Source organism: Rathayibacter sp. PhB179 (assembly GCF_004345345.1).
In the GTDB taxonomy this organism is placed as follows: domain Bacteria; phylum Actinomycetota; class Actinomycetes; order Actinomycetales; family Microbacteriaceae; genus Rathayibacter; species Rathayibacter festucae.
The window spans coordinates 728,103-830,539 of record NZ_SLVD01000001.1; the positions used below are offsets into that span (position 1 = coordinate 728,103).

Here is a 102,437-nt window from a genome sequence, read left to right on the forward strand (position 1 = left end):
GCAGCAGGTCCCCGCTCTCGGCGATGACCGGCAGCAGGGTGTGCGGCGGGCGCAGGCCCGGGCCGACCCGGCCGGGGTGGGCGGGGTCGGTGCTGAAGGCGGAGCCGCGGTTGTGCAGGACGATGCCGGTGCCGGGGTCGAGGATCCCGGAGCCGAAGAGCTGGTAGACGCTCTGGATCAGGGTGACGACGGTGCCGTCGGTGTCGGCCGCGGTGACCGCGACCGTGTCGCCGAGCGCGCGCCCGGCCCGCGGCAGGGAGCCGCGGGAGAGGGAGCGGGGGTCGAGCATGGCGGCGACGTCGATCGCTCCGCCGCGCGGGTCGCCGAGCGCGGACTGCCGCACGAGCGCCGCGTCGCGGACCGCCTCGACGAGCTGCGCGGTGTCGCCGGAGAGCGCCTCGGGCAGGACGCCGAGCAGCACCACGCCCTGGCTCGGCGGCGGAGCCACCCACCAGCGCACGCCGCCCTCGCGGGAGGCGGCCGGCTCGACCAGCTCGGCCTCGTGCGCGGCGAAGTCGGCGGGGGTGTGCGCGCCGCCGAGGGCGGCCAGGCGCGCGGCGAGGGAGTGGGCGATCCGGCCGCGGTAGAACGCTCCGGGGTCGTCGACGAGCTCGGTCAGCGAGGCGGCGAGCGCGGGCTGCACCAGCAGGTCGCCCTCGCCGAGGAGCCCGCCGTCGCCGTCGCCGATGACGCCGCGCATGCCCTCGTCGGCGAGCAGCTCGTCGCGGCGCAGCCCGATCGCGCGCCCGAGCCCCGCGGAGATCGGGAAGCCGTCGGCGGCGAGCGTCGCGGCCCGGCGGAGCGGTGTGTCGAGACCGAGGCGACCGCCCAGACCGGCGATCGCCTGCCAGCCGGCGACCGCGCCGGGGATGGTGACGGTCTGCGCGCCCTGCCGCGGCATCCGCTCCTCGCGGGAGAGCGCCGCGACGTCGATGCCGGCGGGCGCCGCTCCGGCCGAGAGCACGGCGACGACGTCCTCGCCGGGGCGGCGGACCAGCGCGATCAGGTCTCCGCCGAGCCCGCACTGGTGCGGGTAGACGACCGTGAGCGCGGTCGCGGCGGCGAGAGCGGCGTCGATCGCGTCGCCGCCGTCGGCGATGGCGCGGGCGGCGGCGTCGAGGGCGGCGGGGTGCGGCGCCGCGACGGCGACGCGGGCGGGAGGCGGGGAGAGGGTCATGCGGTCACCGTCCGGTCCGGGCTGAGGAAGTCGAGGTCGGGGCGGTCGACGCCGTCGACGAGGTCGGCCAGCGCCTCGCCGATCGCGGGGCCGAACTTGAAGCCGTGGCCGGAGCAGGCCGCGGCGACCAGCACCTCGGGCCGGCCGGGCAGCGCGCCGACGACGAACCGCTTGTCGGGGGTCATCGTGTAGAGGCAGGCGACGGCCTCGCCGCCGGCGGTGTCGATCCCGGGGACGAAGCGACGGAGCAGGCTCTCGAGGTGCGCGATCTCCGCCGCGGTCGGCGGGGCGACGGGCACGGCCGGGTCCCAGACCGGTCCCGCGTCGACGCCGATCTTGGCGCCGGAGCCGGCCGCCTCGGGCAGGCCGAAGACCAGCCCGTCCGGCAGATCGACGGAGAAGCAGCCGAGCGCCGGCGGCTGCGCGACGCTCTGGCCGGCCGGGACGGTGAGGGTGAGGATCCGCTGCACCTCGAAGAAGCCGGCGGTCTCGGGCAGCAGCCGCTCGACCCAGGCGCCGCCGGAGACGACGAGGCGGCGCGCGCGCAGCTCGCCCGCGGAGGTGCGGACGGTGACGACGCCGCTGCTGTCGCCGGTGCCGACGCTCCAGTCGAGCACCTCCTCGTCGAAGCGCAGCTCGGCGCCGGCGGCGGTCGCGGCGGACTGCGCGAAGGCCAGCGCGCGGGCGGCCTCGACGACGCCGGCGTCGGGATCGTGGACGACCCCGTAGTCGGCGGGCGGGGCGAAGGAGGTATCGGGCACGGCGACCGGCCGGCTGCGCCCGCCCTGCAGCGCCGCCTCGCCGCGGTGCGCGTAGAGCCCGCCGGTCGGGTGAACGAAGGGCGCGCCCGCCGCGGCGGACCAGCGGTCCCAGCCGCGGAAGGCGCGGTCGACCAGGTCGTTCCAGACCGGGCTCGGGTAGGCGCGACGGATCATCCGGGTGGCGCCGTGCGAGGAGCCGCGGACGTGGCCGGGGCCGAACTGCTCGATCCCCACCACACTGCGCCCGCGCAGGGCGAGCTCGTAGGCGGTGGCGGAGCCGTGGATCCCGAGGCCGACGACGATCGCGTCGTGGACGGTGTCGTCGGAGACCGTCACGAGGTCACCCCCGCGACCGCCGTCAGCAGCGCCTCGACGTCCGACTCGTCGGTGTAGACGTGCGGCGACACCCGGACGACGCTCGCGAGGCCGCGCGCACCGAGGTCCCACTGCGCGTGCGAGGCGGGCACCGCGAGCGAGTCGACGGCCGCCTCGCGCAGCCGCGCCGAGACGGTCTTGCCGGGGACGCCGTCGACGGTGAAGGTCACGATGCCGGACGGCGACACGGGCGGATCCGCCACGGTGACGCCGCCGATCGCGGACAGCTCGGTGCGCAGCCGGGCGCCGAGGGCCACCAGGTGCGCCTCGGTCGCCGCCGTGCCGCGCTCGTGCGCCTCGCGCAGCGCCTCGCCGAGTCCGAGGCGGAGGGCCACCGACGACTCCCAGGTCTCGAGGGCTCTCGCCGTGCCGTCCATCGTCCACTCCTGCTCGCTCGTCCACTGCGAGCCTCGCACGTCGGGCGCCCAGGCCCCGATGCCGTCGAGCAGGCCGCGGCGGAGGAAGACCAGCCCGGTTCCGCGCGGCCCGCGGAGGAACTTGCGTCCGGTGGTGACGAGGGCGTCGCAGTCGATCGCGCGGACGTCGATGTCGAGCTGACCGACCGACTGGGTCGCGTCGAGCACCGTGATCGCGCCGTAGCGGCGGGCCAGCGCGCCGATCGCGGCGACCGGCTCGACGAGTCCGGAGGAGGTGGGGACGTGCACGGCGCTGATCACGGTGCGGCCGCTCGCGGTGGCGAGGGCGCTCTCGAGCGCCTCGATGTCGAGGCCGCCGCTGGAGTCGTTGGGGAGGAGCGTCAGGCGGACGCCGTCGTAGCGCTCGAGCGCGAGCAGGCGCAGCGCCTGGCTGACGTAGCTCGAGCGCGGGGCGAGCACGGTGTCGCCGGGGCCGAGGCGGAGGGCGTCGAAGATCGCGCGGAGGCCGCTGGTCGCGCTGTCGAAGAAGGCGATCTCATCGGCGTCCGCGCCGAGCAGCGCGGCGGCGGCGGCGTAGGCGGCGTCGACCCGGTCGGCGACGGCGTTCGCGGCCTCGTAGCCGCCGATCCGCTGCTCGAGGCGGAGGTGCGCGATGACGGTCTCGAGGACCGAGTCGGTCATCAGGCCCGCGCCGGCCGCGTTGAAGTAGTGCCGGCCGGCCGTGCCGGCGGTGCGAGCGCGCTCGGCGGCCACATCGATGGACGTCCGGGCGGGGGCGCCACCGGTGAGGCCGATTGTCATCTGCAGGTCCCTTCTCGCGGTCGCCGTACCGCCGACCCCTTAATGGATCCCATCGTACGCAGGTTGTATCCATTCTGGCTACCGCCGGATACGCTGGCGGTATGAGCCACCCCGCCGTTGAGCACTCCGCCGAGCAGCACTCCGCCGAGCAGCGCGCCCGCGAGCTCGGCCTTGCGATCCCCGACTACCTCGACCCGCCCTACGGCGGCCGCTACGGCGGCAGCACCCTGCGGGCGTTCCACCGCACCGGCGACCTGCTCGAGCTCAGCGGCATCACCCCGGAGTCGCGCGACGGCGCCCTGCTGCACCCGGGAGCGGTCGGCGTCGACATCACCCTCGAGCAGGCACGGGAGGCGGCCCGCTACACCGCCGTCAACGCGCTCGGCATGATCCGCGCGGCCCTCGGCTCGCTCGACGAGGTCGTCGCCCTCTCGCGCGGGCTCTGCTTCGTGCTGTGCCCGCCCGGCTTCGAGCGCCTCAACGAGGTCTCGAACGCCGCGAGCGACCTCCTCCTCGACGTCTTCGGCCCCGACGCCGGCCGGATGGGCCGCGCCTCGATCGGCGCCACCGCCCTCTCCCGCAGCGCCTGCTTCGAGCTCTGGCTCAGCCTGGAGTGCCGCCCCCGCTGACGCCCCCTCCGGCCGAGGCGTCCTCGAACGGTCGAGACGTCCAAGAGCAGCGGGACGCCTCGACGGTTCGAGGACGCCTCGGCGGCGCACTCCAGGTCCCCGCCGGGGGCCGCAGGCGGCCGCCCTAAGCTCGAGGGCGTCGGTGGTCGGTGCAGCCCAGCAGGAGGACGAGTCGTGGACGTGGTTCTCGGAGTCGACGTCGGCACGTCCAGCACGAAGGCGATCCTGGTCGGCCTCGACGGGAGGGTCGTCGCCGAGGCCGCCCGCGCGCACGTCGTCGACCGGCCGAGGCAGGGCTGGGTCGAGATGGACTCCGGCGTCTGGTGGGCGGAGTTCCGCAGCCTCGTCGCCGAGCTGACCGCCGCCGCGCCGCACGGGGTCGTCGTCGCGGTCGGCGTCAGCGGCATGGGCCCGTGCGTGCTCCTGACCGACGCGGCCGGCGACGAGCTCCGCCCCGCGATCCTCTACGGCGTCGACACCCGCAGCGTCGGCATGCTCGACGAGGTCACCGCACTGCTCGGCGGCGAGGAGGCGATGCGCGCCCGCACCGGCTCCGGGCTCTCGGCGCAGGCCGCGGGCGTCAAGCTCGCCTGGGTCGCCCGCCACGAGCCGGAGCTCTGGCGCCGCGCCGTCCGCTTCACGATGCCGTCCTCGCGGATCGTCGAGCTGCTCACCGGCGAGTACGTGCTCGACCACCACTCCGCCAGCCAGTGCACGCCGCTCTACGACGTCGCCCGCGAGGAGTGGATCGACGAGTGGGCCGCCCTGCTCGCCCCCGGCCTGCAGCTCCCCCGCCTCGGCTGGCCCGGCGAGACCGCGGGCCGCATCACTCCCGAGGCCGCCGCCGCGACCGGGCTGCCGGCCGGCGTGCCGGTGGTCTTCGGCACCATCGACGCCTGGGCCGAGAGCCTCAGCGCCGGGCGCCGCCGACCCGGCCGGGTGTTCCTCCAGTACGGCACGACGATGTTCCTGGTCGCGCCGATGGCCGCCCCGACCCCGCTCGGCGGGATGTGGACGACCGTCGGCGCCGCCCCGGGCGAGCCGACCGCGGCCGGCGGCATGGCCACCTCGGGCGCCGTGACCGACTGGCTGCGCCGGCTGACCGGCTCCACCTGGGCCGAGCTGCTCGACGAGGCCGCGCGGTCCGGACCGGGCGCCGGCGGGCTGCTCGTGCTGCCCTACTTCGCGGGCGAGCGCTCGCCGTTCGCCGACTCCGACGCCCGCGGCGTGATCGCCGGGCTCGGCGTCGGCTCCACCCGGGGCGACCTCTACCGCGCCGTTCTCGAGGCGACGGCCTTCGCCGTCCGGCACCACCTCGAGGTGCTCCGCGCGCATGGCGTGCGCGTCGAGGCACTGGTCGGCGCGGGCGGCGGGGTCGCCGCCGAGCTCTGGCCGCAGATCGTCAGCGACGTCTGCGGCCTGGAGCAGGTGATCCCCACGGTCTCGGTCGGCGCGGCCTACGGCTCGGCCGTGCTCGCGGCGGGCCTCGTCACCGACGTCGACATCGAGGCGTGGAACCCCGCGGGGACGACCCTCGTGCCCGATCCGGCCGTCGCCGCGCTCTACGACGGGCTGTACGCGGACTTCCGCCGGCTCTACCCCGAGACCCGCGCCACCGTGCACCGCCTGGCGCAGCGGAGCCGGGACCTCGGGGCAGGCGGCTGATCTCTAGGCGTCCACGCCCTTCGGCGCGCTGCCGTCGTACCCGCAGATCGCCGCGACCTTCCCCGCCGACGCGCTCGACGGGTCGAACTCGTAGCCGAGCCACTCCCGCGCCATCCGCCGCGCCACCTCGAGCCCGACCACGCGCTGCCCCAGGCAGAGCACCTGCGCGTTGTTCGACAGCACCGACCGCTCCACCGAGTAGGAGTCGTGCGCCGTCACCGCGCGCACCCCCGGCACCTTGTTCGCCGCGATCGCGACGCCCAGGCCCGTGCCGCAGACCAGGATCGCGCGGTCCGCGGACCCGTCGGCGATCATCCGCGCGGCCGTGACCGCGATGTCCGGGTAGTCGGTGTGGCTCTCCGCGTCGACGCCGACGTCGGTCACCAGCGAGACGCGGTCGTCCTTCAGCAGGTCGGCCTTCAGCGCCTCCTTGTAGTCGTGGCCCGCGTCGTCCGATCCGACGACGACCCGATAGGTGGTGGTCATGCTGCTCCTCCTTCTGCAGTGGCTTGCGTGGTGGCATCCGCACCGGCGCGCTCCGCGAGGACGTCGCCGACCGCGGTCAGGATCATCCCCATCGAGGTCGCGCCCGCGTCCGGTGTGCCCAGGCTCTTCTCGGCCAGGGGTCGTGCGCGGCCGACCTTCGGCCGCAGGTCCGCGGTCGCCGCGGCGCGCTCGACGGCGACGCCCGCCGCCTCCCGCCACGCCTCGACCAGCGACGATCCGCCCTCGACGCGCTCGCGCAGCACCCGCGCGAACGGCAGCAGCGCGTCGAGCATGGTCTTGTCGCCCTCGCTCGCGCGCCCGAGATCCACGATCGACTCCGCGAAGGCGTCGACCCCGGCCACGACGTCCGCCGCCGAGTACTCCTCGCACCCGTCGGTCAGCGAGGCGCCGAGCGCCTCGAGCGCCGCACCCCAGAGCACTCCGGAGGTGCCGCCGGCCTGCTCCGCCCAGGACTGCCCGGCGCGGGACAGCAGCCAGGCACCGCCCGCGCGCTCCTCGATCCGGTCGAGGCGCCGGGTCGCCGCGCCGATGCCCTTGAGCATCCCGCGGCCGTGATCGCCGTCGCCCGCCACCGCGTCGATCCGCCCGAGGGTCTCCTCCTCGCGCTGCAGCAGCTCGTGCATCCGGGCGAGGGCCGCGCGCACGGTCTCGCCGAGCGCCACGGCCGCATCGGTGGAGGGAGGAGCGGACTCCTCCTCGCCCGCCGCGGCGTCCTCGCCCGAGGGCGCCAGCAGCGCCGCGACCGGCGCCGCGACCCGGCGGTAGGCCGGCGTGTAGGCGTCGGCGCGCCAGAAGCGCTCGAGCTCGTCGTCCAGCCACTGCAGCGTCAGCGAGACGCCGCCCATGTCGAGGCTGGTGACCAGCTCGCCGACCTCCGGCTCGACCGTCTGCAGCCCCGCCTCCTCCAGCCGGCGCGCGACGTGGCGCCAGAGCAGGAAGAGCTCCTCGTACTTCGTGGTGCCGAGCCCGTTCAGGATCGGGGCGACGCGCGTCGTGCCGCCCTCCGCCCCGGCACCCTCGGGAACGTCCGCCAGCAGCCGGTCGACGAGCAGAACCGCCAGCTCCGCCGCGCGCAGCAGCTCGATGTCCTGGATGCCGGGCTCGCCGTGGATCCCGAGCCCGAGACCGAGGTGCCCCTCGGGCACGCTGAACAGCGGCTCGGCGGCCCCGGGCATCGTGCAGCCCGAGAACGCGACGCCGAGCGTGCGGGTCGCCGCGTTGCTCGCGTTGCCGACCCGCTCGACCTCGTCGAGCGACAGCCCCTCGGCCGCCGCCGCTCCCATCGCCTTGAACACCGGGAAGTCGCCCGCGATCCCGCGGCGCTTCCCGATCTCCTCCGCCGAGGCGATGTCGTCCGTGACGACGACGATCCGGGTGTCGATCCCCTCCTTGCGCAGCCGCTCGGCCGCGATGCCGAAGTTCATCGTGTCGCCGGCGTAGTTGCCGAAGCTGAACACCACTCCGCGGCCCTGATCGGCCGCCTTCGCGACCGAGTACGCCTGCGCCGCCGAGGGCGAGGTGAAGATGTTGCCCACCACCGCCCCGGCCGCGAGGCCCGGGCCGACCGTGCCGCTGAACGCCGGGTAGTGCCCGGAGCCGCCGCCGATGACGACCGCCACCTGCGGCTCGGCGCCCGCGGTGCGGTGCGCGACCACTCCGCCGGGCACGCCGCGCAGGCGGTCCGCGTAGAGGGAGAGGAAGCCGGCGAGCTGGTCCTCGGCGAACTCGTCGGGGTCGTCGTAGATCGTCGTCATGCCGTCAGCTCCGGGCGTCGGCCGCGACGACCGCCTCGGTCAGCGACGGCACGATCGAGACCTTGACCGAGCCGCCCTGGCTGTCGGCGACGAGGTCGAGCGCCTCCTGGAACTGCTCGAGCGGGAACTGGTGCGTGCAGATCTCGTCCATCGGCAGGACGCCGCTCTCGAGCAGCTTGATCGCGGCCGGCCAGCAGTTCGGGCCGAGGTGGGCGCCGAGGACGTTGAGCTCCTTGTCGTCGCTGATGATCGACCAGTCGACCGAGGCGTTGGAGCCGAAGACGGAGTACTCGACGTAGGTGCCGAGCTTGCGCAGGATGTTGAGGCCCTGCGAGACCGCGGACGGGTGACCGGTGGCCTCGATGTAGACGTCGGCGCCGTAGCCGCCGGTGAGCTCCTTGACGACGGCGACCGCGTCCTGCTTCGTGATGTTGATGACGAGGTCGGCGCCGGCCTTGGTGGCGAGCGCAAGCTTCTCGTCGCTCATGTCGAGCGCGATCACCATCTTGGGGTTCTTCTGCCGGGTGCCCGCGATCGCGCCGAGGCCGATCGGGCCGGCGCCGGCGATGACCACGACGTCGTCGAACTGGATGCCGCCGCGCTCGACCGCGTGCATGGCGCAGGACAGCGGCTCGCTGAACGCGGCGACCTGCGGGGCGAGGTCGCGGCTGACCGGGTGGGTGAGCGCGCGGGTCGGGACCAGCACGTACTCGGCCATCGCGCCGTCGAAGCCCTTGAAGCCGAACATGTCGTGCGGTCCGCACATCCAGTAGGCGCCCATCAGGCAGTAGCGGCACTCCCAGCACGGGACGATCTGCTCGCAGGCGATGCGGTCTCCCAGCGCGACGCCGCGCTTGGCGAGCGCCGCGTCGTCGCCGGCCACGACGGTGCCGACGAACTCGTGGCCAGCGATCCGGTCGCGCTCGGCCCAGGCGGGGCGGTTCTCGTCGCCCCAGAACTTGGCGGCGCCGTGGTAGCACTTCAGGTCGCTCGCGCAGACGCCGACCGCGTCGACGCGCAGCAGCAGCTCGCCGGCGGCGGGGACCGGCACGGGCACGGTCTCGAGGCGGTAGTCCTCCGGGCCGTGCACGACGACGGCGCGCATGGACTCGGGCACGTCGGAGCCGTCGGAGTGCCGCGTCTGCGGGGCCGTCTGCGGGGAAGGAGTGGTGATGGTCATGGGAAGCCTCCGAGGGGTTCGCGGGGCCGCTTCGTCGCGGCCTTCCCGAACCTACCCCGTCCAGAACACTTGTCAAGAACAGAATTTCTGTTCTCTGCGGCACGTGGCCGATCTGCCGCCAATTCCGTCGCGGCCCTTGCGGAAATTCTGTGTTGAACATAATTTCTTCTCCGGAGGCGGGTTCGCCCACCTCCCGCAGCGACGGAGCCGCCCCCGGGGGACGCCGTCACGAGCACCACCACGACCAGCACTCCCGACCAGCGAACGGACACCGCGATGACGCGTGCACTCCCTCCCACCACGAGCAGGCCCCCGATCGGCGCCTCCCGGAAGCGCCTGATCCTCGCCGCGGTCGTCGTGGTCGTCCTCGCCGCGATGGCGTTCAGCACCAAGGTCGTCGGCGCCGACTCCGACCTGGGCGCCGGACCCGCCGAGTTCTCGGCCGAGTCCTGGGCCGCCGAGAACTTCCCCGTGATCCAGGAGGGCATCGCCGACCGCGCGGTCGACGCCGCCACCCTCGCCACCGCGATCGCCGCCGACAGCGCGGGCGCCGCGAGCCAGTACGGCGTCCCCGGCGGCACCGGCCCGGAGTTCTCCACCACCTTCACGGGCACCGTCGGCGCCGGCCAGAACGGCATCTACCCGGTCACCGTCGAGGGCGTCCCCAGCGACGTCCTGATCCGCGTGCAGACCGGCCCCGCGATCAACGGCACCGACCTCCGCGACGCCACCGGTACCGTCGAGTTCGGCCAGTTCACCAACCAGATCGACTACCAGGACGCGGCGAGCGCCCTCAACGAGCAGCTGAAGACCACCGTGCTCGGCGCGGTCGACACCACGGCGCTCGAGGGGAAGACGATCCAGGTCACCGGTGCGTTCCAGCTGATCAATCCGGCCGGCTGGCTCGTCACGCCGTCCGAGCTGGTGGTCCAGTGAGCACCGCGGAGGCCCCCGTCGCCGGCATCGGCGAGGTCGTCCTCGAGGCCGTCGACGTGGTCAAGACCTACGGCGCGACCCGCGCACTCAAGGGCGTCGGCTTCTCGGTGCACCGCGGCCAGGTCACCACCCTCTTCGGCGAGAACGGCGCCGGCAAGTCGACGCTGATGAAGATCCTGTCCGGGGTCGAGCAGCCCACCTCGGGCGAGATCGTGCTGAACGGCACTGCGGTCGCCTTCGAGGACACCGTCGACGCCCGCGAGCACGGCGTCTCGATCATCCACCAGGAGCTGAGCCTCGCCCCGAACCTCTCGGTGCGCGACAACATCTTCCTCGGCCGCGAGATCACCGGCCCGTCCGGCGTCGACTACGCCGAGGAGGCGCGCCAGGCCCGCGCGGTGCTGGAGGAGCTCGGCGAGGACATCGACCCGCTGACCCTCGTCGCCGACCTGCGGCTCGGCCAGCAGCAGCTGATCGAGATCGCCCGCGCCCTCTCCGTCGACGCGCGGATCCTGATCATGGACGAGCCGACCAGCGCGCTCAGCGCCGCCGAGGTCGAGGTGCTCTTCACCGTCATCCACGACCTCACCGCCCGCGGCGTCTCCATCGTCTACATCTCGCACCACCTGGAGGAGGCGCTGGAGATCACCGACCACGCGGTCGTCCTCCGCGACGGCTCGGTCACCGCGACCGCCGTCGCCGCCGACATCGACCTCGCCTGGGTCGTCCGCGCGATGGTCGGCGAGGGCTTCGACCTCGGCTCTCCGCCCACCGGCTACCCGTTCGGCGACGTCGCCCTCTCGGTGCGCGGCGTGAGCGTCGCGGACCCGTCGATCCCCGGCCGCGACGTGGTCGACCGCATCGACCTCGACGTCCGCGAGGGCGAGATCGTCTGCCTCTACGGGCTGATGGGCGCCGGCCGCACCGAGCTGCTCGAGGCGATCGCCGGCCGCACCCCGGTCACCGCCGGCACGATCTCGAAGAACGGCCGCGACCTGGCCGGGATGTCGATCGCCGAGCGGATCGGCGCGGGTCTCGGCCTCGTCCCCGAGGACCGCCAGCGCGACGGCCTGGTGCAGACCATGACCGTCGGCCGGAACCTCTCGCTCGCGAGCATCGGCTCCTTCGTGAAGGGGCTGTTCCTCTCCCCCCGCCGCGAGGTCGACCTCGTCACCGACTCGATCCGCACGGTGCACGTGAAGACCGCCGGCGGCGAGGCGATGATCGGCTCGCTCTCCGGCGGCAACCAGCAGAAGGTCGTCATCGGCAAGATGCTGGCCACGCAGCCCGACGTGATCCTGCTCGACGAGCCGAGCCGCGGCATCGACATCGGCGCCAAGGCCGAGGTCTTCCGGCTGCTCTCCGAGCGCGCCCGCGACGGCCTGGCCGTCGTCTACACGACCTCCGAGGTCGGCGAGTGCCTCAGCATCGCCCACCGCATCATCGTGCTGAGCCGAGGCCGGATCGCGGCCGAGTTCGGCTCGGACGTCTCCAAAGAAGACATCATGGCCGCCTCCGGTGAGGCCGTGATCTCGTGACCACTACGGAACGGAAGCCCTCAATGACCTCCACCGCGACCGGGCAGCGACGCCCCGCGCTCTTCAAGGACGGTTTCGACCTCGGCCGCCTGCTGCTGCAGGGGCGCGCGTTCTTCGCGCTGATCGCGATCATCGTCGTGTTCTCGATCCTCTCGCCCAACTACTTCACCGTCGGCAACATCCTCACGATGTCCTCGCACGTGGCGGTCTACGCGATCCTCGCGATCGGCATGCTGCTGGTGATCCTCAACGGCGGCATCGACCTCTCGGTCGGCTCGACGCTGGGCTTCTCGGGAGTGATCGCCGGCTTCCTGATGCAGGGCGTGCAGATCGGCGGCAGCACCCTCTACCCCGCGCTCTGGGTCGTGGTCGTGCTCTCCTGCGCGGCCGGCGCGCTGATCGGCCTGATCAACGGGATCCTGGTCGCGCGGTTCAAGGTCGCCCCGTTCGTCGCGACGCTCGGCATGCTCTACGTCGTCCGCGGCGTCGGACTGCTGATGACCAACGGCCTCACCTACAACGACCTCGCGGGGCAGCCCGAGCTCGGCAACACCGGCTTCGACTGGCTCGGCTTCAACCGGCTGCTCGGCCTGCCGATCGGCGTCGTGATCATGATCGTCGTCGCGATCGTGGTCAGCCTCCTGCTCAACCGCACGGTGTTCGGCCGCTGGCTGTACGCCTCGGGCGGCAACGAGCGCGCCTCGGAGCTCTCCGGCGTGCCGGTGAAGCGGGTCAAGGTCCGCGTCTACGTGCTCTCGGGCCTGTTCGCCTCGATCGCCGGGCTCATCCTCTCCTCCGAGCTCACCAGCGCCAGCCCCACCGCCGGCAGCTCCTACGAGCTCACCGCGATCGCCGCCGTCGTCATCGGCGGCGCGGCCCTCACCGGCGGAGTCGGCACCGTCCGCGGCACGCTGCTCGGCGCGTTCGTCATCGGCTTCCTCTCCGACGGCCTCGTCATCATCGGCGTCTCGTCGTACTGGCAGACCGTCTTCACCGGCGCGGTGATCGTCTTCGCGGTCCTGCTGAACGCGGTGCAGTACCGCGGCAAGCCGCGCAAGGGCGGCGGCTCCGGCCCGCGGCCCGCCTCCGACGCGGGCGCTCCGGCGCCCGTCCCCCAGACATCGGGCGCCCCGGCCGCCTAGGCCGGCCTCCCGAGAGAAGACCTCGGTCGGCCACCGCCGATCGGACCACAGTGAAAGGAACAGACCAATGAACCGCAAGCTGGCAACGGTGCTCGCCGCGGGCGCGGGGCTCACCCTCGTCCTGTCCGGATGCTCCTCCGACGCGGGGACCGCGGGAGAGGCCGCCGGCACCCCCGGCGCCTCCGAGGGCGGCCTCATCTCGATCATCGTCAACGACCCGGCCAACCCCTACTGGCAGACCGAGGGCGACGTCGCGTCGGCCGAGGCCGAGGCGCTCGGCTACACCGCCAACGTGGGCGCCTCGAAGGGCGACACCAACACCGAGAGCACCCTGATCGACACCGCGATCACCAACAAGTCGGTCGCGATCATCCTCGACCCGGCCAACGCCTCCGGCTCGGTCGGCGCGGTGAAGAAGGCCGACGCGGCGGGCATCCCCGTGATCCTGGTGAACGCCGAGATCAACGAGACCGGCCTCGCGAAGGCGCAGCTCGTCTCGAACAACGCCCAGGGCGCGGCCCTCGGCGCGCAGCAGTGGGTCGCCGACGTCGGCGACACCGCGAACTACGCGGAGCTGTTCGGATCCCCCTCCGACAACAACGCGCAGACCCGCTCCAACGGCTACGCGACCGTGATCTCGCAGTACCCCGGCCTCGTCGAGGTCGCGAACCAGGTCGGCAACTGGGACCGCACGCAGGGCCACGACAAGATGCAGTCGATCCTGCAGGCCAACCCGGACGTCACCGGCGTCATCTCCGGCAACGACGAGATGGCGCTCGGCGCGATCGCAGCGCTGAAGGAGGCCGGCAAGCTCGACCAGGTCAAGGTCGGCGGCTTCGACGGCTCGCCCGACGCGGTCGACGCCATCAAGGCCGGCGAGCTGCAGTACACCGTGCTCCAGCCCGTCGCGACCTTCGCCAAGGAGGCCGTCCAGCAGGCCGACTCCTTCCTCCGCACCGGCGAGACCGGCGCCTCGGAGGAGAAGCAGGCCTTCGACTGCATCCTCATCACGAAGGACAACGTCGACAAGATGACGGCCCCCTTCACCCTCTCCGAGTAACCCACCCGTCTCTCCTCCCTCCGCGAGATGCCACTTGTGAGCGCCTTTCACGGCGTGTCGCGCTCACAAGTGGCATCTCGCGGAGGGGGAGGGGACCTGCACGACGCCGAGGAAGAGGGCACAATGACGCACGTGACTCCGCCGCCCAGCGCCCCCCGGCGCTCCGACACCGTCAGGTTCCCCCTCGACGTCGTCTACCAGGCGGCGCGGATGTACTACCTCGAGGACGCGACCCAGGTCGAGATCGCCGCGCGGCTCGACGTCTCGCGCCCGACCGTCAGCCGCCTGATCGCCGAGGCCCGGCGCCTGGGCCTCGTCCGGATCAGCGTGATCGACCCCTTCGTCGACGAGAACACCGGCCTCGCCGACGCCCTCCGCGAGGCGCTCGGCCTGAACGCCGTGCACCTCGCCCCCGTGACGCACGCCGCCACCCTCGGCCGCGACCTCGCCGTCCCGGTCGCCGCCGCCCTCGCCGACATGCAGCTCGGCGTCGGCGACGCCCTGCTGATGTCGCTCGGCCGCACCGTGCACGACCTGGCCAGCTCGGGGATGCTGCCGCCGCTGCCCGGAGTGACGATCGTCCCCGCCGTCGGCGGCCAGGCCGAGCCGCAGTCCTGGTTCCAGACCAACGAGATCACCCGGATGGCCGCCGCCGCGACCGGCGCCCGCTCCAGCTTCCTCTTCGCGCAGGCCCTGCCCAGCCCGGCGATGCGCTCCGGACTCGAGGCCGACCCCGCGTTCCTCCAGGTGATGGACCTCTGGAGCAGCGCCAAGGGCGCCCTGCTCGGCATCGGCGCCCCGACCGCCACCCGCCACGAGCTCTCCTCCGGCCTGCCCAGCGACCGGCACCTCTTCGACGAGGCCGCCGGCGACGTCTGCCTCAACTTCTTCCGCGCCGACGGCTCCGCCGTCGAGTTCCCCGGCAGCGAGCGCATGGTCCGCGTCTCCCGCGCCGACCTCGCCGCCCTCCCCCACGCGGTCGGCGTCGCCGTCGGCGTCGACAAGGCCCCGAGCATCCTCGGTGCGGTCCGCGGCGCGCTGATCAACGCGCTGGTCACCGACGCGGTGACGGCCCGCGCGGTCCTCGCGGCGGTCTGACGCCGGCCGCGGGCGGCGGTCAGGCCAGCGTCGTGGGCTCCAGCGTCACGGGGTAGGACAGCGGCGGGAGGTCGACCGCGGTCGGGCAGAAGGACGTCGAGCCGAGATCGACCTGCGTGGTTCCCGGAGCGCCGGGGACCGCGAGCACCATGACGGTCGCGGCCGTCGGCGCGCACGAGCCGGTGGTGTCGGTGAGGAACGTGAGGTAGGCGTGCCCGCCCGGCTCGACCGTGACCGGCTCCCCCGAGAACTGCTCGCCGGAACCCGCCTGGACCACGGTGTCCACCGGGGCGCCGGCGTCGTCGAGGAAGGTCACCTCCGGAGTGCCCTGCAGCACGCAGGCGCCGGTGCCCGCGTCGGTCAGCTCCACGATCACCGTCACCGTGTCCTGCACCTCGAAGGTGGACGTGGCGGCGAGCGCGCACGCCTCGGCGACCGCCGAGGGCATGGTCGTCGCGCTCGCGGTGCCGCCCGGAACGGGGCCGGCGGACGCGGTGCCGGCGGACGCAGTGCCGCTGGCAGCGGTGCCGTCCGGAGCGGTTCCGTCCGGATTCGGCGCCGTGCAGCCCGCGATCCCGACGGCGAGGAGGACGGCCACCCCGCCGAGAGCGCACGCACGACCGGGCTTCATCGCGGACCTCGCACGATCATCGGACGCTCCTTCGCAGCACGGCCCCGCCGGAGGCCGCTTCACCGTGCCGGCTCTCCCCGGGCCTCCTCCCAGTGTGCGCGCACGAAGGGAGGAGCGGTAGTGGCCCGCTGACGCAAAACGACAGATGGCGAATAGCGCGCCAGAAACCTACTGTGGAGGGGCGGTCGAGGAGTGGGGGCTCCGGTGACACCGCGGGCGGACCGACGCGGGCGTCGGTGCCGAGGTGCTCTCGGCCGCATCGGGGGACTGCGGCCGGGAGCACCAGCCCTCGCCCCCGGGGATCGACCCGTGGGCCCGCTCCGCCCTACGCTTCGACGATGACACGCACTGACGCGCCGGGTCGTCCTCGCAACACGGTCGGGCTGATCGGCTTCTTGCTCGCGGTCGTCCAGACGCTGACGCAGATCCTGCTCGCCGGGGTCACCACCGCGATACCGGTGCTCGCCTACGGCAACGGCATCGACGCGACGAGCATCGGCGCGCTGTTCGCGGGCATCGCCCTCGTTCAGCTGCTGCTCGCCGCCGCCACCACCGGGCTCGGCGTCGCCGGCGTGGTCCGCCCGGGACGCCCGCGGATCCTCGCCGCCATCGCGCTGGGCGTCGGGGCGCACGGCGTCCTCGTGGGCCTGGCGACGCTGGTCCTGCCCCCGCTGGTCGGACTCGTCCTGCAGTGATCGCGCCGCGGTCTGCGACGGCCGCGGCGTCACCGGCCCGCCGGATCACGACCGCCCCGCGTCGCCCCCGGTCGTCCGATTCCGGACATGACCGCTAGAGGACGTTGCCTCCACGACCCGGAGCCTGCCACTGTCGCAGAGCGACCGACGACGGTCCACGACTCGAAGGACCGGAGTTCACCGATGAGCGATTCCCTGTCGACCGATCACCCCACGAGCGAGATGACGCCTGAGGTGCTGGCGGCGTTCAGCGACGCCTGGTCCCGCCACGACCTCGAGGAGCTGATGAGCCACGTCACCGACGACTGCGTCTACGGCGCGTCCGTCGGTCCCGAGCCCGGCCGGACCTGGTCCGGGAAGGAGCAGGTCCGCGAGGGCTTCGCGCTGATGCTCGCCTTCGACACCGGCCAGGAGCGGCACGAGGAGGGGGAGCCCCTCATCGCCGGCACGCGCGGCGCGGCCACCTGGTCCTTCACCGGGACCGGCCCCGACGGCGAGCCCCAGGTCACCCGCGGCTGCGACATCTACGAGTTCCGCGGCGGCAAGATCGCCCGCAAGGACGCCTTCCGGAAGGTGTACAAGGCCGACGCGCCGGAGTGACCCTCGAGGAGCTCCGGCCCCTCACACGACGACATCGTCCTCGCTCTGGATGTCTGCGAGACACCTCTGCGAGCGGCCATCTTCTCGGCGCGGACGTCTCGCGACAGATCGGGACGATGCTCTCCTGCATGCCTGCTCGCCCGAGCCGCTGACAGGTACACTCAAGGCAGCCCGGGCCGATGAGTCCCGGGAAGTGAACCCGAGACCCGTCCGGAATGGACGCGGCGCTCGGGTTTCGCGCTTTCAGGACCTGAGGTCGATCACCTCGCCGATCATCGGCTGAGCGCGTCGCCGCCAGTCGCCACCGCGAGCCCACGCCCACCCCACAGCATCCGGAATCGCGAGCAGTGGCTCGCTTGTCCCGCCGCTGTCCGCGAGGCGAATCGGCGTCATGTTGGTCGAGCAGCCCCGCAGGGGCGTATCGAGACCCGCCGTGATCAGCAGGGCAGGTCTGCAGACTCCCCTTCTGACGCTGGTGGATCTCGATACGCCCGCTCCACGGGCTACTCGATCAGCATGCCTTCACCCGAGCGATCCCGGCGACTCCAGGCCTGTTCCGCCAGCCTGAGCGTGCCAGCCACCACCTCCGGCACGCGATCCCAGCTCCGGCACGCCGTTCCGCGCGGAACCGGCGAGCCCAGGCCTTTTCCGCGAGCCTGAGCGCGCCCGCCACCACCTCCGGCACGCGAAACGACCTCCGGCACGCCGTTCCGCGCGGATCCAGCGCGCCCGAGCCGATTCCGCGAGCCCGAGCTCACCCTCCGTGAGGCGAACCGACCGCCCGCACACCGATCAGCGAAGAATCTTGCGGCGCGGATGAACGCTCGCGGGGGCCGGGCAGTACCCCTCTTCGAGTCGCCGATCTGCGGCGACCGGAAGTCTCGAGGAGTTCATGATGAGCAGGACCTTGAAAGTCGGCATCACCGCTGTCGCCGTCGCGAGCGTGATGGCCGTCGCCCCCGTGCTGGCCGGCGCGAGCACTGTCGCTCCCGCCGCCGCGACCAGCGATGCCAGCAGCGCTCTGGTCAGCGCCGCCCGCTCGGTGGCCGCCAAGCTGCGCGTCGTCGGTCTCGCCGACGAGGGCACGGCGCTCGTGCAGTTCAACCCCCTCAAGCCCGGCACGGTCTCCGGCAGTGTCGCCGTCACCGGTCTGACCGGCGGCGACACCGCGCTCGTCGGCATCGACTACCGCGTCCAGGACGGCGAGCTCTACGGCGTCGGGAACACCGCGGCGAGCGCCGGCGTCTACTCCATCGACGCGACCACCGGCGTGGCCACCCCGGTCACCCGCCTCACCGTGGCGCTCAGCGGCACCACCTTCGGGGTCGACTTCAACCCGGCCGCCAACGCCCTCCGCGTGATCAGCGACACCGGCCAGAACCTCCGCCAGCCGTTCGCGACTCCGGGTGCCGCGACCGTGGCCGACGGCGCGCTCAGCTACGCCGCGCCCGCCGTCGCCACCGGCGTCAACGGAGCCGCGTACACGAACAACGATCTCGACCCGAACACGGCGACGACCCTCTTCGTCCTCGACACGGCGCTCGACCAGATCGCGATCCAGTCCCCCGCCAACGCCGGCACGCTGGCGCCGACCGGGAAGCTCGGCGTCGACGCCGCCGGTGTCACCGGCTTCGACATCTACTCCGTCCTGCGCAACGGCGGCTCGATCGGCTCGATCGGCCTGGCCGCGGTGAACGGCTCGCTCTACGAGGTGGGCGTGCTCAACGGCACGGCCACCCGCCTCGGCACGATCGGCGCGGACGTCACCGACATCGCGATCCCGCTCGTCCAGCGCTGACCCCACCGGTCAGGCACGGCACCGACGCCGGCCGGCGCTCCACGAAGAGTGCCGGCCGGCGTCCTGCTCGGCATCGACGTCACTGCTCCGAGGGGGCCGTGCGCGCCCGGAGGACGCCGAGGGCGACGAGCCCGGCGGCGAGGCCGGCCAGGGCGAGCCCGGCGACGCCGACCGCGCCGGAGAGCTGCTCGGCCCCGACCGTCGTCGCGCGGACGCTCGTGATGCTGCCGGCGACGAGCGCGCTGAGGATCGTGCCGCCGGCGGCGATGCCGACCGCGGTCGCGAGCTCGCTCGCCGTGTCCACGAGGGCCGCGCCGACGGAGGTGCGCTCGGCCGGGAGCCCGCGGAGCACGTTCGTCCCCGCGACGACGCCGACCACGCGCATCCCCGCCGCGACGAGCACGAGGGCGACCAGCACCCCGCCGTAGCCGAAGCGGCCGAGCAGCCCGAAGACGGCGAGCCCGGCGACCACGGCGCCCGCGCTCAGCGCGGCGGCGCGCTCGAGGCCGACGCGCGCGACGAAGGGGCCGACGAAGCGACCGCCGGCGAGGAGGACGACGACCTGCGGGAGCAGGCCGAGCGCCGCGGCGGCCGGACTCCAGCCCCAGGCGAGCTGCAGCTGGAGCGTGACCAGGTAGGACAGCCCGCCGACGGCGAGACCGGTCGCGGCCTTGAACGCCAGTCCGCTGGAGACGAGCGGCAGGGCCACGAGGCGCAGGTCCAGCAGCGGATGCCGGGCGGTGCGCTGGCGGAGCACGAAGCCGGTCCCCGCGAGGACCGCCGTCGCCACGGCCGCCCACGGCGCCCACGGTCCGATCCCGGTCCCGGCGCCGTCGGTGCCCGTGGATCCGGTGCCGACGAGCAGCGTCGGCGCGACGAGGGCGGCCGCGATCGTCACCGTGCCGAGCAGCGCGCCGACGACGTCGACCGGGTCGCGGTGCAGGTCGTCCGGGGCATCGGCCGGCACGCCCAGGCGGATGCCGATCAGCGCGAGCACCGCGATCGGCACGTTCGCGAGCAGGAGCACCTGCCACGGCGCGACCGCCAGCACGAGACCACCGGCGGTGGGGCCGACCGCGAGTCCGACGAGCCCGGCGGTCGAGACGACGGTCAGCGCCCGGACCCGGAGGTCGTCGGTCCCGAACAGGCGGAAGGCGAGCGCCATCGACCCGGGCGTGGTCATCGCCGCCGCGACCCCCATCACGGCCCGGACGGCGATGAGCTGCTCCGTCGTCGTCACGGCCGCGGTCGCCAGGCTCGCGGCGGCGAGCAGCACCAGGCCGGCGAGCATCACCCTGCGGCGTCCGAAGCGGTCGGCGATCGCGCCGAAGAGGAGCATGAGGCCGCCGAACGCGACCGAGTAGGCACCCGTCACCCACTGCAGGCCCGCGGTCGACGCGTGCAGCTCGCGACCGAGCGTCGGCAGGGCGACGTTCAGGACCGAGTTGTCGAGCATCTCGAACAGGAAGACGGCCGAGAGGCCGGCGAGGGCGATCCAGGCGTCGCGCAGGCGGCGGGGAGCCGTGTCTCGCGGGGCGGATCGGGGGGTGTCGAGCACCATGGGCGCACTCCTTCACAGGGAAGAAGTGGCGGATCTCTCGATGCCGCGTGCGCGTGCAGACCGGCGCGGCCTGCGTTTTACCTCAGATGCGACGACCGTACACCCGACACGGGGGTGCGCGCGACGAGCGCCCCGCGGCACCGTCCGCCGAGGACCAGGAGGCGCCCGGGCGGGGATACCGTCGTGAGCGGGCCGAGCGGGTGGCGCTCGGCGAGACGAGGAGCGAGCGCATGCTCGCCAGACATCGGGACCGCGAGCCCGTGATCCATCCGACCGCCTCCGTCGCGTCGTCCGCCGTGATCGTCGGCGCCGTCCGCCTCGGGCCGGGCGCTCGCGTCCTCCACGGAGCGGTGCTCTCGGCGGAGGACGGCGAGATCGTCGTCGGCGAGGACACGATCGTGATGGAGAACGCTCTGATCCGCGCCCGGGCGGGCCACCCGGTGAGCATCGGGGCGGCCGTCATGATCGGCCCGCACGCGCACGTGAACGGCAGCACCGTCGAGGACGAGGCGTTCATCGCCACGGGCGCCTCCCTCTTCCCCGGCAGCCGCATCGGCGGCGGCGCCGAGGTCCGGATCAACGCGGTCGTGCAGGTGAACACCGTCCTCGAGCCGGGCGCCGTGGTCCCGATCGGCTGGGTCGCGGTGGGGACGCCGGCGACGATCCTCCCGCCGGAGCGCCACGAGGAGATCTGGGCGATCCAGCGCGGGCTCGACTTCGTCGGGACCGTCTACGGCGTCGGCCCCGGAGTGTCGATGCGCGAGCTCATGCGGCAGCAGTCGGCGTTCTACGGCGCCCACCTCGGCGATCAGGAGATCGACGGCCGCGAGCGCTGAGGGCCCGGTCCTCCCGCGGGTGGATCTTCATACGCCCGCGGTGCGGGCTACTCGATCAGCATGAAGCGCAGCCGGCCGGCCCCATGCTGGTCGAGTAGCCCCGCAGGTGCGTATCGAGACCCACTGTCGCCAGCACGGCAGGCCTGCAGACCTCTGTTCCGACACCGGGGGGATCTCGATACGCCTGCGGTGCGGGCCACTCGATCAGCACGAGACGGCCCCTCGCGGCCGCGAAGGCGACCGGGGTCGTCCGGATCAGTGCGCCGCGTCGTACGCGGCCTGCACGTCCGAGGGCACCCGGCCGGAGCGCGGGACCTCGTAGCCGTGCCGCCGCGCCCAGTGCCGGATGGCGGCGAGCATCTCGGGGCTCTTCCGCCCGGCGCTCGCGGCGATCGACGTCACCCGGGAGCGGGCCGGCGCCTCGGACAGCGGCCGGGCCGCGTCCACGAACGGAGCGAGCGCGCGGTGCAGGTGCCCGATGTTCGCCGCCGACAGGTCGATCTCGTACGCGTCGTCCCCGACGGAGAAGGACACCGTCCCGCCGCGCCCGGCGGCGATGGGCGCACCGGTGAGATCGTCCACGAGCACGACCTGGGAGACCACGGATCCGACGACCTTTCACGGGAGGAGCAGTGCGACCGGACGGACGCACGCGCACGTCCATGGAACCAGATGCGGGCGCACGGTGGGGCCCGGCGCGGTCATGCTCCTCCGATCAGGTCGCGGCACCGTGGAGTCGGGTCCAGGTGGCGGTGCGTCCGGCCCCGTCAGACCTGACGACGCCGGCGACGCGGAGCTGGTCGAGGGTGAGGCGGATGGTCTGATCACTGACGCCGGGGAGGGCGGTGCGGATGTCGGCGATTCGGAACGTGGCGGCGGCGTGATTCGTCACGTAGTCGCGGACGCGGTCCTGCTTGCTCCCCGTGGACCGGTTCGCGGCAGTGATCTCGCCGAACCGGTCGTAGGAGTCGTTCAGGACGGCGACGAAGTAGCGCAGCCACGGCCAGGGGTCGTGCCGACCCGCGTGCCAGTCGTGGGTCGAGGACAGGAGACCGGCGTAGTAGGCGTCGGCGGTCTGAGCGATCCGGTCCTCGAACGAGACGTACCGAGTGACGTCGTAGCCGACGTCCTGCAGCAGGGCGTTCGTGACGGCCCTGCTGATGCGGCCGTTGCCGTCGAGGAAGGGGTGGATGGTGAGCAGGTCGAGGACGAACAGGCCGATCAACAGGACGGGGTGGTGCCGATCAGCAGCGATCGCCCCGCTGTAGCGGGCGATGAGCTCGTCGAGGTAGTACGGCGTCTCGGACGGAGCGACAGGCGTGAAACGTGTCGTCGTGCTGCCGTCGGGGTGGCGATCGACGACGAGGTTCGCGGAGGACTTGAATCCGCCGCCGGGTACGTCGGTGTAACGGAACAGCAGGCGGTGCAGGTGCAGCAGCAGGCCGATGTTCAGCGGGCGCCACGACTCCTGGTACAGGTAGTCGAGCGCTTCGCGGTAGCCGGCGAGCTCTTGCTCGCTGCGGTCCCGCAGACCGTGGACGTCTCCGGAGAGGATGGCGGCAGCTCGAGCCTTGTCCGCCACGACGACGCCTTCGATGGCGGAAGACGCTTCGATGCTGGCGACTCTGGCTCTCGCGGCGAGCGACGTGAGCAGCGCGGGAAGCTTGTCGCGGAACAGCGCCTCGCTTCCCCGGCCGGTGTCGACCACCCGCAGCGAGGTGACGATGTCGAAGGGCACCGAGCCGATGAAGGTGTCGAGGTCCTCGAACGATCTCATCAAGCTCCAGAAATCCGCTAAACCTACTAATTTCGCCACCAGATTAGAACCTTTAGCGGTTCCCTGGGGGATCAGCGCCTAGCTGTGGCGCGCAGCCCGTCGGGCGAGCACCCGACATGACGCCCGACTGGAGCGCACTCGCCTTTCTCCGTCTCCTCAGAGACGTGGCACGGGCGCACGAAGTCAACTAAGTTGACTTCACTGCTCGACCGCCTAGAAGGAGGACGCATGTCCACGACCGCCCCACTCACCGCCCAGAGCTCGATCGGGGAATGGCTGAACCACCCCGAGGGCTCCGCACTCATCCGCGACGTGCTCGGCGGCGCCGCCGGCGGCTTCGACGAGGCGAAGCTGGCGCCGGTGCGCTCGCTGCCGCTGCAGCAGCTGGTCGCGCTGAGTCAGGGGCAGCTCCCGCAGAGCGTCGTCGACGATCTGGTGCTGCGGGCGAACGGCGGCGTCGTGCCCGAGGCCGTGGAGAGCACGGGCTGGCGCGAGAGCGTCACCCCCGGGCGCTTCGCGGGGAGGACCGTGATCGTCACCGGCGCGGCGTCCGGGATCGGCCGCGCCACCGCCTCCCGCATCGCCCGCGAGGGCGGCCGGGTCGTCGCCGTGGACATCTCGGCCGAGCGGCTCCAGGAGTTCGCGGCCTCGCTGCCGGACGCCGAGATCGTGCCCGTCGCCGGCGACATCACGAAGCAGGACGACATCGACGCGATCGTCGCGGCGGCCGGCGAGCGGATCGACGGCCTCGCCAACATCGCCGGGATCAACGACGACTTCTCCCCCGCCCACGAGACCTCGGACGCGGTGTGGGACCGGGTGATCGCCATCAACCTCACCGGCAGCTTCAAGCTCTCCCGAGCCGCGCTCCCCGCGATGCTCGCGGCCGCGGCCGGATCGATCGTCAACGTCGCCTCCGAGGCGGGACTGCGCGGCAACGCGTCCGGCAACGCCTACACGGTCTCCAAGCACGGCGTCGTCGGTCTCACCAGGAGCGCCGCGTTCATGTACGCGGGCAGCGGGATCCGCGTGAACGCCGTCGCGCCCGGCGGTGTCGCCACCGGCATCCCCTTCCCGCCGAACGTCTCCGAGGCCGGCAGCGCCCGGCTCGCCCCGTTCCAGAGCGCGATCCCCTCCGTCGCGTCGGCGGAGCAGCTGGCGGCGTCGATCACCTTCCTGCTCAGCGACGACGGCGTGAACATCAACGGGGCGATCCTGCCCAGCGACGGCGGCTGGTCCGTGCAGTAGTCAGGCGGATGCCGGCGGGCCGGACCGGTCCGCGGGAGTGAGCAGGCCCTGCAGCGCGTCGCCGTAGCGCTCGACGATCTGCTCGTGGTCGGTGGCGAGGAGCACCTCGTCGCCGACCACCCACATCGAGTGCAGCAGTCCGCCGACGAGCGCCGCCGCCAGGCGTGCACGCAGGTCCGCGTCCGGCCCCGTCATGCGGGCCCGCAGCGGAGCCACGAACGCCTCCTCGTGCACGGCGTGCAGCCGGGCGCCGATCGCGGGCTCGCTCCCCCCGCGCACCAGCGCGAGGAACACGGCCTGCGTGTCGCGCTCGTCCGCGAGCAGGGAGGCGACGAAGCTGCGCCCGAAGTCCCGCAGCGGCACGTCCAGCTCCGGGCGGTCCTGGATGCTCACCTGCATCACGTCGAGGAACAGCGCCTCCTTCGACCCGAACCGGCGGACGACGACGGCGGGATCCACCTGCGCCTCCGCCGCGATCTCGCGGACGGTGACCCGCGAGTAGCCGCGCTCCCGGAACAGCCGCTCCCCCGCCGCGCGGATGCTCGCGCTGAGGGCGGCAGGAGAACGGCGAGGCACGGTGGTCGATCGTATCCGAACGGCTGCACCGGCCCTCCGGCGATGACAGCCGCTCCCGCACGACTCCCCACTCCGGCGGAGCGAGGCGCCGGCCCTCCGCCGTAGCGCGACCCCGCAGGGGGCGCGACAGGCACGGACGACCCGGTGCCCGACTGCGGAGTCGGCGCGAGCCCGATGCTCGTCGTCTTCACGAGGACACCACCCCTGTTCCGACGACCACGATCAGGAGGGCCGACGGTACCGGGCGCCTCCGGCTGGTCCAAGACGGCCTCTTTCCGAGCACCGCCCCGCCCGGCGGTCGATTCGGACGACAGCACGGCGAGGAAGGGGCCGTCCGCGTCGATTCGGTCACCCGCTCAGGGAAGGGCGGGCCGGCGGGCGTGATGCAACTGAGACCGGCGACAGCTGAACGGCGGATGTGGAGCAGCCCCCGGCGCTGGTAGACATCAGCCAGATGCTCTGCGAGCCCGCAGTCGATGCCTCTCCTCCCCCTTCTCCGGACCAGGACAGGCGGCGGACGGCGGCTCGACGACCCGCATCGCGCCCGCCACCACCGATCGAAAGAGCACTGCGATGACGCCTTCCCTCTCCCGTCCCCTCGCCTCCGGCCTCGCCGCTCTGGCGCTGACCGGCGGCCTGCTCGCCGGCGCGGCTCCGGCCTTCGCCGCGAGCGCGCCGCCGGCGATGACGACGGCCTCCGAGGCCGCCGTCTACGAGCCCGCGAACCTCAGCCCCGGATCGCAGCTCGTCAAGGGACAGGGACTCCTCTCCGCGAACGGCGCCGTCCGCTTCGTGCTCCAGGACGACGGCAACGCGGTCGTCTACAACGCGGGCCGGGCGACCTGGAGCTCCGGCACCCAGGGCCGCGGCGAGCGCCTCGTCATGCAGACCGACGGCAACCTCGTCATCTACGACGCCGCCGGCCGTCCCGTCTGGTTCACCGGCACCAGCGACTTCGGTTCCACGCTGTGGATCCAGGACGACGGCAACCTCGTCGTCTACCGCTACAGCGGCTCCCCCGCCTGGGCCAGCAGCGTCAACGGACGCATCGCCGCCCCGGACGACCCGATCCTCGAGTCCGGGCAGACCCTCTTCGCCGACCAGCAGCTGACCGCCGGACCCGAGAGGGCGGTGATGCAGGCCGACGGCAACTTCGTCCTCTACGGCCCGCAGGGAGCGCGCTGGTCCACCGGCACCAGCGGCGTCGGCAACCGCCTCGTCATGCAGACCGACGGCAACGCCGTGGTCTACGGCGACGGCGAATCGGTGAAGTGGGCGTCGGGCACCGCGGGGAACCCGGGGGCCGAGCTGTACCTCGGCGGCGACGGCCTCGTCATCGACGGCCCGCGCGGACCCGTCTGGACGAGCCTCAGCCAGACCCGCCGCGACACGCTGCGGGACGGCAGCGTCCTCGTCAGCGGCGACCAGCTGACCTCGACGAGCGGCGCCTGGCGCGCCGTGATGCAGGCCGACGGCAACTTCGTGGTCTACGGACCCCGCGGCGCCGACTGGTCCACGGGCACGTCGATCCGCGGCAGCTTCCTCACTCTGGCCGGCGACGGCTTCCTCGTGATGAACGCGCCGGGCACCCAGGAGGGCGAGGGCCACTGGGGCAACGTCCCCGACGTGCTCTTCAGCACCGGCCCGTTCCGCCTCGTCATGCAGAACGACGGCAACCTCGTCGAGTACGACGCGACCGACCGCGTCATCTGGGCCAGCCGCCGCTGACCCCGGCGCTCCGCGCGAGCGCGAAGGCCCGCCTCCCGACCCGGGGGCGGGCCTTCGTGGCCTGCCGCGTCCCCCGGGCGCTGCGCCGCCCCCTGCTGACCGAGGAGCGACCGCAGGGCGCGCATCGAGATCCGGCGTCACCGAGAGGGGTGGGTCTCGAGACGCCGCTGCGCGGCTACTCGACCAGCATGCAGGGCCGCGCGTCGGCTGCGGGCGCCCGGGGAGGTCGGACGCCGCAGACCCGACGTCGACCGAAGTGGGCAGGGTCGCCTCAGCGCGCCAGCAGCCCGAACGACCCGATGACGACCGGCACCACCGCGACGGCCAGCAGGAGGTAGGACAGCACGAGCCCCACCGTCGACTCGCGGCGAGGACCCTCGCGTCGTCGCGCCACGTGGCCGACGACGACGCCGGCCAGCGGGAGGACGTACTGCAGCGTCGTCGCGATCCCGATCACCAGGGGATCGCCCCGCCACAGGTGAGCCACCGCCAGGTATCCGATCGCGTACGACGCGACGGCGAGAACGCCCAGCACGAGCGAGGCCCGCGTCCACCCGCGTCCGGTCCGCCGTGCGGTGCCCGTCTCCTTCATCACACTCATGCCTCCACTGTACGAAGCGACCCTCGCTGTCCACTGGCTCGGACCCGCACGAGGGCGAGGCGGAGGCGCGACGGCTCCCTCACTCGAGCCAGCCGGTGATAGCGCCGACCACGCGGTCGAGATCGGACTCGAGCAGGAAGTGCCCGCCGTCGACGAGCTCGACCTGCGCGTGGGGCGCGTCGCGCGTGAAGGCCCGAGCACCGGCCGCGGCGAAGATCTCGTCGTTGCGCCCCCAGACGGCGAGGACGGGGACCCGGGACGTGCGGAGCCAGGCCTGCACGGCGGGGTACAGCTCGCGATTGGTGGCGTAGTCGCGGAAGAGGGCCAGCTGCACGTCGTCCTGCCCGGGGCGGGCGAGGAGCGCGAGGTCGTGCTCCCAGGCGTCCGGGTCGACGGTGCCGGGGTCGGGGACACCGTGGGTGTACTGCCACTCGACGGCCTCGCGGCCGAGGGCCGGCCGGAGGGCGTCGCGCGTCGCGTCGGTCCGCTCGTCGGCGTCGGCCCAGATCGGATCCCAGAAGCCGGGGACGAAACCCTCCTCGTAGGCGTTGCCGTTCTGCGAGATCACGCCGACGACCGCGGCGGGGTCGGCGAGGGCGAGGCGCCAGCCGACGGGGGCGCCGTAGTCCTGGACGTAGATCGTGTACCGGGACACCCCGATGGTCTCGAGGAAGCGGCCGGTCGTCTCGGCCAGAGCCGCGAAGGTGTAGTCGAAGTCGTCGACGGAGGGCGCGGACGAGCGTCCGAAGCCGATGAGGTCCGGGGCGATGACGCGGTAGCGCCCCGCGAGGGCGGGGATCAGGTGGCGGAACATGTGCGAGCTGCTCGGGTAGCCGTGCAGCAGCAGGAGGACGGGGGCGTCGACGGGCCCGGCCTCCCGCCAGAAGACGTCGAGCCCTCCCACGGAGACGGTGCGGTGATGGACGGTGACCATGACTAACCCTTTCAACTAGGTTTACTGGTTAGCAGGACGCTAGCATGGAGGGACGGGCCACTCGGCGCGGGAGAGCGGGGAGCGATGGACCGGGACGAGGAGCTGCTCCTGGCGGTGCTGAACAGCGCGCCCGTGGTCGACGGCCGGCCGACGGACGACCTCGGTGACGCGTCTGGGCCGGAGCTCGCGCGACAGTGGGGCGGCGTCGGCACCGAGCACGAGCTCGAGCGGCTGCGCGGTGCCCGCGACGCGCTCCAGGCCGTCGTGCGCTCGGGCGCACCCGCGGCCGTGGCGGAGCTCTCGGGCGTGATCGCCGACGCCGTGCGCACCCCGCGCGTCACCGCCGAGGGCGTCGAGTGGGAGCTGAGCGCTCCCGAGGCCGATCGCCTCGCGGTGGAGGCGGTCCTCGCCTGGTCGACCGTCAGCGCCCGGTTCCCGGGGCGGCTCCGCGCCTGCGCGAACGACGAGTGCAACCTCTTCCTCCTCGACCGCAGCCGACCCGGCACCGCGAAGTGGTGCTCGATGGCCACCTGCGGCAACCGGATGAAGGCCCGCGCGCACGCGAGCCGGTCGCGGGGCTGACGGCGCCCGCCCGAACCCCACCGGAAGCGGTCCGCACAGCACCGACCGGGCGGCCTCGCCCCTGCCGGTGACGGTGCCGGGGGTCGCCGACCGGAGGAGGCGGAACTTCCGGCCGGGCCTCCCGTCCGATCCCCCACCGGGACGGCGCCCGGCCCAGGGTCCTGGTGTGAGCATCGAGTACGACTCCCTCCCGCCGAGCGGTGAGCCGCCCGCGGAGTGAGCGCCTCGGGCTCGGACGGCGACCGCGCCGCGCTCCGCGCCGCCTGGCAGGAGTACCGGGCGCTGCCCGCCGACGCCCGCCCCCGCGCCTGGGGGTCCTGGCCGGACGGCGCTGCGGTCGACCCTGGGCGCGCTTGACTCTGACGCTGCGTCAACCCGTAGCGTCGCTTCCGTCGCCCCGGGATCCGCCCGGGAGACGGGAACGGAGGACGCGGTGGAGCACGAAGGGCCGGCGCAGGAGTGGTCCGCGCACGAGGTGGCGCGGCTGGCCGGCACGACCAGCCGGACGCTGCGGCACTACGGCGCCGAGGGGCTGCTGCCGCCGAGCCGGCTGGGCGCGAACGGGTACCGCTACTACGACGCGGCCGCGCTGGTGACGCTGCAGCGGATCCTGCTGCTGCGCGACCTCGGTGTCGGGCTGTCCGAGATCGGGCGGATCCTGCACCGCGACACCGAGCCGGCGGTCGCCCTCGAGCGGCACCTCGACGTGCTGCGGGAGGAGCGCCGGCGGCTCGACCGCCGCATCCGCGCGGTCGCCGGGACCGTCGCGGCGATGAGAGAAGGGAACGGGCCGATGGCCGAGGAGATGTTCGACGGGTTCGACCACGCGGAGCACCGCGAGGAGGTGGAGCGCCGCTGGGGCGCGCCGGCCTACGCCGACGGCGATCGCTGGTGGCGCTCGATGACCGCGGAGGAGCGGGAGCAGTGGCTCCGGCGGCAGGCGGACCTCGCCGGCGCCTGGACCGCCGCGGCGGCGAGCGGCGCGGACCCGGCCGGCGAGGAGGCGCTCGCGCTCGCCGAGCGGCAGCGGGCGTGGCTCGCCGACGTGCCGGGCACGCCCCGCGACGCGTCCGGCGCTCCGAGCGACGAGTACCTGCTCGGCCTCGGCGAGATGTACGTCGCCGACGAGCGCTTCGCTGCGCACTACGGCGGAGTGGCCGGCGCCCGCTTCGTCCGCGACGCGCTGCGGACGCTCGTCGAGCGGGAGGGCTGACGCGACGGCGCGTCCGGCGCCGCACCTCCGGCTCGCGGAACCCCCTCCGGCACGTCGATCCGCGCGTTTCCAGCGAGCCCGAGCGCACTCCACGAGCCGGAGCACACCCGCCACCACCTCGGGCACGCGATCCGCCCTCCGGCACGTCGATCCGCGCGAATCCCACGAGCCCGAGCGCATTCCGCGAGCCGGAGCGCACCCGCCACCACCTCGGGCACGCGATCCGCCCTTCGGCACGTCGATCCGCGCGAATCCCACGAGCCCGAGCGCATTCCACGAGCCGGAGTACGCCCCCACAGGGGATCTGCGGATCTGCACTCTCCGCAACGGGTCCTCGATGCGCGCCACGGCTCGGCAGGACCACGGCCGCCGAGTTGGATGGCAGGATGCTGACCCTCCTCCCGCCGACCTCGGAGCCCTGGACGGTCACGGGTCTGGGCCGCACCGACGACGGTCCGCTCGACGAGGTGCTGATCGCCGTCGACCGGGCGACGCCGGAGCCCCGCGTCACGATCCGCACGATGCGGCGCACCGGCACGCGGCTGGGACCTCGGGGCTCCGTCCACGGGACGGTGACGGACTCGGTCGCGACCGCGAGCCTGGCCGTCGGCTGCCTGCTCCTGGACGTGCTGCCCACCGATCTGCCGACGCGCGAGGCGCGCGCCGCGATGAGGGCGACGGAGGAACGAGCCCAGGCTCTCGCCCGCGACCGGGACGGGTGGAACGTCACCGCGCTCCCCCTCGACGGCGTCGATTACGCCCTGTTCACCCGCAGCATCCCCGAGGGGAGCGTCGCCCACTCCGACCTCGGCTGGGCCACGGTCGCGATGTGGAGCCGCGGCCCTCTCCACGAGGGCCCCTTCCGTCTGGCGGACGTCGAGCCGGGCGACGACCTCGGCGAGGACTGACACGACCGATCCCCGTTCGGGACCGCGCGGCGCTACTGTTCGGGCATGATCTCCCCCGAGCACTTCCTGGCGTTCGCCCTCGCGTCGGTGGCCCTGATCGTGATCCCCGGGCCGAGCGTCCTCTTCACGATCAGCCGGTCGATCGCCTACGGACGCCGGGCGGGGGTGCTGAGCCTGCTCGGGAACGCGCTCGGGATCATGCCGGCCATCTTCGCCGTGGCCTTCGGGGTGGGCGCCGTCGTGGCGGCGTCGGTCGTGGCCTTCACCGTCCTCAAGCTCGCGGGGGCCGTCTACCTGGTGTGGCTCGGCGTGCAGGCGATCCGCCACCGCCACGCGCATGTCGGCGCCTCGACCACCGCCCCGGCGTCGTCCTTGACCCTCCTGCGCCAGGGTTTCGTCGTCGGACTCACGAACCCGAAGACCGTCGCCTTCTTCGTCGCCGTCCTCCCCCAGTTCGTGGATCCGGCCGCCGGCCCCGTCTGGGCGCAGCTGCTGCTGCTCGGCTTCACCTTCCAGGCCCTCGCGCTGGTCTGCGACAGCGTCTGGGCGCTGGCCGCGGGCACCGCGCGCTCGTGGTTCGCGTCGTCGCCGAAGCGGATGTCGACCCTCACCGGCACCGGCGGCGTGATGATGATCGGCCTCGGCGGCACGCTGGCGCTGACCGGGTCCAAGAGCTGATCGGGTCCGCGGGCTGACCGGCGAGGTCCCGGCAGCGCGAAGGCCCGCTCCCGGATCCGGGGGCGGGCCTTCGCGGTCGAGATCGTCCCGGGAAGCTACACGCCGCGGCTGGCCCAGACGGCGACGCCGAGTCCGTCGTACTCGACGAGGTTGCCGTCGTTCTGCATGACAAGGCGGTAGGGCTCGCCGGTCTCACTCGGCTTCGGCATGTTGGACCAGTAGCCCTGGCCCTCGCCGGAGCCGGGGGCGTAGACGACGAGGTAGCCGATGTCCAGGCCGACGATGCTGCCGGGGATCGAGGTGCCGGTCGACCAGTCGGCGCCGCGGGCACCGTAGACGACGAAGTTGCCGTCGCGCTGCATCACGGCCCGCCAGGCGCCGTTCGCCGAGGTCAGCTGCTCGTTGCTCAGCAGGAGGTAGTTGTTCTGCAGCGTGTCGCGGCGGAGCTGTCCGGAGCTGCTCCAGAGCGGACCCCGATCGCTGGCACCGATGACGAGGTTCCCGTCGCCGCCGAGGGACATGGTGGCGCCCGGGTTGCCGGCGGTTCCGGAGGACCACTTCACCGAGCCGTCGGCGCCGTAGATCACGGCGTTGCCGTCGGTCTGCATGACGAGGCGGTTGCCGGCGCCGCTGGTGCCGGTGAACCACAGCGGGGTGCTGCCGGTGTAGACGACGAAGTTGCCGTCGGCCTGCATGATCGCGCGGCTCGGTCCTGCGGTCAGCTGCTGGCCGGCGGCGAGGGTCTGCCCGGACCCGAGCGTGAGGACGTCGGGCGCGGCGATGCGGCCGTTGACGAAGCTCGCCCAGGCGGGGGTGCCGGTGGCGCGGTAGACGACGAGGTTGCCGTCGTCCTGCATCCGGAGGGTGGAGCCGGGGTCGTTCGTCCCGGTGAACCAGACGGGACGGCCGGTGGCGTCGTAGATGACGACGTTGCCGTCGGCCTGCATGATCAGGCGGTCGCCGCGGCCCTGGGTGGCGGACTGCCAGACGACGCCGTAGGTGGCCAAGACGACCGCGTTCCCGTCGTCCTGGAACACGAAGCGGAAGGTGCCGTCGGGGGAGACGAGCGACTGGCCCCTGGTGAGCTGCTGCCCGGCGGTGAGCACGGATCCCTCGGCCGCGGCCACGGCGGCGGCCGTGATCGCGTGCGGCGCGCTCGCGGCGAGGGCCGGAGCCGCGCCGGCGAACAGGCTGCCGGTCAGCGCCAGAGCGGCGAGTCCGGAGACGAGGGGACGGGAGAGGGAAGGCGTCATCGCGATGCTCTTTCGGCTGGTGGTGAGTGGTGAGAGACGGGCGATCGAGCGCGGTCCGCGGGCTCGCCGCACATCCGACCGATGTCTATCAGCGCGGTGCCCGGGTGCACATCCGTCGTCCGGGGGGCGCCGATCTCGGTTGCATCACGACCGCGGGGTGGGGGCGAGACCGCCCTTCCCAGCAGTGCCTGCTCGCCCCCCTCCGGAGTCAGCCGACCTCGACGCGGCTGCCGAGGAGCCGGCGCAGCCGGGACAGCCGGTTGCGGACCGAGCCGACCTGCACGTCGAGCTGCGCGGCCGCGTCGGCGTAGGAGAGGTCCTCGACCAGGCAGAGGCGGAAGATCTGCTGGTCGATCTCGGGCAGCCGCGAGACGGCCCGGGTGACGTCCTCGAGCACGAGACGGGCCTCGACGAGGCGCTCGGCGGAGAACGCGGTGCCGACGTAGGCGTCGGGCTGCTCGCGGGCGACCTGGCGGATCGCGGCGCGCAGGACGTTGTTGCACTCCAGCCGCGTGGCGACGAGCAGCCACGGCAGGGCCGAGGTGCCGACGAAGTGCGTGCTCGCGCGCTTCCGCCAGAGCGCGAAGAAGACGCTCTGCAGCACGTCCTCCGCGTCCTCCTCGCTGCGCAGCCGCGCGACGGCGTAGCGGTAGACGGCCAGCGCGTGACGGCGGTAGAGCACGCCGAACGCGTCGCGGGACCCTCCCGCCAGCTCGCTCAGGAGGGCGACGTCGTCCGCGGCGGCGCTCTCGTCGGTCATCGCGACTCGAGAGCGTCGAGGCCCAGACGGGCGCACCACTCGGCGTCGGGCTCGTCGCGCGCAGTCGGGAAGACGGCGGCGAGACCGTCGGGGCGGACGCAGACGGCGCTGACCGACTCGTCCGAGCCGCACATCGAGGTCGCGAGTGCGACGCGCTGCGTGATCTCGTCGGGCAGTCCCTCGACCATGATCGCCACCGCGAGATCGGGCTCGTTCAGGTCGGCTGTCGCATAGCAGGCGGCGCCGTCGCGGACGGTGCGGGAGGTGGCGGCCTCGAAGGTGGTGATCCCGGCCGCCACGCCCGCGGCCACGACACCGAGCCCCACGAGCACGCCGACGGTGCGCCGCTGCCGCGAGACTCGCGTCGCCCTGGTGATCCGCACCTCGAGGCGCTCCTCGACGCGCGCGAGCACCTCGTCGTCCCGAGTCGATGCCGTCATCAGTCCCCCCTCTGAACACTCTCACTCGGTAACGTCCGCGGCGCCGCTTTCGTCTCACCGGAATGCGACAGCCTTCGGGGCGACTCCGGGACGAGTCGTAGGGTTCCGGTCATGGAGCAGACCCCCTCCCCCGACCGCCCAGTGGATCCGCATCGAGCCCAGCTCGACGCACGATGGGCCGACTACCTGCGCACCCGAGCGCAGGCCGACGACCACAGCGACTGGTTGCTGGAGGCGATGGGCGGATACCGCGACGAGATCGTGCACTTCGGCGGGCAGCTCCTCAACGACGTCGCGATCCGGGAGTGGGACGAAGCACGCGCGCGCCGTGCGTACGACCGGTACCGGGCGGCCGCGGACGACTACGACCAGAACCCCGCCGCCTGGGAGGCCGAGTTCTGGCGACGGATCCGAGAAAGGTCCGAGGAGGCCGAACGCGAACGACGCCGTGCGGAGAAGTGATCGCCGATCGAGGTGGAGTGTCGTGTGGCGCCGGACGACACTAAATCGGTGACTCCTCTTTCGCACCCGACACGACGTCCGCTTTCTCGTCGCGGAAAGACGAAGGCCCTCCGCATCGTGGCGTCGATCGTCGCGTTCGGCGTCGGCCTGTGGGTGCTCGTGGACTACGCCGAGGTGCCGCCTGAGACGGCCCCGGCCGCTCCCGCCGTCGAGCCGACGTTCTCGCCGGACGGCGCGGTCTACCGCCACGGCTACTGGGGCCCCATCGAGGATCCGACGTCGGCGCTGCCGATCCAGTGGCGGGACGACGGCCGCTCGTTCGTGATCACCACGGGAGGGAGCGGGCAGTGCCTGAACGAGCCGGTCCTGCTCGAGGTGCTCGCTCCGGACAGCTTGCGCGTCGAGACGAGGCTGCAGTCGGATCCGGAGGGGATCGGCTGCAGGGAGAGTCACGTCCTCGCGAGCTACGTCATCGACACGCCACCCGGGATCGACCCGACGCGGACCGTGAAAATCGAACGCACGAGCGCCGACCTGGCCGGCACCTCGAGCCTGTACCTCGACCCGCTCCCCTCAGGCTCGTAGGGCGCGATCCCGTCGTGATCCGCGAGTCCGGGGTCGTAGTCGGCGCACGGAGAAGGGGGCGAGACCGGGCCCGACCCCACCCCCGTGGAATCCAGGCGACGCAACCGGTCTGTGGCGGGTCGTGAGACCGGAGGGCGGATTCCACCTCTCGAGCGGCGCGTGCGCGCGTGCGCTCGAGAGTCGAAGGAGACGGGGGCCGGGTCTCACGATCGCCCCCAGTTTTCCGCACGGCCGCGGTCGTGTCCAGAGGGGCAGCCCGACGGCATCGCGGGCGCGACCACCCGGCCCCTAGGCTCGCGGAATGGCGAGGCGGAGGGTGTCGGAGCGCGCGCAGGCGCTCCTCCTCGCGCGGCCGTGGACGCTGGCCGTACTCAGCGGCGTGTTCGTGGCGATGATCGTCGTGCTCGCCGCGGACGTGGGCTGGGACCCGGCCGCGATCGTCGGCGGGGGCCGCCGGCACGCTCCGCTGTGGCTGGTGGCGGGGATCGGGCTGCCGTTCTTCGGCACCGGAGTCGTCGTGGGAGTCGTCAAGCAGGTGCAGCTCGCGCGGCGGCGGCGGCGCGCGCCCGTGTCGCCGAGCCCGGAGGTCGAGCGGCTGCGCCGGGACGGACCCGGCTGGCTGAGCCGCCGGGAGGACGAGGCTCGCCGGCAGGAGGAGTCCGCGGTCGTCTCGCCGGAAGCGGTCAGCCGGCGCGCAGGGCGAGCAGCCCGACGGAGGGGGCCGTCGTGAGCAAGCAGCAGCCGGCGGCGCTCGCCCAGCCTGCGGTCGCGACCCGCAGGGAGCGGACGGGAGCGGTCCACCGGTTGGACCGCCGGAACGCGCGCTCGTCGCTGACCGAGTAGCCCGCGGAGCGGGCACTGCATGCTGATCGAGCAGCCCGCCTCGCGGGCGTCTCGAGATCCACCGATTTCAGTACCTCGGTGGAGGCGCGCCTGCTCACCCGGGTCTCGATACGCGCTGCGCGCTACTCGACCAGCATGAACAGGCGCCCGGGAGAGGATCGGCGCTCCATGGTGACCGCGCAGCCCACGAAGCGGGCACTGCATGCCGCCTGCGCAGCCATGAAGCAACCGCATGCTGACCGCGCAGTCGCCGAAGCAGCACTGCATCCCGATCGAGCAGCCCGCATTGCGCGGCGCGTCGAGGCCACCCGTCAGAACGGTGCGGGCACGTCGACGAAGCGGGGCTCGGGTGGCGGGTCGGGCGGGCGCCCGGGCAGAGGCGGCGGCCGGTTGCTGATCCGCCGGCCGGTGGGGCTCGTCCAGACGATCGTTCCGCTGGAGTCGACCGGGTCGTAGCTCCACTGCTCTCCGTGCCGGACGTGGTGGTGGGAGGTGCAGAGCATGACGAGGTTCTCGAGGCAGGTCTCGCCGCCGTTGCGCCATTCGAGGGTGTGGTCGGCCTCGCTGGTACTGGCGGAGCGGGTGCAGCCGGGGAAGCGGCAGGTCTGATCCCGCAGCTGCAGGTGGAGGCGCATGCGGGCGGGTGGGAGGCGCTGGGTGCGTCCGACCGAGACGACGAAACCGGTGTCCGAATCAGTGAGGACCCGGGTGAAGGAGGCCGCGGTGCGGATGAGCTCACGGGCGATCGGGGCGGGGACGGGTCCGTAGCCGTCGAGGTCCGCGGGCGCCTCGTCGAGGCCGACCGCTGTGGATGCGGCGAGCGTCAGCCGCACCTCGGCGCGGACGCCGGGGACGAAGGTCGGATCCGGCCGGTGCTCGGCGTTCGGCGTGGTCCCGGCGATGTCGCCGTCGCAGAGCAGGTCGATCGCGGCGTCGGCGCTGAGCTGCTGCAGGGTGCGGGGGTCGCCCTCGTCGCGGAGCGTGCGGGCGATGCGGCGCAGCCGGTCGTGCGCGCCCACCACCGCGGGTGCCGGGCCGTGGATGCAGAGCGTGGCCATTCCGTCGATGTCGGGGGTGACCCAGGCGGCGCGGTCCTCGCGGGCGCGGGCGTGCCGCTGGGCGAGGGGATCCTCGTGCAGCTCCTCCCGCCAGCGGCGCAGGGCGCGGCGCAGCTGCGTGAGCGTCATCGACGGCGCCGCTTCGGCGGCACGCTCGTCGAGAGCGGCGCGGGAGGCCTCGGGGAGGCTTCCGGCGGTCGCGCAGATCGCCTCCCCTTCCTCCCAGTGCAGTCGCGCCTGCGCGAGCAGCGCCCGCGTGAGCGGCAGGTGCTCCATCAGCAGCTGCGCGTTCTCGAGGCGGCGCGCGATCACCTGCTCCGGTAGGCCCTCGGCGACGGCGAGCTCGGCGCGGATGGAGCGCTCGACGAGGTCGCGGGTCTCGCCGGGGGTCGCACCGCGGGCGAAGACGTCCTGGTGGGCGAGGGCCGTTCGGTGGAAGTCGTAGAGGTCTTCGGCCTCGGTGAGGCGGCGCTGGGCCGCGGCGCGGGCGTTCGCGGCGGCGCGGGCGCTGAGCACGCGCAGGTGCTCGAGTACCTCTTCCGTCGATCCGAATTCCGTCATACGAGTATTGAATCAGGGACTACCGACACTGGGGCCGGCTCATGGGGGCAGCGGGACGATCGGCGGCTGAACCGGGGCTGTGGAGGAGGCACTACGCCGGCTGGTGGGTCTCGATACGCCCTTCGGGCTACTCGACCAGCATGCGGCGCCCTGCAGCCTCCTCGACCGGCAGGCAGCGCCCTGCAGCCTCCTCGACCAGCAGGCAGCGCCCCGCCGCCTCCTCGACCGGCAGCCAGCGCCCCGCGGCCACCTCGACCAGCAGGCAGCGCCCTGCGATCTCCTCGACCCGGTCGACGCCCCGTGAGAGGCTCGCCCGATGGACGGCGGGGACGATCAGCGCGACGGCGCGGAGCCGAGCCCGGTCGAGTCGACCGAGCGGCTCCTGCTCCACCGACCCGCCGAGACGGACCTGGACGAGCTCTTCGCCCTCTACTCGGATCCCCGGCTGGCCGAGGGCGATCCCCTCCTCCTGCACCCCTCCCGCGCGCACACCCGGGCGGTGCTCGACCGGCGGCGGGAGCAGTGGGCGCGCGACGGCCTCAGCAGCTGGGTGGTCCGCGAAAGGAGCCCGCGCGGCGGACCCGGCCTGATCGGCGTCGGCGGCTGCTCGCTCCTCGCGGGCACGGCGTGGAACGTGGCGTTCACCCTCCACCCGGACCACTGGGGCAAGGGCTACGCGCAGGAGATCGCCACCGCGGGCATCGACCGGGCGCGACTCCTCCGCCCGGAGCTGCCGATCACCGCGGTCGTCGCGGAGCAGAACCGGCGCTCCCACCGCGCCGTCGAGCGCCTCGGCCTCGAGCGGGCGTGGACGGGCCCCGACGCGCACAGCCCGGACCCGACGGCCCGAGTCGTCCTGTACGCCGACCGCCCGCTCTCGGCGGAGCAGATCGGCCTGCTGACGACCTGACGCGTCCTGTGGTTGGGTTGCCGCACCGACCACACCTGGAGGACGACGATGCCCGACCACGACGAGACCTGCGCAGCCGAACTCCGGAGCCGAGCAGCGGCGGTCCCGGCATGAACGGCGTCGGCCCGATCGACGTCGCCTTCACCGCGCCGATCGGCGTCACCGTGAAGGGCGACCTCTGGTCGTGCGTGGAGGTGCCGGACTCCGCCGCGCTGTTCGGCACCGGCAAGTCCGTGAAGGTCGTCGCGACCGTCGACGGCGAGCCGCTCACCGCCGGCCTGATGCCCACCGGCGCCGGCGGCCACATGCTCTCGATCAGCGCCAAGCTCCGCAAGAAGCTCGGCAAGGACATCGGCGACGACGTCGCCGTCCACCTGACGGAGCGCCTGACCTGACGGCCGGACCGCGGGAGAACGGTGGATCTCGATACGCCCGCGGAGCGGGCTACTCGATCAGCATGCACTCCCCGCCCGGCGAGCAGCCACCCTTCCATGCTGGTCGAGTAGCCCCGGAGGGGCGTATCGAGACCCGCCGCCGTCAGCAGGGCGGGTCTGCAGACTCGACTTCTGACGCTGGCGACTCGATACGCCCGCTGCGCAGGCTACTCGATCAGCAGGAGACGGCGCTGCGGGCTGCTCGATCAACAGGGGACGGCGCTGCGGGCTCCTCGATCAGCACTGGGTCAGGGCAGCACGCCGTCCGGGCTCCGCCACTCCGGGTGGCGGGCCTCGACCGCGTCGGTGGTGGCGTACTGGGTGTCCGTCGCCAGGGCGAACGGGCTCTGGACGTCGAGCTGCACGTAGTCGAGGCGGTCCCGGACGGAGACGTGCCAGTCGCCCGGGGAGTCGCCGTCCCAGGTCGCGGTGTCCTCGGCGCCCGGCCGGGTGAACCATAGCTCGGCTCCCTCGCCGGTCTCCGCGGCGTCCTGCGTCAGCTCGTCCGCGACCCAGCCGTCGGCGAGCAGCTCGCCGCCGATCGCCTCCTGGATCTCCCGGCTCGCCTCGGGCCCCGCCCCCTGCGGCACCAGGCGCAGGAACAGCTCGACCCAGCGCTCGTCGTCGTGCCGCGCCGAGGGCTTGCCACCCCGCACCGACACCCGGAGGTCCGCACCGATCAGCACCGGATGCAGCGACTCCGCGGCGGTCACCGCGCTGTCGCCGAGTTCCTCCGCCGCGAGGATCTGCTCGTCGACGCCCGCCGTCGGCCCCGTCGCACAGCCGGTCAGCAGCCCGAGCAGCACGACGCCCGCGACCGCCGCCCGCCTCGATCCCATCGGTCCACCGTAGCCACAGGTGCGGTCCACGTCCGCGAGGGCTAAGATCCGCGAGACGCGACCCGACGCGGATGGACGGATCCTGGCCGGCCACGATCGTCGGTGCGCCCGGATCCGGAGACCCCTTGGACGCTCGACGACGCCTGCTGGTGGGGGCCGGAGCGGTCGCCCTAGTGCTGGTCGCGGGAGCCCTCGTGCTCGACGCGACCGCCGGCGGCCCCGGCGGCGGCCCCGGCGGCGGCAGCCCGATCAGCGCGGGCGCGACCGGCTCCGCGGGCACCCCCTCCCCCGGCGCACCCTCCTCCTCCCCCGGCGCCCCCGCGACCCCGGGCGCGACTTCCGCCGCCACCGTGAACCCGCCCGACCCGTCGAACCCCGCCGCCGTCGCCGACCCCTCCGCCCCGCTCGAGGTCTCCGGCCCCGCCCCCGTCGACACCGGCCTGCCCGACTCCACCCCGCGCGCCGCCCTCGTCTCCCTGCCGCTGCCCGCCGCCGCGAGCGCCACCCGCGCGCTGGTCGCCGGCTACCCCTCCGCCGTCGTCGCCCCGCTGCCCGACTCGATCGTCGCCTCGAGCTCGGTCGAGCCCGCCGGCGACGCGCTGCGCTCGGGCCTCACCGCGACCGTCGCGCTCGACGCCGAGCAGATCGTCGAGAGCTACCGCCGCTCGCTGGCCGCGCAGGGCTTCACCTCCGCCGCCGTCGACGCGCCCGCCGACGGCGCCGCGATGGTCTTCACCGCGGGCGAGGACAACGTCAGCCTCTCCGTCACCCCCACCGGCACCCCGCGGATGAGCTACTCGCTGATCGCCGTCCTGCACCCGAACGGCGGCTAGGCGTGTACATCTCCCTGTCCGACCGGCCCGAGGGCGCCGCGGAGCAGCCCGCACGCAGCACCGGCCCGTCGCGCATCGCCCCCGCCGTCATCGCCCTCGGCATCGTCAGCCTCTTCACCGACATCTCCTCGGAGTCGACCGCCGCGATCCTCCCCTTCTACATCACCGCCGCGCTGGGCATGTCGACGCTCGCGTACGGCTTCCTCGACGGGCTGTACCAGGGCGTCAGCGCCTTCGTCCGGATCGGCGCCGGCTGGACCGCCGACCGCACCGACCGGCCCAAGCTCGTCGCCCTCGCCGGCTACGGCCTGTCGATGCTCGCGCGCCTGGGCCTGCTGGCCGGCAGCGGCCCGGCCGCGCTGACGGCCGTCGTCACCGTCGACCGCCTCGGCAAGGGCATCCGCACCGCCCCCCGCGACGCGATGATCTCCGCCTCGTCCGAGCCCGCGTCGCTCGCCCGCTCGTTCGGCGTGCACCGGATGCTCGACACCGTCGGCGCAACGATCGGGCCGCTCCTGGCCTTCGTCGTGCTGCTGCTCGTGCCGGACGGCTACTCGACGGTCTTCGTGCTGTCGGCCGCGTTCGCCACGCTCGGCGTGGTGGTGCTGCTGCTGTTCGTGCCGGACGTGCGGACGCGCATCGCCGGCGGTGCGGCGCGAACGAAGCTGCCCTGGCGCCGCCTCTGGGACCGGCGCCCGCGCCGCCTCCTGCTCGCCGCCGGCCTGCTCGGGCTGCTCACGGTCGGCGACGGCTTCGTGTACCTCGTGCTGCAGAGCCGCAGCGGCTTCGCGGCGCAGTGGTTCCCGCTGCTGTACGTCGGGACGAACGCCGCCTACCTCGTCCTCGCGATCCCCTTCGGGCGCCTCGCCGACCGCTGGGGCCGCGCGCGGATGTTCGCCGCCGGCCACGTGCTGCTGCTCGCCGTCTACGTGCTCGCGGCGTCGCCCGCCTCCGGGCTCGCGGTGACCATCGCCTGCCTGCTGCTGCTCGGCGCCTTCTACGCCGCGACCGACGGCGTGCTCGCGGCCGTCGCCGGGGCGAGCGTGCCCGCCGAGATCCGGGCGAGCGGGATCGCCGCGGCCCAGACGGTCGTCGCGGTCGCGCGGCTGTTCGCGTCGGTCGGCTTCGGAGCGCTGTGGCTGTGGCTCGGCCGGGAGGGCGCGATGATCGCGGTCGCCGTGGGTCTCGCGGTGGCGCTCCCCCTGGCGGTGCTGCTGCTGCGCGAGCGCTTCGCGGAGAAGAAGGGATGACGGCCAGGCAGGCGGGCCGCCTCTCGGACCGCGCACGCTGGATCATCGCCGTGGTGGCCGCCGTCGCCCTGCTCGGCGGCGCGGCTGTGTATGGCGCCGGCGCCTGGGCGCGGTACCAGGCGCGCGCCTCCGCCGACTCGGCCGTCGCCGTCTCGACCGGCGCCCCCGCGGACGGCGATCGGATCGTCTTCCGCAACACCGCGAGCGGCCAGGGCTACGGGCTCGTCGCCTCCGTGCCGCTGGCCGACCCGGGCGCGGCGCGCACCCTCACCGACCGCGCCTGCGACCGCGTCGCCGCGACCGCGTCGATGGAGCTCTGCCTGCGCACCGACCGCGGCGTGCTGACCACCTTCGAGGCCGTGCTGACCGGCGCCGACGGCGAGACCCTGCAGACGTGGCCGCTGCCGGGCATCCCCAGCCGCGCTCGGATCGGCGACGGGATGCTCAGCACCACAGCGTTCGTCACCGGGCACTCGTATGCGCCGACCACGTTCTCGACACAGACCGTCATCCGCTCGCTCGACCCGGCGGTGCCGGATCCGGGGGATCTGGAGTCCTTCGCGCTGAGCGTCGCGGGGGCGCCGCTGACGGCCGCGGACCGGAACCTGTGGGGCGTCACCTTCGCCGACGACGGGGACACGTTCTATGCGACCGCGGCGTCGGGCTCGCGGACGTGGCTGGTGCGCGGGAGCATGTCGGCGCGGACGATGACCGCGATCCACGACACGGCGGAGTGCCCGTCGCTGTCGCCGGACGAGACGCGGGTGGCGTACAAGAAGGACGTCGGGGACGGGGTGCCGGACTGGCGGATCGCGGTGCTGGATCTGGCGTCGGGGGTGGAGACGGTGCTGCCGGAGGAGCGGAGCGTGGACGACCAGGTCGTGTGGCTGGATGACGAGACGCTGCTGTACGGGCTTCCGCGCGAGGGGGCGGCCGGCGACACCGACGTCTGGTCGATCTCGGCCGACGGTGCGGGCGACCCCGCGCTGTACCTCGAGCACGCATGGTCCCCCTCGGTCGTCCGGCGGTGACACCACACTCCCTGCAGCAGGCTTGCCCCCGCCAGCTCCACGCGTCCTGCGGGCGGATCAACTGGCGGGGTTGCTGGCGCAGGCCATCGCAGGCGAACCGCACGTATTCAAGGAAGGCGTCATGGCACGGCTTCCTAGGAAAAAGGTCCGGATGGAAGCCGGGCCCGTGTCGGTCGTGACTTCGGCCGACCCTTTTGCAAAGACATTTTAGATGCCAAGATCTTTCTATGCAAAATTCAGTGCCGATCGCCAGTCTACCAGTGCTGTGCCTGGCTCACATTGAGGACACCGATCTACTCGGGCAATTACAACACGTTTCCAGCCTCGCGGCATGCACCATCTGCGGCAAGGTGCGACAATCAGGTGAAAAAAATGCTGCGCTAATAGCCAATCTCGCCTCTGTCGTGAGAAGTACCGTTGAACTCAAATACGATCATGAAGGATTCGTCGTTGACGACGACCCCCTATCGACACCCATGACCACCACTGAAGTAATACTGATCACACTCGAGCCGAGCGTCGATGCCGCCTTCTCGGACCAAATCGTCGCCGCCGTTACTGCATATTTTGACCTACGCGAGACATGGTATGAAAAGTCAACAGAATACTTCGATGCCGACATTCAATTTGAATGGTATGACTTCGAGCAGAGCATCAAACACGAGTCCCGATTGCTTGCGCCAGCGCTTGACGGCAAACCGAAAACGTCGCCCGAGAGAAACTACGCATTTGTCCGATCACTGCTTGTCTTCGCGGAACAACGCGCAGGCCTCATTCGCACCCTTAAACGGGGAACGAAACTTTACCGCGCAAGAGCCGAACGCGATGTTCGGGCACTCGAGGAGAAGATTACAGCGAACCCGTCAAGGGAACTGGGACCGGCGCCGTCTCATTCAGCAAGCGCAGGTCGAATGAACGCGCAGGGCATCTCGATGTTTTACGTCTCTCAACAGGTCGAGACTGCTTGTGCAGAAGTAGCATCACACAGTCCCTACAACGAGGTAGTCGTTGGCACTTTCATCCTGCAACAAGAACTGCGCATTCTTGATCTGACTCAAGTTCCTCCTTCGCGTAGCGTCTTTAACACAGATCGAGCGGTCGGCGATGAACGCATCCAAGCGCTGAACTTCTACAAAGAGCGAATCACGCAACCAGTAATTCAAGACCATAACCATCCGGTTGACTACGTTCCGTCACAAATACTCACGGACGCTTTTCGATACTGGACTAACCCTCCGCTGGACGGGATAGCCTTTTCTTCGAACGTACACGAAGGAGGAACAAATGTCGTTTTCTTTTTTGGGGACCCGATGTGGTACGAGACCGACGGCATTTCAGCTCCTCGCCTCGCTCGGTTCCTCAGGGAGGACAAACGGAAGCGATCAGGTCCTCTGTTCGTCATCCGACCAGACACCGTCCGCCGCTATGAGGTGGAACGAACTGTTCGCGTGCGCAACCGACGTCGGCCGACGCTGTAGCTGAGCACAGCACGCGCCCCTGGCGCCTGGCCTACCGGTCGGCTAACTCGACGGCCAGTCGCTGGGCCGTTGAGTTGAGTGCGCTTGAGGACAGCGCCTCACGTCACTGCCTAGCTGCCAGAGCACCCACTTCGCGTGCCAGAGGTCATAGATGGTCACTTCCATACGCAGGCGCCCGTCCGAATTGACCGTCCTGTGGATAATGGTTACTGCCGTGGTGGCGAGGTCCTCTCGTCGGCGCGGATCAATGAGGACGAGCGAGGTTTGCGGCGAGCCGTCAGCTAGGCACTTCGCGTGGCGTCGTCGCCCGAGTACTTCGAACTCGACGGCCCCGGACCTGTGGGCGGGCTCATCCAGCTCTTCGGCACTAACCTCTGGCGCGTCACTTGCGCCGCCGACCGGGACACCTTTTACGCGACCACGGCGTCCGGGTCGCTGACGTGGCTGGTCCGCAGGAGCATATCCGCGCGGAGGACGACGGCGATCCACGACACGACGGAATGCCCGTCGCTCTCGCCGAACGAGACAGTCATCGCGTACAAGAAGGACGTCGGGGACGGGGTGCCGGATTTGTGCATCGCCGCGCTCAACCTGGCGTCGGCGGTGGAGACGGTGCTGCCGGAGGAATAGAGCGTGGACGAGCAGGTGGCGTGGCTCGATGACGGGACACTGCCGTGCGGGTTACCCCAGGAAGAGGCTGCGGGGGACACAGGCATTCGTTCCATCTTGGTAGACGGTGCGGGTCCCCCGAGCTCTACCTCGAGCACGCTTGATCCCCCTGGGTCGTCCGGCGCCGATACCCGTTTCCCCATGGGTCTTGCCGCCGCTCAAATCGACGGGCCCTCTCGGCGGCTCGACTCGAGCTCGACCGGCCGCACGGTCGACCGCGCGACATCCCACACACGCCGTTGAAGTGGTACCGGATGAAGGACTTGGGCTAAGCGCTGGGGGAACGAGCCACCGGCTGTCCGACCATGTACGTCACTGACATACTGATGCCACCGCGACGGGTGACGTGCGTTGCCGACCTGCCATGTGTCCAGCGCCGGTCTCGCCTGCAAACGCGAAGACAGCCAATCAAGCTGGGCCGCTAGGTGTACCCGAGCGGGTCCCGACGCGTTAATGCTTCCAAAAGCTACTAGGACTCCGTCCGCGCGCCGCAAAGCCTCATCCAAGTCACTCCGCGCCGACACCCACCCTGTCTCCGCCGCCCCAAGACGGGTGATGTCGCGGGAGCTGGGGCTGGGAAGGTTGAAGACGTTTCCCAGCTCCACAACCTCAAAGCCGAGCACCTGCGCAGCCACCTCGACCTGCCGCTCGGTACGCGAACGGGGAGTGAGAGTGGGGTTAGCGAGGACGGCAAGAAGGGTCGTACCCCGACCGTGCCGGGCTGAGTCCGTGCTCACGCCTTTTGCATGACGAGAACGGTCTCACGGATCATCGTCTCGCCTCGCGCGTTGCGGGTCGCAATGCGCTTGCGCGAGGGAAGCAACCGCTCAACGCGGGTCACCCACGTTAGACCCGCAGCTTCAAGCACCTCCTGCGTGAACCGCACCAGGGGCACATCGGCACCGCTTACGCGCCTCTCGCCCAGGGTCAGGAACGCAAACCCGCCGGCCCGAACACGTCCGGTGGCGTGGCGCAACGCTATCCGATAGTCGTCCACGAAGGTGACAACTTTCTGCGTAGTGGCATCTTGCACTTCACGTTCACTTAGCCACTTCGCCAGGCTCGGCACTTCGTCGCATAGGTGCGCGGGCACGGGGCGAGCGGTATACCGGTTACCGCCGAGGCTTAAGGTGTCCAAGCGCCCCGGCACCTCGAAGTGCGACGGATCAACATCCCCCACGAGATCGGCAGGGTCGATCCACTGCAACGGCAAGTAGCTGTACTGCCCGTAGGGCACGGTGGTGTGATTATCTCCATATGGGGGCGACGTCATCAGGACGTCCGCAAGCTCGGTCCGGTCGGGAAGCGCGTCATTCACACTCGCGCGAAGAAGCGTTGGGGTACGCGCTTTCCTTGTCAGCGTGCGTTCATGGGCACGGATGCGAGCGACGTTGCTCTCCAGCACGGCCGCGAACTGGCGAACCGCGTCCGGTCTGCGCGCGGCGAGGTCTGCGTCGCTATAGAGGTGCAACTTGAACGTGGACGGCCGACTGTTCGAGACAAAGCGCACCGTCTCGGCCAGACAGACCCACAAGAACCGCCTCACCTGCTGGTCCGAGATCGACTGGATCGCATACCGCAGCCGAGTCAGTCCGAGGCTGACTTCCGGTTCGAACCACTTATCTCGAAAGTTGAAGGTGATCGGACGGCTCCGCCGAGACCGGCGGGCGCGGGCGAGAACATCGATCCCGGCCTGGCGAGCAGCTTCGCTGGCCGGAGGGGCGGCTTTGACGGCACTGAGCAACACGGCCATCGGGTTGATGTCGGAGCCGATAAAATCTAGCCCGAGGTAGAGCGATTCCAGCATGACGGTGCCCGAACCCATGAACGGGTCGTACACCCGGCCGACCTGAGGATCGACAGCGACGAGGTCTTCGAGCAACGCGCGCTGTAGCTCCGGCACCATCATCGCGGGGTACTGGAAGTAACCATGCCCACCATCGCGCCCATAGATCGAGGAAAAATCCCAGAACGTTGGGTCCGCTGCGGACCGGGCAGCGAGGCGGGTCGCTAAAAGACCGGCCGTCGACGGCAGCGGGGCGGTCACGGTCGACACGATACGGCGGGGCAGATCGACGAAAACATGTTCGGCTGAGCATAGCGGCTGGCTGGCGATGGGCCGGCGCACGAAACGACGATGTGCCTTGCGACAACGACGTGCCGCTCGATGGTGTCTCGGCTACTGCCGAGGCTTCGGGGTCGTCGCTCTGGGAGGATCGACCGCCTTGAGCAAAGCTTGAGGAAGGTCAGGGCGGGTGTGAAAGTGCGAGTACTGAATGAGTAGGGCTTTCGCGTGAGCAGCGGAGAGACGCCCGACGCGGCAGATACCAGCCACCAGCTCGTGCTTCTTTCCGTCGGTCTCAGGGTCAACCGACGCGTTGATGCTCACCTTGCCATCCACGAACTGGCGACCTAGGTCGCCCTTGACGACCAAGTCAACGACAGCCTGCCGATGCTCGAGTTTAAGTTGCGGCCCCGGGAACCGGAGGTAGGCCTGACGAGCCCCGTCCACCTTCCTAACGCCCCACGCGTCGACCTTCTTGCGCCACTTCGCCCACGATTGCGTCGGGATGTCGCCATCGGCGACTCCGGTCGGAATGCGGCTAACGCCGTCCGCGTTGAGTACGCATGCATCCAAAAGCTCAGGCGGCATGAAAGCTCGCTCGGCGAGGTTAATCTTCCAGGTTCCGGCACGCCCCGGGAGCATCCCGACACTGAGCGTGCGCGGGGCGTCATGATAATCGCTGTCGATGTCTTCCTCGTCGTCGACGTCGTCGCGAGAAGGGACGGGCTCACCTTCGGGCATAAGTCGCGCCAAAACGAAGTACCCGCTACCGGCGTTATCCCGGGCGCCGCGGCTTCGCACCTGCAGGTCGCAGGGCTGAGCAAGCAAGATATAGAGCATCGTCCGGCCATCCGTGGCGGAGAACTCATAAATGTCTCCCACGTCGGTGGGCGACAGCGCCGCACGCAGATGCTCGGCGCTCTCGAAGGCATCCTCTACCGGGCCGACCTCATTCGGGTTCGGGTGCCCGAGGTCGAGGTCGATATCCATCACCTTGCGAATGCGGGTGACCGCCTCTTTCGGGACTTGCGTGATGAGTGCTGTCTCGACATTTCGTCGGAGGGCAGTGGACATCATTCTGGCAATGCCGGATCCTTCGTACAAGCCTTCGCTGTACGCGCTTCGGGCCGCCGCGAGCAGCGTGACGTAGGCAAGGTTTCCAGTGGTACTGAGGGCTGCGTCAAAAGCTGTCCCAGTTGCATCTAATACGTGACTGCGCAACCGGTGCAGGTCGTGCGCGAGGATGAACGCCTGCATTCCGAGCGCAAACTGCTTCGCGGAGTCGAGACGAAACTTGCCAAGAACGGGAACAGCTTCCTCCGCCGTGCCCAAGCGAGAGGACGCCTCGCTTTCGCTTTCGAGAGTCCGAACTTCTTGGGTGAGGAGACCGCAGAACACGCTGGTGAGCTTGCGAGATCTGAACTCCTTCAACAGCCGCTCCCCACCGTCTTCACCCAGACCCGCGCTGGTGAGATTCCGATCGAAGAAGACCAACGTTGGGGTGTCCTCGTCGAAAAGGGACAGGTAGGTCTCAGAGCGCCAGCCTCGCGCACTGCGCGGAACGAAACTGACATCATTCGGCAAATAGTCCTCAATACGATTGAGGTAGGGCGTCTCGACGCCGCGCGCCGCATCCTGTAGGCGCTGACGCTCTCCGTCTTGCAGATCGGGCCACAGTTCGGTCAGAGCGTCGCGTAGCTCGTCGTCGGTATCGAGCAACTTTCCTCGGAGACTAACCAGGTTGGATTTTGGGTATGCGCCAGCCAGGTCTACAAGAACTCCGCGAGCGGCTGCGATGCCGCTGCGCACCCGGCTGAGCGCATCCTCCTCCTCCGCAGCATCGACTTCATCGTCGATGACAATGACTCGGGTGACACCTAGAGCATGCAACGTCTCGGCGATCATAGTGTTGTCAAGCGCTTCCGTCATTCCCCCTCCAACGGGTGCGTGAAGTCGACGCGGAACCTGAACCGGTTCCCACGGTCGTTGCGTTCATGGTCAAGACTTGCAATAAGGCCTTCAGTTTCGAGCAGCTGCTTGGTGACAAACAACCCGAGACCTCGGCCGACGCCGCGGGGCTTACGAGTGGTGAAGGGGTCCCACAGCACTGCTTCGACGCTCTTTTCCACGCCCGGACCATTGTCTTCAACGGTCAGGTATGGGGCGTCGACGATGATGCGGATGCGCGGCTCGTGCTCGTCAGCAGCATTGACGTTCACCCAATAGGACGCGTTCAACAGCAGGTTGTCCAGAGCCTGCGAAAGTTTACCCTCGCTCGTTTTCACTCGAAGCGGCGTTCGTTCCACCACTTCGAACTGAATGTCGGGGGCGGTCGCCGCCTCCTCGAAGTAAGAAACCAACCTTCGGGAGAGATCGCCGACATTTACGAAGGCGCGACGCTCCCGCACGTACCGCAAGGACGCGTCCATTCGCGAGGCCTGCTTCTGCAGCGATTGAGTAGTAGAACGCACGTGTTCTACGTAAGTCCCCATCCGCGCGTCCCGCAATTGCATATCGTTATATTTTGCGATCTGACGGCTGGAAGCGCCCAGGCGCCCTGTGAGGTTGAGGATTTCGTGGGAGACCGTTTCCGCCGTGATGCCGAGAGACATCAGCTCCCAACCATCAGAGACTTGATCCCGCGCCTCCTGCAACCGCCCGAGGAGCAGATCGACGCTGTTTCGACGCTCGACCGACTCGGCAGCAGCTTGGCGGACAGGCTCGGTCGCGGCGTTTAGCTGCTCTACCGCCTCGGTTACCTGGCCTGCGAGGTCGCGCACCCGAGCAACAAGACCCGGGTCAGAGAAAATCTCACGCTCCAGCGTCTCGGCCTCGGCCACCAGAGCCTCGGCGGCGCCGGTGAGATTCTGGCGGGCGTATTCACCTTTCTTCACATTCTCGGCAGCAGCGGATACTTGGCCGAGAGCTTGCTTGATATCGTGGCCAATTTCCGCGGAGGTGGAGGTGGGGGTGATCCCCGCGGGGGTCGGCGTCATCTTCTTGACATAGTCGAGATAGTCACGCCCCAGAGCCGTCTGAAACTCTTCGGTAATACTCAACCAGTGACCAAAAAGGCGGACAAAGTTCCGGAAGTGGGCGGTGTCGCGAAACTCTTCTCGGCTGGTCGTCTCTTCCAGTTGTGCGTTGGCTCGAGCGCCAATGTCGACGTAACCAATTACGTTGCTAGGACGGATAGCATAATAGGACAAGCCTGTCATCCACCGCTCGAAATTCAACCAATCCGACTTTGTGCGGACACCAAAGCCATCGCGGTATATACGTACGCCTGCGGCTTCCTTTATCCAACTTCTGAACTCGGCATTCGAGTCGAAATGACTTGAAGCAGCGCGTCGCTGAAGAACGTCAACGCGGGCGGTGAAAGGTCCCGGGTCCGCTACCTCAGGTCGACCGCGTTGGTCGAGGTCTGCTTCAGCCTCAACGTCGGCAAGAATTACCTCGGTCGTGAAATAACAGAAACGCTGATCGTCACCGTGCTCGACCCCAAGCTTGCTCAACCTGCGCCCGGATGCGAGCGCCTCCTCGAGGAATGCAAAACCGTTATCGGGGCGGATGAGGCGTTCCCACTCTGCAGTTTTTTCCTCATCGCGGTCGGGTAAAAGAAATTCGGCACGTACAGATCCCCTGATGGTAAGGACACCGTCGCGGTAGTCGAGGAGGTAGCGGACGGCGGAGGCATCGAGAACGCGTTGCGACACGTTCTGTAAGTCGATACTTTCGCCATTGAGGCGAAAGCGCACTCGGAAGCCGCGGGCTGGGGAGTACGGGGAGATCAGTTCGGCGAGTTTAGCTTGCAACCCGCGCACATTCGACCAAGCGTCCAGTGACGACAGGCCGCGGATGGTGATGGCGGTACCCACTTGCGTTTCCTCAGGGGCGCGGGTGATGTCGATGTTGATATCGCGTAGCGCGTGAGCCGTATGAAAGCGCGCCCAGTCGATCGTGCAGGCCAACGGTGCGCTATTTCGCGTTCGCGTGACGAGGTCGACGACGCGGCCCAGTCGTTGTACGCCGAGACGCCCCAGACCTTTGTCGCCCAAAGGCGTGCGGGTGGAGTCCGACCCGACGGCCGGAGTGTTCCGCAAGCGCCGTTTCAGTTCGCGCTTAGGGCTGGCCGAGACGGTGAGCCAGCCACGCTCAATATCGATCCGGTTCATGCCAGACCCTGCATCCGCAACGATGATGCGGCCGCGAAGGTACGTCGCCTGGGAGCGAAGGAGCGCAGCCACGTCCGCCACCTGATTCACGTCATTCGAGGAGGGGGTGTCGTTTGCCGAGGCCAGAAATTCCTCTGACGCAGCAAGTAGCGCCGGGATGAACTGGATGTCGTCCTCGCTCAGATCGAGCTGAGGTGAGTACGTTGCCGGCAACAGGCGAACGAGTTCGGCGCTGAGACGAGCGGCCTCGGTGTTTGCCTGTTCGGCGGCACTGGACGGTACATCGCCACCCTCGGCGTCGGTCCATACGCGAGTGTCGACGCTCACTTCCGCGCCCGGAGACCCTGCATCGTAGGAGTTCTTGATGAGTTCGACGAGAGCTTGGAGGTCGTCGGTGATGAGGTCTTCGCCCAGCTTGAAGACGACGGTCGGATGGACACTCAAGGTCATAGGACCGAGGTCGCTCACAAGCGCTCCGTTCGTCGACGTACCAGCGCCTCCAACTTTACTCATTGTTCGTCGTTGGGCCGCATCGGAGGAGCCGTCGACATACTCGTATTCGACCGGAGCCCGTGATGTCCTCTCGGAGTTTGAGCGGTTGCAGTAACGGGTGCGCGAGGCGGCGAACGGGGCGAGGGGGGGACCCAAGGCCGCTGCTTCGCTGCCGCCGGCCTCACGTCGCTGGGGGGCACCCGGCATGGTTCAACTTTCGTCTATCAAACCGACTGCAGCGGTCTAGGAAGAATCATCCGCGGGTCTGATGATGTTGCTTGCTGAGACGATGGCCGTGATTCGCAACATGTCTTGGAGGGGGTTGCGGTGCTTCACAGCGCTTGAGGGCACTCAAGCACGCCAGTGCAGTTCGCCTGTTTCTCGGCCATGCACGCTCCGCGATCTTGGCGAGACACACGCAGATTTGACTTCCAGTTCGGGTTCGTCAGCGGGTCGACCACCCGGTCGCTGACCGGGGCCGAAGGGACCGCGGCGTCCGCATCTCGGTTGTGTTCGATTCAGGCTCGGAATCGGTCAAGTTCGACGTCGATGCAACCAGCGTCCACCGCTCTGGCGATGACGACGTCACGGCTCATCAGTGCGGCGTAGAGTGCATCGCGGTCTTCGTCTCGTCGCCCTCGTGCCCTCTCAGCCCTCCTCGAGCCGGGTGAACAGTCCGGCTGCCGGGCCGCGCCCCTCCTCGCCGCGCAGCACAGCGTCCGTGTCACCTGTGCTCAGCGACTCCGCGACGAATACCACTGCCACATTCGTCGTCGGCCGTACCGCTTTCGGCAACACCGAGTCACTGGTCGTACGCCAACACCGAGCTCGATCACCTCCCCTCACCCCACCAAAGGACCCCACACACATGAGCATGGAAGGCGTCGCCTGGAGCTCCCTCTACCGGATCTCCTCCGCCCAGGGCGGCAAGCACGGCATCTCCCGCGAGTCCGTGCGCCGCATCATGACCTTCGCGGTCCCCTACCGCGCCCGCCTCCTCCTCTTCATCGGCCTGTCCGTCGTCGGCGCGTTCCTCGCCGTAGCGACGCCGGTGCTCGCCGGGCGGGTGGTCGACACCATCGTCGCCCGGGGTGCCGTCGGCACGATCGTGCAGCTCGCCGTGGTCATCGCCGTCGTGGCCGTGGCCGACGCGGGCGTCTCGCTCGTCACGCGCTGGTACTCGGCGCGGATCGGCGAGGGCGTCATCCTCGACCTCCGCACCGCCGTCTTCAACCACGTGCAGAAGATGCCGATCGCGTTCTTCACCCGCACCCGCACGGGCGCCCTCGTCAGCCGGCTCAACAACGACGTGATCGGCGCGCAGCAGGCCTTCAGCGGCACGCTCTCCGGCGTGGTCACGAACGTGGTGGCGCTCGTCCTCACCCTGATCGTCATGCTCAGCACGTCCTGGCTGGTCACCGTGCTCGCGGTGATCATGCTGCCGATCTTCCTCATCCCCGCGCGCCGGATGGGCAGCCGCCTCGCCGCGCTCCGTCGCGAGGCCGCCGACCACAACTCCGCGATGAGCACGCAGATGACCGAGCGCTTCTCGGCGCCCGGCGCGACCCTCGTGAAACTGTTCGGCCGGCCCGACGAGGAGGCCGAGGAGTTCCGCGTCCGCGCCGCCCGCGTCCGCGACATCGGGGTCCGCACGGCGATGCTGCAGCTCGTCTTCGTCACCGCGCTGACCCTCGTCTCCGCGCTCGCCCTCGCGCTCGTCTACGGGCTCGGCGGCGTCCTCGCGCTCGGCGGGCAGCTCGACACCGGCGCGGTGGTCACCCTGGCCCTCCTCCTCACCCGGCTCTACGCGCCGCTGACCAGCCTCGCGAACGCGCGCGTCGAGATCATGAGCGCGGTCGTCAGCTTCGAGCGCGTCTTCGAGGTGCTCGACCTCCAGCCGCTCATCCAGGAGAAGCCCGACGCGGGCACCGTCCCCGAGGGCCCGGTGTCCGTCGAGTTCGACGACGTCCGCTTCGCCTACCCGTCCGCGGACAAGGTGTCCCTCGCCTCCCTCGAGGAGGTCGCCGTCCTCGACACCCGCGGCGGCGAGGAGGTGCTGCACGGCCTGTCCTTCCGCATCGAGCCGGGGCAGACCGTCGCGCTCGTCGGCACGTCCGGAGCCGGCAAGTCGACGATCGCGCAGCTGCTCTCGCGCCTCTACGACGTCGACAGCGGCGCGGTGCGCCTGGCAGGCACCGACGTCCGCGATGTCACCTTCGCCTCGATGCGCCACACCCTGGGCATGGTGACGCAGGACGGCCATCTCTTCCACGAGACGATCCTGTCCAACCTGCGCCTCGCCCGGCCGGAGTCGACCGACGACGAGGTGTGGGACGCCCTCCGCCGCGCGCGACTCGAGCCGCTCATCCGCTCCCTGCCCGACCAGCTGGACACCCTCGTCGGCGAGCGCGGCTACCGGCTGTCCGGCGGCGAGCGCCAGCGGCTGACCATCGCGAGGCTCCTGCTCGCCCAGCCGCGCGTCGTCATCCTCGACGAGGCGACGGCGGCGCTCGACTCGACCTCGGAGGCCGCGGTGCAGGCGGCGCTCAGCGAGGCGCTCGAGGGCCGGACCGCGATGGTGATCGCCCACCGCCTCTCCACCATCCGCAGCGCCGACCTGATCCTCGTGATCGAGGACGGCACGATCGTCGAGCGCGGCACGCACGAGGAGCTGCTCGCCGCGGCCGGCCGCTACGAGGAGCTGCACCGCACGCAGTTCGCCGTGCAGAAGGACGTGGCGGAGGAGGAGGCGGCGGCGCTCAGCGGGTCCTGAGCGCGACCGAAGTCGCTGGGGTGGGCGGGTCTCGATGCGCCCCTGCGGGGCTGCTCGACCAGCATGTCTGCGGGCGTCTCAGGCAGAGGAGACCCACCGCCGTCTGCGGGGCTGGTCTGCACACTCGCTTTCGACAGGGACCGCGACGGACGCACCAGGAGCCCTGCTTCAGCGGCTCTCGGCTCGACCCCGCCCCGGCTCCTCCCCGCCTCCGGGCGGCCACTGCCCTATCGTTACCGCTAACACGGGATCAGGCGGCGGGGGACGAGCATGGCCGACAGGCAGCAGCGCGCGGCGACCATCTACGACGTCGCCCGGGCAGCGGGGGTCTCGCATCAGACGGTGTCGCGGTTCCTGACGGGGACCGGCGGCATCCGCCCGGCGAACCGGGTCCGGGTCGAGGAGGCGCTGCGGACGCTGAACTACCGGACCAACGCCACCGCCCGCTCGCTCGCCACCCGGCGCACGCACCGCCTCGGGGCACTGGTGCACGAGCTGTCCGGGACCGGTCCGGGCAAGACGATGCAGGGGGCGAGCGACGCCGCCCGCCGGGCCGGCTACTCGCTCGACATCATCAGCCTCGACACCTCCGACGACGTCGAGCTCGCCGACGCATTGGACGCGCTCGGCAGCCGGGACCTGGAGGGCATCCTCGCCACGGCGCCCACCGACGAGGTCGATGCGGCGCTGCGCACGCTCGATCTCCCGATCCCGATCCACATCGACCGCGGCGGCGAGCGGACGGACGGCTCGTCGGTGGTCGGCACGCGGCTCGCCGTCTCGCACCTGCTGGAGCTCGGCCACCAGCGCATCGCGCACCTCGCCGGCCCCGAGCGCTGGATCTCCGCGCAGGACCGCGCGCGCACCTACCAGCAGTGCATGGCCGAGGCGGCGCTGCCCACCCGTCCACTTGTGCACGGCGACTGGTCCTCCCGCTCCGGCTACGCGGCGGCTCCGCAGCTCTTCGCGGAGGCCGGCGTCACGGCGGTCGTCGCCGCGAACGACCGGATGGCGCTCGGACTGCTGCTCTGGCTGCACGACAACGGCCGGCGGATCCCCGAGGACGTCAGCGTCGTCGGCTTCGACGACATCGCCGAGGCGGAGTTCTTCCACCCGCCGCTGACGACTGTGCGCCAGGACTTCACGGCGATGGGCCGCGCCTCCGCGCTGGCGCTGATCGCCCTGGTCGAGGAGTCCGACCGGGCGGGCGCCGTCGACTACCCGGCGCCGGAGCTCGTCGTGCGCGCGTCGACCGCCCCTCCCGCCTGAGGGATCCGCGAGCCCGCGCAACCACGACCGCGGACCCTCCGATCCCCGAATCGTGACCGGTAACGATTCACCCTTGCGGTGACGAAGACAGCGCTCTACGGTGATCCTGTCGCACAGTTCGTTACCGGTAACGAAACCCGGATCCACGACGCGACGCGCCTTCTGCAGAGCAGCAGAGGATTCACGCAGGGATGAAGACACCGATGAGAACGACGAAGTTCCACAGGCCGCTCGCGGCCGTGACCGCCCTCGCCGCCGCCGCCCTCCTGGCGGGCTGCACCGGCGCGACCAGCCCGGCCGCGACAGGCGACGCCGACGGCCCCGTCACCCTCGAGTACTGGTCGTGGGCCCCCAACATCGAGAAGATCGTCGACGTCTGGAACCAGGCGAACCCCGACATCCAGGTGGAGGTCAACACCTCGACCGGCGGCGCGGAGATCGTCGCGAAGCTCAGCGCGGCGAAGCAGGCCGGCACCCTGCCGGACCTCTCGAACACCACCTACGAGAACCTGCCGAACCTGATCACGAGCGAGATCGCCTCCGACGTCACCTCGATCATGGGTGACCGGGAGGCCGAGACGGCCGGCCCCGCCTGGGAGCTGACGACGTTCGACGACGTGAACTACGCCGTCCCGCAGGGCACCGCGCCGATGTTCCTCTACTACCGCACCGACATCTTCGAGGCCAACGGCCTGGCCGTCCCGACCACCTGGGACGAGTACGCCGACGCCGCCCGCGCCCTGCACGCCGCGGACCCGACGAAGTACCTCGCCACCTTCCCCGCGAACGACGCGCAGCTGTTCGCCGGGCTCAGCCAGCAGGCCGGCGCCGAGTGGTGGAGCCAGGAGGACGGCACCTGGACGGTCGCGATCGACGACCCCGCCTCGCAGAAGGTCGCCGACTACTGGCAGGGCCTGGTCGACGACGGCAGCCTCGCGACCTTCAAGACCTTCACCCCCGAGTGGCAGGCCGCGCTCGCCGACGGCACGCTGGCCAGCTGGCTCGGCGCGGTCTGGACTCCCCCGCTGCTGCAGAACAACGCGCCCGACACGATCGGGAAGTGGGCCGCGGTGCCGATCCCGCAGTGGACCCCGTCCGACCCGAGCTCCGGAGTCCTGGGCGGCAGCGGCACGATCGTGACCACCGGCTCCGACCACCCGGAGCAGGCGCGCGAGTTCGCGCTCTGGCTGAACACCTCGACCGAGGCCCTCGAGGCGTACATCGAGTACGCCAGCATCTGGCCCGCCGCGCTCTCCGGCCGCGAGCTGCCCGAGCTGCAGCAGGCCCCGGCGCTGCTGCCCGAGCAGACCGACTTCTACGCCACCGCCGACGAGATCGACCAGATGACGGCCTCGGTGACCTGGGGGCCGAACGTCTCGGTCGCCTACGACGCCTTCAACAACGCCTTCAGCGCCGCCGTCAACGAGAAGGGCAGCTTCGCGGAGGCCCTCGCGAGCGTGCAGGAGGCGACCGTCGCGGACCTCGAGAAGTCCGGCTACGACGTCGCCGGGCAGTGAGGCTCCCGTGACGGCCACCGCCGCGCCCCGGACCGGGCGCCCCTCGACCCTCGCCCCGCGCGCGGCACCCTGGTTCTTCGTCGCCCCCGCGGTCCTGCTCGCCGTCGCACTCCTCGCCCTCCCGCTGCTCTACACGGTCTGGCTCAGCTTCCGCGGCAACACCGTCAGCGGCAGCGGGCTGGGCGTGAAGAAGGAGACGTTCGTCGGCTTCGACAACTACGCGCGGACCCTGTCCGACCCCGCGCTCTGGGCCGGCTTCGGCCGGATGCTGACCTACGCGCTGCTCTCGGTGCCGGTCACGATGATCCTCGCGCTGGTGTTCGCGCTCCTGCTCGACAACCTCTCCACCCGCTTCGGCCGGTTCTCGCGGATCGCGATCTTCGTGCCCTACGCGGTGCCGGGCGTGATCGCCGCGCTGATGTGGGGGTTCCTCTACCTGCCGGGCGTCAGCCCCTTCGTCGACGCGGCGACCGCTCTGGGGCTGCCCGCTCCGGTCTTCCTCGGCCCGGAATCGGTGTTCCTCTCGGTCGCGAACATCGCGATCTGGGGCTCGGTCGGCTTCAACATGGTGATCCTCTACACCTCGCTGCGCGGTCTGCCGTCCGAGATCTACGACGCCGCCCGCATCGACGGCTGCTCCGAGCGCCAGCTCGCGCTGCGGATCAAGCTGCCGCTGATCGTGCCGGGAGTGATCATGACCGGGCTCTTCTCCGTCATCGGGGCGCTGCAGGTCTTCTCGGAGCCGAACACGCTCGTGACGCTCACCACGGTGATCGGCTCGGACTGGGTGCCGATGATGCTGATCTACCGCGACGCCTTCGTGACCAACGACCTGTTCTCCGCGTCGGCGACCTCGGTCGTGGTCACCCTCCTCACCCTCATCGCCTCGCTCGGCCTGCTGCGGTTCCTGCAGTCGCGCGCCTTCGGAGAAGACTGATCATGACCGACACCCTCACCAAGCTCCCGCCCGTCCTCGAGGACCCGCGCCGGGCCGCGCAGTCGGTCCGCGGGCGCCGCCGCGGCCCCACGGTCACCCGGCCGCGGGCCGCGTTCTGGCCCACAGCGGTCCTGCTCGTCGGGGCCGTGTACTGCCTCCTGCCCGTCTTCTGGCTCTTCACGGCAGCGACCAAGCGCTCGGGCGAGCTGTTCACCACGTTCTCGCTCTGGCCGAGCTTCACCGGCGGGTTCCAGGAGAACTTCGCCCTGCTGCTCGGGGTCGGCAACGGCGCGTTCTGGTCCTGGTGCCTGAACAGCCTGATCTTCGCCGGCGGCGGCGGGCTGCTCGGCACCGCGGTCTCCGCTCTCGCCGGCTACGGCCTCGCGAAGTACTCCTTCCGCGGGAAGAAGCTGGTCTTCAACTTCCTGCTGATCGGGGTGCTCATCCCCGGGGTGATCCTCGCGATCCCGCAGTACCTGCTGCTCTCCTCCGTCGGGATCGCCGGCACCTACTGGTCGGTGCTGCTGCCGTGCATGATCAGCCCGTTCAGCATCTACCTCTGCCGCATCTACGCCACCGCGGTCGTGCCCACCGAGATGCTCGAGGCCGGGCGGATCGACGGGGCGAGCGAGTGGCGGATCTTCTCGCGGATCGCCGTCTACCCGATGGTGCCGGGGCTGATCACCGTGTTCCTGCTGCACTTCGTCGGCATCTGGAACAACTTCCTGCTCCCCTTCATCATGCTCTCGCGCACCGACATGTTCCCGCTGACGGTCGGCTTCTACTCGCTGATGAACCAGGGCAACGACCAGCCCAACACCTACAACGTCGTGATCATGGGCTGCCTCGTCTCGACCATCCCGCTGATCGCGCTCTTCCTCTTCCTGCAGCGCTACTGGCGCCTCGACCTCGTCAGCGGATCGCTCAAGGGCTGACCGCCCCGCCCCGCCGACCGCCCTGTCCGACCGCTTCTCCGCGCCGACCACCTCTCTCACACCGAAGGATCGACATGACCACCACCGAGACCGCCACCGCCCCGACGGCGACCGGCAGCACCCTCCCCGACGGCGGCTGGCCCGTCATGCTCACCCCGTTCCGCGAGGACCGCTCGCTCGATCTCGAGCAGGTCGACGCCCTCACGGACTGGCTGATCGACAACGGCGCCGCCGGCATCTTCACCGTCGCGCTCTCCAGCGAGATGTACGACCTCACCGAGGAGGAGCGCCTCGCCCTCGCGACGCGGGTCGTCGCCCGCTCCGCCGGCCGCGTTCCGGTGGTCGCCTCCTCCGTCTCCTCGGGCACCGCGGAGGAGCAGGCCGCGTCCGCCGCCGCGATGGCCGCGACCGGGGTCGACGCGGTCGTGCTGATCTCCTCGCTGGTCGGCGGGCTCACCACCACCGAGGAGGAGTGGCGCGCGACGGTGCAGCACATCCTCGACACCGTGCCGGGGGTCGACTTCGGGATCTACGAGTGCCCGGTGCCGTTCAAGCGCCTGCCCTCGACCGAGAACGTCGCCTGGATGGCCGGGACCGGCCGCTTCGTCTTCTACAAGGACACCTCGCACTCGCTCGACACCATGCAGGAGCGGCTCGCCGCGATCGCGGGCACCCGGCTGAAGCTCTACAACGCGCAGATCTCCTCCCTCACCGACTCGCTCCGTGCGGGCGCCGCGGGCCTCAGCGGCTACGCCGCGAACATCTACCCGGAGCACGTGGCCTGGCTCTGCGAGCACTACGACGACGAGCCCGCCGAGACGGCCGTCGCCGTGCAGCGCCTGCTGACGGTCGCCGAGCACACGATCAACTCCCGCTACCCGACCTCGGCGAAGTACTACCTCCGGCACAGCTCGCGTCTGGCGATCGAGCCGATCAGCCGCTGGAAGCCCGAGGGCATCGGCGCGCACGAGGGCGCACCGCTGCTGGAGCTCGCCGCCTACATCCGCGACCTGCGCCTCCCCGGGGCGGCGCGGGTCGACGGCGCCCGCTAGATGCTCGTCGGGGCGTACCCGTCGCTGCCGGAGCACGCGCGTCGCGACGCGGCGGCCTTCGACGCCTTCCACGAGCGGATCGCGCTCGTCACCGGGTGCTCGGGGTTCGAGATCCCGTTCGGCAGCGCCTTCGTGCCCGACGAGGCGGAGCTGCTGCGGCTGCTGCGCCGCGGGGGGACGCACGTGCTCACCCTGCTGCCGGCGGTGCTCGAGCGCGGGGTCGGGCTGGCGGATCCGGTCGAGGAGCGCCGGGGCGCGGCGGTCGCCCTGGTGCGGCGGGCCATGAGGGCGGCCGCGGCGGCGAACGACCGCGAGCAGCGGTCGGTCGTCGACGCCGTGCTGCTCCACTCGGCGCCGCGGACGACCCGCGGCTCCGCAGGGGCGGCCCGGGCGGCGTTCTCGCGGAGTCTCGCCGAGATCGCCGAGTGGAACGCGCACGGCGTGCGGTTCGTGATCGAGCACTGCGACTCCTTCGAGGGACCGGACCCGGCGAAGGGCTTCCTCGACCTGCCGACCGAGCTCGAGCTCGCCGCCCGCCACGGCCTCGGCACCGCGATCAACTGGGGCCGCTCCTACCTCGAGACCCGCCGCCTCGACGGCCCGCTCGAGCACGCGCGCGCCGCGTGCGACGCCGGCACCCTGGCGATGCTCGGCGTCTCGGGAGTCAGCGACACGGCCACGCCGCTCGGCCCCGCGTTCAGCGACAGCCACGCCCCCGTCCGCACCGACGACACCGTCCCGAGCCTGCTCGATCCCGACACCCTGCAGCGCTTCCTCGGGGTGGATCCCGGAGCTCGAGTCGTCACCAAGGTCGCGGGCGGACCGCACGCACTCGCCGCCTCCGCCCACGCCGCCCGCCGGCCCTTCCCGCCGGCCGAGCAGCCCCGCAGGCTCCCCCTGCCGACCGAGCAGCCCCGCAGGCCCCACATGCTGGTCGAGTAGCCCCGCAGGGGCGTATCGAGACCCGCCGTCCCCGGCAGTTCCGGCCTGACGACACGACGCCGACCACATCACCGCTCTCTGGAGACACGCCATGACCCACCACCCCGCCGACACCCGCTACGACCGCATGACCTACAACCGCTCGGGCCGCAGCGGCCTGAAGCTGCCCGCCCTCTCGCTGGGCCTGTGGCACAACTTCGGCGAGACGAAGCCGATCGAGACCCAGCGCGCGATCGTCCGCCGAGCCTTCGACCTCGGGATCACCCACTTCGACCTCGCCAACAACTACGGCCCGCCCTACGGCTCCGCCGAGACGGCGTTCGGCCGGATCCTCGCGGAGGACCTGCGCCCGTACCGCGACGAGCTGGTCCTCTCCACGAAGGCCGGCTACGACATGTGGCCCGGCCCCTACGGCGATCACGGCTCGCGCAAGTACCTGCTCTCCTCGCTCGACCAGAGCCTCGGCCGCCTCGGCGTCGAGTACGTCGACGTCTTCTACTCGCACCGCCCCGACCCCGAGACCCCGATCGAGGAGACCATGGGCGCGCTCGCGACTGCGATCCAGCAGGGCAAGGCCCTCTACGCGGGCGTCTCGAACTACTCGCCCGAGCAGACGATCGCCGCCCGCGACGCGCTCGCCGCGCACGGGGTGCCGCTGCTGATCCACCAGCCCCGCTACTCGATGCTCGACCGCCGGCCCGAGGAGTCGGGGCTGCTCGATCTCGTGGAGCGGGAGGGCATCGGCGCCATCGTCTTCTCCCCGCTGGAGCAGGGGCTGCTCACCGACCGCTACCTCTCCGGCGAGATCCCGCCGGACTCGCGCGCCGCGGTCGGGCACTTCCTCAAGCCCGGGGCCCTCGAGGGCGACTACCAGCGGCTGATCCAGGGCCTGAAGGAGATCGCGGACGGGCGCGGCCAGAGCATCGCCCAGCTCGCCCTGAACTGGGTGCTGCGCTCCTCCGCTGTCACCTCGGCGATCATCGGCGCCTCGAGCGTGCAGCAGCTGGAGCAGAACGTGGCGGCCCTCGACGCGCCGCCCCTCTCGGCGACCGAACTCGTGGCGATCGAGGATCTGCTCCCGCACTGACACCGTGCCGACCGGCGAGCTCGGATGCATCCACACGTCGGTTCCCGGCCCCGCGAGTCGAGGGCGTCCTGAGGGACGAGGCTGCACGCGGCATCGGACATCGACGTCCGCTAGCCGACGATCCTGTCCAGGGTCGCGGCGGGAAGATCGAGCCGGTTCAGCAGGCGGAGGACGACGAAGACGCTGGGGTTGTCCTGGTCGCCGCGCTCGATGCGGCGCAGGGTCGCGGTTCCGACGCCTGCGTCGCGCGCGAGGTCCTCCTGGCGGAGCCCCCGCTCCAGCCGGGCTCGGCGCAGGTGCGCTCCGAGCCGGCGTGCGGAGTCGGTGGTGGGGTGGAGAGGTCGAGGCATCGGCGATCGGCCCTTCGGTGCTCAGTCGGACGGGATCGGGGTGCCGCGCCGGCCGTAGGCGCCGGCGGCGAGGAACGCGGCGGCCAGCAGTGCGGCGACGAGCCAGAAGGCGTTGAGGAGCCCGAACGACTCCGAGAGGCCGCCGATGACGGGCGGGCCGGCGAGGTTCGCGAGGTAGCCGACGGAGGCGACGATGCTGACGCGGGCGGCCGGGTTCGGACCGCTGTCGGCGGCGGCGGACATGCCCAGGGGGAAGCCCATCGAGACGCCGACCGCCCAGAGCACCGTCCCGAGGAGGATCAGCCAGGTGGGCCCACCGAGGATGAACAGCACGAGTCCCAGCACCCCGACGGCGGCCGTGATCCGGATGGTGGCGACGCGGCCGATGCGGTCGACGACCGGGCCGCCGACGACGCGAGCGATCGTCTCACCCAGGGCGAAGACCGTGAAGAAGAGCGCGGCGACCGTCTCCGTCTGTCCGTGGCCGTCCCGGGCCGAGAGCGACAGCCAGCTGTTCGCGGTCCCCTCCCCCAGCTCGGCGCCGAACATGACCACGCCGATGAGCAGAAGCCGCCAGTCGGCCAGGACCCGCAGCCGCTGACGCCAGCCACTCGAGGCCGGGGCTCCCGCGGCGCTCGCCTCGACGGCCTGCGCCGCCGGAAGGTAGCGGACCGCGATCAGGCCGGCGATCGCGATCAGCACCGCCTCGGCGCAGAACTGCCACTCGAAGCGGATCCCGGCCGCCGATGCGCCGGCGCCGATCACGGAGCCGAGGATCGCGCCCGCCGACCAGGCCGCGTGCAGCAGCGGCATCAGCGTCTTCTGCACGGCGGCCTCGACCGCTGCACCCTCGACGTTGATCATCACGTCGAGCGAGCCGACCCCCAGGCCGACCGCGACGAACCCGACGATCGTGATGCCGAGGGAGCCGGCGACTCCGGCTCCGAGACCGACGACGGCCACGCCGGCAGCGGTCGTCAGGAGGGCGCCGAGGATCGCGCGCCGGGCACCGAGCTTCGACAGCAGCAGCGCCGCGACGCCCAGGCCGGCGATCGAGCCGACGGTCACGCCTGCCAGGGCGAGGCCGATCACGGCGTCCCCGATCCCCAGGGAATCGCGGATGCTCGGGAGTCGCGGACCCCAGGTGGAGACCGTGACGCCCCCGAGGGCGAACATCACCATGACGGCGTTCCGCCACGCGGTGGTCGAGTGGCGGGAGGGAGCGAGGGCGGTGCCGTGAACGTTCACAGGCCAGACGCTAGCAGAGGTCCACGCAGAACCGTGAACGTTCCGATTTCTGCAGAGAAAGAAAGCCTGGGCGAGCGCATCGGTGCGCCGACCCGTGCAGTCGCGGTCAGGCGGAGTCGCGCAGGAGGAGTGTGAGCCCGACGACGGACTCCCCCACCGGCCCCGTTCCGCCGTCGGAGAAGGCCCGCTCGAGCAGCGTGACGGCCGCCTCCGCGAGCCGAGCCTTGTCGATCGCCAGGGTCGTCAGCTCGGGCGTGACGAGTCGGCCGATGTCGAGGCCGTCCACGCCGATCACCGCCACCTCTTCGGGCACGCGGCGCCCGGCCCTCGCCAGCGTCTTGAGCACGCCCAGCGCCATGATGTCGTTGTAGACGAGGACCGCGTCGAGCTCCGGGCACTGCTCCAGCAGCTCGCCGGCCCCGCGCATACCGCCCTCCATGCTCTCCTCCGCGACGAGTGCCGGCAGGTCCCGCCAGGACAGGTCGTGCTCCTCGAGACCTGCGCGGAAGACGTCGCGGCGGACGTCGGTCCCCACCTCCGAACCGAGGAACGCGATCCGGCGCCGGCCCTGCGCGACGAGACGATCGACGGCCGCCCGGACCCCCTGCTCGACCTCGAGCACGACCCGCCCGTTCAAGCGCTCGTCGGCGGGCCCGTCGATCATCACCAGCGGCAGTCGCCGCTGCCCGCCCCGCAGCACGTCCTCGGGCAGCAGCGACAGGGTGTCCGTGCGGCAGCCTGTGAGCACCAGCGCGTCGACGCCCGAGACGATCGTCGCGAGCTGCCCGCGCGCCTTCCCCCGGTCCGTGCCGACGTCGCAGAGCAGCACGCCCCAGTCCCGGTCGGCCGCGACCCGGTTCACCGCCGCGGCGAGTTCCGCGAAGTACGGGTTGCTCAGGTCCTCGAGCACGAGCCCGATGATCGTGCGGCGCCCGCGGACCATGCTCTGCGCCGCCCGGTTCGGACGGTAGTTCAGCTCCCGCGCCGCCGCGATCACACGCGCCTTCGTCGTCGCCCGGACATCCGCCATGTCGTTGAGAGCACGGCTGACCGTCTGCCGCGACACGCCTGCGACCCGCGCCACGTCGATGATCGTCGCCGGAGCAGGAGGAACGGACATGGCACGAGGGTACGCGCTGGGCGCGCCCCCTCTCAGGGCCGTCGGAGTCGCTCTGCGTCCGCGACCTGCTCGTCGGTTGCGCTCTCGACGTCCAGCAGCAGCCGTTCCGAGGTCCCCGCCGCTCAGAACAGCCGGACCGCGTCCTCCGGCTCGTCCAGCCCGCGGACCAGCGTCGGGATCCGCTTCTTGAAGGCGAAGAACCCGCGCACGGCCGACGGCCACGCGGTGCCGTCCCAGCGGCGGCGCACCGTGACGAGCGCGATCCCCTCCTGAGCGAGGGCGGAGCGGAGCGCGTCCAGCCGCTCCTGCACGGGGCCGACCGGCGCGTACGGGACCACCACGGTGTCGAGCCGCTCGGACGCCGCCCAGCCGACGACCGTTGCGGGCAGCGCATCGGCCAGCACGCGCGCCGGCCGGCCGCCCTTGTCCGGCGTGCGCTCCGCGGCGTCGGCGATCGCCGCGGCGGTGAAGTCCTGCACCGCCTCGGAGACCGCGAAGGGCGAGCGCTCCCCCGGGTCGGCGACGGCCGCGGTCGCGATCAGCCGCTCCGCCAGCCCGGGCTGCTCGGCGAGGAGGCTCCCCGCGTCGAGGTCCTCCTCGTGCAGCAGCAGGCCGGGGCGGGTGCCGAGGGTGCCGACGACGTCGTCCGGCTCGATCGGCGTCCGGGGCGGGAAGTGCTCCTCGCTGAGCGCGGGCGCCGAGGTGGCGAGGCCCTGCGGCGAGAAGCGGCCCTCGGTGTACTTGGCGATGTTGGACGCGGTCGCGAGGTACGTCTTGCCCGGGGTCTGCAGGCCGGCGACCCAGCGCCAGGAGAGGGTGTTGGAGGCGGCGTCGCCGTCGAGCAGGTGCCGGTAGAAGAAGTCGGCGCCGAGCTGCCAGGGCAGGCCGAGGGTGAAGATCCAGATGCTGGCGAACCACATGCGCGTGTGATTGTGCAGGTACCCGGTCTCGACGAGCTCCTGCACCCAGGCGTCCATCGCGTCGATGCCGCTCCGGCCCTCGATCGCGTCGGCGTAGCCGGTCGGGAGGTGCCCCTCGAAGTCGCTCACCTCGCGGCGGTAGCGGCGCCACACCTCGGGGTTCTGCTCGAGCCAGCCCTTCCAGTAGGTGCGCCAGAACACCTCCTGGACGAACTTCTCCGCGGCGGTGAGCGTGTGGCGGGCGAGGACGGCGGCGACGACCTCCCGCTCGGTGACGAGCCGGTGGCGGAGGTACGGGGAGAGCCCGGAGACGTTGCTCCGGGACGGTCCGTGGTCGTGATTGCGCTCGCGCGTGTAGGCGGAGCCGGCGCGCGCGACGAAGTCGTCGAGCGCCTCGAGACCGGCGGCTCGGGTCGGGATGAACATCCCGCCATCATGCGTCGCGCTCCGGGGCAGGGGCTGACAGCGGCGGAGTGAGCACGCGCCACCGGCGCGGAGAGCGGGCGGTTCGCCGCGCATACTCCCGGGCGCGAAGAAGGGCTGCCACCTCTGGAGCAGGTGGCAGCCCTTCTTCGCGCGGGTCGGAATCCCGGTCAGAACCGCCCGGCCATGGTGAAGCCGTTGGCGTCGACGTGCTTCTCGATGATCGTGATGCCGAGAGCGCCCGCGATGGAGGTCCATGCGGTGAGCTCGTCGCGGTTCTCGAGACCGGTGCTGGTCTGCACGAAGCCCCGTCGGGAAGTGATGACGGCCGTGCTCCCGTAGCTCGGGCCGCGACCGCTTCCGGCGTCCTGGTAAATCACGATCATGTTCATTTCGTCATCCTCTGTGTCGGGGCCGATGGTCGATGTCGAGCCTGTGTACTGCCAGTGCCAGGGTTCGCTCGAGAAGGTCTGCGTGAAGTCGAATTCGCGGGCATGACGGACGAGCCAGTCGTGCTGCCTGTTCCAGATGTCGACCGCTGTTCCGAAGCCGTGCGTCGACGAGCCCGGGCGGGCGATGGACACCGGGCCCTCGGGGTGCTCGTAGCGGTACTGCTGCTGGACGAGGTCCCGGTAGCCGCCGTCCGGAGAGGTGACGACCATCGTGACTCCCGTCGCAGCCCTGCACGCCGCGACCATCGCCGTCCACTTCGCCGCAGTCGATCGTTCGAGCAGCACGGTCCCCGCACTGCCGGCGACCGTGGTCAGTCTCGCCGGGTCGACAGCACCGTTGCTCTCCGGAGGGGAAGCGGCGCGGGCGGCCGCTGCCGGGCCGAACAGGTGTTCCACCGTCAGGAGCGACAGGCCTCCGGCGGCTCCCGCGACGACCAGTCGTCTCGATAGCGATGTCATGTTCTCCCCGTGCGTGAGTCGGTGGCCCGCCGATCGGACCCGCGAGACGCTCTCGCTCGATGCAGACGCGGATCGGCCGAGAGGAACGGTGGGTCGGGATCGGATGAATCAGTGAAGAGACATCGGGCGGCGAGGGGGTTCCCCCTGTGAAAGGCGGCGTCGTTGTCGACGTCGAAGGCATCACCTTCGCAGTCGAGCCGGGCTGCGACGGTGGCGTGCGCGTTCCGTGGCGCGTCATGCAGCTCTGCACACCCGGGGCGGCGATCGGCGTCGGTCATGCTGGTGGCGTGGAGAGTGTCGCGGAGTGGCCGACCGGCGAGTGGGTCGTGGATCCGGTGACCCAGGTGGAGTGGCCGGTGCCGGAGGGGATCAGCCCCGAGCGGGTCGTCGAGCACGCGCGCCGCGCCGACGCGGGTGAGCTCGTCGACCTCCGCTTCTTCCTGGGGCCCGGGCACGACGGTGCGCTGTGGGACGACCAAGGTCCCCGGGAGCCGAGCGACTTCGGGGTGTCCTCCGCCTTCACGACCGATCTGCAGGCTTGGATCGAGGTCTGGCTCACGCACCGCGACGTCTTCGACGGGTGGGACGGGAGCGTCGACACCGCGGAGAGGCTGCGCGAGGGCGCGCGGCTCGCGCGCCGGCTCCAGCGGGAGCTCTACGACGTCGCCCGCGTGCTGTCGTCGTACGGGCCGTGAAACTTCGTCCTCCGGTCCCGCTCCTGCGCGGCTCTTCCGCGACGACACCCTCGCGAAGCGCCAGGACGCCGCTCGAAGCGCCATTGGAGCGTCGGCGTCTTCACCGTCTCTGCGGCCGATCCTCGCGCGTCAGCGGCGCGGGAGCCCGGCGACGCCCGCATGAGCCCGCGGAGAGCGGTGCACGTCGACCATCCGTGGCCGGTGCGCTGATCGCAATGACCTCAGCCGGTGACGAGAGGCTCGACCAGGGGGCGGCGTCCGGTGCTAATCTCGCCGGGAACAACGGCAGACAGGATCTGCTCGTTACTCGTGTGAGAGCCCCGCGTGATGTGGGGCTTTTGCAGTTTCCTGGGGAAGCGATGCCGCAAAGGCTGATTCCGGTGGCCCTGTTCATCGGGCCCGGCCGCGACGGAACCGCGATGATCGAAGTCTTCGCGCACTTGAATCTGCGCGCTCAGGACGTCGTGATCTTCCACGTCACGCCTCTGCGTCGCTCGACTCTCGAGCGGGCACGGAGACCACCGAGGAACGGAGGACCCCGCCATGAGCAGCACTCCACAGACGGACCCGCTGATCGGCGGACCGGTCAGCGACGACGAGCAGCGCGCGTATTCCGCCTGGGCGGAGCGTATCCAAGCCGGTCGGTACGAGCCCGCCGCTGACGGCGAGGTCTTCGAGGGAGCAGCAGCGGCCGAGAGGGTCGCCGGCGTGCTGTCGTCGTACGGGCCGTGAAGCCTCCTCGTCCTGTCGGACCCCTAGGAGACGAGCTCCTCCGCCGCTACGCTCACGACATCCGGGACGGACTCGAGACGGGGTTTCCGATGAGAAGCACGCGGATCGCGCTGGGCGTCGCCGGCGTGCTGCTCGCGGCAGGCGTGGTCGCGACGACGACGACGAGCGTCTCCGCCATGAAAGCCGGCGAAGACGCTGCACGCGGCCCCGAGCAGATCGCCCACCACGATGCCGCGGGCGGCGAGCACACGATCTCCCCGGAGGAGGCCGTCGCGGAGCGGGTGGCGGACTTCCCGGCTCTGCAGCCGTACGACACGACCGAGCCCCTGGTGCCGGTCTCCGAGCTCGTCGGCTCCCTGCGAGCGGGCAACGACGGCGCCGAGAAGATCCCCGTCTTCGCCGCCGCCCTGGCCTACGGAGATCTGCGGAGGATCGCTCCGGGCTTGGGCTCCGACCTGCAGATCGCAGCGGACCGCCCGGTCTGGGTCCTGACGGTGCACGACACCGTCCAGAACTACGGCGCGCTTCCCGGCACGGTGGCGAAGACCTGGGACGTGTACACGGTCGTCGTCGACGGCCCCTCGAGCGACATGATCGAGTCCGGGACCGGCCTGGACATCGAAGCACTCGGCGTCGAGGGGGCGTACGTCGACTAGCCGCCCGGACGATCTCGACCCACTGCTCCCCCGCACCTACCCCTTCGCCTGGAAGTACACGTCCACGAAGTAGTTCGTGGAGTTGTACGACGACGACGGCATGACTCCGCCGGATCCGTAGCGGTAGACGCCGTTGTCGCCGGAGGCCGAGGTCAGCGCGCCGTTGGTGACCGGCGAGGCGAGCCCCGCTCCCGTGGCGGCGTAGTAGCCCGCCGGCGCGAGGTACGACACCGCGTAGCGCGCGCCCGGCACGAGCTCGACCGGTGTCGCGAAGGCGGCGCTCTGCCAGCCGGTCGCCGTCTCGCCGGTGAAGGTCACCTGCGCGATCCGCGTGCCGGAGGCGTCCCACAGCGACCCGACGTGGGTCCCGGTGTTGCGGGAGCCCTTGTAGAAGGCGATGCCGGTGGCGCTGCCCGCCGTCGACGCGGTGAAGGACATCCCGACCTCGACCGAGGAGGAGTCCTCGGCGGAGGCGGTCGCGGGGGTCGTGTCCGCGAAGAGGCGCGTGCCCGACGGGGTGGTCGGCGTCGGGGTCGGGGTTGGCGTGGGTGTCGCCGACGGCGTGAAGGAGACGTCGACCAGGTAGTTCGTGGTCGAGCGCTGCCCCGCGAAGCCGCCGGAGTAGGTGTACGCGCCGGAGTCGCTCGCGGTGACGAGCGGGCCGCGCGTGGATCCGGAGCCGAAGCCGTTGATCGTGGCGGAGTAGTTGCCGGTGGTCGTCGTGTAGGCGGCGACGTAGTCGGTGCCGCCGGTCACGGCCACCGGAGTGGCGAACGTCACCTGCTGCCAGCCGGCCGTGCTCTCGGCGGTGAAGGTCGCCCGGCCGATCTCGGCGCCGGTGTCGGCGTTCGAGAGCGTGCCGACGTGCGTGCCGGTGTTGCCCGGGCCCTTGTAGAAGCGGAGCGACGTGATCGTGCCGTCCACCAGCGGGGCGAAGCGCGTGCCCAGGGTGACGGGCGTGCCCTCGGCGACCTGCGCGATGCCCGGGGTCGTCGAGTCGTCGAAGAGCCGGCAGGGGCAGGCTCCCGCGACGGTGTCCGGCGCCTGGGTGGTGAAGGTCCAGCTGCCGCCGGCGGTGACGGTGCCGCCGCCGGTCGCGGTGCCGGCGAGGGTCGCGGTGTAGCCGGTCGACGCGGCGAGCGGGGCGGTGGGCGTGAAGGTGGCGGTGCGGGTGGTGGCGTTGTACGCGGTGCTGCCCGCGACGCTCGCGCCGGCGGCGGTCTTCAGGGTCATCACGACGGTGCTCGCCGTGACCGCCTTCGAGAAGACGGCCGAGACCTTCGTCGACGGCGCGACGCTCGAGGAGCCGGCCAGCGGGGTCTGCGAGCCGACGCTCAGCGGCGTGGCGTCGACCGTGCTGTAGACGGCGTCGACGAAGTAGTTGTTCGCGCGGTAGCTGTCGGTCGGGAAGCCGCCGGTGGTGCTGTAGACCCCGGCGGGCGTCGCGCCGAAGCCGCCGGCGACCGTCAGCGGGGCGGCGGCGTAGCCGGTGCTCGACCAGAACCAGTCGGCGGACGAGTAGTGGCCGGTCGTGGTCGTGTACGAGACGACGTAGGTGGTGCCGGCGGTGACGGCGACGGGCGCGCCGAACGTGGCGGTCTGCCAGCCGCTCGCCGACTCGTTCGCGAAGGCGACGGTGGCGAGCTGCCGGCCGTCGACGCTCCAGAGGGCGCCGGTGTGCGGGCCGGTGTTGGCCGCGCTCTTGTAGAAGCGCACGCCCTGGATGAAGCCGTCGGCGCTCGGGGTGAAGCGCAGGCCGAGGGTGGCCGGATCGACGTCGCCGGAGTCCGCGGTCTTCGGCACCTCGGCGCCGAACACGGTGGCCGTGCCGGTGATGGTGACGGCGCGGCTGGTGACGGCGCCGATGTTGGCGCTGTCGTCGACGGCGCGCACCCGGATCGAGCCGGTGCCCGCGCCGTGCTGGACGTAGCTGTACGACCAGGAGGTGGTGCCGGTCGCCGGGTGCCAGGTGGCGCCGTCGGTCGAGACCTCGACGCCGGCGACCTTGCCCGAGGCGTCGGTCGCGGTGCCCGAGACCGACACGGTGCTGCCGTTGGCCTTGCTCGTCGCGCCGGAGGGGTTCGAGACCGAGACGGTCGGGCCCGCAGTGTCGGTGCTCTTCGTCGCGGCGACCAGGCCGCTCATCAGCGTGGTGGGCTGCACGCCCATGTCGGCGAAGAGGTTCACCTGCGCCTGCTGCATCCGGACGTCGGCGGCGGCTCCGTCGCCGTCGTGCTGCTGGTCGAGGCCCCAGGTCCACTGCACGGAGCCTGCCGAGAAGACGAGCGCGCCGCTCGCCGCCTTGTACAGGGTGAGGTTGTGCCGGGTGGTGCCCGCGGCGACGGTGGTGCCGAAGTCCTGCAGGTACTCGGGGACGGCGCCGGTCGTCGTCGAGAGGCGGATCAGGCCGGGCGGCCGGGCGCCGTTGTCGACGTCCTCGTTGGACTCGTAGCCGATGGTGTGCGGCGCCAGCGCTGCGCTGCTCCCGGTGGCGAGGCCGGTGAGCGAGGTGCTGCGCCAGAGCCGCAGCTTCCCCTCCGCGGCGCTGACGGTCACCGGCAGGTCGGAGTAGTTCACCATGTAGAGCGTGCCCGCGAGGCTGTTCTCAGGCCGGCCGCCGCCGTTGGCCACCGAGGCGAAGCGCGGGTCGCGCCAGGTGCCGGTGGACTCGGGCGACGGGTCGGTCTTGGCGTTCGCCCAGGTCTCCTTGTAGGTGACGACGGTCCGGTAGTCCTGGCCGCCCGCGGTCGGCGAGGGCTCGTAGCGGGTACGCCAGTAGTTCTCATTGCCGGAGAGGAACTGGAGGTTCACGCCGGCGTCGCGCGCGGCGGTGACGTTCGCGCGCTGGGCGCCGGACCAGTACTCGTCGTGCCCGACGGAGAGGAAGGTGCGGTGCTGCTTCAGCGCCGAGCCGAAGCGGTCGGTGTCGACGCCGCTGAAGTAGCTGACGTCGTAGCCGTTGCGCTCGAGGAAGCGCACCAGCGGGAACTCGTTGGCGAAGTAGAAGTCGCGGCCCTGGTTGTCGCCGCGGGTGGTGACGGGGCGGTTGTAGCTGAGCTTGTAGGCGCGGCCGTTGGCGCCGCCGCTGTAGAAGTTCGAGCCGCCGTAGGTGTTGTAGGCCTGCCAGGTCGGGTCGGAGGTCTGGAAGAGCACGGCCGAGGTGCTGGCGGTGTCGCGCACGACGAAGGTGATCTGGCTCCGGCCGCCCGTGTCGGCGCGGGTGAGCAGGGCGACGTAGACGCCGGAGACGGCGGTGCTCGGCACGTCCCAGCCCGCCGAGACGGCCCAGGTGCCGCAGTCGTAGAGCTCGGTGGTGACGTCGGAGAGGCACTCGGGCTGGAGCTGCGGGAGGGCCGCGGTCGGGGTCACCGAGGTGATGAGACGCGCGCCCTTCCCGGCGTACCAGCCGGTGCGGTAGACGTCGATGGAGTAGGCCGCGGCGTCGGTGTCGATCTTGAAGTCGATGCGCTGGCCGACGTTGACGCTGATGTCGGTGGAGTAGCCCTGGATGGACGGGTCGCCGGCTCCGGTGATGTCCCAGACCGAGGGGTCAGTGCCGGGCTTCGCGTTCTCGCAGACGATGGCGTTCTGCCCGGGTGCGCAGGCGGTGTCGGCGCTCGCGGTGGGCACGACGAGGCCGACGACGACGAGGGCTGCGGCGGCGGCGATCGCGAGTAGCGAGGCGCGGAGGCGGCCGCGGCGGGTCGGCGGGAGGAGCCGCGGCGTCAGGGGGATGCGCGGAGCGGGGGCGGGGTCCATCGGGGACGCCTTTCGGGGGTCGTTCCCGCGTCGGGTACGCGGGAGCCGGCGACGGGGCACGTCCGGGGACGCGCCGAGCCCGGGTCCGCGAGGGTCCTGCAGCTCCCCCGCCAGGATCGGGGAAGAGGGGGACGCCGGGCGGGTGGACCGGGAATGCCGAGCAGAACGACGGTACCGGAAGCAGAACGCGCCAGGGGGTCGATTCGGCAACGATTCGTGGTAACGCGCTGTGCGGCCCCGGACTTCCGATGCCGACGTGACCGAGGCGGGGACGTTCCAGGCCGCTCGTCGCTGATCCGACGCCGGATCGTTACCGAGAGAGCGCTCTCTCAGGACGTACTCTGGGCAGGCGCAGCTGGGGGGCTACTCCCCCTCGTCGCTCCATCACTCAACGAGGAGGAACCATGCGGTCATCCCTGCACCGTCGTCTCACCCTTCCGGTCGCCGTACTCGCGGCCGCCGGGATCGCCCTCGCGGGCTGCTCCAGCAGCAGCGACCCCAACGACCCGAACGCCGGCGGCGGCGCGAGCTCCGGCGGCGCCGCCGGCGACGGCTCGGTCACCGTCTACGGCACCATCAACGGCGACGAGGCGACCCTGCTCGAGCAGTCCTGGGCGGACTGGGAGAAGGAGTCCGGGATCGACATCAAGTACACCGGCGACAAGGGCTTCGAGCAGCAGATCGGCATCAAGGTGCAGGGCGGCGACGTCCCGGATCTCGCGATCTTCCCGCAGCCGGGACTCCTCGCCGACACAGTCGCCTCGGGCAAGGTGAAGGAGCTGCCCGAGGGCGCCCTCGCCAACGTGAAGCAGAACTGGTCCGAGGACTGGCAGAAGTACGGCCAGGTGGACGGCACCCAGTACGGCGCGCCGCTGATGGCGAGCGTGAAAGGCTACGTCTGGTACTCGCCGGCGAAGTTCAAGGAGTGGGGCGTCTCGGTCCCGACGACGTGGGACGAGATGGAGGCGCTGGGGAAGACCATCGCCGAGAAGTCGGGCGGACCGTCCTGGTGCGCGGGCTTCGCCTCCGACGCCGCGTCGGGCTGGCCGGGCACGGACTGGATCGAGGACGCGGTGCTCCGCGAGTCCGGTCCGGACGTCTACGACTCGTGGGTCGCGGGCGACACCCCGTTCACCGACCCGAAGATCAAGGCCGCGTTCGACTCGGTCGGCTCGATCCTGCTCGACCCGACGCTCGTGAACGCGGGCTACGGCGACGTGTCCTCGATCAACTCGACGGCCTTCGGTGACGTGGCGCAGAACATCGCCAACGGCTCCTGCGCGCTGACCCACCAGGCGTCCTTCTTCGAGGGCTTCCTCACCGGAGCCGACGCGACCGTGGCGGAGGACGGCGACGTCTGGGCGTTCCTCACCCCGCCGATCAAGGCGGACGACGACCAGGCCGTCACCGGCGGCGGCGAGTTCGTCGCCGCGTTCGCGGACGACGCGGACACCGCGAAGGTGCAGGAGTACCTGGCCAGCGCCGACTGGGCGAACAGCCGCGTGAAGCTCGGCGGCGTCATCTCGGCGAACACCGGCCTCGACCCGGCGAACGCGAGCAGCGACCTGCTGCGCAGCTCCATCTCGATCCTGCAGGACCCGGGCACCACGTTCCGCTTCGACGCCTCCGACCTGATGCCCAAGGCTGTCGGCTCCGACAGCTTCTTCAAGGGCATGGTCGACTGGATCGACGGCTCGAGCACCGACCAGGTCCTCGACACCATCCAGGCGGGTTACACGTCGTAGCGGGCGGGCCGGTCGCGCGTGCCGAGCACACGCTGATCGAGCAGACCGCTCCGCGGGCCTACCTTTCATGCTGATCGAGTAGCCCGCGCAGCGGGCGTATCGAGATCCACCGTCCCCCGCCGGGTGGGTCTCGATACGCCGCCTGCGGCGGCTACTCGACCAGCATGAATGCCGCACGCTGGTCCGTCTGCATGCTGATCGACCAGCCTGCGCAGCGGGTCCCGCGCGTGCCGATCGAGCACGGCTTGCTCCTGCCGCAGCGTCATGTGGTCTGCTCGAAGCACGTCCCGTCCCGCTTCGAGAGGCCCGCCATGCATCCGTTCCCGACCCCGCCCCGTGAGGTCCTGATCGGCGACGCCGCGGCGTTCGTCGGCGTCACGCCCCGGACGATCCGGCACTACCACCAGATCGGCCTGCTCCCCGAGCGCGAGCGGGGCGGCGACGGGCGCCGCCGGTACGGACACGCGGAGATCGTCCGGCTGCTCTGGATCCGCCGCACGGCCGACGCCGGGATCGCCCTCGACGACATCCGCGACGCGTTCGCCGGCGCGGAATCGCTCGCCGCGGACGACGAGGACGAGGTCGCCGCCGTCCTCGCCCAGTTGGAGGAGACCCTCGCCGCGCAGGAGGCCGAGCTGCAGCGGCAGCGGGCGTCGGTGCAGCGCATGCGCACGCTCGGCAGCCGGCTGGGCCTGCTCGACGACCTCGTCTCCGGCCGCCTCGAGAGTGCGCCCGAGGGCTCGCTGCGCCAGGACGACCTGGACGTCCTGCTGGTCACCGAGCGCGTGTTCGGCCCGCTCGGCGCCGCGATCCAGGCCGGCCGCTTCGCCGCGCTCGCTGCGCACCCCGACCTGCGCGCCGCGTCCGACCGGGTCGACGCGGCCGAGGAGGCCCTGGACGATTCCGTCGCCCTCGACGACCCCCGCGTCGCGCAGGTGGCGGCCGAGCGGCACGCCTTCGAGACGGAGCTGCTGCGCGTCTGCACGGAGTCCGGTCAGCTGGAGGAGGACGACGCTCTCGTCGACGCCTGGGACGAGCGGCACCCGCCCGAGGACGCCGAGACGCCCGCCCCCGCGGCCGATCCGCGCGCCAGGAGCGCGGCAGACGTCATCCGGAGCCTGCCCTACGACTTCTCCCCCGCCCGCGTGCGCTGCATGGAGCTGGCCGTGCAGCTCGGCGTGGAGGAGCCGCCGGCGTCCTGACCGCCCGGGTCAGCCCGCGCGGATGCGGTCGGCGAGCGCCCGCGCGTCCTCGTCGCCGGGGAGGATCTGCACCGAGTCGCCCTCGATCGCCTGCATCACCGCCACGGCCGAGACGACCACGTCGCCGGCCCGCAGCAGCAGGCGCGCGTCCGGGCCGGCGCCCGCCGCCTCCGCCGTCGCGTCCTGGAAGAGCGCGGCGCCGTCCTCGTCGAAGCGCACATCGACGGTCCGGGCGTCGCCGGTGCCGGACACCTCGACCGAGGCGACACCCGCCCGGGTGAACGCCGCCGGGTCGACGAGCACGTCCTGGCCGCCGACCGCGGTGCACTGCGGATCCGCGCCCGCCTCGCAGACAGAGGAGACGGCGAGGTCGAGCCCGCCGCCGGTCGCCTCCGGCGCGGGCGGCGTGCAGCCGGCGAGCGCGAGCAGGAGGACCCCGGCGGCTCCTGCGGTGACGTGCGGACGGTTCACGATGCCCCCTCGGGTCTCGGAGCGCGCCACGATACCGAACGCCTGCGGGCACCGCACCCGCCTGCCCCATCGACCCCCTGCCGATCGAGCAGCCCCTTCATGCTGATCGAGTAGCCCGCACCGCGGGCGTATCGAGCGGAGGGGGCGCCTTCGGTGCCAGCACAGGGCGGGGACGCGACCGACGTGCATGCGGTGGCGGGTCTCGATACGCCCCTGCGGGGCTACCCGACCAGCATGACTGCGGGCGTCTCTTCCCAGTAGATCCACCGTCCCCAGCAGCCCGGGTCTCGATACGCCGCCGGCGGCGGCTCATCGACCAGCATCGGGCGAGCGCGCGAGTTGACCCGGAACGGGCTTCGGCCCGGGCGCGGGGCCCGACGTGCGTCCACTCGCGCGAGCAGGCAGCGCCGAGTGGACGCGTACAGGGGCCTGCTCGGGACTCGAGGCCCGTCGCGGGTCCACTCGAGGACTCATGGTGATCGAGTGGGCCGCGGAGCGGGCGTCTCGAGATCCACTGTGCCCAGGAGGGCGGGTCTCGATACGCCGCCGGAGGCGGCTACTCGACCAGCATGTGCCGGACGCGTGACCTCCCGCACGGCCGGCCCGCTTCATGCTGAGCGGCCTGCCCGCACGGCCGGCCCGCTTCATGCTGATCGAGTAGCCCGCGCAGCGGGCGTATCGAGCGGAGGGGGCGCCTCCGGCGCCATCGCAGGGCGGGGAAGAGACCGACGTCCTTGCGGTGGGTGGGTCTCGATACGCCGCCGGAGGCGGCTACTCGACCAGCATGAAAGACACGCCGTCTGCGGGGGCTGCTCGACCAGCAGGGAAAGGCACGTCGCCGGGGGCGGCTACTCGACCACCATGATCACTCGAAGAGGGAGAGGGTGAGCGTCGAGCTGTAGTCGCCGGCGTCGACGGTGGTGGGGGTCTTGAGGGTCAGGGCCGCGTTGGCGGTCCAGGAGCCCTCCTCGGCGACTCCGGCGGAGTCGTTGGTGATGGCGAGGAGCTCCTGGTCGACGAGGCCGACGCCGTCGGGGCCGCCGTCGAGGGCGGTGTCGACGACGTCGCCCTCGGCGACGAGGCCGGAGTCGCCGCCGTCGATCAGGTTCGGCGCCCAGCCGAGGTTCTCCGCGCCGATGGTGTCACCCGTCGACGAGGTGAAGTCGCTGGCGGTGCCGAGCACGTACCAGCCGGCGCCGGCGGGGATGTCCGCGGCGTCGCGGGTGTCGGTCACCGTCACGGTCGGCAGGGTGCCGGTGAACTGGCGGACGACGCCCGTCGAGCCGTTCTCGGTCAGGGCGGTGGAGTCGCTCGCGACCGTCATCGAGAGGGCGCCGCCGCCGGTGAGCGGGGCGATCTGCACGTTGACGTCGACGTCGTCGGCGCCCTGCTGCTCGTCGGCGAACGCGGTGCCGGCGACGCCGAGCAGGAGCAGGCCTCCGGCGATGCCGGCGGTTCCGCGGGTGAGAAGGGGGCGGATCCGTGTGGAGCGGGTGGTCATGGCGGGGGTTCTCCGTTCTCCGGCCGGCCTCGTCGCCGACTCGTCGTCGCGCGTCCCGCCCCTCCCATTCGATCATTATCGATCATCGAGGAAGAGCGTTCCGCACTGCCGAGCAGACTATCCCGTGGTCGCTCCGCGAGGAAAGACCCTGCTCGCGCGCCGCTTCGAGCCGTTGCGCCCGCGAAACCGCTCGGATACGGTGACCACAGCGATCGCTCTCCCCATGTTCTGAAATGATCGGAGTTGGCGGATCGCTCATCCCATTCGACTCGACGACGAGGCGCACTCATGCTCAACCGCTCTCCCCGGCACGCTCGAGGCTCCCAGCCCGAGCCCCCCTCGCCCAGCAGGCCGCACCGCAGGAAGGAGGGGAGGGGACGGACCCTCGTCGCGGCGACCGCGCTCGGCGCCCTGCTCGCCGCGGGGCTCGCCCAGGTGCCGGCCGCCCAGGCCGCACCCTCCGACGTCCAGGCCGTGACGATCACCGCGGCCGACGTCGCCGCCGCGGCGGAGAGCGTCAACGCGCTGACCTTCAAGGGCTTCGGCATCCTCTCCGCGAACTCGACCAGCGCGCTGCTGCTCGACTACAAGTCGCAGCACCCCGAGAAGTACTGGGAGCTGATCGAGACGCTCTTCGGCGGCGAGCACCCGATCATGACCACCATCAAGATCGAGATGGGGAACGACCGCAACACCTCGACCGGGCCGAACGTCGCGACGATGCGCTCGCGCGACGAGTACCCGAACGTGCAGCGCGAGCCCGGCTTCCAGCTGGCGGCGGACGCGCAGAAGGTCGCCGAGGGCGACGTGCACGTCAGCATCCTGCGCTGGAGCCGCCCCACCTGGGTGACCAGCGACGAGGACCAGTACATCTGGTTCAAGAACACCGTCCTGGCGGCGGAGCGCGAGTACGGGATCATGGTCGACTCGATCAACCCGGACACCAACGAGACCACGAGCCCGAACGCCGCGCTCTACAAGAAGTTCTCCACCTGGCTCCGCACCGACACCAAGGGCTACGAGGGCGCGAGCGCGCAGGACCCGAGCAACGGCTTCGCCTCGGCGGACGAGGGCGAGCGCTACCGCGCGATCCGCACGGTCGCGGCGGACACGGTCGGCACTCCCCCGACCTCCTTCGGCGACCAGCTGAACTCGACCACCGACCCGTCGCTCCGCGACGCCGTCGACGTCGTCGGCTTCCACTACGCCACCTCGGACGACGCGAACGGGAACCTCAAGAAGTTTGCGCAGACCTACGACAAGGAGATCTGGAACTCCGAGGGCCAGGCCACCTTCTCCAACTCCGCCGACCGCCCGAACAACACGAACCCCGACGGCCAGGGCGGCACCGGGACCGAGTTCGGCGGCACCAACAGCGCGCTCGAGATGAGCAACTGGGTCACCTCCGGCTTCGCGAAGTCGCTGCGGACCCTGAACATCTTCCAGCCGGCGATCGGCTCGTTCTACGACGGCTTCCAGTACTCCTCGAAGGAGCTCGTCAGCGCCCGCGACCCGTGGTCGGGCTGGCTCTACTACGACGGCGGCCTGGCCGCGGTCGAGCAGTACACGCAGTTCGCGCAGCTCGGCTGGGAGAACGAGGACAACACCGCCGGCGTCTGGCGCGGCATCCCGCAGGCCTCCGGCAGCGCGCTCGGCGGCGGCAACCCGCCCAGCGGCGCCTCGACCGGCGCGGTGTCGTACACGACGCTCGCGGCGCCCGACGGCTCGGACTTCTCCACCGTGATCGTCAACGACAGCCCGTTCGAGAAGACCTACGCGATCTCGGCGGAGGACCTCGACCTTGGCGACGACCGCACGATGGAGGTCTGGGAGACCCGCGCGGCCGACGCCGGCGAGGCCTACGACGCGAACTACGTCGTGCCCGTGTCGGAGCTGTCCGCCCAGGGCGGCGTCTACACGGTGACGGTGAAGCCCTGGTCGACGGCGACCGCGACCACGCTCGACCACGCGGCGAGCGCCGGCGGTGTCCTCACTCCGCGCGAGGGCTACGGCTCGACCCTGCCGACCTCGCCCGAGTACACCGACGCCGACGGCGGCCGCGACGTGCTCGACACCGACGCGAGCGGCGACGTCAACGGCGTCACCACCGACTCCGTCCTCTACGCGGACGACTTCGACTACGCCGAGGCCGCGGACATCCGCTCCTACGACCCGGCGACCGGGGCGCTGAGCGACTCCGGCGAGTCGTTCCTCGACAGCCGTGGCGCGAAGGCGAAGCCCGCCGGCACCCCCGCGGTGCAGCCGGAGGACGACGGCGCGATCCCGCGCTACACGAACGACACCAACGGCGCCTTCGAGTCCGTGGCCACCGGCGATGCCGCGCGCGACCGCGTGCTGCGCCAGCAGGTCGGCCCGGGCATGAACGGCTCGGCCTGGAACGGCGGCGACCCGAAGACGACGATCGGCGATTACCGCTGGGCGAACTACCGCGCCTCCGTCGACGTGCTCTTCGAGAACGGCGGCACCCCGTACGCGACCCTCGGCGCCCGCGAGCAGGGCGGGACGCCCAACGGCCAGAACGTCTCCGCGGCCGAGCTGCGGGTCGACGCGACGGGCGCCTGGAGCCTGCTGCGCTACGGCACCTCCGTCGCGTCCGGCACCGCCTCCGCCACCCCCGGCACGGCGTTCCGCACCGGCACCGGAGTGTGGAACCGGATCGCCGTGCAGGTGGCGGGCGACAAGTACACCGCCTACCTCAACGGAGTGCAGGTCGCCGCCTACACCGACCCGGCGCCGCAGGCCGCGGGGCGCGTGCAGCTCGGCTCGGCGTTCACCTTCACGCAGTTCGACGACCTCGTCGTCGAGCAGGTGCCCGGGTTCACTCCCTACTACTCCACCGTCGTCGACGGCATGCACCAGACCAGCTGGAGCGACGGCTCGACGCCGATCCTCGAGTTCGACGAGCAGTGGACGCACGTCAACGGCCAGGGCATGTTCGAGTGGCAGCGCACGGCGTCGAAGAGCACCGGGAAGGGCGCGGCGCTGAGCTACTCCTTCACCGGGACCGGACTCGACGTCCTCGGCAGCAACACCGGGGCGGCGACGCTGAACGTCACGGTGGACGGCGTCCGGGTGGCGACGAACGCGCCGACCTGGGCGGCGGGCAGCGAGCGCACGGCGTTCCAGCTCCGCGGTCTCGCGGACGGCGCGCACACGGTGGTGCTGGAGACGGCGAACGACGGCGTCCTGAACGTCGACGCGGTCGGCGTGGTCGTCGCGAACGCGGACTCGTCCGCGGTCGACACGGCCGCCCTCGCGGCGGCGCTGGCGACGGCCGAGCGGTTCGTCGAGGCGGAGTGGAGCGCCTCCTCCTGGGCTCCGTTCACGAGCGTCGTGGGTTCCGCCCGATCGGCGCTGGCCGACCCGGCCGGCTACGGACTCGACGCGGAGGGGGCCGCCGCTCTGGTGGCGCGCCTCAGCCGGACCGCCGCGGAGCTCGTGCCCGAGGGCGTGAGCACCGACGTCCGCGACCTCGGCCTGATCGCCGGGACCGCCTCCGCCGGACTGCCGAAGACCGTGACCCTCGAGGGCGCCGAGCGCGCCGTCACCTGGGACGCGGGAGCCGCGCAGGCCCTCGCCGGGACGGCCGAGCTCGGCACGGTGCGGCTGACCGGCCGGACCACCGAGAAGGTCGCCTCGACCGGAGTGTTCCAGCGCTTCTCGGTACCGCTGCTCGTCACTCCCGCCGACCTGCGCTACTTCGTCGACTCGGGGTCGAGCGGCTCGGCAGCCGGATCCGCCTACGCGGCCGTGAAGGCGAGCCAGCCGGGCGTCCTCAACGACGCCGCCGACCGGAAGTGGGACGGGGTGTCCGCGGGGAGCACGTGGGGCTACTCGACCACGTCGACCGGCGCCGTCGTGCCGGGCAACCCCGCGGACTGGAGCTCCTCGTACGTGCCGGCCGACTTCGGCAAGCCCGTCGTGACGCACCTCACCCTGCCCGCCGGGACCTACGACGTCGTCGCCGTGCAGGCGCCGCGGGCCGGCCTGACCACCAACGTCGTCTTGACCGTCACCGCGGCCGGCACGACGAAGCGCGCCACCGCGGTCTCGACCGGGGCGGCGACGCCGGTGCGCCAGCAGGTGACTCTCGCGGCTCCGGGCGTCGTCGACGTGTCCTTCGGGACCGACGGGACGAGCGGCTACAACGCGCGGCTCGCGCTGGTCTACGTCCAGAGCGTGACCCGCGACCTCGGCTACCAGGGCGCGCTCACCGCGAGCGCCGCGCTGCCGACCACCGTGACGGTCGACGGCGCCTCCGTCGGCATCACCTGGGACGCGGACTCCGCGGCGCAGACCCGCACCGACTACGCGCCGGTGACCCTGCGCGGGACGCTCGCGAACGGCGCGAAGGTGACCGCGCGCTACGAGGTCGTGCCCGAGGGGCTCGTCTACTACATCGACTCCGGCACCGCGGCGACCTCCTCGCCGCAGTACGGCGCGGTGCAGGCGGCCGTCCCGTCGCTGCTCAACGCCGTGTCGGACCGGGCCTCGACCGCCGCCGACCAGTGGGGCTTCGCGCCCGAGGGCATGAAGGTGAAGACCGGGACGGACGTCAACGACAAGTTCTCGACCGGTCTCTACCAGGACACGACGCAGCTGATCTACCGGCTGCCGCTGGCCGCCGGGACGTACACGCTGACGGGCGGGTTCACCGAGTGGTGGAACCTCAGCCGGACGATGAACCACACGGTCTCGGCCGGGGGCGTGGAGCTGGCCAAGGGCAACATCCCGCTGTCGGGCACGAGCACGCCGCTGACCGGGGCGCTGACCTTCACTCTCGCGGCGCCGACCACGGTGGAGTACCGGGTGACGAACGAGGGCGCGGGCGGCGAGAAGCCGGTGATCTCGTGGCTCGGAGTCGCGGCGGTCGCCCCCGCCGCCCCGGCGCTGCCGGACCTGGACGTGACGGTGCAGAGCCGGTGCGTCGCGGGCAAGGTGCAGCTGGGCGTCACCGCGGTCAACACGGCCGACGTGCCGGTGGGGATCACGATGACGACGGCCTACGGCGAGAAGGCGTTCACCGCCGTCGCGCCCGGGAAGAGCGCGTTCCACTCCTTCACCACCCGGGCCAAGACGGTGCCGGCCGACGCGGTCGACCTGACCGTGACGGGCACCGTCGACGGGGAGGACGTGACGCGGGAGCAGAGCGAGGAGTATCCGGCCGCGAGCTGCTGAGGACCGGTGCGGGAGCCGGCGCCGCCTTCGTGAGGAGGGCGGCGTCGGCTCCGGCGTGTGCGGGGGCTGGAGCCTGGGGTGAGCCTGTGCGAGTTCTCAGTGTCCACTCCACGGCGCTCGTGCGGGCGGCGGTCGCGCCTACGGTCGACCACGAGCACGACGGCGTGCGGCACTCCCCCTCGAGATCCGCTCCGACCGGAAGGCACGCCATGACCACCACGCTCGACCGCCCGACCACCTCCTCCACGGCCCGCCGCAGCGCGCTGCCGGGGGCCTCCGCCGGACTGCTCGTCCTCCGCCTCGCGCTGGGCGCCGTGTTCCTCGCGCACGGCTGGCAGAAGATCGCCGTCGACGGCCTCGCGGCGACGATCGAGGGCTTCGGAGCGATGGGGATCCCGTTCGCGGCCGTCCTCGCCCCGGTCGCCGCCTTCACCGAGCTGCTCGGCGGCGCGGCCGTCATCGTCGGCCTGCTGACCCGGATCGCCGCCGCCGGTCTCGCGATCACCGCGGTCGTCGCGCTCGTCGTCGTCCACCTGCCGAGCGGCTTCTTCGCGGCCACCGGCGGCGTCGAGTTCGTCCTGGTGCTGGCGGCCGGCGCGGCGGCCCTCGTGCTGACCGGCCCCGGCCGCCTCTCGGTCGACGCCCTGCTGCGCCGCCGCCGCTGACCCCGGATCTGCTCGCGAGAGATGCCCGCAGATTGCTGGTCGAGTAGCCCCGCAGGGGCTGCCAATGCTGGTCGAGTAGCCCGAAGGGCGTATCGAGACCCACCACCGCCCGCTCGGTGGTCTGCCGGCTCCGGTCTCGGCCCGGGTGGATCTCGATACGCCCGCTGCGCGGGCTACTCGATCAGCATGGGGGGGCGCAGTCCGCGGCCAGGGTGCCTGGCCGACCGCCTCATGCCGGTCGCGCAGCCCGCAGGGCACTCCCTGCGGGTCGCGCAAGCCGCAGGTCGATTCATGCTGGTCGAGTAGCCGCCTCCGGCGGCGTATCGAGACCCACCCTCGCCGAGACATCCGGGAGCAAGCCTCCTCCCCAGCCCCCGATCCGCCTGCGCTGTCCCCGATCGGCCTCTGCCCCCGCCCCGATGTCGGTGGTCCCTGATTCAATACTTGTATGTCAGAAGATGAGGATGCGGCAGCACTCGCGAAGGTGCGCGACTGCTTCCACGACGCCGCGGCCGCCGAGCGCGCCGCCTCCTCGACGCGCCTGAGGGCGGCCGAGCGGATGCACCGCGGGTACCGGCTCGCGCTCAGCGTCCCCGAGGCGTTCGCCCGCGGAACGTCCCGCAGTGAGACCCGCGACCTCGTCGAGCGCTCCATCCGAGCCGAGCTCGCGACCACGTTCGGCGTCTCCGAGCGGGAGGTCTCACGCCGCCTCGAGACCGCGCAGATGCTGATGGAGCACCTGCCCCTCACCCGCGCGCTGCTGCGCGACGGCCGGATCCTGTGGGATGCGGGCGAAGTCATCTGCAGGACGGCCAGCAGCCTCCCGGAGGCTTCCCGCGAGGCACTCGATGAGCGCGCCGCCGACGCCGCCGTCACGATGACGACGACGCAGCTGCGCCGAGCCCTCGGTCGCTGGCGCGAGGAGCTGCACGAGCAGCCCCTCGCCGAGCGGCACGCCCGCGCCCGGGAGGACCGCGCCGTCTGGGTCACCCCGGACGTCGACGGGATGGCGACGCTCTGCCTTCACGCTCCTGCACCGGTCGTCTCCGGCGCCTACGACCGGTTGCGGCGCATCGCCCGCACCCTCCGCGACGACGGCGACCCCCGCACCCTTCAGCAGCTCAGCGCCGACGCCGCCATCGACCTGCTCTGCGACGGCGACGTCGCCGGCACGACCCCCGATTCCAAGAACCGGCCGGACCCGACCTTCGTCCCCGGCGTCCGCGCCGAGGTGCGCCTCACCCTCGCCGCGTCCACCGCCGCGGGTCTCGACGACGCACCCGCGGACCTCGACGGCTACGGACCGGTCCCCGCCGACGTCGCTCGCGAGATGATCCGCACGGCGGCGTCCTTCACCCGCGTCCTCACTGATCAGGACACCGGAGCCGTCGTTTCCGTCGGCCGCACCTGGCGCGTCCCACCCGCGCAGATGCGCCTCCACCTCCAGCTCCGCGATCAGACCTGCCGCTTCCCCGGCTGCACCCGCACGGCCTCCACAGCCGAGGCCGACCACACGATCGAGTGGCGCAACGGCGGCGAGACCTCGCTCGAGAACCTCGTCATGCTCTGCACGAGCCACCACCACGTCCGGCACGGAGAGCAGTGGAGCTACGACCGGATCGACGACCACGGGACCATCGAGTGGACGAGCCCGACCGGCCGGCGGATCAGCAACCGGCCACCGCCTCTGCCCGGGCGGCCGCCGGACCGGCCGCCGGGGCCCCGGTTCGACAACGTGCCCGCGCCGTTCTGACGGTGGTGGATCTCGATACGCCCGCTTCGCGGGCTACTCGATCAGCAGGGTGTGCCCGCTTCGCGGGCTACTCGATCAGCAAGGTGCGCCCGCGAGGCGTGCTGCTCGATCAGCTTGCGTGCGCGCCTTGCGGCCTGGCCGGGCAGCGCGCATGCGGACCGCGGACCGCCATCATGCTGGTCGAGTAGCGCGCAGCGCGTATCGAGACCCGGGCCCGGCAGACGGTGGATCTCGATACGCCCGCGAGGCGGGCTACTCGATCAGCATGCAGGGCCCGCACCGTGGGCTGCTCGATCAGCATGCAGGGGAACCGGTAGCCCGGCGGTCCGGCGGGGCGGGGGTCAGGCAGGGCGGCGCTCAGGCGCGGGCGGCGGTCAGGCGCGGGCGGCGGTCAGGCGCGGGCGGCGGCGAGGAGGGCGCCGAGGCGGGTGAGCTGGGCCGGGTCCTCGAGGGCGGAGCCGACGGCGGCGACGCGGACGCCGGCGTCGAGGAAGTCGGAGACGTTGGCGGCGTCGAGGCCGCCGGTCGCGACGAAGCGGATGCCGGGGAAGGGGCCGCGGATGTGCTTGAACCAGCCGGCGCCGAGCCAGGTGGCGGGGAAGGCCTTCAGCCAGGTGAGGCCGAGCGAGGCGGCGAGCTGCACCTCCGACGGCGTCGCGACTCCGGGCAGCAGCGGGAGGTCGACGGCACCGGCGGCGGCGAGGATGCGCTGGTCGAGGCCCGGCGAGACGAGGTAGCCGGCGCCGGCTTGGCGGGCGAGCGCGACCTGCTCGGGGCGGACGATGGTGCCCGCTCCGACGGTCTTGCCGCGCTCGGCGCCCAGGCGCGCGACCTCACGGAGGGCGACCTCGTCCTCCGCGGTCTGCAGCGGCACCTCGACCGAGTCGATGCCGAGGTCCCAGGCGGTCGTCGCGAGGGCGATCGAGCGCTCCACGCCCATCCCGCGCAGGATCGCCATCAGCGGGGCGCCCGCGAAGACCTCGTCGAAGGGGCTCGCGGTCGGGGTGGTCGGGGTGGTCGCGGTGGTGGTGGTGGTGAACGCAGTCATCGTCGTGCCGTTCTCTCGTCGAGGGAGTCGCCCGCCACGGCGAGGGTGAGGGCGGCGCGGTCGTGGCCGCGGCGCAGGCGTGCTCCGGGGTCGGCGCCCTGGAGCAGGGCGGCCAGGTAGCCGCCGGCGAAGGCGTCGCCCGCGCCGACCGCATCGAGCACCTCCACCTCGTGCGAGGGCTCGAAGACCCAGCCGGCAGCGTCGGCACCGGCATCGGCATCGGCATCGGCATCGGCATCGACATCCGCAGAGAACACCGTCGCGCCGATGTGGCCGTCCTTGACGACCAGCTCGGCGACGTCCGGGAACAGCGCCCGGACGTCCTCGGCGGTGCGGGTGCCCCACAGGGTCTCCGCCTCGTCGCGGCCGACGAAGACCACGTCGGCCAGCCGGACCAGCTCGGCGAGGACCGGCGCCGCCCGATCGACGCTCCAGAGCGCGGCGCGGTAGTTGACGTCGAGGCTCACCGGAATGCCCAGCTCGCGGGCGCGCAGGGCCGCGCGACGGAGGAACCGGTCGGCCGGCTCCGAGAGCGCCGCGGTGATCCCGGACAGGTGCAGCAGCGCCACGTCGTCGAACGGCGCGGCGTCGGCGTCGGCGGTGTCGAGGTACGCGGCGGCCGAGCCCGCCCGGTAGTAGGAGACTCCGCGGCCGGGGTCCTTCACGTAGACGCCGGTGGGATGACCGGGGTCGCGGACGACGCGCGAGACGTCGATCCGCCGCGCCGCGAGCTGCCGGAGCACCCGCTCGCCGAGCGCGTCGGCACCGAGCCGGCTGTGCCAGCGCACCGGGACACCGAGCGCCGCCGCGTGCGCGAGCACGTTCGACTCCGCACCGCCCGCGTCGACGAGGAAGTCGTCCGCGTCGGCGACGGAGCCGCCGCAGGGCACCAGCACGGCCATGGTCTCCCCCATGGCCAGCAGCACGCCGCCGACAGCGGATCCGGACGTCACGCCAGGTCCTTCACCGGCGCCGCATCCATGTCGTCGAACGCCTGGTTCTCGCCCGCCATCGCCCAGACGAAGGAGTACGCGGCGGTGCCGACCCCGGAGTGCAGCGACCAGCTCGGCGAGAGGATCGCCTGGCGGTCGGCGACGACGAGGTGCCGGGTCTCCTGGCGCTCCCCGAGCAGGTGGATGACGCGCGCGTCCTCGGGCAGGTCGAAGTAGAGGTAGCACTCGGTGCGGCGGTCGTGGGTGTGCGCGGGCATGGTGTTCCACATCGAGCCCTCGTGCAGGGTCGTCACGCCCATCACGATCTGGCAGCTGCGCACGCCGTTCTCGTGGATGTACTGGTTGAGCGTGCGGCGGTTGCTCGTCGCCTGCTCGCCGAGCTCGCGGACGGTGCCCTCGCCGGGCGCGACGAGCACCGAGGGGTACGTGGTGTGCGCGGGGGCCGAGAAGAGGTAGAACTGCGCGCCCGCGTCTCCCGAAACCACGTCACCCGAGCCCGCGTCCTCGAACGCCACCGCCTCGATCCCGCGCCCCAGGTACAGGCAGGCGCCCGACACCAGCGTGTACGTCTCGCCGTCCGCGGTCACCGTGCCGGTGCCGCCGACGTTGACGATCCCGAGCTCGCGGTGCTCGAGGAAGGTGTCGCTCCGGATCTCCTCGTAGCCGGTCAGCTCGAGGCGCTGCCCCGCGGGGACGGCGCCGCCGAGCACGATGCGGTCGTGGTGCGTGTAGACCAGCGTGATCTCGCCGGCGACGAACACGTCCGGGACGAGGTACTCCCGGCGCAGGTCCTCGGTGGTCATGCCGGGGATCTGCGAGGGGTTGGTGGCGTAGCGCTGCTCCATGTCGGATGCTCCTGTGTCGTCGGGCGGTGTCGTCGTGCGATGAGAGAAGGGGTGGGGGGTGCGGCGTCAGCGCACGAGCCAGCCGCCGTCGACGGGGAGGATCGTCCCCGTGACGTAGGCGGCGGCGTCGGAGGCGAGGAACACGAAGGCCCCCTGCAGGTCCGCGGGGGTGCCCCAGCGGCCGGCGGGGATGCGCCCGCGGATCGCGGCCTCGCGGGCCGCGTCGGCGCGGATGGCGGTGGTGTTGTCGGTGGCGAGGTAGCCGGGGGCGATCGCGTTGACGGTCACTCCGGAGGCGGCCCACTCGCTGGCGAGCGCCTTGGTGAGCCCGGCGACCGCGTGCTTCGAGGCGGTGTAGCCGGGGACGAGCACGCCGCCCTGGAAGGACAGCATCGACGCGACGGTGATGATGCGGCCCGAGCCCTGCTCGAGCATCCGCCGGCCCGCCGCCTGGCTGAGGTGGAAGACCGAGTCGAGGTTCACCTTCAGCACCTCGTCCCAGTCCGCAGTGCTGTGCTCGGCCGCGGCGGTGCGCTTGATCGTGCCGGCGTTGTTGACCAGCACGTCGATCCGGCCGAGCTCGCCGACGACCTCGTCGATCGCGGAGTGCAGCTCGGCGGCGGTCGCGGTGGCGAAGTCGCGGCGGATCAGGTGCGCCCGCCGGCCCAGCCCGCGGATCAGCTCGGCCGTCTCGCTCGCGTCGCCCCGGTCGATCAGCGCGATGTCGGCGCCGACCTCGGCGAGCGCCAGCGCGGCGCCGCGGCCGATGCCCCGGCTGGTCCCGGTGACGGCGGCGACCCGGCCGTCGAGCCGGAAGGCGTCGAGGGTGAAGGCGGCGGGGGCGGCGGCGGCGGGTGTGGGCACGTCGGCGGTCATGGTCGTCCCTTTCGGAAGGTCGTGGTGAGGGAGCAGATCCCGTCGACGCGGATCGTCACCGCGTCGCCGTCGGCCAGCGGGCGGTGCGCCGCGAGCGCCTCCGGCAGCTTCTGCGGGCTGCCGGTGGCGATCACGTCGCCCGGCTCGAGGGTCATCCCCTCGCTGAGGTGGTGGACGAGCGCCGCCATGCTGAAGACCAGGTCGGCGGTGCTCTGCGAGACGGTGACGACGCCGTCGCGGACCACCTCGACGCGGAGGTCGCCGGTGTCCGCGATCTCGTCGGGCGTCACGAGCCACGGGCCGAGCGGGGCGAAGCCGTCGGAGCACTTGCCGAGCGTCCACTGGCTGGAGCGGCCCTGCCAGGTGCGCTCGGAGACGTCGTTGATCACGGTGTAGCCGGCGATGTGGCCGGCCGCCTCCTCGAGCGGGATGTCCCGCCCGCCGCGGCCGATCACGAGCGCGATCTCGCCCTCGTAGTCGACGTCGGTCGCCGTCAGCGGCAGCGTCACCGGATCGCCGGGGGCGCCGAGGGTGTTCGGCGTCTTGACGAACACGTCGGGCGTCGTCGGCACGGGCCGGTCCTCGCCGCCGGCGGGCACGTGCCCGCGGTAGTTGTAGCCGATGCAGAGGATCTTCCCCGGCACGACCGGCGGCAGGAGGCGGAGCGAGTCCAGCGGCACCGTCGCAGTGCCGACCGCCCGGGCCGCGGTCAGCAGCGCGCGGTCGGCGAGCAGCTCCGTGACGGTCGCGGCACCCAGATCGAGCACGCGGTCGCCGTCGCCGTCGCCGTCGCCGTCGAGCACGACCCCGGTCCGAGCGCCCTCGGCGCTCTCGAATCGGACGAGTCTCACCAGTAGGGCCGCCATTCCGGTCGCGAGACGCGCATCAGCGCCTCCAGGTAGAAGTAGTCGCCCCAGAGCGTGCCCTCGTCGACGCCCACGTTCTTCGGCAGGTCGTAGACGCTGTGCAGCAGGACGGTGTCGGCGGCCTCGGGGCTCTCGGGAGCGCACTCCCGGATCAGCGCCGCGAGGATCCGGTGCGCGGCGTCGCGCCAGCGCGCGGCGCACTCGGCGTCGGTCTCGACCAGCGCCAGCTCGAGCAGTCCGCAGACCGCGATCGCCGCCGCCGAGCTGTCCCGGGGCGCATCGCTGCCCTCCGCGTAGACGAGGTCCCAGTAGGGCACGAGGTCGCGCGGCAGGTGCGCGAGGAAGTACTCGGCGCAGGCCCGGGACGCCTCGAGCAGCGCGTCGTCGCCGAGCACGCGGAAGCCCATCGCGAAGCCGTAGACGCCCCAGGCCTGCCCGCGTGCCCAGCAGGAGTCGTCGAACGCGCCCTGCTCGGTGCCGCCACGCAGCGGCTCACCGGTCTCGGCGTCCCAGTAGAAGGTGTGGAAGGTCGACGAGTCGGGGCGGAGGATGTTCACCCGCAGCGCCTCGATGTGGCGCGCGACGGCCTCGGCGTAGCGCGGGTCGCCGGTCTGCTCGCCGGCCCAGGTCAGCAGCGGCATGTTCATCAGCGAGTCGATGATGGTGCGGCCGCGCTGCTTCGGGTCGCGGAGGTCGCCCCAGGCCTGCACGATGCCGGCCGTCGGCAGGAACCGCGTCATCAGGTGCTCGGCGGCCTCGAGCGCCGCGGTGCGGCCGAGCTCGTCGCCGAGGAGCCGGAAGGGCGCGACGCAGGAGAGCGTGTAGAGGAAGCCGAGGTCGTGGGTCTCCAGGTCCTCGCCCTCCCGCACGCGGCGGGCGAAGTCGTGCAGGTGGCCGCGGGCGGCGTCGAGGAAGACGTCCTCGCCGGTCGCCTCCCAGGCGATCCACTGCATCCCCGGCCAGAAGCTCGTCGTCCAGCCGCGGTTGGCGCCGGCCGCGAAGCCCTGCGCCGCGGGGCGGATCGGGTAGCGGCCGTCCGTGGTCGTGTCGTCGGGGTAGGCGGAGCCGAAGGCCCCGATCATCCGGCGGACGACCTCGAGGGCGTCCGCCACGGCCTGCTCGGTGGTCGTCCTCCCCGTGGTGGGTGGAGTGGTCGTCATGGGGAGAGTCCTTCGTGGGAGGTCAGGCCGCGACCGGCTGGTCGGCGGCGAGCGCGGGGCGGAGGGTGAACCGGGCGTTCGCCCAGACCAGGTAGAGGGCGGGAGTGGCCGAGACGCCGAGGGCGAGCGCGGGCGAGGCGGTGAAGAGGTACGCCTGGAACGCGAGCACCAGCAGCGAGACCACCGACAGGTGCCAGCGGCGGGCGGCGAGGAACACCGCCGCCTTCACGGCCTGCCGGAGCGTCGATCCACTCGCCTCCGCGAGGGCGACGAGCGCCACCGGCACGCAGCCGACCACGAGCAGGGCGATGACCGCGAGGAACGGGATGACGACCACGCCGATCTGGGTCGGCGCGAGGAACCGCACGTCGACGAGCACCAGCACGACGACCGCGGTGGCGGCGGTCAGCAGCCGTACGGGGCGGCGCCAGCTCGCGCGCCACGCCCGCCAGAACGTCCGCACGACCGCGGTCTCGCCGCGCGAGTGCGCCGCGAAGACCGCGGCGGCGCCCATCAGGGCCGGCGCGCAGAGCGGCAGCGCCACCGCGAGCAGCGGCCAGGAGAGCACCGGATCCGTCGTCACCAGCAGCAGTACGAGCGGCAGGCAGGCGACCAGGAGCAGCACGTTCGTCACCAGGATCAGGTAGGCGACGCCGAAGAGCGAGGCGTAGAGGCCGTTCGGAATGCGGCGCACGATCAGCCCTTCAGTCCGCTGGTCGCGATGCCCTCGACGAAGTACTTCTGGCCGAGGAGGAAGATCACGGCGATCGGGACCACCGAGATCACGAGGCCGGCGAACAGCAGCGCGTAGTTGGCGTCGTAGAGGGTGCTGACGAAGCTCTGCAGTCCCAGCTGGATCGTCCAGAGGTCCGGGTTCCGCAGGTAGATCAGCGGTCCGAGGTAGTCGTTCCAGGTGGCGACGAAGGTGAGCAGCGTGAGGCTCGCGATCGCGGGGATCGAGAGCGGCACCATGATCCGCGCCCAGATGCCGTACTCGCTCAGGCCGTCGATCCGCGCGGCCTCGGAGAGCTCCTCCGGGATCGTCTCGTAGAACTGCTTCATCAGGAACACGCCGAAGGCGCCGAAGGCCTGGATCAGGATGATCGCCCAGAGGGTGTTCGAGACCTTGAGGTTCGACAGCAGGATGAACTGCGGGATCATGTACGACTGCCACGGCACCGCGATCGTGCCGATGTAGACCAGGAACAGCACGTCGCGACCGGGGAAGCGCATCCGCGAGAAGCCGTAGGCCGCGAACGAGCCGGTCAGCACCTGCAGCACCGTGACGACGACCGCGAGCAGCAGTGTGTTGCGGATCCAGGTGAGCATGCCGGACTGGGTCCAGATCTGGACGTAGTTGCTCCAGACCCAGGTCTCCGGGAACCACTTCACCGGCACCGAGAAGACCTCGTTCGGCGTCTTCACCGAGCTCGTGATCATCCAGAAGAACGGCAGCAGCAGCGCCGCCGCGGCGATGATCATCACCGCGTAGCCGAGGACGCGGCCCGCCCTGCGCGCCGGGGAGCGGCCGGCCTCCTTGCGGCGCGGCGGCAGCGGCTCGTTCACGCCGACGACGGTGGGAGCGCCGTCGGGGATGAGAAGTCCGGTCATCGGGACTCGCTCCTTCGGTTGAGGAAGAACTGGGCCAGCGTCACGAGGATGCAGAGCAGGAAGAGCACGACCGAGACCGCCGACGCGTAGCCGAACTGGTTCTCCTGGAAGCCCTTCTGGTAGATGAACTGCGAGAGCACGAGGGTCGCCTGGCCCGGGCCGCCCTGCGTCATCACGAGGATCAGGTCGAAGATCTTGAACGAGTTGATGGTGAGCATCACCGTCACGAAGAAGGTGGTCGGCCGCAGGCACGGGATCGTCACGTTGACGAAGCGCTGCCAGACCGAGGCGCCGTCGACGCGGGCGGCCTCGTGCAGCTCGCGCGGCACGGTCTGCAGCCCGGCGAGGAACAGGATCATGTAGTAGCCCATGTCCCGCCAGGTGCTGATGATCACGACCGCGGGCATCGCCCACGCGGACGAGGTCAGCCAGCCGGGCGGGTCGGAGATGCCGATCAGGCCGAGCAGCTGGTTGATCGGGCCGTACTCCGGGCTGAAGAGCAGGTTCCAGACCACGGCGATCGCGACGATCGAGGTGATGTAGGGGAAGAACGCGGCCGTGCGGAAGAACGCGACGCCGCGGAGCTTGTTGTTGAGCAGCAGCGCGAGCCCGAGCGAGACGACGAGTGTCAGCGGGATGTGCAGCGCGGCGTAGTAGAGCGTGTTCAGCAGCGCGATGCGGAAGCTCGCGTCGCCGATCAGGCGCTGGAAGTTCGCGATGCCGACCCAGTTCGCCTGACCGAAGACGTTCCAGTCGGTCATCGACATGTAGAAGAGGGTGATCACCGGCACGAGCGTGAGCGCGGCGAAGCCCAGGAAGTTCGGGAGGATGAAGGTCCAGCCGATCAGCATGTTCCGGACGGCGTACGCGGAGCGTCGTCGTCGGGGCGGCAGGGGCGACGGCGTCGGCGGAGTCGACGGGCCGGCGTCCGCGGCGGCGAGGGTCGTCATGAGACCTCCAGGGTCCGAGGGGGAAGAAGAGGGGGGCGGTGGCCGGCCCGTGCGGGGCCGGCCACCGCGGGGAGTCAGTTCGTGCCGACTTCGTTCTTCACGCGGTCCTCGGCGGTCTTCACGGCGTCGTCGAGGCTCGTCGAGCCCGACATGACGGCGGTGTGCAGGTCGAGGAGCACGTTCTGGACGGCGGCCGTCTTGGCCGAGGTCGGGTTCTCCGGCTTGGTGTCGTGCGACGACCAGGCGAACTTCGAGACCTCGTCGGTCGGCGCGCTGTCGACCGCGAAGTAGGTCTCGGCGACCGCGTCGCTGGTCAGGGCCGGGGTGATGCCGAGGGAGGCGACGACCTCCGCGCCCTCCTCGCTCGACGCGAACTCGAGGAACTCCTTGGCCGCGGCCTGCTTGCCCGAGTCGATGCCGGCGTTGATGCCGAAGCCGGTCGGGTCGCCGAAGGTAACGGGGGTCTGGTCCATGCCGGTCGTCGACTCGTCGAACTGCGGGATGGGGGCGAAGCCCCAGTCGAAGGTGTCCGAGTCGCCGGACGCCTGCTGGGCGATCAGCGACGCGACGAACCAGGTGCCCATCGGCATCATCGCGGCGTTCTGCTTGCCGAACTCGGCCTGGTAGGTCAGCTTGTTCGCGACGATCGTGTTGTACTCCGCCTGCGCACCCGCGTCCTGGAGCGCGAGGGCGCGCTCGTAGTAGGGCTCGAGGTAGCCGTAATCGGCGTCGAGGATGTCGATGTCCGGGGTCTGCGCGCTCGCGAAGCCCTGCACCGTCGACTGCCAGCTGTGCTCGTAGGTGCCGGCGGCGCTGCTGCCGGCCGCGGCGAGCGCGGTGGTCAGCTGCTCGGCGGTGGCCTCGTAGTCGTCCCAGGTCCAGGAGCCGTCGGGGTAGGCGACGCCGGCCTGGTCGAAGAGGGCCTTGTTGTAGAAGAGGACCCAGGAGTCCTGGCGGTAGGGCGCCGCCCACTGCTTGTCGTCGACCTGGTAGGCCTCCACGCCGCCGAGGTCGTCGGGGAGCTCGATGTCGGAGACGTCGAGGAGCTGGCCGCCGGCCTGGTAGGTGACGACGTTCTTGACGTTCTTCTGCGTGACGATGTCCGGACCGCTGCCGGCCGCGAGGTCCGCGGTCATCAGGGTGTCGTAGTTGGTCGCGTCGTACTCCTTGACCTCGATGGTGACGTCGGGGTCCTTCTCGTGGAACGCGTCGGCGAGCGCCTGGAACTCCGGCGTCGTGCTCAGGCTCCAGCCGGAGAGGCTGAGCGTGATCGGGCCGTCGGCCGCGGGGGCGTCACCGCCGCCTCCCGCCGAGCAGGCGGTGAGGGACAGGGCGGCGACCAGGGCCACTCCGGCTGCGGCGAATCTTCTCTTCATGCGTGCTGCTCCTTTGCATCTGCGTCCGGGACTCCACCTCGGGTCCTCGGGTACCGGAGCTGCCGAGCGGCGCGTCCGGAATCTGGGAGTCGGTGCTCGGTGACGAGGCCGTCGGGCCAGGTCGCCGTCACGGACAGGGCGTCGCCGTCGAGGGCGATATCGACGGCGGCGACGTCGACGGCGGCGGGGCCCGCGACGGGGGCCTCCGAGCCGGCTGCTTCGTCACCGGTGAGGCCGACCAGCGCGACGACGAGCGCGTCGACCTCCGCCGGGAGGGTGAGCGTCGGCACGCCGACCGCGGGGCCGAGCGGGCTCGCGCCGTCGCGGGCGACGACCTCGAGGGCGGCGCCAGGGGTGAGGGAGGTCAGGGTGCTCGTGAGGACCCCCGCGGTCGCCCGAGCCGTCGCGCCGTCCGCGGTCGCGTCGATCCGCTCGCCGGCGATCGCCCAGCCGCCGATGCGCAAGGCGACCTCCTCCGGCCGCACGCCCTCGGCGAGCTCGTCGATCCGGACGAGGCGCAGCTCCCACGGGCCGCGGACCAGCGAGTGCACGCTGATCCGGCCGGCGACGCGGACGGCGCCGCGCAGGCCCTCGCCGTGGCGGTGGCTGCTGCGCTCCGGAGTGATCCAGTGCGCGTCCCAGATCGAGCCGGCCACGCCGACCCGGCCGTCCGCGTCGAGGCGGACCTCGGTCAGCGTCATGCCGGTGCGGTGGGTCGCGTCGCCGTCGGCGTCGACCAGCGCGACGCTCTGCTCGAGCGCCTCCGCCCAGCCGCGCTCGTCGAGCAGCGGCGCGGTGGCGGTGGAGTAGCCCAGGCGGGCGTAGAGCGGGGAGTCGCCGGTCGTCGCACCGGGCAGCGCCTTGTCGGTGCCGTGGTTGACGACGCGGACGATGCCGTCGGCCTGCGTGCCCGAGACGATCCAGCCGGGCGAGACGATCGCGCGGAGGTCGTCGCCCTGCTCGATCGGCAGCGGCTCGGAGGCCGCGGACCAGACCGGGTGCTCGGCCGGGAGCAGGATGCCGAGCATGCCCTTGACCGCCCAGTACGGCGAGCCGGGGCCGGAGTAGGACTGCGCGAGCTCGCGCCACGGGTCGTGCCAGCCCATCGAGAGCAGGCCGTCCTCGCCGGGCGCGCCGTTCTCGGCGAAGTGCCCGACGATCGCGCTCGCGGCGCGGCGGAGCCGACCCGGGGAGTGCGAGGGGACCTCGGCGATCACGCCGGCCCAGAACGGCGCGGCGGCGGCGAAGCGGTAGATCAGGCTGCGGCCCTGCAGCAGCGGCGAGCCGTCGCCACCGACCAGCGCGAGGGCGTCGTCGAGATAGCGGTCGAGCCGGGCGACGTCGGCGGCGGCACGCGGGGCGGCCAGCTCGGCCGCGCCGGACATCCGCGCCCAGAGCACCGGGTACACGTGCAGGGCCCAGCCGACGTAGTGGTCGTAGGCGCGCTCCGCGCCGTCGGCCAGCCAGCCGTCCTCGCGGACGAAGGAGTCGTGCCGGGCGAGGTCCGCGGCGACGTCCTCCGCCGACCACGGGCCGCCGACCGAGCGGAGGAAGGTCTCGACGACCAGGCGGAACCAGACCCAGTTGGTCTGCGGGTAGCTGTCGTCGCCGACGACGGGGGCGAGGTAGTCGACGACGCGCTGCTGGGTCCGCTCGTCGAGGCGGTCCCAGATCCAGGGGCGCGTGAGGTCGAGCACCAGCGCGATCGACGCCGCCTCGACCTTGGCCTGCGCGTGCTCGTCGATCCGGACCCAGCGGTCCTCCGCGTCGGGGTCGACGCCGGTCTCGACGCCGCGGCGGTAGAAGTCGATCAGGTCGTCGACGCCCTCGCCGCGCGCTCCGGCGATGCGGAAGCCGGCGAGCAGGAAGGTGCGGGCGAAGCCCTCGAGGCCGTCGACCGCGCGGCCGTAGCCGCCCTCGGCGCCGGGGAGGGTGATCCGGCCGTGGCCGGCGCTGGCGTGGGGGGCCACCGCGGCGAGGAGCGCGTCCGCGACGGCGAGCCAGTGCTCGCGCGTCCAGTCGGCGCGGAGGTTCCCCTCGTCCACGGCGGTTCTCCTTTGAATCGTGATGTCCGCGCTCTCTCCCACGCTGACGTGAGCGGCACTGAACAGAACAGGACTATACATACGGAAATCGATCACCTCAAGAATTTGGTTGAAGCAAAATGATTGATTATGATCAGTTGCATGCCCCAGCACCCCGCCCCGGCACCGTCGCCGGGCGTGATCGAGTCCTTCCGCGGCCCGCTCGCGGCCGCGTTCTCGCCCGCCCGTCCGCTCTCGGCGCGCGGGGTCCTCCTCTCCCCCGAGCAGTCGCTGCCGGTGCCGACCGCCGCCGACCGGGACGCCTGGGCCGCGGCCGATGCTCCGACCCTCGCCGCGGTCGCCGAGCGCGCCGCCGCCGATCTGCTCGTGCCGTGGCCGCAGCCGCTCGCGAGCCAGGCCGTGCGCGTGCACCGCGACGGGAACCGGGACGGCTGGGAGCAGCGGGCGTTCGAGCGGCAGCGTCGGCTGAGCCGCGCGGTGCTGCTGGCCGCGAGCACGAGCGGCGGCACATCAGACGGCTCAGCAGACTTCTGGCTCGATCAGGTCGCCGACGGCGTGCAGCTGCTCTGCGAGCAGAGCTCCTGGTGCTGGCCGGCCCACGACGACGCGCTGCGCAGGCACGGCTCGGTGCTCGCCGACGTCGCCGACCCCTTCCTCGACCTCGGTGCGGGCGAGGTCGCCGGCCAGCTCGCCTGGCTCGACCACGTCCTCGGCGAGCGCCTCGACGACCGCTATCCGGGGCTGCGCCGCAGGATCCGCCGCGAGACCCGCGAGCGCGTGCTCGCCCCGTTCCTCGCCCGCGACGACTGGCACTGGCTGGGCCTGGACGGCGACGTGCACAACTGGAACCCCTGGATCACCGGCAACGTCCTGGTCGCCGCACTGCGCCTGCTCGACGCTCCGGGCGAGGAGGACGAGCGCGCCGCCGCCGTCACCCGCGCCGTCGCCGCCCTGGACCGCTACGTCGCCGTGCTCCCCGAGGACGGCGCGATCGACGAGGGCTACGCCTACTGGTGGAACGGTGCCTGCCGCGCCCTCGAGGCGCTCGACGTCCTCGCGCACGCGACCGGCGGCGCCTGGGACGCCTCGGCCGTGCCCGCCCTGCGCGCGACCGTCGCCTTCCCGCACCGCTCGCACCTCGGCGGAGACTGGTACGTCGCGCACGCCGACGGCCAGGCGCTGCAGTCGCGCGACCAGCCCTGGCACGCGGTGCACCGGGCCGGCCGCCGGGTCGGCGACGCCGCCGCGATGGCGCACGCCGCCGCGCAGCGCTCCCCCGGCGAGCCCGCCGCCTCCGAGAAGGAGGGACTCGGCCGCCTGCTGCGCGGAGCGACGGACCCGCTCTGGACCTCCGCCCCCGCGGCGCTCCCGCCACTCCCCCGCGAGGTCTGGCTCGAGTCCGTCCAGGTGCTCCTCGCCCGCACGAGCGAGGGATCGCCAGAGGGCCTGACCCTCGTCGCCAAGGGCGGCCACAACGCCGAGCACCACAACCACAACGACGTCGGCGCGTTCCAGGTGGCGAGCGACGGCGTTCCGGTCGTCGTCGACGCCGGCCGCCCCACCTACACCGCCGCCACCTTCGGCCCGGAGCGCTACGGCATCTGGACCATGCGCAGCGAGTGGCACAACCTGCCCGTCGTCCGCGGGCTCGGGCAGCCGCCCGGGCGGGAGGCGGCCGCGGCGGACGTCTCGGTCGCGCTGAGCGACGCGTCCGCCGCGTTCTCCGCGGAGCTCGCCGCCGCCTACCCCGGGACGGGCCTGCGCTCCTGGCGCCGCACCGTCTCCCTCGACCGCCCGTCCGCAAGGGTCGTCCTCGAGGACCGCTGGGACCTCGCCCCGTGGGACGATCAGGACGATGAGCCCGGCACCGCGATCCGACTGCTCCTCGCGGGAGACGTCGTGACCGAGCGCGGAGCCGCCCGGGTCCGCCCGCTCGGCGGCGCTCGGCCGCTCCGGATCGCCTGGGATCCGTCCTGCGAGCACCGCACCGTCGTCCGGGAGCTGGACGATCCGATGCTCACGAGCGTCTGGGGCGAGCGGCTGACGCTGCTGGAGATCGACGCCACGGCGCGCAGGGAGCTGCGGATCGCGATAGACCTGGACCCACCGATCGGAGAGCAACGATGAGCGACCAGACCCAGTCCCCTCCCCTCGCCGCCGAGCGACGGGCGCACATCCTCGCGGCCCTCGGCGTCGACGGCGCCGTCCGCATCTCCCAGCTGACCGAGGCGCTCGGCGTGGCGACGGTCACGCTCCGCCGCGACCTGGTGCAGATGGAGCGCGAGGGCCTGCTGAGCCGCGTGCACGGCGGCGCGGTCGTCCTCTCCGGCTCGGCCGGTCACACGGCGCCCGCCCCGGAGCCGGAGGAGGTCAAGCTCGGCTCGATCGCCGTCCTGGTCCCCTCGCTCAACTACTACTGGCCCGGCGTGCTGCACGCGATGGAGGCGACCGGCCGCAGCCTCGGCTACGACGTCGTCCTGCGCGGCGCCTCCTACGAGCTGCAGGACGAGCGCCCGGTGCTCGAGCGCCTGCTGCGCTCCGGCGACGTGCGCGGGCTGATCGTCGCCCCCAACACCGACACGGAGCACTCGGGCGACGTCCTCCGCTGGCTCGCCGACTGCGGCGTCCCGTCGGTCCTGGTCGAGCGCGACGCGGTCCTCGAGCCCGAGGGCACGCCCGCCGAGTCGGTCACCACCGACCACGCGCTCGGCGCCGTGCTCGCCGCCCGGCACCTCGCCGAGCTCGGCCACCGCAAGGTCGGCCTGATCCTGTCGCGGAACTCGCCCACTTCGCGCAAGATCGCCGCGGGCTGGCTCTCCGCCTGCGAATCGCTCGGCCTCACCCCCGCCGACCACTTCGAGGAGACGCTGCCCGACCGCGGCAGCGCCGACTTCTCCGAGGTGGTCAACGCGGCCCTGGAGACGGCCCTCGAGACCGGCGTCACCGCGCTGCTCGTCCACTCCGACCCGGAGGCGATGGCCTTCGTCGACCTCGCGCTCAACCGCGGCATCTCGGTGCCCGGCGACCTCTCGGTGATCGCCTACGACGACGAGGTCGCGCAGCTGTTCACCCCCGCGCTGACCGCGGTGAGCCCGCCGCGCGCCGGCGTCGGCGAGGCCGCCGTGCGCCTGCTCGTGCAGGGGATCGAGGACCCGGAGCGGCCGGTGCACCGCGTGCAGCTCAACCCGAGCCTGATCGTCCGCGCCTCGACGGCGGCCCCCGGCCGGCCGGCGGACGGGCAGCCGGACGGCGCGCGGTGATCGATCGCCACGAGCACTCGCCGTGGGCGTTCTGGGCCGAGGCCTCGCCGGAGCAGCGGTCCCGCCAGCTCGACCTGCAGCGCGAGCTGCTCGCCGCGCATGCCGGCTGGAGCCTCGGCGCCGACTGCTTCGTCGCGGAGTCGGCCGCGGTCGACCCCGAGCGCCTCGTGCTGGGCGACCGCTCCTACCTCGCGGCGGGCGCGTACCTGACGGGCGACGTCGAGATCGGCGCCGACTGCTCGCTCAACCCCTACACGGTGGTGCGCGGGAGCGTCGTCCTCGGCTCGGCCGTGCGGGTCGGCGCGCACACGTCGATCCTCGGCTTCAACCACTCGATGGAGCCCGGCACCGAGGTGTTCCGCCAGCCGCTGAGCTCGCGCGGCATCCGCATCGGCGACGACGTCTGGATCGGCTCGCACGTCGTCGTGCTCGACGGGGTGACGGTGGGCGACCACGCGGTGCTCGCCGCCGGCGCGGTCGTGACGAAGGACGTGGCGGCCGGTGCGGTCGTCGGCGGCAACCCCGCGCGACGGCTGCGCTGGCGGGTGCCGCCCGTCGCCGCCGAGGTCTCGGACGCCGCGCGGCTGGCGGACCGCGCGCGCGAGGAGATCGAGGGGATCCTGCGCGGGGCGCTCGTCGACGGCGGGCCGGCGCCTCAGGACGGACCTGCACTCCACGACGGACCTGCACTCCACGACGGGCCCGCCTTCCGCGACCGGCCGGGCGCCGCCCCATCAGACCGCGCGCTCGGCGACGCGGTCGAGCTCGCCGACCTCCTGCTCGGCTCGCCTCCTCCCGGCGTCGATCCCGCCGCGGTCGTCGCGCGGCTCCGCGGGCTGCCGGTCCCGGGGGCCGACCTGTGGACCGATCCGGAGGCCGCGTACCGCGTGCTGAGCGCGGGCTACGCGCTCGACCTGCTCGGGTCGGAGTTCGCCGGGCCGCTGACCGCCGTGACCGAGGAGACCCCCGAGGGCCTCGTCGCGCGGCTCGACGGGCTGCGCTGGCGCGACGATCCGTGGAACGCCGGCCACCACGTCGATGCGCTCGGCACCGCGCTGCACTGGACGCGCCGCCGCGGCGATCCCGTCCCGGTCGGCCTCGAGGAGGCGCTCTACGGCTGGCTGCTCACCCGCGCCGATCCCCGCAGCGGCATGTGGGGCGAGGCCTCGGCCGACCGCGGACTGCTCCTGCTCGTGAACGGCTCCTACCGCGCGACCCGCGGCACCTTCGTGCAGGACGGCCGCCCGCTCCCCTACCCCGACGCCGTCCGCGACACCGTTCTCCGGCACGCCCGCGACGACCGCTGGTTCCGGCCCGAGCGCGTCGACGCCTGCGCCGCCCTCGACCTCGTCCACCCGCTCTGGCTCACCCGCGGCAGCACCTACCGCGCCGCCGAGGTCGAGCCGCTGGCGAGGACCCTGCTCGCGGACGTCCTCGGCCGGTGGCGCCCCGGCCGCGGCTTCGCCTTCCGCCTGCACGCCGCCGACGCCGGCCTCCAGGGCACCGAGATGTGGCTCGCCGTCCTCTGGTACCTCGCCGACCTCCTCGGCGCCTCCGACGCCCTCGGCTACCGCCCCCGCGGCGTCCACCGCCCGGAGCCGGCCCCGCCCCGCCCCATGCTGATCGAGTAGCCCGCGCAGCGGGCGTATCGAGATCCCCCACCCCCAGTACGCCGGGTCTCGATACGCCGCCTCCGGCGCCTCCTCGACCAGCATGTGTCGGCCCGCGAGTGGACTCGAATCGGGGCCCGACACAGGGCCAGACCCCGATACGCGTCCCCTCGCGCGCCTCACCGCCTCCGACTGGACGCGCACCGGGGCCTGCTCGGGGCGCGAGGCCCCTCACGGGTCCGTTCGAGGAATCATGCCGATCGCGCAGCCCGCGGAGCGGACCCCATTCATGCTGATCGAGTAGCCCGCGCAGCGGGCGTATCGAGATCCACCAGCGTCAGAAGACGAGTCTGCAGACCGCCCTGCTGACGACGCCGGGTCTCCTAGGAAAACATGGTGACCTCAGGCCGCGGCTCGTGGTGTGAGTTGGACGTCGTAGCCGAGGGATTTCAGCTGGTTGAGGGCCTTGTT

The 102,437-nt window shown here is 71.8% G+C and carries 88 protein-coding genes (1 of these 88 only partly in view); 47 read left to right on the forward strand and 41 right to left on the reverse strand.

Annotated elements, in window-relative coordinates; genetic code table 11:
- The 3 genes in view from EDF43_RS03390 to EDF43_RS22085 are tightly spaced (each overlapping or abutting the next) and all read right to left on the reverse strand, a layout consistent with a single transcriptional unit that may run on beyond the window.
- Positions 1–1,177 carry the 5' portion of a gamma-glutamyltransferase gene (locus EDF43_RS03390; RefSeq protein ID WP_132435484.1) on the reverse strand. It extends 344 nt beyond the left edge of the window, so 1,177 of the gene's 1,521 nt are visible here — the first part of the coding sequence; it begins with the start codon at positions 1,175–1,177; its stop codon lies beyond the left edge, outside the window.
- Positions 1,174–2,274 carry an FAD-dependent oxidoreductase gene (locus tag EDF43_RS22080; RefSeq protein ID WP_207901613.1) on the reverse strand — a complete coding sequence of 367 codons (1,101 nt, stop codon included), beginning with the start codon at positions 2,272–2,274 and terminating at the stop codon, positions 1,174–1,176. The genes EDF43_RS03390 and EDF43_RS22080 overlap by 4 nt, the downstream gene beginning before the upstream one ends.
- Positions 2,271–3,491, reverse strand: a complete 1,221-nt coding sequence (locus tag EDF43_RS22085) for an aminotransferase class V-fold PLP-dependent enzyme (RefSeq protein ID WP_207901614.1) — start codon at positions 3,489–3,491, stop codon at positions 2,271–2,273. Before EDF43_RS22085 ends, EDF43_RS22080 begins: the two co-directional genes overlap by 4 nt.
- Before the next feature lie 101 nt (positions 3,492–3,592).
- On the opposite strand from EDF43_RS22085, the gene EDF43_RS03400 reads away from it, so the two are divergent.
- Together EDF43_RS03400 and EDF43_RS03405 are read left to right on the forward strand one after the other, a co-directional pair.
- Positions 3,593–4,120 (forward strand): RidA family protein, encoded by a 528-nt coding sequence (locus EDF43_RS03400; RefSeq protein WP_132435485.1) that lies wholly within the window; start codon positions 3,593–3,595, stop codon positions 4,118–4,120.
- Between the two features lie 174 nt (positions 4,121–4,294).
- A complete protein-coding gene (locus EDF43_RS03405) occupies positions 4,295–5,785 on the forward strand; it encodes an FGGY family carbohydrate kinase (RefSeq protein ID WP_132435487.1) in 1,491 nt (496 codons plus the stop codon).
- Between the two features lie 3 nt (positions 5,786–5,788).
- Here the strand turns inward: EDF43_RS03405 and EDF43_RS03410 are convergent, their stop codons facing one another.
- Genes EDF43_RS03410 through EDF43_RS03420 form a run of 3 tightly spaced genes read right to left on the reverse strand, consistent with a single transcriptional unit; the run spans position 5,789 to position 9,226 of the window.
- Entirely contained in the window at positions 5,789–6,271 is a 483-nt protein-coding gene (locus EDF43_RS03410; protein ID WP_132435489.1) for a ribose-5-phosphate isomerase, read from the reverse strand.
- On the reverse strand, positions 6,268–8,046 hold the full coding sequence (locus EDF43_RS03415; protein WP_132435490.1) for a dihydroxyacetone kinase family protein: 1,779 nt from the start codon (positions 8,044–8,046) through the stop codon (positions 6,268–6,270). Before EDF43_RS03415 ends, EDF43_RS03410 begins: the two co-directional genes overlap by 4 nt.
- Before the next feature lie 4 nt (positions 8,047–8,050).
- Positions 8,051–9,226, reverse strand: a complete 1,176-nt coding sequence (locus tag EDF43_RS03420; RefSeq protein ID WP_132435492.1) for a zinc-binding dehydrogenase — start codon at positions 9,224–9,226, stop codon at positions 8,051–8,053.
- A gap of 276 nt (positions 9,227–9,502) precedes the next feature.
- Between EDF43_RS03420 and EDF43_RS03425 the strand changes: the two genes are divergently transcribed.
- The 5 genes from EDF43_RS03425 to EDF43_RS03445 all read left to right on the forward strand — a co-directional run bounded on the left by EDF43_RS03425 (position 9,503) and on the right by EDF43_RS03445 (position 15,000).
- Positions 9,503–10,162 (forward strand): DUF2291 family protein, encoded by a 660-nt coding sequence (locus EDF43_RS03425; RefSeq protein ID WP_132435494.1) that lies wholly within the window; start codon positions 9,503–9,505, stop codon positions 10,160–10,162.
- Positions 10,159–11,700, forward strand: a complete 1,542-nt coding sequence (locus tag EDF43_RS03430; protein ID WP_132435496.1) for a sugar ABC transporter ATP-binding protein — start codon at positions 10,159–10,161, stop codon at positions 11,698–11,700. The genes EDF43_RS03425 and EDF43_RS03430 overlap by 4 nt, the downstream gene beginning before the upstream one ends.
- Before the next feature lie 23 nt (positions 11,701–11,723).
- Positions 11,724–12,842: an ABC transporter permease gene (locus EDF43_RS03435; RefSeq protein ID WP_123447405.1), complete on the forward strand. Its 1,119-nt coding sequence runs from the start codon at positions 11,724–11,726 to the stop codon at positions 12,840–12,842.
- A 67-nt stretch (positions 12,843–12,909) separates the two neighbouring features.
- Positions 12,910–13,902 carry a D-ribose ABC transporter substrate-binding protein gene (locus EDF43_RS03440; protein WP_132435498.1) on the forward strand — a complete coding sequence of 331 codons (993 nt, stop codon included), beginning with the start codon at positions 12,910–12,912 and terminating at the stop codon, positions 13,900–13,902.
- A gap of 123 nt (positions 13,903–14,025) precedes the next feature.
- A complete protein-coding gene (locus EDF43_RS03445) occupies positions 14,026–15,000 on the forward strand; it encodes a sugar-binding domain-containing protein (RefSeq protein ID WP_132435500.1) in 975 nt (324 codons plus the stop codon).
- 19 nt (positions 15,001–15,019) lie between these two features.
- Here EDF43_RS03445 and EDF43_RS03450 read toward each other — a convergent pair whose 3' ends face one another.
- Positions 15,020–15,631 (reverse strand): DUF4232 domain-containing protein, encoded by a 612-nt coding sequence (locus EDF43_RS03450; RefSeq protein WP_132435502.1) that lies wholly within the window; start codon positions 15,629–15,631, stop codon positions 15,020–15,022.
- Positions 15,632–15,969: 338 nt separating this feature from the next.
- Here EDF43_RS03450 and EDF43_RS03455 point away from each other — a divergent pair, with 338 nt between their 5' ends.
- From EDF43_RS03455 to EDF43_RS03465, 3 genes are all read left to right on the forward strand, one after another.
- On the forward strand, positions 15,970–16,326 hold the full coding sequence (locus EDF43_RS03455) for a hypothetical protein (RefSeq protein WP_132435504.1): 357 nt from the start codon (positions 15,970–15,972) through the stop codon (positions 16,324–16,326).
- Positions 16,327–16,509: 183 nt separating this feature from the next.
- Positions 16,510–16,926 (forward strand): nuclear transport factor 2 family protein, encoded by a 417-nt coding sequence (locus EDF43_RS03460; protein ID WP_165909001.1) that lies wholly within the window; start codon positions 16,510–16,512, stop codon positions 16,924–16,926.
- Positions 16,927–17,821: 895 nt separating this feature from the next.
- Complete coding sequence (locus EDF43_RS03465) at positions 17,822–18,724, forward strand: DUF4394 domain-containing protein (protein WP_207901615.1); 903 nt, start codon at positions 17,822–17,824, stop codon at positions 18,722–18,724.
- Positions 18,725–18,803: 79 nt separating this feature from the next.
- Here the strand turns inward: EDF43_RS03465 and EDF43_RS03470 are convergent, their stop codons facing one another.
- Positions 18,804–20,285, reverse strand: a complete 1,482-nt coding sequence (locus tag EDF43_RS03470; protein WP_132435508.1) for an MFS transporter — start codon at positions 20,283–20,285, stop codon at positions 18,804–18,806.
- Between the two features lie 230 nt (positions 20,286–20,515).
- Here EDF43_RS03470 and EDF43_RS03475 point away from each other — a divergent pair, with 230 nt between their 5' ends.
- Positions 20,516–21,121, forward strand: coding sequence for a gamma carbonic anhydrase family protein (locus tag EDF43_RS03475; protein WP_132435510.1), 606 nt, complete (start codon positions 20,516–20,518; stop codon positions 21,119–21,121).
- Between the two features lie 255 nt (positions 21,122–21,376).
- Here the strand turns inward: EDF43_RS03475 and EDF43_RS03480 are convergent, their stop codons facing one another.
- Both EDF43_RS03480 and EDF43_RS03485 read right to left on the reverse strand, forming a co-directional pair.
- On the reverse strand, positions 21,377–21,724 hold the full coding sequence (locus EDF43_RS03480) for an Lsr2 family protein (RefSeq protein WP_123736025.1): 348 nt from the start codon (positions 21,722–21,724) through the stop codon (positions 21,377–21,379).
- A gap of 112 nt (positions 21,725–21,836) precedes the next feature.
- Positions 21,837–22,898, reverse strand: coding sequence for a Fic family protein (locus EDF43_RS03485; RefSeq protein WP_123736026.1), 1,062 nt, complete (start codon positions 22,896–22,898; stop codon positions 21,837–21,839).
- Positions 22,899–23,126: 228 nt separating this feature from the next.
- On the opposite strand from EDF43_RS03485, the gene EDF43_RS03490 reads away from it, so the two are divergent.
- On the forward strand, positions 23,127–24,146 hold the full coding sequence (locus tag EDF43_RS03490) for an SDR family NAD(P)-dependent oxidoreductase (RefSeq protein ID WP_123736027.1): 1,020 nt from the start codon (positions 23,127–23,129) through the stop codon (positions 24,144–24,146).
- Here EDF43_RS03490 and EDF43_RS03495 read toward each other — a convergent pair whose 3' ends face one another.
- Complete coding sequence (locus EDF43_RS03495; RefSeq protein ID WP_123736028.1) at positions 24,147–24,722, reverse strand: TetR/AcrR family transcriptional regulator; 576 nt, start codon at positions 24,720–24,722, stop codon at positions 24,147–24,149.
- A gap of 573 nt (positions 24,723–25,295) precedes the next feature.
- Between EDF43_RS03495 and EDF43_RS22090 the strand changes: the two genes are divergently transcribed.
- Positions 25,296–26,450, forward strand: a complete 1,155-nt coding sequence (locus EDF43_RS22090; protein WP_132435512.1) for a hypothetical protein — start codon at positions 25,296–25,298, stop codon at positions 26,448–26,450.
- Between the two features lie 271 nt (positions 26,451–26,721).
- On the opposite strand, the gene EDF43_RS03505 is transcribed toward EDF43_RS22090, so the two are convergent.
- On the reverse strand, positions 26,722–27,051 hold the full coding sequence (locus EDF43_RS03505) for a hypothetical protein (RefSeq protein WP_132435514.1): 330 nt from the start codon (positions 27,049–27,051) through the stop codon (positions 26,722–26,724).
- A 79-nt stretch (positions 27,052–27,130) separates the two neighbouring features.
- Positions 27,131–27,985, reverse strand: coding sequence for an alpha/beta hydrolase (locus EDF43_RS03510; protein WP_132435516.1), 855 nt, complete (start codon positions 27,983–27,985; stop codon positions 27,131–27,133).
- Between the two features lie 84 nt (positions 27,986–28,069).
- Between EDF43_RS03510 and EDF43_RS03515 the strand changes: the two genes are divergently transcribed.
- The 5 genes from EDF43_RS03515 to EDF43_RS03530 all read left to right on the forward strand — a co-directional run bounded on the left by EDF43_RS03515 (position 28,070) and on the right by EDF43_RS03530 (position 31,366).
- Complete coding sequence (locus EDF43_RS03515; RefSeq protein ID WP_132435518.1) at positions 28,070–28,567, forward strand: CGNR zinc finger domain-containing protein; 498 nt, start codon at positions 28,070–28,072, stop codon at positions 28,565–28,567.
- Between the two features lie 216 nt (positions 28,568–28,783).
- Positions 28,784–28,924 (forward strand): hypothetical protein, encoded by a 141-nt coding sequence (locus EDF43_RS21690; protein WP_165909002.1) that lies wholly within the window; start codon positions 28,784–28,786, stop codon positions 28,922–28,924.
- A 76-nt stretch (positions 28,925–29,000) separates the two neighbouring features.
- On the forward strand, positions 29,001–29,780 hold the full coding sequence (locus EDF43_RS03520; protein ID WP_132435520.1) for a MerR family transcriptional regulator: 780 nt from the start codon (positions 29,001–29,003) through the stop codon (positions 29,778–29,780).
- 386 nt (positions 29,781–30,166) lie between these two features.
- Positions 30,167–30,688 carry a hypothetical protein gene (locus tag EDF43_RS03525; protein ID WP_132435522.1) on the forward strand — a complete coding sequence of 174 codons (522 nt, stop codon included), beginning with the start codon at positions 30,167–30,169 and terminating at the stop codon, positions 30,686–30,688.
- A 45-nt stretch (positions 30,689–30,733) separates the two neighbouring features.
- Entirely contained in the window at positions 30,734–31,366 is a 633-nt protein-coding gene (locus EDF43_RS03530; protein ID WP_132435524.1) for a LysE family translocator, read from the forward strand.
- A 95-nt stretch (positions 31,367–31,461) separates the two neighbouring features.
- Here the strand turns inward: EDF43_RS03530 and EDF43_RS03535 are convergent, their stop codons facing one another.
- The 3 genes from EDF43_RS03535 to EDF43_RS03545 form a co-directional block, all read right to left on the reverse strand.
- Entirely contained in the window at positions 31,462–32,619 is a 1,158-nt protein-coding gene (locus EDF43_RS03535; protein ID WP_132435526.1) for a hypothetical protein, read from the reverse strand.
- A gap of 208 nt (positions 32,620–32,827) precedes the next feature.
- Positions 32,828–33,379 carry a sigma-70 family RNA polymerase sigma factor gene (locus EDF43_RS03540; protein WP_132435528.1) on the reverse strand — a complete coding sequence of 184 codons (552 nt, stop codon included), beginning with the start codon at positions 33,377–33,379 and terminating at the stop codon, positions 32,828–32,830.
- Positions 33,376–33,819, reverse strand: a complete 444-nt coding sequence (locus EDF43_RS03545) for a hypothetical protein (RefSeq protein WP_132435529.1) — start codon at positions 33,817–33,819, stop codon at positions 33,376–33,378. The genes EDF43_RS03540 and EDF43_RS03545 overlap by 4 nt, the downstream gene beginning before the upstream one ends.
- A gap of 111 nt (positions 33,820–33,930) precedes the next feature.
- Here EDF43_RS03545 and EDF43_RS03550 point away from each other — a divergent pair, with 111 nt between their 5' ends.
- The 3 genes from EDF43_RS03550 (at position 33,931) to EDF43_RS03560 (ending at position 35,596) form a co-directional block, all read left to right on the forward strand.
- Entirely contained in the window at positions 33,931–34,281 is a 351-nt protein-coding gene (locus EDF43_RS03550; protein ID WP_132435531.1) for a hypothetical protein, read from the forward strand.
- 117 nt (positions 34,282–34,398) lie between these two features.
- Positions 34,399–34,866: a hypothetical protein gene (locus EDF43_RS03555; RefSeq protein ID WP_123736040.1), complete on the forward strand. Its 468-nt coding sequence runs from the start codon at positions 34,399–34,401 to the stop codon at positions 34,864–34,866.
- A gap of 301 nt (positions 34,867–35,167) precedes the next feature.
- Positions 35,168–35,596 carry a hypothetical protein gene (locus tag EDF43_RS03560; RefSeq protein WP_132435533.1) on the forward strand — a complete coding sequence of 143 codons (429 nt, stop codon included), beginning with the start codon at positions 35,168–35,170 and terminating at the stop codon, positions 35,594–35,596.
- 424 nt (positions 35,597–36,020) lie between these two features.
- Here EDF43_RS03560 and EDF43_RS03565 read toward each other — a convergent pair whose 3' ends face one another.
- Positions 36,021–37,328 (reverse strand): HNH endonuclease signature motif containing protein, encoded by a 1,308-nt coding sequence (locus tag EDF43_RS03565; RefSeq protein ID WP_132435535.1) that lies wholly within the window; start codon positions 37,326–37,328, stop codon positions 36,021–36,023.
- 316 nt (positions 37,329–37,644) lie between these two features.
- On the opposite strand from EDF43_RS03565, the gene EDF43_RS03570 reads away from it, so the two are divergent.
- Positions 37,645–38,238: a GNAT family N-acetyltransferase gene (locus tag EDF43_RS03570; RefSeq protein WP_132435537.1), complete on the forward strand. Its 594-nt coding sequence runs from the start codon at positions 37,645–37,647 to the stop codon at positions 38,236–38,238.
- Positions 38,239–38,348: 110 nt separating this feature from the next.
- Complete coding sequence (locus EDF43_RS03575) at positions 38,349–38,633, forward strand: DUF1905 domain-containing protein (protein WP_132435539.1); 285 nt, start codon at positions 38,349–38,351, stop codon at positions 38,631–38,633.
- A 287-nt stretch (positions 38,634–38,920) separates the two neighbouring features.
- On the opposite strand, the gene EDF43_RS03580 is transcribed toward EDF43_RS03575, so the two are convergent.
- On the reverse strand, positions 38,921–39,511 hold the full coding sequence (locus tag EDF43_RS03580) for a hypothetical protein (protein WP_132435541.1): 591 nt from the start codon (positions 39,509–39,511) through the stop codon (positions 38,921–38,923).
- 125 nt (positions 39,512–39,636) lie between these two features.
- Here EDF43_RS03580 and EDF43_RS03585 point away from each other — a divergent pair, with 125 nt between their 5' ends.
- From EDF43_RS03585 to EDF43_RS03605, 5 genes are all read left to right on the forward strand, one after another.
- Positions 39,637–40,344, forward strand: a complete 708-nt coding sequence (locus EDF43_RS03585) for a hypothetical protein (RefSeq protein WP_132435543.1) — start codon at positions 39,637–39,639, stop codon at positions 40,342–40,344.
- An 8-nt stretch (positions 40,345–40,352) separates the two neighbouring features.
- Positions 40,353–41,594 carry an MFS transporter gene (locus EDF43_RS03590; RefSeq protein WP_243646223.1) on the forward strand — a complete coding sequence of 414 codons (1,242 nt, stop codon included), beginning with the start codon at positions 40,353–40,355 and terminating at the stop codon, positions 41,592–41,594.
- A complete protein-coding gene (locus tag EDF43_RS03595) occupies positions 41,591–42,625 on the forward strand; it encodes a hypothetical protein (protein ID WP_132435547.1) in 1,035 nt (344 codons plus the stop codon). Before EDF43_RS03590 ends, EDF43_RS03595 begins: the two co-directional genes overlap by 4 nt.
- A 227-nt stretch (positions 42,626–42,852) precedes the next feature.
- Positions 42,853–44,103 carry an RES family NAD+ phosphorylase gene (locus tag EDF43_RS03600; RefSeq protein ID WP_132435549.1) on the forward strand — a complete coding sequence of 417 codons (1,251 nt, stop codon included), beginning with the start codon at positions 42,853–42,855 and terminating at the stop codon, positions 44,101–44,103.
- 294 nt (positions 44,104–44,397) lie between these two features.
- Complete coding sequence (locus EDF43_RS03605) at positions 44,398–44,733, forward strand: hypothetical protein (protein WP_132435551.1); 336 nt, start codon at positions 44,398–44,400, stop codon at positions 44,731–44,733.
- 772 nt (positions 44,734–45,505) lie between these two features.
- Here the strand turns inward: EDF43_RS03605 and EDF43_RS03615 are convergent.
- The 3 genes from EDF43_RS03615 to EDF43_RS03625 all read right to left on the reverse strand — a co-directional run bounded on the left by EDF43_RS03615 (position 45,506) and on the right by EDF43_RS03625 (position 51,480).
- Positions 45,506–46,819: a DNA methyltransferase gene (locus tag EDF43_RS03615; protein WP_165909003.1), complete on the reverse strand. Its 1,314-nt coding sequence runs from the start codon at positions 46,817–46,819 to the stop codon at positions 45,506–45,508.
- Positions 46,820–46,951: 132 nt separating this feature from the next.
- Complete coding sequence (locus tag EDF43_RS03620; protein ID WP_132435557.1) at positions 46,952–48,766, reverse strand: hypothetical protein; 1,815 nt, start codon at positions 48,764–48,766, stop codon at positions 46,952–46,954.
- Entirely contained in the window at positions 48,763–51,480 is a 2,718-nt protein-coding gene (locus tag EDF43_RS03625) for a HAMP domain-containing sensor histidine kinase (RefSeq protein ID WP_165909004.1), read from the reverse strand. Before EDF43_RS03625 ends, EDF43_RS03620 begins: the two co-directional genes overlap by 4 nt.
- Positions 51,481–52,372: 892 nt before the next feature.
- Here EDF43_RS03625 and EDF43_RS03630 point away from each other — a divergent pair.
- The 8 genes from EDF43_RS03630 (at position 52,373) to EDF43_RS03665 (ending at position 62,016) form a co-directional block, all read left to right on the forward strand.
- Positions 52,373–54,277 (forward strand): ABC transporter ATP-binding protein, encoded by a 1,905-nt coding sequence (locus EDF43_RS03630; protein WP_132435561.1) that lies wholly within the window; start codon positions 52,373–52,375, stop codon positions 54,275–54,277.
- Between the two features lie 270 nt (positions 54,278–54,547).
- Complete coding sequence (locus EDF43_RS03635; protein ID WP_132435563.1) at positions 54,548–55,546, forward strand: LacI family DNA-binding transcriptional regulator; 999 nt, start codon at positions 54,548–54,550, stop codon at positions 55,544–55,546.
- A 203-nt stretch (positions 55,547–55,749) separates the two neighbouring features.
- On the forward strand, positions 55,750–57,063 hold the full coding sequence (locus EDF43_RS03640) for an extracellular solute-binding protein (RefSeq protein ID WP_165909005.1): 1,314 nt from the start codon (positions 55,750–55,752) through the stop codon (positions 57,061–57,063).
- Between the two features lie 7 nt (positions 57,064–57,070).
- Positions 57,071–58,000, forward strand: a complete 930-nt coding sequence (locus EDF43_RS03645; protein ID WP_132435567.1) for a sugar ABC transporter permease — start codon at positions 57,071–57,073, stop codon at positions 57,998–58,000.
- Positions 58,001–58,002: 2 nt separating this feature from the next.
- Positions 58,003–58,935, forward strand: a complete 933-nt coding sequence (locus tag EDF43_RS03650) for a carbohydrate ABC transporter permease (protein ID WP_132435569.1) — start codon at positions 58,003–58,005, stop codon at positions 58,933–58,935.
- 74 nt (positions 58,936–59,009) lie between these two features.
- Positions 59,010–59,987 carry a dihydrodipicolinate synthase family protein gene (locus EDF43_RS03655; protein ID WP_132435571.1) on the forward strand — a complete coding sequence of 326 codons (978 nt, stop codon included), beginning with the start codon at positions 59,010–59,012 and terminating at the stop codon, positions 59,985–59,987.
- Positions 59,988–60,929 (forward strand): DUF4862 family protein, encoded by a 942-nt coding sequence (locus EDF43_RS03660; protein ID WP_132435573.1) that lies wholly within the window; start codon positions 59,988–59,990, stop codon positions 60,927–60,929.
- 91 nt (positions 60,930–61,020) lie between these two features.
- Positions 61,021–62,016 (forward strand): aldo/keto reductase, encoded by a 996-nt coding sequence (locus EDF43_RS03665; protein ID WP_132435575.1) that lies wholly within the window; start codon positions 61,021–61,023, stop codon positions 62,014–62,016.
- A gap of 110 nt (positions 62,017–62,126) precedes the next feature.
- Here the strand turns inward: EDF43_RS03665 and EDF43_RS03670 are convergent, their stop codons facing one another.
- From EDF43_RS03670 to EDF43_RS03690, 5 genes are all read right to left on the reverse strand, one after another.
- The gene (locus EDF43_RS03670) at positions 62,127–62,366 is read right to left on the reverse strand and encodes a helix-turn-helix transcriptional regulator (RefSeq protein WP_123731529.1); all 240 of its coding nucleotides are present in this window, start codon (positions 62,364–62,366) and stop codon (positions 62,127–62,129) included.
- A gap of 21 nt (positions 62,367–62,387) precedes the next feature.
- Entirely contained in the window at positions 62,388–63,614 is a 1,227-nt protein-coding gene (locus EDF43_RS03675) for an MFS transporter (RefSeq protein WP_243646214.1), read from the reverse strand.
- 106 nt (positions 63,615–63,720) lie between these two features.
- Positions 63,721–64,734, reverse strand: a complete 1,014-nt coding sequence (locus EDF43_RS03680) for a LacI family DNA-binding transcriptional regulator (RefSeq protein WP_123736067.1) — start codon at positions 64,732–64,734, stop codon at positions 63,721–63,723.
- 122 nt (positions 64,735–64,856) lie between these two features.
- A complete protein-coding gene (locus EDF43_RS03685; RefSeq protein WP_132435577.1) occupies positions 64,857–66,080 on the reverse strand; it encodes an FAD-binding domain-containing protein in 1,224 nt (407 codons plus the stop codon).
- A gap of 167 nt (positions 66,081–66,247) precedes the next feature.
- A complete protein-coding gene (locus EDF43_RS03690) occupies positions 66,248–66,988 on the reverse strand; it encodes a M15 family metallopeptidase (RefSeq protein WP_132435579.1) in 741 nt (246 codons plus the stop codon).
- Between the two features lie 287 nt (positions 66,989–67,275).
- Here EDF43_RS03690 and EDF43_RS03695 point away from each other — a divergent pair, with 287 nt between their 5' ends.
- Positions 67,276–67,683: a hypothetical protein gene (locus EDF43_RS03695; RefSeq protein ID WP_132435581.1), complete on the forward strand. Its 408-nt coding sequence runs from the start codon at positions 67,276–67,278 to the stop codon at positions 67,681–67,683.
- Positions 67,684–67,904: 221 nt separating this feature from the next.
- Here EDF43_RS03695 and EDF43_RS03700 read toward each other — a convergent pair whose 3' ends face one another.
- Positions 67,905–68,159: a hypothetical protein gene (locus tag EDF43_RS03700; protein ID WP_132435583.1), complete on the reverse strand. Its 255-nt coding sequence runs from the start codon at positions 68,157–68,159 to the stop codon at positions 67,905–67,907.
- A gap of 67 nt (positions 68,160–68,226) precedes the next feature.
- Between EDF43_RS03700 and EDF43_RS03705 the strand changes: the two genes are divergently transcribed.
- Both EDF43_RS03705 and EDF43_RS03710 read left to right on the forward strand, forming a co-directional pair.
- Positions 68,227–68,415, forward strand: coding sequence for a hypothetical protein (locus EDF43_RS03705; RefSeq protein ID WP_132435585.1), 189 nt, complete (start codon positions 68,227–68,229; stop codon positions 68,413–68,415).
- Between the two features lie 89 nt (positions 68,416–68,504).
- Positions 68,505–69,071 (forward strand): hypothetical protein, encoded by a 567-nt coding sequence (locus EDF43_RS03710; protein WP_132435587.1) that lies wholly within the window; start codon positions 68,505–68,507, stop codon positions 69,069–69,071.
- A 36-nt stretch (positions 69,072–69,107) separates the two neighbouring features.
- Here EDF43_RS03710 and EDF43_RS03715 read toward each other — a convergent pair whose 3' ends face one another.
- On the reverse strand, positions 69,108–72,830 hold the full coding sequence (locus EDF43_RS03715; RefSeq protein WP_132435589.1) for a DUF4082 domain-containing protein: 3,723 nt from the start codon (positions 72,828–72,830) through the stop codon (positions 69,108–69,110).
- A 404-nt stretch (positions 72,831–73,234) separates the two neighbouring features.
- Between EDF43_RS03715 and EDF43_RS03720 the strand changes: the two genes are divergently transcribed.
- Positions 73,235–74,575 carry an extracellular solute-binding protein gene (locus EDF43_RS03720; protein WP_123736075.1) on the forward strand — a complete coding sequence of 447 codons (1,341 nt, stop codon included), beginning with the start codon at positions 73,235–73,237 and terminating at the stop codon, positions 74,573–74,575.
- Between the two features lie 164 nt (positions 74,576–74,739).
- The gene (locus EDF43_RS03725) at positions 74,740–75,777 is read left to right on the forward strand and encodes a MerR family transcriptional regulator (protein WP_243646215.1); all 1,038 of its coding nucleotides are present in this window, start codon (positions 74,740–74,742) and stop codon (positions 75,775–75,777) included.
- A 9-nt stretch (positions 75,778–75,786) separates the two neighbouring features.
- Here the strand turns inward: EDF43_RS03725 and EDF43_RS03730 are convergent, their stop codons facing one another.
- Positions 75,787–76,248 carry a hypothetical protein gene (locus tag EDF43_RS03730; RefSeq protein ID WP_132435591.1) on the reverse strand — a complete coding sequence of 154 codons (462 nt, stop codon included), beginning with the start codon at positions 76,246–76,248 and terminating at the stop codon, positions 75,787–75,789.
- Positions 76,249–77,113: 865 nt separating this feature from the next.
- Positions 77,114–77,749: a hypothetical protein gene (locus EDF43_RS03735; protein WP_132435593.1), complete on the reverse strand. Its 636-nt coding sequence runs from the start codon at positions 77,747–77,749 to the stop codon at positions 77,114–77,116.
- Between the two features lie 288 nt (positions 77,750–78,037).
- Between EDF43_RS03735 and EDF43_RS03740 the strand changes: the two genes are divergently transcribed.
- The 3 genes from EDF43_RS03740 (at position 78,038) to EDF43_RS03750 (ending at position 85,366) form a co-directional block, all read left to right on the forward strand.
- On the forward strand, positions 78,038–82,948 hold the full coding sequence (locus tag EDF43_RS03740; protein ID WP_132435595.1) for a hypothetical protein: 4,911 nt from the start codon (positions 78,038–78,040) through the stop codon (positions 82,946–82,948).
- Between the two features lie 209 nt (positions 82,949–83,157).
- Positions 83,158–83,613, forward strand: a complete 456-nt coding sequence (locus EDF43_RS03745) for a DoxX family protein (protein ID WP_132435597.1) — start codon at positions 83,158–83,160, stop codon at positions 83,611–83,613.
- Between the two features lie 448 nt (positions 83,614–84,061).
- Entirely contained in the window at positions 84,062–85,366 is a 1,305-nt protein-coding gene (locus tag EDF43_RS03750) for an HNH endonuclease signature motif containing protein (protein ID WP_132435599.1), read from the forward strand.
- A gap of 391 nt (positions 85,367–85,757) precedes the next feature.
- Here the strand turns inward: EDF43_RS03750 and EDF43_RS03755 are convergent, their stop codons facing one another.
- The 11 genes from EDF43_RS03755 to EDF43_RS03805 form a co-directional block, all read right to left on the reverse strand.
- Positions 85,758–86,414 (reverse strand): bifunctional 4-hydroxy-2-oxoglutarate aldolase/2-dehydro-3-deoxy-phosphogluconate aldolase, encoded by a 657-nt coding sequence (locus tag EDF43_RS03755; RefSeq protein ID WP_132435601.1) that lies wholly within the window; start codon positions 86,412–86,414, stop codon positions 85,758–85,760.
- Complete coding sequence (locus EDF43_RS03760; protein ID WP_243646216.1) at positions 86,411–87,367, reverse strand: sugar kinase; 957 nt, start codon at positions 87,365–87,367, stop codon at positions 86,411–86,413. The genes EDF43_RS03755 and EDF43_RS03760 overlap by 4 nt, the downstream gene beginning before the upstream one ends.
- The gene (gene kduI / locus EDF43_RS03765; RefSeq protein ID WP_132435603.1) at positions 87,364–88,212 is read right to left on the reverse strand and encodes a 5-dehydro-4-deoxy-D-glucuronate isomerase; all 849 of its coding nucleotides are present in this window, start codon (positions 88,210–88,212) and stop codon (positions 87,364–87,366) included. The genes EDF43_RS03760 and kduI overlap by 4 nt, the downstream gene beginning before the upstream one ends.
- A gap of 66 nt (positions 88,213–88,278) precedes the next feature.
- The gene (locus EDF43_RS03770) at positions 88,279–89,088 is read right to left on the reverse strand and encodes an SDR family oxidoreductase (RefSeq protein WP_132435604.1); all 810 of its coding nucleotides are present in this window, start codon (positions 89,086–89,088) and stop codon (positions 88,279–88,281) included.
- Complete coding sequence (locus EDF43_RS03775) at positions 89,085–89,939, reverse strand: fumarylacetoacetate hydrolase family protein (RefSeq protein ID WP_132435606.1); 855 nt, start codon at positions 89,937–89,939, stop codon at positions 89,085–89,087. The genes EDF43_RS03770 and EDF43_RS03775 overlap by 4 nt, the downstream gene beginning before the upstream one ends.
- On the reverse strand, positions 89,936–91,114 hold the full coding sequence (locus EDF43_RS03780; protein ID WP_132435608.1) for a glycoside hydrolase family 88 protein: 1,179 nt from the start codon (positions 91,112–91,114) through the stop codon (positions 89,936–89,938). The genes EDF43_RS03775 and EDF43_RS03780 overlap by 4 nt, the downstream gene beginning before the upstream one ends.
- Positions 91,115–91,136: 22 nt before the next feature.
- On the reverse strand, positions 91,137–91,808 hold the full coding sequence (locus EDF43_RS03785) for a ferredoxin-NADPH reductase (RefSeq protein ID WP_132435610.1): 672 nt from the start codon (positions 91,806–91,808) through the stop codon (positions 91,137–91,139).
- A 2-nt stretch (positions 91,809–91,810) separates the two neighbouring features.
- Complete coding sequence (locus EDF43_RS03790; protein WP_132435612.1) at positions 91,811–92,725, reverse strand: carbohydrate ABC transporter permease; 915 nt, start codon at positions 92,723–92,725, stop codon at positions 91,811–91,813.
- Positions 92,722–93,675 carry a sugar ABC transporter permease gene (locus tag EDF43_RS03795; RefSeq protein ID WP_132435614.1) on the reverse strand — a complete coding sequence of 318 codons (954 nt, stop codon included), beginning with the start codon at positions 93,673–93,675 and terminating at the stop codon, positions 92,722–92,724. The genes EDF43_RS03790 and EDF43_RS03795 overlap by 4 nt, the downstream gene beginning before the upstream one ends.
- A 74-nt stretch (positions 93,676–93,749) precedes the next feature.
- Positions 93,750–95,051, reverse strand: a complete 1,302-nt coding sequence (locus EDF43_RS03800; RefSeq protein ID WP_132435616.1) for an extracellular solute-binding protein — start codon at positions 95,049–95,051, stop codon at positions 93,750–93,752.
- Positions 95,048–97,096, reverse strand: coding sequence for a DUF2264 domain-containing protein (locus EDF43_RS03805; protein ID WP_243646217.1), 2,049 nt, complete (start codon positions 97,094–97,096; stop codon positions 95,048–95,050). Before EDF43_RS03805 ends, EDF43_RS03800 begins: the two co-directional genes overlap by 4 nt.
- A gap of 141 nt (positions 97,097–97,237) precedes the next feature.
- Here EDF43_RS03805 and EDF43_RS03810 point away from each other — a divergent pair, with 141 nt between their 5' ends.
- The 3 genes from EDF43_RS03810 to EDF43_RS22480 are packed head-to-tail and all read left to right on the forward strand — an operon-like array spanning position 97,238 to position 101,987.
- Positions 97,238–99,223: a heparinase II/III family protein gene (locus tag EDF43_RS03810; RefSeq protein WP_132435619.1), complete on the forward strand. Its 1,986-nt coding sequence runs from the start codon at positions 97,238–97,240 to the stop codon at positions 99,221–99,223.
- Entirely contained in the window at positions 99,220–100,356 is a 1,137-nt protein-coding gene (locus tag EDF43_RS03815; RefSeq protein ID WP_132435621.1) for a substrate-binding domain-containing protein, read from the forward strand. Before EDF43_RS03810 ends, EDF43_RS03815 begins: the two co-directional genes overlap by 4 nt.
- Positions 100,353–101,987 carry an acyltransferase gene (locus EDF43_RS22480; protein WP_132435623.1) on the forward strand — a complete coding sequence of 545 codons (1,635 nt, stop codon included), beginning with the start codon at positions 100,353–100,355 and terminating at the stop codon, positions 101,985–101,987. The genes EDF43_RS03815 and EDF43_RS22480 overlap by 4 nt, the downstream gene beginning before the upstream one ends.
- Positions 101,988–102,437: the final 450 nt, after the last annotated feature.

Coding starts and splice junctions, on each gene's coding strand:
- EDF43_RS03420 (WP_132435492.1), bottom strand. CDS start 9,226: ATGACCATCACCACTCCTTCCCCGCAGACGGCCCCGCAGACGCGGCAC.
- EDF43_RS03665 (WP_132435575.1), top strand. CDS start 61,021: ATGACCCACCACCCCGCCGACACCCGCTACGACCGCATGACCTACAAC.
- EDF43_RS03815 (WP_132435621.1), top strand. CDS start 99,220: ATGAGCGACCAGACCCAGTCCCCTCCCCTCGCCGCCGAGCGACGGGCG.
- EDF43_RS03450 (WP_132435502.1), bottom strand. CDS start 15,631: ATGAAGCCCGGTCGTGCGTGCGCTCTCGGCGGGGTGGCCGTCCTCCTC.
- EDF43_RS03485 (WP_123736026.1), bottom strand. CDS start 22,898: ATGAGATCGTTCGAGGACCTCGACACCTTCATCGGCTCGGTGCCCTTC.
- EDF43_RS03600 (WP_132435549.1), top strand. CDS start 42,853: ATGCAAAATTCAGTGCCGATCGCCAGTCTACCAGTGCTGTGCCTGGCT.
- EDF43_RS03710 (WP_132435587.1), top strand. CDS start 68,505: ATGAGAAGCACGCGGATCGCGCTGGGCGTCGCCGGCGTGCTGCTCGCG.
- EDF43_RS03670 (WP_123731529.1), bottom strand. CDS start 62,366: ATGCCTCGACCTCTCCACCCCACCACCGACTCCGCACGCCGGCTCGGA.
- EDF43_RS03540 (WP_132435528.1), bottom strand. CDS start 33,379: ATGACCGACGAGAGCGCCGCCGCGGACGACGTCGCCCTCCTGAGCGAG.
- EDF43_RS03650 (WP_132435569.1), top strand. CDS start 58,003: ATGACCGACACCCTCACCAAGCTCCCGCCCGTCCTCGAGGACCCGCGC.
- EDF43_RS03550 (WP_132435531.1), top strand. CDS start 33,931: ATGGAGCAGACCCCCTCCCCCGACCGCCCAGTGGATCCGCATCGAGCC.
- EDF43_RS03545 (WP_132435529.1), bottom strand. CDS start 33,819: ATGACGGCATCGACTCGGGACGACGAGGTGCTCGCGCGCGTCGAGGAG.
- EDF43_RS03560 (WP_132435533.1), top strand. CDS start 35,168: ATGGCGAGGCGGAGGGTGTCGGAGCGCGCGCAGGCGCTCCTCCTCGCG.
- EDF43_RS03750 (WP_132435599.1), top strand. CDS start 84,062: ATGTCAGAAGATGAGGATGCGGCAGCACTCGCGAAGGTGCGCGACTGC.
- EDF43_RS03575 (WP_132435539.1), top strand. CDS start 38,349: ATGAACGGCGTCGGCCCGATCGACGTCGCCTTCACCGCGCCGATCGGC.
- EDF43_RS03790 (WP_132435612.1), bottom strand. CDS start 92,725: ATGACCGGACTTCTCATCCCCGACGGCGCTCCCACCGTCGTCGGCGTG.
- EDF43_RS03745 (WP_132435597.1), top strand. CDS start 83,158: ATGACCACCACGCTCGACCGCCCGACCACCTCCTCCACGGCCCGCCGC.
- EDF43_RS03425 (WP_132435494.1), top strand. CDS start 9,503: ATGACGCGTGCACTCCCTCCCACCACGAGCAGGCCCCCGATCGGCGCC.
- EDF43_RS22090 (WP_132435512.1), top strand. CDS start 25,296: ATGACGCCTTCCCTCTCCCGTCCCCTCGCCTCCGGCCTCGCCGCTCTG.
- EDF43_RS03770 (WP_132435604.1), bottom strand. CDS start 89,088: ATGACCGCCGACGTGCCCACACCCGCCGCCGCCGCCCCCGCCGCCTTC.
- EDF43_RS03690 (WP_132435579.1), bottom strand. CDS start 66,988: ATGACATCGCTATCGAGACGACTGGTCGTCGCGGGAGCCGCCGGAGGC.
- EDF43_RS03510 (WP_132435516.1), bottom strand. CDS start 27,985: ATGGTCACCGTCCATCACCGCACCGTCTCCGTGGGAGGGCTCGACGTC.
- EDF43_RS03800 (WP_132435616.1), bottom strand. CDS start 95,051: ATGAAGAGAAGATTCGCCGCAGCCGGAGTGGCCCTGGTCGCCGCCCTG.
- EDF43_RS03505 (WP_132435514.1), bottom strand. CDS start 27,051: ATGAGTGTGATGAAGGAGACGGGCACCGCACGGCGGACCGGACGCGGG.
- EDF43_RS03720 (WP_123736075.1), top strand. CDS start 73,235: ATGCGGTCATCCCTGCACCGTCGTCTCACCCTTCCGGTCGCCGTACTC.
- EDF43_RS03565 (WP_132435535.1), bottom strand. CDS start 37,328: ATGACGGAATTCGGATCGACGGAAGAGGTACTCGAGCACCTGCGCGTG.
- EDF43_RS03530 (WP_132435524.1), top strand. CDS start 30,734: ATGATCTCCCCCGAGCACTTCCTGGCGTTCGCCCTCGCGTCGGTGGCC.
- EDF43_RS03810 (WP_132435619.1), top strand. CDS start 97,238: ATGCCCCAGCACCCCGCCCCGGCACCGTCGCCGGGCGTGATCGAGTCC.
- EDF43_RS03780 (WP_132435608.1), bottom strand. CDS start 91,114: ATGACGACCACTCCACCCACCACGGGGAGGACGACCACCGAGCAGGCC.
- EDF43_RS03725 (WP_243646215.1), top strand. CDS start 74,740: ATGAATGCCGCACGCTGGTCCGTCTGCATGCTGATCGACCAGCCTGCG.
- EDF43_RS03445 (WP_132435500.1), top strand. CDS start 14,026: ATGACGCACGTGACTCCGCCGCCCAGCGCCCCCCGGCGCTCCGACACC.
- EDF43_RS03630 (WP_132435561.1), top strand. CDS start 52,373: ATGAGCATGGAAGGCGTCGCCTGGAGCTCCCTCTACCGGATCTCCTCC.
- EDF43_RS03705 (WP_132435585.1), top strand. CDS start 68,227: ATGAGCAGCACTCCACAGACGGACCCGCTGATCGGCGGACCGGTCAGC.
- EDF43_RS03685 (WP_132435577.1), bottom strand. CDS start 66,080: ATGTTCATCCCGACCCGAGCCGCCGGTCTCGAGGCGCTCGACGACTTC.
- EDF43_RS03410 (WP_132435489.1), bottom strand. CDS start 6,271: ATGACCACCACCTATCGGGTCGTCGTCGGATCGGACGACGCGGGCCAC.
- EDF43_RS03620 (WP_132435557.1), bottom strand. CDS start 48,766: ATGACGGAAGCGCTTGACAACACTATGATCGCCGAGACGTTGCATGCT.
- kduI (WP_132435603.1), bottom strand. CDS start 88,212: ATGGAGCAGCGCTACGCCACCAACCCCTCGCAGATCCCCGGCATGACC.
- EDF43_RS03795 (WP_132435614.1), bottom strand. CDS start 93,675: ATGACGACCCTCGCCGCCGCGGACGCCGGCCCGTCGACTCCGCCGACG.
- EDF43_RS03470 (WP_132435508.1), bottom strand. CDS start 20,285: ATGGTGCTCGACACCCCCCGATCCGCCCCGCGAGACACGGCTCCCCGC.
- EDF43_RS03535 (WP_132435526.1), bottom strand. CDS start 32,619: ATGACGCCTTCCCTCTCCCGTCCCCTCGTCTCCGGACTCGCCGCTCTG.
- EDF43_RS03580 (WP_132435541.1), bottom strand. CDS start 39,511: ATGGGATCGAGGCGGGCGGCGGTCGCGGGCGTCGTGCTGCTCGGGCTG.
- EDF43_RS03465 (WP_207901615.1), top strand. CDS start 17,822: ATGAGCAGGACCTTGAAAGTCGGCATCACCGCTGTCGCCGTCGCGAGC.
- EDF43_RS03735 (WP_132435593.1), bottom strand. CDS start 77,749: ATGACCACCCGCTCCACACGGATCCGCCCCCTTCTCACCCGCGGAACC.
- EDF43_RS03640 (WP_165909005.1), top strand. CDS start 55,750: ATGAGAACGACGAAGTTCCACAGGCCGCTCGCGGCCGTGACCGCCCTC.
- EDF43_RS03440 (WP_132435498.1), top strand. CDS start 12,910: ATGAACCGCAAGCTGGCAACGGTGCTCGCCGCGGGCGCGGGGCTCACC.
- EDF43_RS03525 (WP_132435522.1), top strand. CDS start 30,167: ATGCTGACCCTCCTCCCGCCGACCTCGGAGCCCTGGACGGTCACGGGT.
- EDF43_RS03595 (WP_132435547.1), top strand. CDS start 41,591: ATGACGGCCAGGCAGGCGGGCCGCCTCTCGGACCGCGCACGCTGGATC.
- EDF43_RS03755 (WP_132435601.1), bottom strand. CDS start 86,414: ATGACTGCGTTCACCACCACCACCACCGCGACCACCCCGACCACCCCG.
- EDF43_RS03740 (WP_132435595.1), top strand. CDS start 78,038: ATGCTCAACCGCTCTCCCCGGCACGCTCGAGGCTCCCAGCCCGAGCCC.
- EDF43_RS03490 (WP_123736027.1), top strand. CDS start 23,127: ATGTCCACGACCGCCCCACTCACCGCCCAGAGCTCGATCGGGGAATGG.
- EDF43_RS03515 (WP_132435518.1), top strand. CDS start 28,070: ATGGACCGGGACGAGGAGCTGCTCCTGGCGGTGCTGAACAGCGCGCCC.
- EDF43_RS03415 (WP_132435490.1), bottom strand. CDS start 8,046: ATGACGACGATCTACGACGACCCCGACGAGTTCGCCGAGGACCAGCTC.
- EDF43_RS03680 (WP_123736067.1), bottom strand. CDS start 64,734: ATGTCCGTTCCTCCTGCTCCGGCGACGATCATCGACGTGGCGCGGGTC.
- EDF43_RS03655 (WP_132435571.1), top strand. CDS start 59,010: ATGACCACCACCGAGACCGCCACCGCCCCGACGGCGACCGGCAGCACC.
- EDF43_RS03475 (WP_132435510.1), top strand. CDS start 20,516: ATGCTCGCCAGACATCGGGACCGCGAGCCCGTGATCCATCCGACCGCC.
- EDF43_RS03400 (WP_132435485.1), top strand. CDS start 3,593: ATGAGCCACCCCGCCGTTGAGCACTCCGCCGAGCAGCACTCCGCCGAG.
- EDF43_RS03570 (WP_132435537.1), top strand. CDS start 37,645: ATGGACGGCGGGGACGATCAGCGCGACGGCGCGGAGCCGAGCCCGGTC.
- EDF43_RS03715 (WP_132435589.1), bottom strand. CDS start 72,830: ATGGACCCCGCCCCCGCTCCGCGCATCCCCCTGACGCCGCGGCTCCTC.
- EDF43_RS03455 (WP_132435504.1), top strand. CDS start 15,970: ATGACACGCACTGACGCGCCGGGTCGTCCTCGCAACACGGTCGGGCTG.
- EDF43_RS03460 (WP_165909001.1), top strand. CDS start 16,510: ATGAGCGATTCCCTGTCGACCGATCACCCCACGAGCGAGATGACGCCT.
- EDF43_RS03435 (WP_123447405.1), top strand. CDS start 11,724: ATGACCTCCACCGCGACCGGGCAGCGACGCCCCGCGCTCTTCAAGGAC.
- EDF43_RS03660 (WP_132435573.1), top strand. CDS start 59,988: ATGCTCGTCGGGGCGTACCCGTCGCTGCCGGAGCACGCGCGTCGCGAC.
- EDF43_RS03635 (WP_132435563.1), top strand. CDS start 54,548: ATGGCCGACAGGCAGCAGCGCGCGGCGACCATCTACGACGTCGCCCGG.
- EDF43_RS22085 (WP_207901614.1), bottom strand. CDS start 3,491: ATGACAATCGGCCTCACCGGTGGCGCCCCCGCCCGGACGTCCATCGAT.